General features: G+C 46.7%; 94 protein-coding genes, 2 tRNA genes, 4 pseudogenes and 1 riboswitch (1 of these 101 running past the window's edge). Of the genes and pseudogenes, 37 read left to right on the top strand and 63 right to left on the bottom strand.

Annotated features, from left to right (window positions below):
- A partial coding sequence (locus BUB38_RS16305) for a hypothetical protein (RefSeq protein WP_175547653.1) occupies positions 1-282 on the top strand: 282 nt, incomplete at its 5' end.
- Between the two features lie 160 nt (positions 283-442).
- On the top strand, positions 443-1,879 hold the full coding sequence (locus BUB38_RS07575; RefSeq protein WP_073159204.1) for a CotH kinase family protein: 1,437 nt from the start codon (positions 443-445) through the stop codon (positions 1,877-1,879).
- A gap of 252 nt (positions 1,880-2,131) precedes the next feature.
- Here BUB38_RS07575 and BUB38_RS16980 read toward each other — a convergent pair.
- The 15 genes and pseudogenes from BUB38_RS16980 to BUB38_RS07645 form a co-directional block, all read right to left on the bottom strand.
- Positions 2,132-2,245, bottom strand: a pseudogene (locus tag BUB38_RS16980) (dTDP-4-dehydrorhamnose reductase); the annotation flags it as partial.
- A gap of 18 nt (positions 2,246-2,263) precedes the next feature.
- Complete coding sequence (locus BUB38_RS07580) at positions 2,264-3,385, bottom strand: acyltransferase family protein (protein WP_073159206.1); 1,122 nt, start codon at positions 3,383-3,385, stop codon at positions 2,264-2,266.
- A gap of 21 nt (positions 3,386-3,406) precedes the next feature.
- Positions 3,407-4,516 (bottom strand): pyridoxal phosphate-dependent aminotransferase, encoded by a 1,110-nt coding sequence (locus BUB38_RS07585; RefSeq protein ID WP_073159208.1) that lies wholly within the window; start codon positions 4,514-4,516, stop codon positions 3,407-3,409.
- A gap of 7 nt (positions 4,517-4,523) precedes the next feature.
- On the bottom strand, positions 4,524-5,657 hold the full coding sequence (locus BUB38_RS15800; protein WP_083542013.1) for an FAD synthase family protein: 1,134 nt from the start codon (positions 5,655-5,657) through the stop codon (positions 4,524-4,526).
- A gap of 63 nt (positions 5,658-5,720) precedes the next feature.
- Positions 5,721-6,548: a LicD family protein gene (locus BUB38_RS07595; protein WP_073159210.1), complete on the bottom strand. Its 828-nt coding sequence runs from the start codon at positions 6,546-6,548 to the stop codon at positions 5,721-5,723.
- Positions 6,549-6,560: 12 nt separating this feature from the next.
- Positions 6,561-7,505 carry a capsular polysaccharide synthesis protein gene (locus tag BUB38_RS07600; protein ID WP_073159212.1) on the bottom strand — a complete coding sequence of 315 codons (945 nt, stop codon included), beginning with the start codon at positions 7,503-7,505 and terminating at the stop codon, positions 6,561-6,563.
- A gap of 6 nt (positions 7,506-7,511) precedes the next feature.
- Positions 7,512-8,699 carry a polysaccharide pyruvyl transferase family protein gene (locus BUB38_RS07605; protein ID WP_073159213.1) on the bottom strand — a complete coding sequence of 396 codons (1,188 nt, stop codon included), beginning with the start codon at positions 8,697-8,699 and terminating at the stop codon, positions 7,512-7,514.
- Positions 8,700-9,956, bottom strand: coding sequence for a Coenzyme F420 hydrogenase/dehydrogenase, beta subunit C-terminal domain (locus tag BUB38_RS07610; RefSeq protein WP_073159215.1), 1,257 nt, complete (start codon positions 9,954-9,956; stop codon positions 8,700-8,702). It abuts the gene before it with no gap.
- A gap of 41 nt (positions 9,957-9,997) precedes the next feature.
- Positions 9,998-11,521, bottom strand: a complete 1,524-nt coding sequence (locus tag BUB38_RS07615; RefSeq protein ID WP_073159419.1) for an oligosaccharide flippase family protein — start codon at positions 11,519-11,521, stop codon at positions 9,998-10,000.
- A 2-nt stretch (positions 11,522-11,523) separates the two neighbouring features.
- On the bottom strand, positions 11,524-12,570 hold the full coding sequence (locus BUB38_RS07620; protein WP_073159217.1) for a polysaccharide pyruvyl transferase family protein: 1,047 nt from the start codon (positions 12,568-12,570) through the stop codon (positions 11,524-11,526).
- A gap of 4 nt (positions 12,571-12,574) precedes the next feature.
- Entirely contained in the window at positions 12,575-13,663 is a 1,089-nt protein-coding gene (locus tag BUB38_RS07625; RefSeq protein ID WP_073159219.1) for an EpsG family protein, read from the bottom strand.
- A 1-nt stretch (position 13,664) separates the two neighbouring features.
- Positions 13,665-14,645 carry a glycosyltransferase gene (locus BUB38_RS07630; protein WP_073159221.1) on the bottom strand — a complete coding sequence of 327 codons (981 nt, stop codon included), beginning with the start codon at positions 14,643-14,645 and terminating at the stop codon, positions 13,665-13,667.
- Between the two features lie 9 nt (positions 14,646-14,654).
- Positions 14,655-15,821 (bottom strand): beta 1-4 rhamnosyltransferase Cps2T, encoded by a 1,167-nt coding sequence (gene cps2T / locus BUB38_RS07635; protein WP_073159223.1) that lies wholly within the window; start codon positions 15,819-15,821, stop codon positions 14,655-14,657.
- 16 nt (positions 15,822-15,837) lie between these two features.
- On the bottom strand, positions 15,838-17,181 hold the full coding sequence (locus tag BUB38_RS07640; protein WP_073159225.1) for a UDP-glucose dehydrogenase family protein: 1,344 nt from the start codon (positions 17,179-17,181) through the stop codon (positions 15,838-15,840).
- 661 nt (positions 17,182-17,842) lie between these two features.
- Positions 17,843-18,436 carry a ribonuclease H1 domain-containing protein gene (locus BUB38_RS07645; RefSeq protein WP_073159227.1) on the bottom strand — a complete coding sequence of 198 codons (594 nt, stop codon included), beginning with the start codon at positions 18,434-18,436 and terminating at the stop codon, positions 17,843-17,845.
- Positions 18,437-18,482: 46 nt separating this feature from the next.
- Here BUB38_RS07645 and BUB38_RS07650 point away from each other — a divergent pair, with 46 nt between their 5' ends.
- The 10 genes from BUB38_RS07650 (at position 18,483) to BUB38_RS07695 (ending at position 29,160) form a co-directional block, all read left to right on the top strand.
- On the top strand, positions 18,483-19,031 hold the full coding sequence (locus BUB38_RS07650; RefSeq protein WP_073159229.1) for a hypothetical protein: 549 nt from the start codon (positions 18,483-18,485) through the stop codon (positions 19,029-19,031).
- Positions 19,031-19,903, top strand: a complete 873-nt coding sequence (locus BUB38_RS07655; protein ID WP_073159231.1) for a PHP domain-containing protein — start codon at positions 19,031-19,033, stop codon at positions 19,901-19,903. Before BUB38_RS07650 ends, BUB38_RS07655 begins: the two co-directional genes overlap by 1 nt.
- Positions 19,894-21,927 (top strand): hypothetical protein, encoded by a 2,034-nt coding sequence (locus BUB38_RS07660; protein WP_249506271.1) that lies wholly within the window; start codon positions 19,894-19,896, stop codon positions 21,925-21,927. Before BUB38_RS07655 ends, BUB38_RS07660 begins: the two co-directional genes overlap by 10 nt.
- A 12-nt stretch (positions 21,928-21,939) precedes the next feature.
- Positions 21,940-22,704 carry a glutaminyl-peptide cyclotransferase gene (locus BUB38_RS07665; RefSeq protein ID WP_083538276.1) on the top strand — a complete coding sequence of 255 codons (765 nt, stop codon included), beginning with the start codon at positions 21,940-21,942 and terminating at the stop codon, positions 22,702-22,704.
- Positions 22,705-22,722: 18 nt separating this feature from the next.
- A complete protein-coding gene (locus BUB38_RS07670) occupies positions 22,723-23,310 on the top strand; it encodes a DUF4416 family protein (protein WP_073159233.1) in 588 nt (195 codons plus the stop codon).
- A 23-nt stretch (positions 23,311-23,333) separates the two neighbouring features.
- Complete coding sequence (locus tag BUB38_RS07675; protein WP_073159235.1) at positions 23,334-23,705, top strand: DMT family protein; 372 nt, start codon at positions 23,334-23,336, stop codon at positions 23,703-23,705.
- 10 nt (positions 23,706-23,715) lie between these two features.
- The gene (locus tag BUB38_RS07680; RefSeq protein WP_073159237.1) at positions 23,716-24,795 is read left to right on the top strand and encodes a peptidoglycan DD-metalloendopeptidase family protein; all 1,080 of its coding nucleotides are present in this window, start codon (positions 23,716-23,718) and stop codon (positions 24,793-24,795) included.
- A gap of 274 nt (positions 24,796-25,069) precedes the next feature.
- A complete protein-coding gene (gene nifJ, locus BUB38_RS07685) occupies positions 25,070-28,639 on the top strand; it encodes a pyruvate:ferredoxin (flavodoxin) oxidoreductase (RefSeq protein ID WP_073159239.1) in 3,570 nt (1,189 codons plus the stop codon).
- Between the two features lie 181 nt (positions 28,640-28,820).
- Positions 28,821-28,896: transfer RNA gene (locus BUB38_RS07690), tRNA-Asp, on the top strand.
- A 188-nt stretch (positions 28,897-29,084) separates the two neighbouring features.
- Positions 29,085-29,160: transfer RNA gene (locus BUB38_RS07695), tRNA-Asp, on the top strand.
- An 89-nt stretch (positions 29,161-29,249) separates the two neighbouring features.
- Here BUB38_RS07695 and BUB38_RS07700 read toward each other — a convergent pair.
- The 4 genes from BUB38_RS07700 to BUB38_RS07720 all read right to left on the bottom strand — a co-directional run bounded on the left by BUB38_RS07700 (position 29,250) and on the right by BUB38_RS07720 (position 33,378).
- A complete protein-coding gene (locus BUB38_RS07700; RefSeq protein WP_073159240.1) occupies positions 29,250-30,758 on the bottom strand; it encodes a sensor domain-containing diguanylate cyclase in 1,509 nt (502 codons plus the stop codon).
- Positions 30,759-30,904: 146 nt separating this feature from the next.
- Positions 30,905-31,279 (bottom strand): PAS domain-containing protein, encoded by a 375-nt coding sequence (locus BUB38_RS07705; RefSeq protein WP_073159242.1) that lies wholly within the window; start codon positions 31,277-31,279, stop codon positions 30,905-30,907.
- Entirely contained in the window at positions 31,276-31,554 is a 279-nt protein-coding gene (locus BUB38_RS07710) for a hypothetical protein (protein WP_073159243.1), read from the bottom strand. Before BUB38_RS07710 ends, BUB38_RS07705 begins: the two co-directional genes overlap by 4 nt.
- Positions 31,555-31,965: 411 nt before the next feature.
- On the bottom strand, positions 31,966-33,378 hold the full coding sequence (locus BUB38_RS07720; protein ID WP_073159247.1) for a glycine--tRNA ligase: 1,413 nt from the start codon (positions 33,376-33,378) through the stop codon (positions 31,966-31,968).
- A 410-nt stretch (positions 33,379-33,788) separates the two neighbouring features.
- On the opposite strand from BUB38_RS07720, the gene BUB38_RS07725 reads away from it, so the two are divergent.
- The 3 genes and pseudogenes from BUB38_RS07725 (at position 33,789) to BUB38_RS16310 (ending at position 36,569) form a co-directional block, all read left to right on the top strand.
- Positions 33,789-34,874 (top strand): peptidoglycan DD-metalloendopeptidase family protein, encoded by a 1,086-nt coding sequence (locus BUB38_RS07725; protein WP_073159248.1) that lies wholly within the window; start codon positions 33,789-33,791, stop codon positions 34,872-34,874.
- Between the two features lie 49 nt (positions 34,875-34,923).
- Positions 34,924-36,102: pseudogene (locus tag BUB38_RS16760) on the top strand (tRNA-dihydrouridine synthase family protein).
- 290 nt (positions 36,103-36,392) lie between these two features.
- A complete protein-coding gene (locus tag BUB38_RS16310) occupies positions 36,393-36,569 on the top strand; it encodes a hypothetical protein (protein WP_175547654.1) in 177 nt (58 codons plus the stop codon).
- Between the two features lie 48 nt (positions 36,570-36,617).
- Here BUB38_RS16310 and BUB38_RS07735 read toward each other — a convergent pair whose 3' ends face one another.
- The 9 genes from BUB38_RS07735 to BUB38_RS07775 form a co-directional block, all read right to left on the bottom strand.
- A complete protein-coding gene (locus BUB38_RS07735; RefSeq protein ID WP_083538274.1) occupies positions 36,618-38,414 on the bottom strand; it encodes a chloride channel protein in 1,797 nt (598 codons plus the stop codon).
- Between the two features lie 224 nt (positions 38,415-38,638).
- Positions 38,639-39,097, bottom strand: coding sequence for a V-type ATP synthase subunit K (locus tag BUB38_RS07740; protein ID WP_073159250.1), 459 nt, complete (start codon positions 39,095-39,097; stop codon positions 38,639-38,641).
- A 136-nt stretch (positions 39,098-39,233) separates the two neighbouring features.
- The gene (locus BUB38_RS07745; RefSeq protein ID WP_233488164.1) at positions 39,234-39,695 is read right to left on the bottom strand and encodes a V-type ATP synthase subunit K; all 462 of its coding nucleotides are present in this window, start codon (positions 39,693-39,695) and stop codon (positions 39,234-39,236) included.
- Positions 39,696-39,719: 24 nt separating this feature from the next.
- Positions 39,720-41,564, bottom strand: coding sequence for a V-type ATP synthase subunit I (locus BUB38_RS07750; RefSeq protein ID WP_254794906.1), 1,845 nt, complete (start codon positions 41,562-41,564; stop codon positions 39,720-39,722).
- An 8-nt stretch (positions 41,565-41,572) separates the two neighbouring features.
- Positions 41,573-42,214, bottom strand: coding sequence for a V-type ATP synthase subunit D (locus tag BUB38_RS07755; RefSeq protein ID WP_073159253.1), 642 nt, complete (start codon positions 42,212-42,214; stop codon positions 41,573-41,575).
- A 3-nt stretch (positions 42,215-42,217) separates the two neighbouring features.
- Positions 42,218-43,519, bottom strand: coding sequence for a V-type ATP synthase subunit B (locus tag BUB38_RS07760; RefSeq protein ID WP_073159255.1), 1,302 nt, complete (start codon positions 43,517-43,519; stop codon positions 42,218-42,220).
- Positions 43,512-45,269: a V-type ATP synthase subunit A gene (locus tag BUB38_RS07765; RefSeq protein ID WP_073159257.1), complete on the bottom strand. Its 1,758-nt coding sequence runs from the start codon at positions 45,267-45,269 to the stop codon at positions 43,512-43,514. The genes BUB38_RS07760 and BUB38_RS07765 overlap by 8 nt, the downstream gene beginning before the upstream one ends.
- 17 nt (positions 45,270-45,286) lie before the next feature.
- Positions 45,287-45,823 carry a DUF2764 family protein gene (locus tag BUB38_RS07770; protein ID WP_073159258.1) on the bottom strand — a complete coding sequence of 179 codons (537 nt, stop codon included), beginning with the start codon at positions 45,821-45,823 and terminating at the stop codon, positions 45,287-45,289.
- Positions 45,824-45,836: 13 nt separating this feature from the next.
- Complete coding sequence (locus tag BUB38_RS07775) at positions 45,837-46,439, bottom strand: ATPase (protein WP_073159260.1); 603 nt, start codon at positions 46,437-46,439, stop codon at positions 45,837-45,839.
- A gap of 400 nt (positions 46,440-46,839) precedes the next feature.
- Here BUB38_RS07775 and aspS point away from each other — a divergent pair, with 400 nt between their 5' ends.
- Positions 46,840-48,624: an aspartate--tRNA ligase gene (gene aspS / locus BUB38_RS07780; RefSeq protein WP_073159262.1), complete on the top strand. Its 1,785-nt coding sequence runs from the start codon at positions 46,840-46,842 to the stop codon at positions 48,622-48,624.
- Positions 48,625-48,714: 90 nt separating this feature from the next.
- Here aspS and BUB38_RS07785 read toward each other — a convergent pair whose 3' ends face one another.
- Positions 48,715-50,832 carry an OmpA family protein gene (locus BUB38_RS07785; RefSeq protein WP_073159263.1) on the bottom strand — a complete coding sequence of 706 codons (2,118 nt, stop codon included), beginning with the start codon at positions 50,830-50,832 and terminating at the stop codon, positions 48,715-48,717.
- A gap of 904 nt (positions 50,833-51,736) precedes the next feature.
- Between BUB38_RS07785 and BUB38_RS07790 the strand changes: the two genes are divergently transcribed.
- Positions 51,737-52,138, top strand: a complete 402-nt coding sequence (locus BUB38_RS07790) for a hypothetical protein (protein ID WP_073159265.1) — start codon at positions 51,737-51,739, stop codon at positions 52,136-52,138.
- Positions 52,139-52,239: 101 nt separating this feature from the next.
- On the opposite strand, the gene BUB38_RS07795 is transcribed toward BUB38_RS07790, so the two are convergent.
- Positions 52,240-53,373, bottom strand: coding sequence for a nucleotidyltransferase family protein (locus BUB38_RS07795; protein ID WP_073159267.1), 1,134 nt, complete (start codon positions 53,371-53,373; stop codon positions 52,240-52,242).
- A gap of 51 nt (positions 53,374-53,424) precedes the next feature.
- On the opposite strand from BUB38_RS07795, the gene BUB38_RS07800 reads away from it, so the two are divergent.
- Positions 53,425-53,709, top strand: coding sequence for a zinc ribbon domain-containing protein (locus tag BUB38_RS07800; protein WP_249506250.1), 285 nt, complete (start codon positions 53,425-53,427; stop codon positions 53,707-53,709).
- Between the two features lie 3 nt (positions 53,710-53,712).
- Here the strand turns inward: BUB38_RS07800 and BUB38_RS07805 are convergent, their stop codons facing one another.
- The 13 genes from BUB38_RS07805 to BUB38_RS07865 form a co-directional block, all read right to left on the bottom strand.
- Positions 53,713-57,675, bottom strand: coding sequence for a response regulator (locus BUB38_RS07805; RefSeq protein ID WP_073159269.1), 3,963 nt, complete (start codon positions 57,673-57,675; stop codon positions 53,713-53,715).
- Positions 57,676-57,685: 10 nt separating this feature from the next.
- Positions 57,686-58,756: an HD domain-containing phosphohydrolase gene (locus BUB38_RS07810; RefSeq protein WP_073159271.1), complete on the bottom strand. Its 1,071-nt coding sequence runs from the start codon at positions 58,754-58,756 to the stop codon at positions 57,686-57,688.
- A 130-nt stretch (positions 58,757-58,886) separates the two neighbouring features.
- Positions 58,887-59,492, bottom strand: coding sequence for a thiamine phosphate synthase (locus BUB38_RS07815; RefSeq protein ID WP_073159273.1), 606 nt, complete (start codon positions 59,490-59,492; stop codon positions 58,887-58,889).
- A 92-nt stretch (positions 59,493-59,584) separates the two neighbouring features.
- Complete coding sequence (thiE, locus tag BUB38_RS07820) at positions 59,585-60,208, bottom strand: thiamine phosphate synthase (RefSeq protein WP_073159275.1); 624 nt, start codon at positions 60,206-60,208, stop codon at positions 59,585-59,587.
- Positions 60,198-61,760, bottom strand: coding sequence for a GGDEF domain-containing protein (locus BUB38_RS07825; RefSeq protein ID WP_073159277.1), 1,563 nt, complete (start codon positions 61,758-61,760; stop codon positions 60,198-60,200). The genes thiE and BUB38_RS07825 overlap by 11 nt, the downstream gene beginning before the upstream one ends.
- 50 nt (positions 61,761-61,810) lie before the next feature.
- Positions 61,811-63,127: a 2-iminoacetate synthase ThiH gene (gene thiH, locus BUB38_RS07830; RefSeq protein ID WP_073159279.1), complete on the bottom strand. Its 1,317-nt coding sequence runs from the start codon at positions 63,125-63,127 to the stop codon at positions 61,811-61,813.
- 14 nt (positions 63,128-63,141) lie between these two features.
- Positions 63,142-64,020 (bottom strand): hypothetical protein, encoded by an 879-nt coding sequence (locus BUB38_RS07835; protein ID WP_073159281.1) that lies wholly within the window; start codon positions 64,018-64,020, stop codon positions 63,142-63,144.
- Between the two features lie 10 nt (positions 64,021-64,030).
- Positions 64,031-64,801, bottom strand: coding sequence for a thiazole synthase (locus BUB38_RS07840; protein WP_073159283.1), 771 nt, complete (start codon positions 64,799-64,801; stop codon positions 64,031-64,033).
- Between the two features lie 119 nt (positions 64,802-64,920).
- The gene (thiF, locus tag BUB38_RS07845; protein ID WP_175547655.1) at positions 64,921-65,604 is read right to left on the bottom strand and encodes a thiamine biosynthesis protein ThiF; all 684 of its coding nucleotides are present in this window, start codon (positions 65,602-65,604) and stop codon (positions 64,921-64,923) included.
- A gap of 13 nt (positions 65,605-65,617) precedes the next feature.
- Positions 65,618-65,827, bottom strand: a complete 210-nt coding sequence (gene thiS / locus BUB38_RS07850) for a sulfur carrier protein ThiS (RefSeq protein WP_170932259.1) — start codon at positions 65,825-65,827, stop codon at positions 65,618-65,620.
- Positions 65,811-65,942: riboswitch (TPP riboswitch) on the bottom strand. Its footprint overlaps the gene before it by 17 nt.
- Positions 65,943-65,973: 31 nt before the next feature.
- Complete coding sequence (locus BUB38_RS07855) at positions 65,974-66,957, bottom strand: carbohydrate-binding protein (protein ID WP_073159288.1); 984 nt, start codon at positions 66,955-66,957, stop codon at positions 65,974-65,976.
- 18 nt (positions 66,958-66,975) lie between these two features.
- Positions 66,976-68,640, bottom strand: a complete 1,665-nt coding sequence (locus BUB38_RS07860) for a family 43 glycosylhydrolase (RefSeq protein WP_073159290.1) — start codon at positions 68,638-68,640, stop codon at positions 66,976-66,978.
- Positions 68,641-68,717: 77 nt separating this feature from the next.
- Positions 68,718-70,802, bottom strand: a complete 2,085-nt coding sequence (locus BUB38_RS07865; protein WP_254794907.1) for a family 43 glycosylhydrolase — start codon at positions 70,800-70,802, stop codon at positions 68,718-68,720.
- Positions 70,803-71,102: 300 nt separating this feature from the next.
- On the opposite strand from BUB38_RS07865, the gene BUB38_RS07870 reads away from it, so the two are divergent.
- From BUB38_RS07870 to BUB38_RS07920, 11 genes and pseudogenes are all read left to right on the top strand, one after another.
- Complete coding sequence (locus BUB38_RS07870) at positions 71,103-73,373, top strand: cellulase family glycosylhydrolase (protein WP_073159292.1); 2,271 nt, start codon at positions 71,103-71,105, stop codon at positions 73,371-73,373.
- A 439-nt stretch (positions 73,374-73,812) separates the two neighbouring features.
- Positions 73,813-75,375, top strand: coding sequence for a hypothetical protein (locus tag BUB38_RS07880; protein ID WP_073159296.1), 1,563 nt, complete (start codon positions 73,813-73,815; stop codon positions 75,373-75,375).
- Positions 75,376-75,387: 12 nt separating this feature from the next.
- The gene (locus BUB38_RS07885) at positions 75,388-77,148 is read left to right on the top strand and encodes a hypothetical protein (RefSeq protein ID WP_073159298.1); all 1,761 of its coding nucleotides are present in this window, start codon (positions 75,388-75,390) and stop codon (positions 77,146-77,148) included.
- A 1,057-nt stretch (positions 77,149-78,205) separates the two neighbouring features.
- Positions 78,206-78,991 carry a hypothetical protein gene (locus BUB38_RS07890; RefSeq protein WP_073159300.1) on the top strand — a complete coding sequence of 262 codons (786 nt, stop codon included), beginning with the start codon at positions 78,206-78,208 and terminating at the stop codon, positions 78,989-78,991.
- Entirely contained in the window at positions 78,981-81,686 is a 2,706-nt protein-coding gene (locus BUB38_RS07895) for a zinc dependent phospholipase C family protein (RefSeq protein WP_073159302.1), read from the top strand. Before BUB38_RS07890 ends, BUB38_RS07895 begins: the two co-directional genes overlap by 11 nt.
- A 272-nt stretch (positions 81,687-81,958) precedes the next feature.
- Positions 81,959-82,657, top strand: coding sequence for a hypothetical protein (locus BUB38_RS07900; RefSeq protein ID WP_073159311.1), 699 nt, complete (start codon positions 81,959-81,961; stop codon positions 82,655-82,657).
- A 571-nt stretch (positions 82,658-83,228) separates the two neighbouring features.
- Positions 83,229-84,626, top strand: a complete 1,398-nt coding sequence (locus BUB38_RS07905) for a hypothetical protein (protein WP_139258321.1) — start codon at positions 83,229-83,231, stop codon at positions 84,624-84,626.
- A 239-nt stretch (positions 84,627-84,865) separates the two neighbouring features.
- A pseudogene (locus BUB38_RS16985) lies at positions 84,866-85,039 on the top strand (response regulator transcription factor); the annotation flags it as partial.
- An 18-nt stretch (positions 85,040-85,057) separates the two neighbouring features.
- Positions 85,058-86,224: a tetratricopeptide repeat protein gene (locus BUB38_RS07910; protein ID WP_254794908.1), complete on the top strand. Its 1,167-nt coding sequence runs from the start codon at positions 85,058-85,060 to the stop codon at positions 86,222-86,224.
- A gap of 82 nt (positions 86,225-86,306) precedes the next feature.
- Positions 86,307-87,422 (top strand): hypothetical protein, encoded by a 1,116-nt coding sequence (locus BUB38_RS07915; protein ID WP_073159317.1) that lies wholly within the window; start codon positions 86,307-86,309, stop codon positions 87,420-87,422.
- A 131-nt stretch (positions 87,423-87,553) separates the two neighbouring features.
- Positions 87,554-87,898: a hypothetical protein gene (locus tag BUB38_RS07920; protein ID WP_249269265.1), complete on the top strand. Its 345-nt coding sequence runs from the start codon at positions 87,554-87,556 to the stop codon at positions 87,896-87,898.
- A gap of 308 nt (positions 87,899-88,206) precedes the next feature.
- On the opposite strand, the pseudogene tnpA reads toward BUB38_RS07920, so the two are convergent.
- The 4 genes and pseudogenes from tnpA to BUB38_RS07940 form a co-directional block, all read right to left on the bottom strand.
- Positions 88,207-88,513: pseudogene (tnpA, locus tag BUB38_RS16765) on the bottom strand (IS200/IS605 family transposase); the annotation flags it as partial.
- Between the two features lie 210 nt (positions 88,514-88,723).
- Positions 88,724-88,900: a type II toxin-antitoxin system RelB/DinJ family antitoxin gene (locus tag BUB38_RS16990; protein WP_073159319.1), complete on the bottom strand. Its 177-nt coding sequence runs from the start codon at positions 88,898-88,900 to the stop codon at positions 88,724-88,726.
- Between the two features lie 278 nt (positions 88,901-89,178).
- Complete coding sequence (gene mdh / locus BUB38_RS07935) at positions 89,179-90,126, bottom strand: malate dehydrogenase (RefSeq protein WP_073159321.1); 948 nt, start codon at positions 90,124-90,126, stop codon at positions 89,179-89,181.
- Positions 90,127-90,327: 201 nt separating this feature from the next.
- The gene (locus tag BUB38_RS07940) at positions 90,328-92,769 is read right to left on the bottom strand and encodes an FISUMP domain-containing protein (protein WP_073159323.1); all 2,442 of its coding nucleotides are present in this window, start codon (positions 92,767-92,769) and stop codon (positions 90,328-90,330) included.
- Positions 92,770-92,873: 104 nt separating this feature from the next.
- Between BUB38_RS07940 and BUB38_RS07945 the strand changes: the two genes are divergently transcribed.
- Complete coding sequence (locus tag BUB38_RS07945; protein ID WP_073159432.1) at positions 92,874-93,602, top strand: sulfite exporter TauE/SafE family protein; 729 nt, start codon at positions 92,874-92,876, stop codon at positions 93,600-93,602.
- A gap of 227 nt (positions 93,603-93,829) precedes the next feature.
- A complete protein-coding gene (gene yfcE, locus BUB38_RS07950) occupies positions 93,830-94,417 on the top strand; it encodes a phosphodiesterase (RefSeq protein WP_073159325.1) in 588 nt (195 codons plus the stop codon).
- A 77-nt stretch (positions 94,418-94,494) separates the two neighbouring features.
- Here yfcE and BUB38_RS07955 read toward each other — a convergent pair whose 3' ends face one another.
- Positions 94,495-95,445: a fibrobacter succinogenes major paralogous domain-containing protein gene (locus tag BUB38_RS07955; protein ID WP_139258323.1), complete on the bottom strand. Its 951-nt coding sequence runs from the start codon at positions 95,443-95,445 to the stop codon at positions 94,495-94,497.
- A 137-nt stretch (positions 95,446-95,582) separates the two neighbouring features.
- On the opposite strand from BUB38_RS07955, the gene BUB38_RS07960 reads away from it, so the two are divergent.
- Positions 95,583-96,464, top strand: coding sequence for a tRNA modification radical SAM protein MnmL/YtqA (locus tag BUB38_RS07960; RefSeq protein WP_073159329.1), 882 nt, complete (start codon positions 95,583-95,585; stop codon positions 96,462-96,464).
- Between the two features lie 74 nt (positions 96,465-96,538).
- Here the strand turns inward: BUB38_RS07960 and BUB38_RS07965 are convergent, their stop codons facing one another.
- The 14 genes from BUB38_RS07965 to BUB38_RS08030 form a co-directional block, all read right to left on the bottom strand.
- Positions 96,539-97,768: a beta-ketoacyl-ACP synthase gene (locus BUB38_RS07965; protein ID WP_073159331.1), complete on the bottom strand. Its 1,230-nt coding sequence runs from the start codon at positions 97,766-97,768 to the stop codon at positions 96,539-96,541.
- Positions 97,765-98,508 (bottom strand): 3-oxoacyl-ACP reductase FabG, encoded by a 744-nt coding sequence (gene fabG / locus BUB38_RS07970; protein WP_073159333.1) that lies wholly within the window; start codon positions 98,506-98,508, stop codon positions 97,765-97,767. Before fabG ends, BUB38_RS07965 begins: the two co-directional genes overlap by 4 nt.
- Positions 98,509-98,524: 16 nt before the next feature.
- Positions 98,525-98,992: a hotdog family protein gene (locus tag BUB38_RS07975; protein ID WP_073159335.1), complete on the bottom strand. Its 468-nt coding sequence runs from the start codon at positions 98,990-98,992 to the stop codon at positions 98,525-98,527.
- A 15-nt stretch (positions 98,993-99,007) separates the two neighbouring features.
- Positions 99,008-100,237, bottom strand: a complete 1,230-nt coding sequence (locus BUB38_RS07980; RefSeq protein ID WP_073159337.1) for a beta-ketoacyl synthase N-terminal-like domain-containing protein — start codon at positions 100,235-100,237, stop codon at positions 99,008-99,010.
- Positions 100,237-100,737, bottom strand: coding sequence for a DUF3261 domain-containing protein (locus BUB38_RS07985; RefSeq protein ID WP_158535419.1), 501 nt, complete (start codon positions 100,735-100,737; stop codon positions 100,237-100,239). The genes BUB38_RS07980 and BUB38_RS07985 overlap by 1 nt, the downstream gene beginning before the upstream one ends.
- 134 nt (positions 100,738-100,871) lie before the next feature.
- Positions 100,872-103,193 (bottom strand): MMPL family transporter, encoded by a 2,322-nt coding sequence (locus BUB38_RS07990; RefSeq protein WP_254794910.1) that lies wholly within the window; start codon positions 103,191-103,193, stop codon positions 100,872-100,874.
- Between the two features lie 12 nt (positions 103,194-103,205).
- Positions 103,206-103,898: a LolA family protein gene (locus BUB38_RS07995; RefSeq protein ID WP_073159341.1), complete on the bottom strand. Its 693-nt coding sequence runs from the start codon at positions 103,896-103,898 to the stop codon at positions 103,206-103,208.
- Positions 103,898-104,323, bottom strand: a complete 426-nt coding sequence (locus BUB38_RS08000) for an acyl-CoA thioesterase (protein ID WP_073159343.1) — start codon at positions 104,321-104,323, stop codon at positions 103,898-103,900. The genes BUB38_RS07995 and BUB38_RS08000 overlap by 1 nt, the downstream gene beginning before the upstream one ends.
- A 15-nt stretch (positions 104,324-104,338) precedes the next feature.
- Positions 104,339-105,865, bottom strand: a complete 1,527-nt coding sequence (gene hutH, locus BUB38_RS08005; RefSeq protein ID WP_083542037.1) for an HAL/PAL/TAL family ammonia-lyase — start codon at positions 105,863-105,865, stop codon at positions 104,339-104,341.
- Positions 105,866-105,904: 39 nt separating this feature from the next.
- Positions 105,905-106,870 (bottom strand): lipid A biosynthesis acyltransferase, encoded by a 966-nt coding sequence (locus tag BUB38_RS08010; RefSeq protein WP_073159346.1) that lies wholly within the window; start codon positions 106,868-106,870, stop codon positions 105,905-105,907.
- Between the two features lie 19 nt (positions 106,871-106,889).
- Positions 106,890-107,645, bottom strand: coding sequence for a glycosyltransferase family 2 protein (locus tag BUB38_RS08015; RefSeq protein WP_073159347.1), 756 nt, complete (start codon positions 107,643-107,645; stop codon positions 106,890-106,892).
- Entirely contained in the window at positions 107,638-109,977 is a 2,340-nt protein-coding gene (locus BUB38_RS08020; protein ID WP_073159349.1) for an ApeI family dehydratase, read from the bottom strand. The genes BUB38_RS08015 and BUB38_RS08020 overlap by 8 nt, the downstream gene beginning before the upstream one ends.
- Complete coding sequence (locus BUB38_RS08025; RefSeq protein ID WP_073159351.1) at positions 109,977-110,234, bottom strand: acyl carrier protein; 258 nt, start codon at positions 110,232-110,234, stop codon at positions 109,977-109,979. Before BUB38_RS08025 ends, BUB38_RS08020 begins: the two co-directional genes overlap by 1 nt.
- An 18-nt stretch (positions 110,235-110,252) precedes the next feature.
- Positions 110,253-110,528: a phosphopantetheine-binding protein gene (locus BUB38_RS08030; protein ID WP_073159353.1), complete on the bottom strand. Its 276-nt coding sequence runs from the start codon at positions 110,526-110,528 to the stop codon at positions 110,253-110,255.
- Positions 110,529-110,655: 127 nt separating this feature from the next.
- On the opposite strand from BUB38_RS08030, the gene BUB38_RS08035 reads away from it, so the two are divergent.
- The 5 genes from BUB38_RS08035 to argH are packed head-to-tail and all read left to right on the top strand — an operon-like array spanning position 110,656 to position 115,140.
- A complete protein-coding gene (locus BUB38_RS08035; protein WP_073159355.1) occupies positions 110,656-111,747 on the top strand; it encodes a methyltransferase in 1,092 nt (363 codons plus the stop codon).
- Positions 111,748-111,771: 24 nt separating this feature from the next.
- Complete coding sequence (locus BUB38_RS08040) at positions 111,772-112,461, top strand: beta-ketoacyl synthase chain length factor (RefSeq protein WP_073159356.1); 690 nt, start codon at positions 111,772-111,774, stop codon at positions 112,459-112,461.
- Between the two features lie 5 nt (positions 112,462-112,466).
- Positions 112,467-113,240 carry a lysophospholipid acyltransferase family protein gene (locus BUB38_RS08045; RefSeq protein WP_073159358.1) on the top strand — a complete coding sequence of 258 codons (774 nt, stop codon included), beginning with the start codon at positions 112,467-112,469 and terminating at the stop codon, positions 113,238-113,240.
- Positions 113,233-113,670: a hypothetical protein gene (locus tag BUB38_RS08050; protein ID WP_073159360.1), complete on the top strand. Its 438-nt coding sequence runs from the start codon at positions 113,233-113,235 to the stop codon at positions 113,668-113,670. Before BUB38_RS08045 ends, BUB38_RS08050 begins: the two co-directional genes overlap by 8 nt.
- A gap of 18 nt (positions 113,671-113,688) precedes the next feature.
- Positions 113,689-115,140 (top strand): argininosuccinate lyase, encoded by a 1,452-nt coding sequence (gene argH / locus BUB38_RS08055; protein ID WP_083542026.1) that lies wholly within the window; start codon positions 113,689-113,691, stop codon positions 115,138-115,140.
- A gap of 80 nt (positions 115,141-115,220) precedes the next feature.
- Here the strand turns inward: argH and BUB38_RS08060 are convergent, their stop codons facing one another.
- Positions 115,221-115,343, bottom strand: the final stretch of a protein-coding gene (locus BUB38_RS08060; RefSeq protein WP_139258327.1) for a metallopeptidase domain-containing protein. The gene runs 1,629 nt beyond the window's last position; only the last 123 of its 1,752 coding nucleotides appear in the window; its start codon lies beyond the right edge, outside the window; it ends in the stop codon at positions 115,221-115,223.

The following is a 115,343-nucleotide window of genomic DNA, read 5'->3' on the forward strand; positions in this document are numbered from 1 at the left end:
GATATGTTCATGTCTCAACTCAGTGAAAAGAAAAGACAAGATGAATACAATACCCGCCTTGCCAGCGCAGTACTTAAAGCGGAAGCTGCTGCAAAGGAAGCAGCAAAGGAAGCTGCAAAGGAAGCTGCAAAAAAGGCTGCAAAAGAGGCTACTAAGAATAAAACTCTTGAAATTGCAATGACTATGCTAAAACGGAAATACGGCATTAATGAAATCATTTCGATTTGCAGTCTCTCATCCAAGGAAGTTCTTAAGCTGAAAGCCTCCTTAGAAAAGGGTTAAAGCAGAACAACAAGCGCGAACTATATGAAAAACTGATGGTCTAAAACCATCAGTTTTTTTATCATTGAATTTAAGGGGGAGGATGTTGAATTGTTATCTTTGCACTTACCTATAAGGATGTCTACATTACAAAAGATAATAATTATAATGAGCAAATAAAATGAAATTATTTTTTCTACTGACAGTCCTTCCATTGTTGATTTTAAACGGATGTTCAGACTTTTCATCCGAATCAAATGAATTTGAACTCAGTGGGAAATACTACGCCTGCGATGGCGACCGTTATGGCGAAATCATTGATGATTCAAAACTCGGCAAGAAACAATACTGCAACGGATATCGATGGATAGACCTAGTTCCAGAAGATTCAGTCATTAAGAAAGATCCTGAATTAGGTGATTCCGTACTGGCAATGTATGAATGCGACAATGGCCCCATTGTAAAACATAAAGACCTCTGTTCTAAAAATCCCCAAGACTACCTCCCCCTAGACGATTCCGGATATCCCTATGCAGGAATTCCTAGGATTGTCATTGAAACTGAAAATTTCCGAGCAATCAAAGATCGCGAAACAGAAATTCCAGCCAAACTTCAGATATGGGGCGAAAACGCACCAGAAAGTGAAATAATGGAACTGACGATTAAAGGGAGAGGGAATTCAACATGGAAAAAAAAGAAAAAGCCCTATACAATTTCATTTAATGAAGCACTAAATTTTTTGGGGATGAAAAAAGCAAAAAAATGGGTTTTACTAGCAAATTATTTTGATAGAACTCTCATCCGAAATGCAATCGCTTTTGAAATCGGTAAAAAAACTCAGCTTCCTTGGACGCCATCAGGAAAATTTGTTGACGTCTACCTAAACAGAGTTTATCAAGGCAATTACTATGTTGCGGAAAAAGTTCAAATTAATAAAAACCGACTTGAAATAGGGAAAGACAATTTTTTATTAGAATTTGATGTTAATTACGATGAAAAATATAAGTTCAAGTCGAATTATTATGATTTACCGATAAACATTAAAAATCCTGACACTTTATCCAGTAATCAACTAGCTGCAATCCAAGAAAAGATTAACACCATTGAAAAAAAACTGCAAGAAAAACCTAATTCAAAAGACATTGTATCCTTGATTGATTTACAATCTTTTGCAGATTACATGATTGTTTATGAACTCACACAAAATAGTGAGCCAAACCATCCCAAAAGTGTATACACCTACTATAGTGATAAAAAAATACATGCAGGTCCCATATGGGACTTTGATTGGGGAACCTTTAAAGTATCCAAAACAGGTTGGCGCAATAACTCCGCTATATGGAACGAGCAATTGCTGAAAAACGAACAGTTTGTGGAGATTGTAAAACAAAGCTGGAAGTCCTACAAAAAATCCTTTGAGGACGTTGAAAAAACAATTGATTCTCTGTCAGTTTATCTTCATCAATCCGGCAACCAGAACAATGAAAAATGGTCTATTGATCTATCTTCATCGTTTTTTCCTGACAAAAATAAATCTTTTGATGAGGCAATTTCAATGCTCAAGGAAGTCTATTTATCAAGAATTCAGGAATTAGACAGTCTTGTTGACAAACTATAGCTTGATATTTTTTATGAGCCGTTTAACCCTGCTCAAAAAGCCTCTGATGCGTTTATAGGTACGAATGTATAAAGCAGGCTTCGGGCAATACTTTGTCCTGAGTTCTGAAAAACTCTGATTATTCCGGCGTAAAAAAAAACGTCGTTCCGGAATGGAGGAAACCGCCAGACCGGAACTTTGGAAACCGCTCTAGCGGCTTAATTTCTTATCCAATCCGTAGACCTCACGCATGGAGATGTCCTTGTTGGGATCCCCCGCATATTCGGGAGCAATGTCAGAACCCACGGCAACATGATCGCGGGAGACAAGTTCGTTTACAACATCATGGCCCAATTGGCCGCCTACACCAGTTACGAAAAATTTCATTTTAAGCCTAGTCTAATTTTACAAGGAAAAACCAGTTTTAGAAACAATCTTTCCGATTTTGGGGAAGATGTTTTTAGTGACCACGTAAGAAAAAAGGATTGCGAGAACGATACCAACAACGCACCAAGTCCAATACAAAAGGTGGTTGTTGTGAATGAATCGATCTAGATGGACTTTCTCTATAACACGGAACATTACCATATGGCAAAGGTAGATTTCCATGGAGAATTCTCCAAGGAATTTTGCAACCTTATTGTCAAGGAACTTGAAACCTTTGATTGCAATTCCACCAGACATGGCATACATAATCCACAGTATGAATATTATGCCAATCCATAAAAATTTTTCGCCAAAGGGTTTAGGCGCCCATGGCGTAAAGTAAATGATTGTTGCTGCGCAAGCCACCAAAAGAAGAATGACCTTACTACTAAACTTTTCAAACGACAGTTTATCCTTGTACAAGTACAATAAGCCGCCGGCCATGAAAAAGGGAAAACTGAACACCATATTATGGCGAGCATTGCTAATCTGATTTGCTGTACAGAACTCGTTTGTCAAGAAATAACGCACAAGAATTACATGGAAGACGATCGACAATAACATGGCTAACCATGCGCGTTTTTTAGTCTGCAGCAAAAAAACGAACCAAGGGAAAATCATATAGAAAAGAAACACAAGACCTAAAAACCAGCCAACACCAATAACGGAAATATCCGGATTCGGCAAAAGGTTAAAAGCAAGTGTTAAATCTGCAAAAGCCTGGTAAAGTTCGCTTATAGATGGTTTCATAATTACATCTATGGCAACAAGCAAAGCAAAGAACGGCCAGATTCTTGAATATCTTTTTTTATAAAACGAGTCCGTATCAAAAGATGATACAATCAGTTTTTCACCGTTCGAGGATAGCACTTCTTTTTTCGCAAAGCGGTTAAAATACCCACAGCACATTGAAAATGCGCTTACAGTAAAAAACATATAGACAAAGTTTGTGAAAAACGGTATTACCGAACCATAAAGAAGAGGAAATGCGTTTTTCAATCCATTTGATACAGATGAACCAATATTTGCCAAATAATGCATCAATAAAATGCCTATGGCAGCATATCCGCGAAGTCCGTCAAAACTGTTGTAGCGATTCATTACATTCGCCCCACTTTTAGATTATAACCCTCTTTCGATATTTCTCATGGCCACAATAAATTTTTCATTATCACCATGGCTCCTAATAGCGATTCTCATGTACTTGTCAGGCTCGATACCTTTTTTTGCAAGGCACGCACTTGCCAAAATATTATAGTCTTTCAATAACATCGCGCACAATTGTTTCGGTTTATACGGAGGCAATACTTCCAAGAAAAAAAAGTTTGCTTGTGAGGGCATCACTCGAATAAACGATATTTTTTTTAGTTCTATTTCAAAATCATTTCGAGTACGAATAAACTGATCGCATGCCTTTTTATAATCATCTCTATATTTGGGAAAAATCTGCATAAAAAATTCAGCGAAAGAGTTAATATTCCAGATACTAACTTGTTTCTTCATTTTCGCAATTAAACTTTTATCAGCACTGCATAAAATCCCTAAACGAAGTCCTGGAATTCCATAACTCTTTGATATAGATTTCATGACAGCCATATGAGGGAATTTTTCCAACAAATCATTTCGGATAAAAGTATTATGTTCATAACCATCGCTAAAATCAACGAAGCTTTCATCAAGAACAAATCTAATGTTCTTATTTTCGCACCAATCTGCAATTTTAAGGAGCCCTTCATAGGATATAAAATTACCAGACGGATTATCTGGATTAATAAGCAGAAGAGAGTCCACCGGATGGCGTTCAAAAAAATCAATCAAATCATCTGCTGTATATCGAAAATCACGATTGTCGGAAACAAACGTTACCACACGATTTTCTGTTAAGCGATTAGGATATTCCTCAAATGTGGGACGAACAATTCCCATAATTCCGTTTATATTCTCCATTAGAACTTTAATGAGTTCGGCGGCTCCATTCCCAGGAATAATAAAATCAGGGTTTACATTCCAACACTCACTTGCCAACTTCGAATTAACACTCATTCCTGAAGGATATTCAGAAACCAGAATTGGGAAAAACTCTTGCATCTCTGCAATTATTTTTGAACGATTGAAGTATGGATTAACCAAATAGCAATAATCAAGCATTTCGGGAAAACGCCAAAAACCGCCATATCGGTTATAAAACTCTTTCAATAAGGCCTCATTAGCTTTTTCGAGTTTAGCATCCATACTTCACCTACTTATTTTTGGTTTTTTCTGCAATTTTAGCTTTCAGTTCACTTGATGATACACCATCTGTTCTGGCAAGAACAATGTGTTCCTTACCATGAGATTCACACCAACGAATAGCTCGCTGAAAACCCTCATGACACTGATCTGGTCCAGTAACAAAAACATCAAAATCTATTTCTTGAACAATTTTATCAACGTCCGTATAGGTAATGACCTCATCAACATACCGAATGGACTTAATCATATACTTTCGATCTTCCGTAGAGTTCAAAACTTTGGCACTCGGTTTGTACTTTAGAATAAAATCACTATCTTGTGCTGCAACTATTAAATAATCTCCCAAACCTTTTGCTCTGCGATACAATTCCACATGTCCCTTATGCAAAAGGTCATACACACCTACAGTTAGTATTTTCTTATTCTTGCGAGGCTTCAAATACGACAATTCAACATTTTCAGGAATAGGCAATCCATTTTCTGCACAGCGCCGTTTAAATGCCTCAAAATCCTTTTGATGATACTTTAAAATTAATGAGTAATAGATTTTGTCGGGCAGAACATCTTTTATCTTTAACTTTAGTTCTTCTATTTTATTAATCTTTCCCGCATTAGTATTTTTGGTGTGAACCCAATCTCCGTATTGGAATGTCAAATATTCATCTAATTCCTGAGGAACATTCAATTCAATACCTTTAAAATCCCATTTTACAGTCTGATGCAAATACTTGTCAAAAAGGAAATGTGATCCTCCAGAATGCCTAATATCTGCAGAGATTTTTCTCAGTACATAAAACGAAAGCCATTGTCCCTTTCGAACCAAACAATACAATCCGCGACGTTCATACCGGACAAGTTCAAAGCCAATTTCCTTTAACAACCATAAAACATCCTTAAATCTTTCCTCATCCTCTTTAAGAAAAAAGAAATCTGTAGCTGTAGCCCATGGTAAAAAATCATCATTACGAATAATGCCAATAAGCGTTCCAAACGCAGGGCCCCAAGTTATTCCAATCTTATCAAGATAAATTTGAAGAATTCGGATATTTTCCAACATTTTTTCACGGTCTATTCGTTGATGAATAGATGGAAACTTTGTTCTGTAGTGATAAATCCCTTTTGATGTTAGAATTTCATTCATATGCAAACTATACAGACTAACGAATTGTATTCTTGAAAAGTTTAGAATTCTTTCGGTGAAATATCATTCTTTCTTATACGCTTTGAAATAATGATGACCAATCCGGTCTTCCTCTGGGGGAAGTTGCATATAGTCCCCGTATGTCAATTTCAAAACTTCATCGAACCTTTTCGGTACTTTAAAGTGATATTTTTCAAACGGCCAATCAATTAATTCGTCAAACCACTCTCGTTTAAAGATATCTTTTGCGCCGCCAGTTAACCAAACTACGCAACCGACATACTCACTGGATTCATACGATTTTACTCGTGCAAGAGCATCCAGTTTCCGTTGGAAATAATCCTTACCTATCATCTTTGCAAATAAAAATACTGGATACTTCAGAAATTTTCGTATCACCGATTTTGTCGTTTCTACTGCATAATGATTTCTTGTTGATTGGTAACAAAATGATGACAAGCGGTCCCCTTTTAATCCGAAAGACAGAGCTTCTTGTGATGTGTTTCCAAGACCGTCGTATGGATAGATGTCGATAAAAACCCCCATACCGTAGGGTTTCTCATTTTCAACAACAATCTCATACCGTTCATCACTGACTCGCGATATCATATAAGGATACTGAGGACACTCATCCCTATTAAAAAGTTTAAGATTAGGAAAATCATTTTGATGAGTTTTAAAATATTCGAGAAAACAATCATAATCAGGTCGAGGCATCATTATATCCACATCATCATCCCATGGAATATAACCTTTATGACGAATCGCTCCAATCAACGTTCCATAAACAAGTGAATACCGAAAACCTTGTAAATCACAAACCTCAGCAACACGATGCAACACTTCCAATGAAGCGGCTTGCAATTGAGACATGGACAAAGCTTCTCTCATATTATACCTTTTCTATCTAAAAATATTTGAATAAAAAGTGTCGGGTAACTCTATTATTGCATCATCAAACTTATATGTCAGCTTATGAAAACAGGTTTGCCCCTTTATAGCTTGCCACATCGTTGAATCATACGTATCGAACAAACGCAATAAAAGCATATGCGGCACAGAATTACAGAACGGAATAACTTTTTTCCATTCCTCAGGATATGTTTCCAATGCTATTTCAAAGAAATCATGAATAAGGAAATAGTCTATCATCGAATTACGTTTTTTCCAGTATTCATAAAGCAAATGTTTTGTCAAACAAATTATAGGATGATTTGTACAAGCAGTCATAAACCAGCTGGAAATAGAATAACATTCTCCATCTAAACCAGGTTTTAAGCATTGATATACAAATAAGTTTGAATCAAACAGGTAATCGGGATAATTGCTTCCGGAACAATAGACAGTGGCATCAATCCACGTTCCACCATAATGTTCGAGAAGTTCCAATCGAAGCAAATCAGAAAAATGGGTGCGTGTTATAACACCATTATCAATTTTCTTCTGAATATAATCAGGGAAAGTAACGTATTCACGATAATTTGCTTCAGTCAAAAGAACAATTTCTCTATCACGTAGATTTTTCTTCATGGATTCATAACACCTCCGAACAACAACGGGGGCAGAATCAATTCCCTGAAGCCACAAAATCCAAACTTTATTTGATGAAGTTTGTTCTTTCCCTATCAACTCGTTCTGACGATAACGAAATACATCTTTTTTACACCAACGACGTATTTTTTGCAATCGAAGATTATTGATAGCCTGTCTAGAAATTTCTAAAGACTTTTTTTTAAAGCCCAAGAAGGGAATAACAAAAAGAGTGAACAACAATGTATGAGATCGCCACTGTTGCTTAAAAAAGTCTATTCCGCCTGCTTTCTTTAACAAAAATTTCAATTTTTTCATAAGAACTTATCGCCTAATTTCTAAACACTCTTGAAGAAATTGCATAGACTTTTCTCGATACTCAGCAAGACGACTATCAACTACAGGCCATTCAATAGCGCTATCAATTTGATTTACTGGATTCCCTTCATCTTGATAAACTCTATTTTTTAAATCTGCAATAGTCAATAAACTATCTATCCTACTATGAGAAGATTGCTTATTTGTTGTAGGAAGACGATAGAATGTAAGAAATTTCTTATGGAAAATAATACTGAAAACCGTACAATGGAATGAATCGGTAACAACATAAGATGCATTATCAAGCAAATTTACGAAGTCCAAACAGTCTGCATCATACACAGGAATGTCGCCAAAATTTTCATCAGCAGGTTCATACCAATCCATATGACGAAAAACCACTATTTTTAATCCAAGCTGTTTAGCCATGCTTGTCACAGTTTCTCTGTTATCCAAACGAGGGCCTAACATATAGCACAAAATATAGGGCTCTGAGATTTTTTTCTTAGATGTTGACGAAAGGTGTTTCCACTCATCAATGGTCAAAAGAAGTGTAGGATCAGCCACAACAGTAGCTTTTTTATCGGTCAATTCCTCAACAATTTCTTTACCTCTAATTTCTCTTACGCCAATTGCATCCATTTTATTCAAAAAAGTTGCAACCCCCTTTTTCTGGTGATTGAGAATAAAGGACTTCCCAAAGCTGCTTGAATAACTAAACTGGGGGACATTTTTATCAACAAACATCAAATTGTAGAAACCAGCATAAAGACTTAAAGGTCCCCACACCTGATCACTTCCAACGAAGATAATATCGTAATTTTTAGAACCTTTCTGAAGATTTTTCCAGCCAGTATAATAATCACACAACGGCTCAAAATACTCTTGCTTAAACTTATTTACCACCGAGGTTCGCAAATCAATATTTTTGCTATAGTCTGGATGATTTCTTTTAAAGCGAGCGCTTTTTCTTCCGCTTATAATAGAAGATAGTGCTCCACTTCTTAGCAATCCCGGAAGAATCTTAATGGTTTCCCACAAGGATCTTTTCTTGATATATCTGATAATTCGTAACTTATAGCCCAGTTTCTCAATAATCTTTACAGTAGCCAACCCCTGTAAAGATGTGCCATAGTTATTATGGTTGGGGTGCATAATGACAACCCCTCCAACAACTCTTTTCTGATCACTCATTTAGTCAACCTTTCCTTTTTTTGCAACAAAAGGAATAATCCACCAAAGCCAACGCCTACGGCCAACAAACATTTGCGACTTTGCAAATAAATAGTAAGCGATAGATTTTATATACGAATAATTTTTTAGTTCTACATCGTACTCTGGGACTTTCAGCCCCAAGGTCTTTGCAAATCGCAACACACCACCAACACGCCCTTTCTTTTTAGGGGCAGAGTGCTGACATTTTATAAGTTCTTCCTCACTTAGTGGATCCAATTTTATGTATCCATCATTTGCAGCAGACCTCAGTAAATCACTAAATTTCGCATTTCGCACAACTAGTGAATTTACGCCAATTTTATCATCTTTATATTTCCCATAATGAATGTCTCCAAAGGACATGTCCGCTAATTCCGAATAATGATCAATGCAGAATTGACAGCGATTCGGGATAAAGAAACTTCTTAAAGGATGGTAATATAGCTGGAATTCCTCTTTGTACTCCCTGTCTGTCCTTGCGATCAAAGACCCAAGGCAACCTTCGTCTCTATACTGGAAATAGGTCAATTTATCCTGTTCTATTTTTCGCTTTTTAAAAACGTATTCCGTCAAGTTAAAAGATCTACCGCAAGAACAGTAAAGTCCGAATAAACCAAATACCTTATCTCTGAACTTAGAATCTATTTTCTCATACTTACGAAAACCTTGAATTGCACAAGGTGAGCCGACAATGATAACTTGGCCTTCTTCTTGTTTCACCTGCTTTATGATTCCAGAAAAAGTTACAGGGCAATACTTTGAAGACCTTGCCTTATACAACTCTTTAGAATCGTGTACAAGGACTGTCTTGTTCAAAAAAGGACGAGACATATCATTTTCAGCAACTACTACTGCGGAAATGATCTTTTTATCAAGTAAGTAAGCAACAAATGCAGAAAGAATTCCTCCGGATGCCCCATGAAAGCGCGTTTCAAAATCAAGAGCATGCCCGGAAAAAGCCTCTTTATACCAGCCAATTAACTTGTGATAATTGCTTTCTGAATTTCCAAACTTCTCCTTTCCGATACCGTTAATTTGGACCCCAACTCCAGGGCACACCATGGAACATCTATGACACCCTTTACTATTATTACAGGTAGATTCATTAATAAAAGGACGATATTCCCCATTCACAGGCTTGATTTCAATAGATCCCGTGGGACATGCATCCGAACATAGTCCACAGCCCAGGCACAAGTTGTTCTTTTTGGTATAGCTTACATTGTAATCATTCATTTTTCAATTAATCCCGTAAAAGAGAGCATCCATTTCAACTATCAGCAAATTTTGTGAACTAGTTTTCTCATCGGATTTAATACCAGTTTTTTTTCGTATTCATTCATTGAGAACAGGAAAAACAACGGTAAATAAACAGACAAATAGCATAATATTCCAATAAGCAATAGCATTGGAGAATCCAAGCAAACTCTTTTTAAAATAATATATGTTATAACCGCCACAATCAACGGAGTTCTTGCCATCCGCAAAATTTCATTCCAAAATCGTAATATATTGATCCTCTGTTTTTTTTGATAATACACGTTCATTATGATTCCATGGCCCAAAATTAGAGAAGCCCCAATAGCCCAAGCGCAACCGACAATACCGTGCAATTTCGTAAGGATGAACTGCAAAATCAAACTTACTACAGAAATCGCCAAATAAAGCAACGACCTAAAGCGCATTTGATTTCGCGCTTGCAAAATTGTAATGCCAAGGGTTTGAATAAGGGGAACCGTTAATGGAATGAAAAAAATCATCGTTATTATATAAGCTTCCGTATATCCCTCTCCTGCCCATAAAACAACGAATTGTTTTCCAAAAAGAGCAAAACCCGATAATATTAATGCGAGTATACAAAACTGAATCCGTCCTGTTTTTATAAAAAGAGAGCTTACTTCATCATCACTATTTGCTGTATTAGAAACTATTGCAGTCACTTTGGGCAAAAAAACACTAGTTATCGCAGTTGAAAAAGCCATATACATATGTTCAAGCTGAATTGCCACAGCAAAAACAGCAACAGCAGCAGTTCCAACAAAAGCACCTAAAACAAATTGCCCTGTACTCCAATATATTCGATCAATAATTGCATTCAAAAAAATCCAAAAAGAGTAAATCGATATCTCTTTTAAAAAAGACCAATCCACATGACCAAATTTCATTTTTATTTTAAGTTTAAACTTGCAGTAAAATAAATTTGCTAACAATGTCAAAACATTAAATAATGACGCAACAACAGCCAACGCAACCGCTTTATAACCGAACTGCAATAGGACAACCATCGTCAACGTATTCAGTATAATTCTAACGATATTTAAAGACTTGCTAAAAATAAACTGTTCGTATGCAGTAACAATCGATGTAAACAAGCTTAACGGGAAAGTCACTGCTAAATTCATAACCATCAATATCACGAGTACCCGAACACGCTCTAACTCCAATGCAGTCATCGCTTCTTTGAAGAAAATGTCCGTATTAAAGGCAAAAAAACACCCCAATCCAGCAGCAACAAGCCCTATGCAACAGTAAAGTAAGAAAAAAATTCCAAACATTTTATATTGTTCTTCATGCTTTCCTTCCGCTCTATATTTTGCTGTATATCGGACAATTGCGTTTCCAAATCCCAAATCTAGAACAGTCAAGTATGCAATAATAGATGCAGCAATTGAGTAGAGACCATACTCCGATTTTCCAAGCATTCGCAAAAGATACGGAGTATACAAAAGTCCTAACAAATTGTTTAAAGCCAGAACTACATACGAAAGCAACGCGCCAATTTTCAGTTGTGACATCATCATTATCATCCTAATAACTTATCAAGATAAACGAATTGATTCTTTGACCGTTCTATCCATAATTTTTTATTTTTCATCTCAATCAAGTTATTGTCACAAATTGACCTAATCTTTCTCAAATCAAAGCATTCTGCATCAAATCCCAGATCATCCAAAACATTCGATAGTTTTTCATTATATACAATAGGGAACACCTTGCAATCAAAAAGAAATCCCATTATCATCGCATGAAAACGTGATGCAACAACAATTTCCGCTCTTGCAAACAAATCAAATACCATATGAATGCAGCCGTCATAATTCACAACATCAACGTCAGAACATGACGGTAGTTCTTTTTTTATTCTATAACAAACATCTAAATCACCCTGTTCCTCACAAAAAGATAGCAAAGTAACTTTCTTCCCTTCCATGCTATATTTTTGAACCGCAGAAACTAAAGCTTTAAAATATTGTAGTTCATATTCGCAAATATCTTTTTTTTGCCTAGGATCAATTACAGAAATCAGCACACTGTTTGTTTTTTCGATTTTTTTTTCATACAACACGGAAAAAGCAATATCAAAAGCGTATCGAATATTTTCATTCTCACTAAACAATTGATAGGAATGTTTATCTCTGAAACAGCAGTCTTCCAGAGAATGGAAAAAATTCCTATATGATTCTAAAAAACGAGAATCACTATATGGTCCAAAATTACTCCCCAGAATACAAAAATTTTTTGCACTTTTTCTAATACGTTTCAATTGTTCCAATCTTTTTTCCCAGCCAGAACGTTCCATAAACATTGATCCACCTACAAATACAACGGAATACGATCTTTTTACGACTGAAAGAAACGGGACATACAAAGGAATTATTTTCCTTAAAACTTTCTGAAAAAAAGATTCTTTTAAGAGAATCAAATTCGCAATTTGTGTCAAAGCTTCATTACTCTTTGACGCTTCCAAGTAAAATTGAGTGTGAGGATATCGCTCACATAGCAGACGGACAAATAAATCGTCGCCAAAATTTTTATGGGCGTAGGCAATTAAAAAAACTTTTCTCTGCATAATTCTATGAGCCTAAAACGCTATGATACGGAAATGTACCCCCGATATTCAGCGAAAAGAAATAATAATACCAAAAGGAAACATAAAGTATCAAAAGCCCCGCAACAAGCACATATCTTCGCATATTTTTTTTTAATCCAAAAACTACATTGGGGATTAACACAATTTGAATGGGAATAAACATATACACCAGTCTATTGGCATTTGGAAAATTCAAAAAGAGAACTAAGCAAGAGATGAGCATAAAAAGTAACATAAACATCTTTTGTTTATACATTTTATCCTTGTCAGATATAGCCACAAAACATAAAATAGATACTAAAACAGACACCGCCGTCAGGACAGCACTAGATCCGGAATCCCTTGAAGAGCCGTAATAATAGATATAATCAGACCCGGTAAATATCAAAATTTGAGAAATTAGAATATACAGCATTTTTCCAACTAAAAACAACCCTAAAAAAATTGCAATAAGCTTTTTTTTGCTATATGGCCAATCCATTTTGTAAAAAAGATACATCGGAAGATAAATAATCGATATCAAATGAATCATTGAAGCTATCAAGATGAAAAACATATATTTTTTCATCTCACCCGTATAGACATACTTTAAAGCATAAAGACATATGGAGACCCCCAGCATTTGCCGCATGATATTTTCAGACTGGGTAAATGAACCCGTAAAAAAAACAAGAAACACACTAAAAGGGACATGGATTGACTGATCAACTATGAATCTATGTATGAACAGAGAGAACAGAAGTGCCGTTATGAAAAAAACCACTTGGGTTGAATTAAAAAAATGTCCTATTTCAACAATACCCCTATAAAGAGGTTCCATACTTCGCGGCTGACCAGCAAAGACACTACCTATATAATGATATCGTCCCAAATACACTGTATAATCAGTCCCCACATAATATCGTAAGCCTGAAACTAGTGCACAGGGCAAAGCCAACAAAAAAAAACTCACGTCATTTTTCTTTATTGATAGAAAGCGCCTTCTTTTCAGAGATATCTCTCGAGTACCACTAGAAACAACAAAAAATGACATTCCCAACGCAGCAAAAAGCATCCCTAGGTATACTTCCATACTATCCCCTAATCTTTCTTATTTTGAATAGTTGAGGAAAAAACGCAGAAAAAAAACAAAGAACAGCAAAGCGAATCGGCATCTTCATAAAAGAACTCATTTGGCATTTCAATTCATTTCTTTCATTAATTACCCGATTTTGAAAAAGTACCTTTTCATCGCCACCGTATTGGTAAAAAGACTTTACCAGCCGAGCAACTTGTACTATGTAATGTTGTTGAGAAAGTTCAACGACTGTTTCTGACGCTCGTCCTGAGGAAAGAATACTCAATACTTTTTTTGACAAATCTACCGGATCAAATTGCGACTCATCAAAGTTTCTCATGTGCGTCACGGAATCGGAACGCTGGAAATAGTTGTATTTTTTTTCAGGAATGTAATATAAAGAAGAACAGTATTGAAAAAAATTAAAACAATAAAAAAAATCCTCTGCACGTTTTCGGCCTACTTCAAATCGAATTTTTTTTGCGATATCAGCACGATATATCTTGTCAAAAGGAGACCAATAGATAAAACGTTCTTCTAACCCTAAAAAATGACGATACACACGATCCATATTCAGCGAAACCGCAGTAGTCGGGATGCGCTTTGTTTGCAGGTGAGGAACCTCTACGCCATTTTCATTTACAGGCCTAACTCCGCAGCATACTACTTCGGATTCTGTTTTTTTCGTTCCTTCTATCAAAATTTCATAAAAATCCAAATCTAGATAGTCATCAGCATCAACGAAACTAATCCACCTACCACGCGCGATAGCAAGTCCACGATTTCTTGCCACCGAGACACCCTGATTTTTTTGGTCAATCAAAACAATTCGATTATCCAATGCTTCATAATACTTGCAAATACCTAAACAATCATCCGTTGAACCATCATTTACAAGAATAACTTCCAATTCAGAGTAAGTCTGAGCAAGAATACTATCAACACAACGTCTTAGATACGCACTTACATTATATACGGGAACAATAACGCTAATCATAAATATATACTACAACCGTATCCAAACTTTCACATACTCGTTACAAATAAATTCCCAACTGTATGCGTCTGCGATGCGCTTGGTACTGGCTTCTGCCAGTGCCTTGATTTCGGTTTCGGTCATGGCGTCAGCCTTTTCGATGGTGTTGGCCAGGTCGCCTTGGGTCTTGTTCCAGTAGATGGCAGTGTCTTCGCCAACTTCCTTGTTGAACCCTACGTTCAGCAAAAGATTCAAGTCAGAACTTGCAAGGGCTTCCAGCAGGCTTGGGTTGGTACCGCCCACTTCGTGCCCATGGAAATACCCGTAGGCCTGTTCGCGGATTTTCATCAACAGTTCCTGGTCGTACACGGTGCCCACGAACTTGATACGGGGGTCCTTGTCAAAGCCGGTCTTTTTCTTGAGTTCGGTCAAGAACGCTTCGTTCACGTTGGTGATCAGGGCAAAGCTCTTAGTGGTCTTGCTCAGCATGAACTCGCGGATCATGGTCTCATAGTTGTTCTCGGGTACGAATCGACCCACCACCAGGTAGTAGTCCTTGGCCTTAAGGTTCTTGTCGGCGAGCCACTGGGTAAACTTGGGGTCGTTGTCAGCCAACTTGCTCCTGCGGATTTCTGCACCGTAGGCGATAAAGGTGGTGTTGGGGTTGAACTTGCCGTAAGACTTGTGGATGTACTTTTCGATGTTCTTGCTGTCGCACACCAACAGGTCGGCCTGCTTTACCATGAGGCACTCGGAGATTTTCCAGTACTTGCGCACGGGCAGGGGCCACTTGGCTCGGAGCCATTCATGGCCGTCGGGGTTCACGTAGAACTTGCCGCCCAGGGCCTGGATCTGTTTCTTGAGTTTTGCCGCAAAGGGGCCAATACGGCAGGCCAGGCAGTACACGATGGGGTGCTGGATGTTGTGTTCCCTGATATAGCGGATGCTCTGCTTGATGGCCTCCACGTCGTACACGATAGCCTGTGCGGGGCCGATGTTTGGAACCTTCACTATAAAGCAGCGTGCATTGTGGTATTCGAACTCACCGTTCTTGTCGCCCTTGCAGGCTACATGGTACTTGAATCTGGGGTCGTTCTGGTGGTATTCTGTCAGTTTGTCTACGAATGTCTCGTAGCCGCCGTATGCGCCGGGTATCCCCTTGCTGCCTACGATGAACATATGCTGGACATCATTCATTTTAATATTCTTCCCTCTAGCACCCAATTGCGCTATATTCAAAACCGGCCTCGCCCACTTCCTTGGCGTCGTAGATGTTGCGGCCATCGATAATGAGTGCTTTTTTCATAGCCTTTTTCATCACCGCAAAGCTAGGCATGCGGAACTGCTTCCATTCTGTAACCAGGAGAAGGGCTTCTGCATCGAGGAGTGCTTCGTACATGTCGTTACAATACGTTATGGATCCTTCGCTTTGCTCAGGATGACGATTGCTCATCCTTCTTTTGCATTCGTTCATGGCAACAGGGTCGAATACGCGTACTGTTGCGCCGGCCTTAAGAAGCAAGTCAATAAGCACTAAAGCTGTGGCTTCTCGCATGTCATCGGTTTCAGGCTTAAAGGCAAGGCCCCACATGGCGATAGTCTTTCCCTTAATGTTTTCGACTCCACCCATGTGCTTGCAAAGCTTATTGAAGAGCACGGTCTTCTGGTATTCGTTAACTTCTTCCACAGCCTTAAGAACGCCCATTTTATAGCCATTCTTTTCGGCGGTCTTGATCAAAGCCTTAACATCCTTGGAGAAGCAACTTCCACCGTAACCGCAACCGGGATAAAGGAATTTACTACCGATACGGGAGTCACTACCGATTCCCTTACGAACCATATTCACGTCGGCACCAACCAGTTCACAGAGGTTGGCGATATCGTTCATGAAACTAATGCGGGTAGCCAGCATGGAGTTGGCTGCATACTTGATCATTTCTGCAGAAGGAATATCTGTAAAGATGACACGGAAATTGTTCAGCATCATGGGGCGATACAGGCGGGTCATGATTTCCTTGGCCTGTTCGGTTTCTACACCCACCACCACGCGATCCGGCTTCATAAAGTCTGCAATTGCCGAGCCTTCTTTCAGGAATTCGGGGTTGCTAGCCACGTCAAAGGGAATCTGAACACCACGCTTATCCAGTTCTTCCAGGATGGCAGCCTTTACCTTCTGGGCAGTACCAACCGGGACTGTGGATTTGGTTACCAGCACGGTATATTTCTTGATATTCTGGCCAAAAGTACGGGCAACAGCCAAAACGTACTGCAAATCGGCACTTCCATCTTCATCGGGAGGGGTACCTACTGCGCTAAAAACCATTTCCACATCGTCCAGGACACTGGCTAAATCCGTTGTAAAGTGAAGACGTCCTTCACGCTGGTTACGGAGCACCATTTCGTCAAGGCCCGGCTCATAAATAGGGATTTGACCCTTCTGAAGGGATTCAATTTTTGCCTGATTGACGTCAACACAGGTGACATTCACACCCATTTCGGCGAAGCATGTACCGCTTACAAGGCCCACATAGCCTGTACCGACGATTGCGATATTCATGGTTCAATTCCTTAAATTCAATTTCCTACGCTCTACCCCCAAAGGGTATAGCCACTCCACCTTGGAGCCATTGTCGCTCCATTATAGAAAAACTACAGAAAGATATCACAAAGGTTACAGAAAAATCACATCATTGCATAGTGTTTTACACAACACTAGGGGCGTTAGTCCTACCATTTAGGTCTAGCGGAATGTATTGCGGTTTTCAATGACGGTGGACGGGAACTGATGCAAGACAGACCTCTTTCCCCAAAATGGGGTTCGTCTCCGTCAAAAAGCATTGCTCTTTCCGTTCTGCGGAATTCCGCTCTGACAGAAAATTTTGCGTTTTTTCCTCCAGGGAATTGCGCTCCGACGGAAGAATTTGCGCATTCCCCTCCAGGGAATTGTGCTCTGACAAAAAATTTTGCACTTTCCGCAACACGGGATTGTGCTCTGACAGGAAAATTTGCGCGTTCCGCAACACGGGATTGAGCTCCGACGGAAAATTTTGCACTTTCCGCAACGCGGGATTGTGCTCCGACAGAAAAATTTGCGTTTACCCCTCCACGGGATTCAGCTCTAACAGAAAAATTTTCACCAAGGAAGTCAGGGGAAACGGCTCTGACAAACAAATTAACTAGCATTTTTGAGCGAAAAATGCAAAAAACGCCCCGCCGTCCTACTTTTTCTGGGCGGTTTTTCCAGCCTGGATGGCTTCCTTGGCCAGCTTGTCCACCAGTTCGTTCCACTTGACGCCTGTGTGGGCGGCAACTTTTTCGAACTTTACGCGGTGCAGGAAGGGCTGGGCGGCGGTCACGTAGCGTTTGGCGATATTGCTCTTGGCGGCCCACTCGCCTTTGGCCCAGCGGGCGATGCCTTCGTAGTCGTGGCAGATGACGCCGTTCATGTTGTGGGCGTCCAGCCAGCGCATGGCCTGATAGCTGGCCATGACTTCCCCATCGATGTTTCGACTTTCGGCCTCGAAAGCCGTCAGACCGTTCCCTCTGGCGATTTCCTTGTCATCTTCTGTCACGACAAAGGCCCATCCGGAATAGGGGAACCCGGGAGAAAAGGATCCATCCACAAATACGCGGACTCCTCCGGGAACAGGGGCTTCCATGCCGGAGATCCAGGCTTCGGCTTCAGCCATGGAACCGAAGGATTTAAATAGCACCCCCTTGACTCCATGGGTCAATTTTAGACATTCGTCCCAGGTGGTTACGATTTTGCTTTCGCTAGGGGTCTTAATTGCGTAGAACTTCGGTTTTGCCATAGGCCAAATTTAATATATTTCAGCCCACTAACGCTCCGAGGACAAATTGAAACCTTCACCGTACTTTACCAATCGTTTCCGCTATTTTTTTAAGCGTTTCAGCAGCCAGGATTCCCTGTTCCGCTGGTTTTTGAAGAAGGCAGGTGAAGATTCCGGAGCTTTTAACTTCCCCGAGGCTTTGAAGAACAACCCCAAGACTTTGGTTTTTCTCCATCGCGACATGGAGCGTGTAGCCCCCTTTATGCACCAAATGCCCCAGGCATTTTTCAAGAATGTGTTGCTGGTGGCCCACGAATCCCTCCACGCCCTGGTTTCGGCCAAGCGCGCCCAGGCTATCTACTTTAGCGACCTGGAATGCCGTTTCGAGGAACCCGTTTTTATGGAAATGGAACAGAAGATCAAGGAATTTGCCCCCTCGGTGGTCATCTACCTAGGCGACGCCTTCCTCCCCCGCCTCTACCTGGCCAAGGTTAGCGGAGCCGACTGCCGCATCGGTTTCTGTTCCGAAAAGGTCTACCCCTTCCTGAACTTGAGCCTGCAGCCCAGCACTTCCAGCGAGGCCGCCCTCATCGCCCAGTATTACGGGGTCAAGTAATGCAAAAAGGCTTTTCTACCATCATTACCGAAAACGGCGGTTATGCAGATCTCCATCTGCATACCAAGCTTTCGGACGGCACATTGGATGTAGAAGAGGTTTTAACCCTGAGCAAGCGCAAGGGGCTCCGTTGTATTTCTATTACCGACCACGACAACCTGGATAGCTATAACCTGGCTGCGGAACCGGCCAAGGCCATCGGCCTGGAGATTATCCCCGGTATCGAGATTTCTTCTGTCTGGCAGGGCAAGGACATCCACATTCTGGGTTATTACTGCGACCCCACCAACCTGGCCCTGAACATGGAGCTCCAGGATTTTGCCAAGCAGCGTGTTACCCGAGCCAAGGCCATTATCAAGAAGTTGAACGCCCTGGGTATCGACATCACTTTCGAGAAGGTGCTGAGCTACTGCAAGGGCAAGGTCATCGGTCGCCCCCACATCGCCATGTCCCTGGTGGCCGAAGAATATATCGGCAGTTTTTCCGAAGCCTTCACCAAGTACCTGGGTGACGGCTGCATCGCCTTTGTAGAAAAGAAAGGCCTTAACCCCCAGCAGACCATCCGCCTTATCGAAAATGCAGGCGGCATTGCGGTTCTTGCCCACCCCTACAAGTCCGGGCTCAGCGACGAGTTCATCGAACAGATGGTGGAATGGGGCGTACAGGGCATGGAAGTCTACTGCCCCGCCCAGAAGGGTGCCGTAGGCCGCAAGTATAAGGAAATGGCCCTGCGTTTCGGCCTGGTGGGTACGGGCGGAAGCGACTTCCACACCGAAGGCAGTACTTATGCCCCCAACTGCATGAAGATGCCTTACACTGTAGTCCAGGCCCTTCGTGAACGCCGCGAAAAGCTTCGCGCCGAATGGTACTAAAAGTGGGTCCCGCTTACATGTTCCGCGCCATCTTTTTCTTGTTGCTGATTGCCGTCGCTGTCTTTGCAGAACCGGTCCGTTCCCTAGGCTACACTCTTCCCACCCCCCAGGACTCCGTCTACCAGTCCCCCAACGGAATTGACCCCGCCCCCCGCGAAACCGATGCGGGCCGCTGGGTATTGCCCCTGACCGAAGTCATGCAGCGCACTTACGATATTTCTGGCCAGAAGTCCTACTGGATGTTGGGAACCTCGATCCTGGGTAGGCCCGAACTGGACCCGGACGCCATGGGCATGGGTTCTATCAGTCAGCGTTACCCCAGCATGCTGGCAGGCCTGTACACCACCCGTCTCATGTACGATGGAAGTACCCTGGGTCTCAATGGCGAGAACGGCATACTGGTAGAGGAACGTAAGGGGATCGCCGTCGACACCCCCATTACCGACTTGAACTGGGAACGCCCCGCCTTTAGCGGAAACGCCCTGCGTCTGGAATTCAAGCGCCTGGTCACCGACTCCGTCACTTTCGAGTTGGGTATCGCCAGCCACTCCGACGTGGATTCCAAGGAATACAGCTATACCAACGTGACCCACTCCCCCTATTTCTCCCTGGGTCGCGACTCCAGCCAGATTCCCTTTGCAGGCCGTAACATCGCCATGAACAGCATGCATCTGCAGCCAGTGGTTACCGCCCGTTTTGGCGTGGGTAAGATTTACACCCGAATGAATTTCCTCTACCTGGAAAACGCCGACAATCCCAACCACAAGGTTCTGCTGGACTCCCTGGACAAATCCATCAGGACATTCCAGCAAAATCCTTACACTATCGATATCGAGGCCTCCACCTATGGAGCGGGTATCGAACTTTACCCCTTAAAAAATCTGACGTTCAGTGCCGACATCAATTATGGCAATCACGAAATCGAAGAGGATTCCCTGCCCCACTTTGTCAGCGGCACCAAGAAGTACCTGGATACCCTGGGTGTAGAACAGGAAGACACTCTCTATTACGATACCACCAAGTATATCAACTATGAATCGATCCTGGGCAACTTCGGTATCGCCTACCACACCTTGCTGAACCCGGCCATCAAGTTCAAGTACGAGTTCCTGAACACCGATTACCATAACGCCAACGACGACCACTACACCTATCTGCAGGACCGCGAAATGGGTTATCTGGAACTGTCGGACACCCTGTGGCACCGTTTCTACTTCAGGACCCAGACCGGCATGCAGCGCAACAGTTCCGTAAACGACGAACAGGAATTCGCCAAGGCCTATTCCTTTGACGCTACCGCCCTGTTGCCTTTCCATTTGAAGTTGAACGCAGCCTTCCGTCACGACAACAAGTTCCCCGACGTGGGCCAGATCAAGATTAACGAAACAGGACGTCTCGCCTTCCATCGTAACGACTTGAAGTACGAAGAAAGGAACCGCACCACGGTGAACCTGGCTTACCAGAAGCGCGAAGTCTTTTACGGGCTGGGTCTGCGCAAGGAACATGTAGATGACCTGATCAAGCCCCGTTGGGTCAAGTGGGGCCATGTAGACTCCACCAACACCATCGAAGAAGCCTATACCTACACAAACATCGATCACGTTTCCAGTCTGGATTGGCTGTTGCAATTTGGCTTCCGCCTGGGCAACTGGAAGTTCTACATAGAACGAGGCCAGACTCTGGACCGTAGCACCAAGCTTATGGACACCCAGGAACTTTACTACAAGGGTAGCATCCACTGGCAGAACCGATTCGTGTTCGACCGCCTGGGTGTAAGTGTCCGTGTTGACTGGCAGTGGTTCGGCGACCATTACGACTGCACCATCGGCGAAAACGGCAACCTGGAACTGGAGCCCATGAAGAAGTATCTGGCCCTGGATTTCGAGGCCCGCATGCAGATTCTGCAGTTCGAGATTTACAGCCGAATCGAAAACTTCAACCACAGTATCTACATGCCGGAATCGGGTTACACTCCCGAAGGGCTCCGCTTCGCCTACGGTATCGTGTGGACATTTAGGAACTAACCGGATACCACCATGAAAAGATTTGCCGCCATCGTTCTTGCATGTGTCGCCATTCTTGCTACGGCCAGTTTTGCCGAAGCCCCCCGCGTGGTCCCCACCATCATCGATTCGATTCCCCACGAACAGACTCATTTTACCCAGGGTCTCTTCTTTGACGGAAACGAGCTGATCGAAACTACAGGACAATATGGGCAGTCGGGATTGTACCGTCGAACCTTGGAAGGTAAGGTACTTGATTCCACCATGCTCCAGGAACGTTACTTTGGCGAAGGTTCCATTGCCGTGGGTGACGACATCTTCTACCTGACCTGGAAATCCAAGAAGGCCTTCATCTACAACCGCAAACCTTTTTCCAAGAAAGGCGAATTCCGCATTCCCACAGAAGGATGGGGACTGACCTACTGGAAAGACGCCCTGCTCATGAGCAACGGATCCAGCCAGCTTCTGCAGTTGGCGCTGGGCGGTTTCTATGTGGTTGGAGTCATCGACGTTACCGATAACGGACACCCAATCAAGTTGCTGAACGAACTTGAAGTTGTGGGCAACACCCTCTACGCCAACATCTGGCAAACCGCGGCCATCGCCATCATCGAATTGCCCACCGGTCACGTCAAGAAGTATTTTGACTTGTCCCGCAAGGTGTACGAACTGCAAAACAAGTACCCCCATATGGACGTGCTGAACGGAATCGCCTACGACGGAAAGTACCTGTGGATTACCGGCAAGAACTGGCCTTACATCTACAAGCTTTCCGAAGAAGATTCCAAGGGTTTATAAGAGGTCGAGGAGTTAACAATGGGCGCAATCAAGGAACCGGCAAAGGTCAAGATCATCGTTGGCATCCTGGCTCAGGACGCAGCCGCCGTTGAAGCGGTCCGCGAGCCCCTCCGTCAGAAATTCGGCGAAGAAGACCTGAACCTCCCTCCCTTCCCTTTCACCTTTACCAACTATTATAAAGATGAAATCGGAACCGCCCCTGTCCGCGCCTTCTTCAGTTACGAGACTCTGGTTGACCGTACTGAAATCGTAGATATCAAGCTCTGGACCAACGACATCGAGCTGGAAATCGCCGAAAAGAACGGCACACCGGGCTTGCGTCCCGTAAATCTGGATCCAGGCTATATGACTCTCGGGCAGTTTTTCTTGGCCACCACCAAGGACCAGCGCCAGCGCGTGTACATGCAGCGGGGCATTTTCGTGGAACCTACCCTCTATTTCCAGGACGGACACTTCCACAGCTTTGACTGGACTTACCGCGACTATCAAAGTGAGACCTATATAAAGTACCTGGAACAAGTTCGGGCTCGCCTGGCCTATCAGCACTCCACTGGACGCCCCTACCGCCTTCGTGGTGAAGTCCAACGGGCAAACAAAAAAGTTTAACCATTCAATACATTGGCAAAAAAATGCGCGCAGGAATTTTTACAATACTTCTTCTTTGTTGTTCTAATATCTTTATGACCTTTGCCTGGTACGGCAACCTGAAGCTCAAGGAAATGCATATCAGCACCGACTGGCCCCTGATTCTCGTAATCCTTGCCAGCTGGGGTGTCGCCCTCCTGGAATACAGCTTCATGATTCCCGCCAACTCCATCGGCAGCCGCATTAACGGCGGTCCCTTCAGCCTGATGCAGCTGAAGATTATCCAGGAAGCCATTTCCCTTACCATTTTTACCGTCATTGCGGTTACCGTATTCCACACAGAAACTTTGCAGTGGAACCACATCGTGGCGTTCCTGTGTATCATCGCAGCGGTATTTTTCGCATTCTTGAAGTAGGAGCATCGGGGTGAACAAGGCAGTCTTAATATACCTTCTCATTGCGGCGCTCCTCAGCCCCGCATTGGCAAAGACTGCCCCCAAAGAATCCTCCCATAAATCCACCACCCAGGTAGAATCCAAGACATCGAAGGACACCCAGAAAGAAAAGTCCAAGGAAAAGCAAAAAGACAAGCAGAAGGAAAAGCAGACGGACAAGCAGAAAAAATCCAAGGCGTCGAAGTCTACGAAGTCCTCAAAAAAATCCAGCAAGAAATCTTCGGGCAAAATCGCAAAGGACGACGAATCCCCCAGCGATTCCACAAAGAAAGTCTCTATAAAGTCAGACGATCCCAAGGCTTTCACCAAGGCCCTCCTCTACGAAAAGCAGGGCGTTGAAGTCGAATTCGTGGACGCCACCAAAAAGAGCAGGAAATCCAGGAAGAAAGGCGAAAAGAAGCCCACCAAGACCGAAACCGTCGGCGAGTATTTCGACTTTTCTACCATGCTCATCCCCATTACACACGAGGCCCGTCTCGGCTCCCCCTACGGAATCCGCGACCACCGACTCCACCGCGGCGTAGACATCCAGGTAGAAAAAGGAGAGCCCATGGTTGCCGCCTACCCCGGCGAAGTGATCGTCTCTAAATACAATCAGGGCGGCTACGGCCACTACGTCCTGGTACAGCACGAAAACGGTCTGCAGACCCTTTATGGCCACCTGGCCGAACGCACCGTCAAGGTTGGCGACCAGGTTTACCCCGGCGATATCGTTGGCCTCGCTGGCAACACCGGAAAATCTTCCGGAGCCCACCTCCACTTCGAGATCCGCTACGGCGACGTGAACATCGACCCCACTACCGTTGTAGACTTCCCCCATTGGCAGCTGAAACCCGGCGTAGAAAAATATTCCAAGAAAAAGGCTATTCAAGCCCATCGTAAAATCCAGTCCAAGCTAAAAATTGAAAATGTCTATATCATCAAAAAAGGCGATACCGTAGCCGATGTGGCGGCGTTCTTCTACATTTCCGAAGATGCGGTTCGACGAATCAACAAGCTTGGCAAGGATCAGCCCCTAAAGGTGGGTATGAAACTTAAGGGCTGCATGTAGTCAAAGCATACTTTTTGAAGTACGTTTTCGAAGTTATCAGATGAAAAACCGCCCTTTCGAGCACAAATAATCTTTTTGTAAGTTTTTAGAAAGGTCGTTTACCCCTCAGAATGGTCATTTTCCGGCAGACCTTTACACGGAGTGTTCAAAAAAGTGGATTTTTTAGTGAATTTTTGAAAAATATTTCACTTTTTGACATTAAAAATGGGTAAATTTACGTTGGATTTTTTTAAATCGCAAGTTTATTGAATTAACACAATAATTGGAGACACACATGGCAAAGAAGATGATTGCGTGTGACGGTAATGAAGCTACCGCTAACGTTGCTTTTGCAGTTAGTGAAGTTGCAGCTATCTACCCGATTACACCGTCTAGTCCTATGGCTGAACACGCCGACAACTGGAGCGCAGCTGGTAAGAAGAATATTTGGGGCCAGGTTCCCCGCGTTTTTGAAATGCAGTCCGAAGGTGGCGCTGCCGGTACCGTTCACGGTGCACTGCAGGCCGGTGCTTTGACCACCACCTTTACCGCATCCCAGGGTCTTCTCTTGATGATCCCCAACATGTACAAGATCGCCGGCGAACTGACCCCCACGGTCTTCCATGTGACTGCCCGTGCTCTTGCTATGCAGGGCCTTTCTATTTTCGGTGACCACTCCGACATCATGGCTTGCCGCCAGACCGGTTTCGCTATGCTCGGCTCTTCCTCCGTTCAGGAATGCCAGGACATGGCTCTCGTGGCTCACGCTTCTACTCTCGAATCCCGCGTTCCGTTCGTTCACTTCTTCGACGGTTTCCGTACTTCTCACGAAGTCATGAAGATCGAAGCCCTCGAAGACGGCGTTATCCGTAGCGTCATCGACGAAAAGTACGTGAAGGCTTGCCGCGAACGCTGCCTCACTCCGGACCGCCCCACCATGCGCGGTACCGCTCAGAACCCGGACGTCTACTTCCAGGGCCGCGAAACCGTGAACCCCTTCTACAAGAAGGTTCCGGAAATCGTCCAGAAGTACATGGACAAGGTTGCTTCCTTCACCGGTCGTCAGTACCACATCGTTGACTACGTTGGCGCACCCGATGCAGAACGCGTCATCATCTCCATGGGCTCTTCTACCTGCACCATCGGTGACACCGTTAAGTATCTCAACTCCAAGGGCGAAAAGGTCGGTCTCGTAAACGTACGTCTGTACCGTCCGTTCCCCATGGAAGCAGTTGTTGCTGCTCTCCCCAAGACCGTCAAGAAGATCGCTGTTCTCGACCGCTGCAAGGAACCGGGTTCCGCAGGCGAACCGCTCTTCCAGGACGCTCTTACCGCTGTTTCTGAAGCCGTCATGGCAGGCCAGATGGCTATGCCGAAGATGATCGGCGGCCGCTACGGTCTTTCCTCCAAGGAATTTACCCCGGCTATGGTCAAGGCTATCTTCGACGAACTGAAGCTGGACGCACCCCGCGCACGCTTCACCGTTGGTATCAACGACGACGTCTGCAACACCAGCCTCCCCATCGATCCCGACTTCAAGCTGGATTCCGACTTCTTCCAGGCAATGTTCTTCGGTCTGGGCTCCGACGGTACCGTTGGCGCAAACAAGAACTCCATCAAGATTATCGGTAACGAAACCGAAAACAACGCTCAGGGTTACTTCGTATACGACTCCAAGAAGTCTGGTTCTATGACCACTTCTCACCTCCGTTTCGGAAAGAGCATCATCGACGCTCCGTACCTGATCGGTGAAAACGAAGCTGACTTCGTTGCTTGCCACCATACTCCGCACCTCGAATCCGTCGACATGCTGAAGTATGCAAAGCAGGGCGCAACCTTCCTGGTCAACACCCCGCACTCTGCTGAAACCGTCTGGGATACTTTCCCCCGTCCGGTTCAGGAAGTCATCATCAAGAAGCAGCTCAAGGTGTACGTCATCGACGCATACGCCGTTGCCGCAAAGACTGGCATGGGCCGTCGCATCAACACTGTGATGCAGACCTGCTTCTTCAGCAAGCTGGGCAACGTTCTTGATTCTGATACCGCTATCAAGTACATCAAGAAGTATGCAGAAAAGACCTACGCTAAGAAGGGTATGGAAGTGGTCCAGAAGAACTGGGACGCTATCGATGCTTCTCTGGCTAACCTCTTCGAAGTCAAGGTTCCGGCCGCTGTTACCAGCACCAAGGAATTCCGCGCTCCGATCCACGGCAACGCTCCGGCATTCGTTAACGAAGTTACCGCAGAAATCATCAAGGGCAACGGCGAAAAGCTCCCCGTTTCCAAGATGCCTGTTGACGGTGTGTTCCCCACCGGCACTACCAAGTACGAAAAGCGCGACCTGGCCCTGAACATCCCGTCCTGGAATCCGGACGCTTGCGTACAGTGCGGCAAGTGCGCTATGGTCTGCCCCCACGCTGCTATCCGCGTGAAGGTTGTGGACGAATCCGCTGTTGCTAACGCACCGGAAGGCTTCAAGTTCACCGCAGCCAAGGGCTTCAAGCTCGAAGGCTCCGAAAAGCCCGTATTCGCAATCTCCGTCTCCAGCTACGACTGTACTGGTTGCGGCGTCTGTACTCAGGCTTGTATCGGTAAGGACAAGAATGAAGAAGGCAAGAAGGCCATCAACATGGTGCCGCAGGAACCCATCAAGGTTCAGGAAGGCAAGTGCTGGGACTTCTTCGTCGACCTCCCCGAATTTGACCGTACCAAGGTTAACAAGAACCTTGTCAAGCAGGCTATGCTCCTGGAACCCCTGTTCGAATTCTCCGGCTCCTGCGCAGGCTGTGGCGAAACCGCTTACGTCCGTCTCGTATCTCAGCTCTTCGGCGACCGCATGGTTGTAGCAAACGCAACTGGTTGCTCTTCCATCTACGGTGGTAACCTCCCCACTACTCCGTGGGCAAAGAACAAGGAAGGCCGCGGTCCGGCTTGGGCTAACAGCTTGTTCGAAGACAACGCTGAATTCGGTCTCGGTATGCGCCTGGCTATCACCAAGCATGCAAACCAGGCTGTAAGCCTCCTCGAAGCTGTGAACGTTCCTGCAGAACTCAAGGCTAAGCTCACTTCTCAGGATCAGTCTGACGAAGCTGGCATCCAGGCTCAGCGCGCTAACGTTGCTGAACTGAAGGCTGCTCTCGCTGGTGCTACCGACGAAGCTTCCGTAAGCCTCCGCGACGAATTCGCCGACTACCTGGTCAAGAAGTCCGTATGGATCTTCGGTGGTGACGGTTGGGCATACGACATCGGTTACGGTGGTCTCGACCACGTCATGGCAACCGGTGAAAATGTGAACATCTGCGTCCTCGACACTGAAGTTTACTCCAACACTGGTGGACAGGCTTCCAAGTCCACCAACCGTGGCGCCGTCGCCCTCTTCGCAGCCGCTGGTAAGCGCGCTGGCAAGAAGGACCTCGGTCTTATCGCCATGAGCTACAAGAATGTGTACGTTGGCCGTATCGCCATCGGCGCAAACGACGCTCAGGCTCTGAAGGTTCTTCAGGAAGCAGAAGCTCACAATGGTCCGTCTCTGATCATCTGCTACTGCCCCTGCATCAACCACGGCTTCGATCTCAACAGCCAGCTGGAACACCAGAAGATGGCTGTGGATTCCGGTTACTGGACTCTGCTCCGCTACAACCCGGCTCTCGCTGCCGAAGGCAAGGCTCCCCTTGTTCTCGACTCCAAGGCCCCGACTATCCCGGTTGCAGAATACATCTACACCGAAAACCGCTACAAGCAGCTCACCCGTAACAACCCGGAAGTTGCTAAGAAGCTGGCCGACGACCTCCAGAAGGAAGTGGATGCACGCTTTGCATTCTACACCGCAATGTCCCAGGACACTGAAGGTCTGATCAGTCTTTAGTCTTTGACTAAAGACAATTATGAAGTATGAATTATGATTTATGAGACTTTCTCGTAATTAGTAATTCATAACTCATAACTAAAAACGGTTCCCGTTCGAAAGAACGGGACCGTTTTTTATTTTAATTTGGTCTGAATGGCTTGACAAAATTTATGGATATTTATATCTTTGGTTCACCACTGGGGTGGTAGCTCAATTTTGGTTAGAGCACCGGCCTGTCACGCCGGAGGTTGCGAGTTCAAGCCTCGTCTATCCCGCTTAAAAGAACACTTTTCGAAAGAAAGGTGTTCTTTTTTTATCATCAGCCGATGCTGTTTTATTGTTGGACGGCACGTTTTTTTTGCATTTTCACGCTTTTTTTTGCATTTTCAGCCGCAATTCCCTTGACAACAAAGAAACATATTAGTACATTTGGTGCGTCGGTTGAAAGACCAGACAAACCACTGGGGTGGTAGCTCAATTTTGGTTAGAGCACCGGCCTGTCACGCCGGAGGTTGCGAGTTCAAGCCTCGTCTATCCCGCTTAAAAAGCTTCTCGAAAGAGAAGCTTTTTTTGTTTGAAAAGGAACCATTTATTTTACGCTTGCGACATTCAACAACTTCTATCCAAGCTAATCTCTAAAGAACGTAAAGGACTTGCCTTCGATTTTCTTGCTCTGGTAGGTGCAAGTATCCGCCTGCTTGTACAGGTCGTTAAAGTCAAGGCTAGAGTCCTTCCTGAAGAAGGCGGCACCTAGACTGACCGACACCCTATAATCCGGGATTTCGTCGATTTTGATCTTGTCGATTTCATCAAAAAGTCGGCGGATCGCAAGCGTCCCCTGATCTTCCGTAGCCACGCCATTCAGGTAGACTACGAATTCATCGCCGCCAAGCCTAAGCAAGATATCCTCATCGCGGAAAGCGGACTTCATGGCTTCGGCAACGGCAATAATAACCTGGTCTCCCGCCTGGTGTCCGTGGGTATCGTTGACGTACTTGAAATTATCGATATCGAACAGGCAGAGCATGCCGACCTTGTTTTCTAGCAAGGAAAGCTTTACCTTGTTGACGCCACCGGTACGGTTATACAATCCGGTCATCAAATCGGTTTGCGCCTGGGTAATCAGCTTATTCTCTTTATTCTTTTCTTCGTTGATGTTTTCGATAGCGAAAATAATCTGCTCGGGAACAAGATCATCTGACATAGAACCCACGGCCACATAACGGCCGCGACACCAACCAAGACGCTTACCAAAGAATTCGTGAGTAATGGTTCGCTTGCCCTTCATGCTCTGGGCAACGGCGGCAATATTGGCGTAGGGAACAAGAGCTTCAAGGCCATTTTCATCAATGGCGTCCCTCATGGCAATCAGAAGTTGCTTGCCAAAGTTCTCATGACCGTCAAACTCCACCATGTTAGTCTTGTTGATCACGGCGCGGAAGGTTTCGGTCTTTACGTCGATCTGCACAACAGTCTCGTAAATGTCGGCCATAGACTTGATGTAATGAGTCAAACCCTGTTCATCGTTCAGCTCGCCCACCTTACGTTCAAGAACAAAACGTTCGAACTTCATACGGGACATGAAGGAGCCAACAACCAGACCGATGATACCGTAAATCAGCACGTCCACAATATCCAGCACCAGAATTTCGGAAGGCTTATACATAATTGCCAGGGGTACAAAAACCACGTCCAGCAACAACGTACTGATCAGGAACCTGTAAGGGCGATCCGTAAAAATCAGGGCGGTAAGCATCTGCATTACCAAAAGCGAAACCGTAATACGCTCCGGCGAGGTCACAAACGTCAGGTAGAGTCCAAAGGAAAGCAAGAGCCAGTTGAATGCATACATGAGAAAGATGACCATCCGGGGATTCTTCTTGGTTAAATACCGGTTGGCCATAAAAATGAAGAAACAGAGCAACGTGGCCGAAGAATAGGCAACCACATTGTGATTAAGGGAAGCAATTTCAGAAAGCGCAGACAGGGTAAACATGACGCCGAAAAAGAACATCCCCATCAGGGAATACGCGCCAAGAGACTTCTGGTTACTCCGCGAAACGGAATCCGCGACCTTCGTCAGTTCGTCGGGATCCACTGTCGCATAAAGCAGATAATTTTTCAGCCACTTCAACATACAATAAGAATAGGTTGTAAAACTATGCTAACAATCTATTCTATAATATGGGAGCTGTAGCAAAAAATGCTTCAAATAAGTTTTTTTGAAGCATTTTCCCATTCCAAATTGTAACATAAATCACAAAAAGCGGCTGATTTTAACCATCAAAAGGCGTAAAAGGGAGTTTCGTCCTTGGTGCGGTATTCGTGCTTTTCGTAGTAGCCGATCAGTTCGCCGTTCTCATCGCGAAGGGCGATCATGTAGCCGTCCTTCACCTGCTTCTCGTTAAAGAAGGAATGGACACGGTTGTGGGACTTGTCAGCCTTGAACCAATCCATCACCTTCTGGATCTTTTCCCTGGAATCGGGGCTGTGGCAATCCATGAGGCAACGACCAATAAGGGCGGCTCCCCCGCGCTTGGCCTGGGCCACGCAGGCAAAAGGATTCATGTACACAATGGTATGGTTCAGGTCGCACACCACAATGGCGGTGTTGTCCTGATCGATGATAGATTTGAAGAAAGGATTGAGATTAGTCATTTTTCATCCGGGTCTGTAGATTTTCCACAATGGGGGCAGACATCAATATTATACAGTTTCAAATGCAGAAGCCTGTTGCAATGAGGGCAGCGAACCTTCTTGATCATCCAAACCGTTGAACCAACAAGGAAACCGGCGGCCAAAGCAAGCAAAACAAAATCAGCATCGGCAATATTGTCAGACACACCCACAGGCTTGAATCCCTTGTAAAAAAGGAAAAAGCCAATAAACAAAACAATGTAGCCAATCAGGCGGTTAATTTTCGGGTTGTTCATGGAGCTTAATATACTATCAAGTGGCGGAAATTATATAAAATGGGCTCCAAATTTTTCTTTTTTGCAACATTGGAGTCCAGAAAAATACTTTATACAGAATTTACAGTCCATTATTATTGGCATTATGGACTCCAGAACAGCAAATTAGCCTCATTTGGAATCCATAGATTTCAATCAAAGCAAAATTTAAAGCCGCAAACAGTTAATTTATTTATAAAAATAGACTCCAAACAGAGGATTCAACTCTTTTTGGAGTCCACTTTCGCCAAAAAAGGCGAAAATAAAAAAAGCCACCCCGAAAAAACATCGGGAGTGACCTTTTTAGACTCTAGAGCGAAGCTCTGACTATAACCTCAGAGCGACAAAGTCGCGACCTCGCACCTCAGAGGGCGAAGCCCGACCTCATACCTCTTAACAACCGAGCTTTGCAGCCAGGTATGCTTCCAGTTCGTCGATCTTCACCAGTTCCTGCTGCATGGAGTCACGTTCACGGACGGTGACGTAGCCAAGCTTTGCCGGATCGGATTCGCCTTCGCCAACGGTGTCGAAGTCGACAGTGACGCAGAACGGAGTACCCAGTTCGTCCTGACGGCGGTAACGCTTACCGATGGACTGAGTTTCATCGTATTCCACGTTCCAGCGCTGGAGCAGCTGTTCGTAAAGTTCTTCAGCCTTAGCCTTGACCAGACCCTTCTTGACCAGCGGGAGGACAGCAACCTTAACCGGAGCAACCTTCGGGTCGAAGTGGAGAACGGTACGTTCGTCGTTTTCAAGCTTCTGGACTTCGTAAGCGTCGCAGAGGAGAACGAGGAGCAAGCGTTCCACACCCAGGGACGGTTCAACAACGTACGGAACGTAACGCTTATTGTTCACCTGGTCGTTGTATTCCTGCTTGACCTTGGATTCGTTCTGGTGAGCAGTCAAGTCGAAGTTGGTACGGCTTGCGATACCCCACAGTTCGCCCCAACCGAACGGGAATTCGTATTCAACGTCGGTGGTACCGTTGGAGTAGTGAGAAAGTTCTTCCTTGGCATGTTCGCGGAGGCGGAGCTTGGATTCGTTCACGCCCAGATCCTTGATGAGCCAGTTGAAGCAGTACTTACGCCAGAAGTTGTACCAGTCAAGTTCAGTGCCCGGTTCGCAGAAGAATTCCAGTTCCATCTGTTCGAATTCGCGGGTACGGAAAATGAAGTTACCCGGGGTAATTTCGTTACGGAAAGACTTACCGATCTGGCCAACGCCAAACGGGATGCGGGGGCGGACGTTGTCAACGATATTCTTGAAGTCAACGAAGATACCCTGAGCGGTTTCCGGACGGAGGTAAACCTTGTTGCCTTCGCCTTCGATAACGCCGATTTCGGTCTGGAACATGAGGTTAAATGCGCGGGGCTTAGTGAATTCGGTCTTGCCGCAAGACGGGCATTCGATCTTGTTTTCCACCATCATTTCGGCGATCTGATCGAAGTTCTTGCCGGCGCAGCAGCCGTCACCCAGCTTTTCTTCCAGCAGATGGTCTGCACGGAAACGTTCGTGGCAAGCGAGGCAGTCAACCAGGGGGTCAGAGAAGTTACCCACGTGGCCAGAAGCCTTCCAAACGCGGGGGTTCAAGAGAATGGAGCTATCAAGACCCAGCACGTCCTTGCGGCTGGTAACGAACTTCTTCCACCAGAGGTTCTTGATGTTGCGCTTCAGTTCAACACCATACGGACCGTAGTCCCAAGTGTTGGCCAGGCCATCATAAATTTCGGAGCCCGGGAAAATGAAACCGCGGCGCTTGCAGAGGGAGATGATATCTTTGAGGGCGTCTTGAACTTTCTTTGCCATTTTATATATCCTTTTTCGGCCGAACCTGAACTTTGCAGGCATATCCTTTGGCCGGACTAGGAACCTACCTGGATGATAGGCCCTGACGGGGCGAAATATAGTAAATTATGAATTACGAATTATGAGATATGAATTGTTATAATCGCACCAAAGGCGCCTAACTTATTAATCCATACCTCATACCTGAAATTTTTTGGGGGAATTGCTGGCAAAGTCCGTTTAACTATTAATTAAAAGTTAGAGGACTCTAACTCAAATATAGTCATATAATCAAACGAAATTGCTTAAAGGTTAATGAACCTCATACCTCATACCTCATACCTCATACCTCATACCCCATATCTCATACCTCATCCCCCTCTCCCTCCGTGACAATTGACCGTAAAAAAGGTATCTTTACCCCCACTATTATGAAGTTTGGTTCAATTGTCACACTGTTTGCATTGCCTGTCGCCCTATTTGCAGAAAATGGGACTGTAGAGCTTACCGAAGTTGTAGACGACAAGGCTATCCTGGAATCCGAAATCACAGAAGTCACCGAAGCGACAAATCCCTCTTCCGTGGCCTCAACAGAAAAAAAAGTTACCGCAACCATTACCGAAAGTGAATTTTCCGGCAACCCAGCCATTGATTCTACCGATGCAGGTAACGTAGACGCTCCAGCAGCAGCAATTGAAGAAAAGCTTGCCACAACCGAGGCTGTGGAAGCCGCCGACAAGGCAAATACCGACGTAGCCGTAACCGATTCCGAAGCAGAAACCGACAGCTCCGAAACTGACGACGGCAAGGAAATGTCCCAGGAAGAAGCGGACGCCGAACTGGCCGCCGCCATGGGAGATTCAGCAACGGTGGATAGTGTCCGCAAACTGGTTCTTGACATGACCACAGCCATGATTCCCACCGAAAGCCGCCGCATCGCAAGCCCCTATGGCATCCGTACCTACCGTATGCATCGTGGCGTTGACTTGGGCCTCTGCCATGGCGAAGACCGCACCATCGTGGCCGCCTTCCCCGGCAAGGTCAAGCTGGTCCGCAACCAGGGTCGCCGTAAAGGTTACGGCAAGTACGTCATCATCGATCACGGCAACGGTCTTACTACCCTTTACGCCCATCTGGCCAGCTGGAAAGTGAAAATCGGCGATGAACTTCAGGCTGGGGACACCGTAGGCATCGGAGGCAACACAGGCCGTTCCTTTGGAGCCCATCTACATTTCGAAATGAAGTATAACGGCGTCTACATCGACCCCACCACCGTATTCAATTTCCAGGAAGGCACCTACCTAGCCGCCACCACCGAAATTGACCAGGCCCAGATTCAGGGTGTCGAAGACGAATACCAGAAGGAACTGGCCAAGCACCGCTATTACAAGGTCCGCCGCGGAGACTGTCTGGGTAAAATCGCCCGCCGCTACGGAATTTCTGTGGGTAAGCTGAAGCGCCTAAATGGCCTCAAGAGCAACAACATCCGCCCCGGCCAAGTGCTCCGCTGCTCGTAATATAGACGAGAGAACGCTTCGCTACAGACGAGAGATGAGAGAAGCCGAAATGTTGCCGGTTTATTTCGCACCGCTACAAGGTTTTACTGAGTCCGCCTACAGACGGGCTCATTTTTTGCATGCCGGGCCCAAGGCCGGTGAGTCAGGAATCGCCGCCTATTACACCCCATTTTTGCGCGTCGAGAAAGGTGCCGCCCGAGAAAAAGATCTGCGGGATTTGCAACAGGACCTGGAATTCATCAAAAGCCAGCAGTCAAACATCTGCCATTGCGAAAACGCAGATTACAGTTCAAGCGATGATGAAGCCCCGCATTTTTACAACGTGGTTCCACAAGTCATTTGCAAGGACGCCGCCGAATTCCGCATACTAGTTGATGACATTCAAAAGCTAAAAAAAGATTGCGGTTTTGCAGCAGACGAAGTCTTCCCTCAGATTGATATCAACATGGGATGTCCCTTCCCCATGCAGGCGAAATCGGGCCGCGGTTCAGGCATCCTCCCGCGAGTAGACGCCGTCAGGGAAATCCTTCAGGAGGTCGCATCCTTAAGTACCCCTTAACAATGTCATTCTGAACGTAGTGATATAGAATTGTCGGCAACTTGTTGCCCTACAATTCTTAGGTTCAAAGGAGCAGAATCCATTAAGTTCAGCGTCAAGATGCGTCTGGGCTACACCTCCCCCGACGAATGTCTAGCCCTGCTGCCGCTGTTGAACGAGACTCCCCTCGCCCACATCACCATGCATCCCCGCACAGGCATCCAGCAGTACAAGGGTGCGCTGGACTTCGCAGCATTCGAAGCCTTCTATTCCCAGTGCCGCCACCCTGTCATATTCAACGGCGATGTCACCAGCCTCTCAGACATTCAGGCTATTGAACGCCGATTCCCAAACCTCAAGGGAATCATGATCGGTCGCGGGCTCCTGGCCAACCCAGCACTCGCCGTGCAATTTCAAGCGCAGTCCCCTGCGCAGTCCCAAACGAGCCCTCTTTCTGCGCTCCAAAAAATCCACGATTCCATTCTGGATAACTACCGCAAGCGCCTCCAGGGCGACGCCCAAATCCTGGACAAACTTCGCCCCTTCTGGACCTACCCCGCCGAAGCAGCCCAAACCCAGCCGCAGAACTCCGAATCCATTCTCCCCAAGCGCATCATAAAGAAAATCGCCAAGGCCCGAAACCTCAGCGAATATCTAGACGCAGTGGACGATTTGCGCGGTACTATCTAAGAACTTGCGAGGAACCTAAGGCAGATTGTACTGTACGTTCAATCCCCAGCCACCACCACTCGCGTATTAAAAGAAACTCCATAAAGATAATTAGAATAGTCATTGACAAACAGCAACACACCTGCCGGAGCAATTTCAGCCATCGCGTTGAACAAGGTCAAGGACTAATTCCTCCGGGATGGTAAACTTCAATAAAATTGTTCCAGGGGATTATATGTAGTTGAAGCACGAACACCCAAGAATCGTTCTTGACCATTTTCTCCATAATGGTAATACTCAATACCCGTGCTATGCAGCAGATACATATTGTACACATAGATACCAAGAGAATTCATCTCAGTCGTCACTCTTACAAGTCCAACATTAGAACGTCCATCAACAGTGTAAGTCCCATCAGCACTTATTCTGTAGGTTTTGACCACACGTTGAAACAAGCTATCCTGAATGTGTACAGCGTAACAGTCTAGATGTCCGACCACATCACATCACCAGGCATATACTCATTCACTTCTTCTCTATAATTCATCAGTTTTCTGCGAATCCCTTACAATCTTATCGTAAGCCTTAAAGATGGCTGCGTGACTCAACACGCCTATTACATCACCATTCTTATTCTTGACACACAGCTCATTCATAGACGTTCGTACAAAAATCTTCAATGCCGAATGCAAGTCCATGGATTCATTCAGCATCGGTGCTTTTACTGTACAGTCAGAAATCAGCAAGTGCTGAATCAAGTCCGGCGAACTGATATAGGCGTTCTTCACGATGGACATGTCCAACAATCCTATGTACGTTCCCGAATGATCATGAGGCTTGGACAATCCTGTCGGAGTCTTGGAAGTTCCTTCGTAGACAGGATAGACGTAATCCACCTCGATGTCCTTCAAAACATCAAACAGGGAATCCTCTGCACGGAGGGTCTTCATTTCGCAATGTTCAATCACATCACCAACGGTGGTAATTCGTAAAACATCCTGATCCATGTCGCCACGATGAGCCGGCGAGGCAAACTTGTTCACCACCTGACTTTTATAAATGCTCCAACCGCGAGAGAACGAGATGTGCATAACAGCCGCAATCAAAAGCCCAGGCAGCAAACTATAACTACCAGTCATTTCGCAGACCATAACCACACCGGCAATGGGCGCCTTGGCGGCCCCCGCAAAAAAGGCAGCCATACCTACCAGAATAAACATCTCAGGTTCGCGGATTGCACCCGGAGCCACCAGTTCCAAGATGCCCGCAAACATGGCACCCAGAACTCCACCAATAAACAGCGAAGGGCCGAACACGCCGCCGGATCCGCCAGAACCCACCGTAAGCCCCGTAGCCAAGATTTTTGCCAGCACAATGCCCAGCAACAGCATCACACCCCATACGGTATGGGGCAACATAGCTCCCATGACCTCGCCAATAAATTCAAATCCGCCACCGGCTACTTCGGGGTAAGCCAGCACCAGCAGCGAAATCATGAGGCCGCCAATAGCGGGTTTTGTCCAGTTGGGAATCTGCCAGCGTGCAAAACGGGTTTCAGACTCGTTGTAGCAACGAACATACAAATAAGAAAAGGGGAAACAGAGAATGCCCAACAGGGCACAAGCTAAAAGTTCAACGCCGTTGGTAAAGGGGAAAATCGGAACACCAGCAATAGCCGGGGCAGTTCCTACAAAGGCAATGTAGATTGTAAAAGCCACCACCGACGAAACGATGGATGTGGCAAAGGCGTTGGATTCAAAATCTTCTCGATAAAGCACTTCTACCGAAGTTAAAGCGCCTGCCAGCGGAGCCTTAAAAATTGCACCGAGACCTGCAGCCGTTCCCGCCAAGGTGAACTGACGACGCAATGTCTGGGGCATGTTAAAACCATGACAAACGGTGGAGGCGATTCCGGAACCGATTTGTGAAATAGGGCCTTCATAACCAGCGCTGCCACCCGTCGCCAAGGTAATAATGCTGGTCAGGAATTTTATCGGAGCCACACGCTTGCGGATCTTGCCCCCCTCGTGATGGAAGGACTTGATCATGTTATCGGTACCCTGGCCGGCCGTTTCGGGAGCCTTGGCGATTGCGTAAATAATGACACCCACAATGAGGCCGCCAACCGCAGGCATTACGGCAAAAGTCCACCAGGGCAAGGCATTCTCACCGGTCCAAGGTTTACGCACCAGTGCGCTGGCAAACTCAAGGCCAAAATGAAAGGCAACAGCCACCACACCAGTCACAAAGCCAATAAACGCAGCCAAGAAAATCTTTGGCATGTAGCCATTGATTACCAGGAACTTGTTAAAGCGTTTTAGGAATTGAGACATTTGCCGCCAAATCTAGAATTTTCTGACTTCTATGAAAAAGATCAACATAATTCATATCTCGTAATTCATAACTAAAAAAAACTCTTCCGCAGTAATCTCTTTTTTTTGTAATTCATAAAAAAAGAACCCCATGCAGAATCTGCACGAGGTTCTTAATAAAGCCTCAAAGGCCAAGGGCCGACCTCATACCTCAAGCGAGTGTACGAGCGTACCTCATACCTTTTTTAGCTCACCAGCATCATCGAGAACACCATGATGAACAAGGCAACGGTTTCACCCACGCCAAGCACCATCAAGCTGTTCACTAGACCCTTGCCGGTTTCGCCCAAGCCATTACAGGCGTTGGAGGCGGCCTTGCCTACATACCAGCCGGAGAACATAATGCCCAGTCCACCAAAGATACCCACGCCAAGGCAAGCAGCCCAGTTATGGAAATCAGGCTTGTTGGCTGCATTCAGGATGGTATTCATCAGAAGCATGCCATAAATCGTCTGCGCAATAGGTGCGCCCACGAAAACAAGCAAGGTGAACATAGCGTTCTTCCCCTTAAGGTAGGCTTTTTTCCACGAACCGATCGCCGCCATGCCGGCAGTACTGCAACCCATTGCAGAGCCGACTGCGGAAAGACCGAGAGCCGCGGCGGCGCCCATCTTGCCGAGAGTCACTATTGTTTCTTGATCCATATTCAATTCCTTATAGGAGTGAGGACGCGAACTATGTTCGCTTTGAGGTCGGCGCAAAGCGCCTAGAGGAATGAGGTCTTTCAAAACAAAGCCTCACACCTCAACGCCTTACAAAAGTAAGGCGTCCTCATACCTACTAAGCGAAGGTCTGGGTTGCGAACACCATGACAAACAGGGCAACGGTTTCGACCACACCGAGAACCATCAGGTAGTTCACCATGCCCTTGCCGGTTTCGCCCAAAGCGTCACAAGCAACAGCACCAGCCTTACCCTGGAACCATGCGGAAGCCATCATGCCGAGGCCGCCGAAGATACCGGCACCGAGGCAAGCTGCCCAGTTGTTGAAGTTTTCTGCATTTGCAGCGCCCAGGATGAAGTTCATCAGGAGCATGCCGTAAATGGTCTGGGAAATGGGAGCACCCACGAACACAAGGAGAGTGAAGAGAGCACTCTTGCCCTGAGCGTAAGCCTTCTTCCATACGGTGATTGCAGACATACCAGCGGTACCGCAACCAAGAGCAGAACCGAGAGCACCGAGGCCGAGAGCTGCTGCTGCACCCATCTTGCCGAGAGTTACCATGGTTTCGTGATCTAACATATTTTTATCCTCTACTTGTTGTTATTAAACGTTTTTCCGTTTCTTGAACGGGTTGAAGCCAAAACCGCTCCACTGCAGGTCCAGGCCGTTAGAAAATTCCAGGGTGTTCAAACGCACTGCGTGAACCGCCACACCCATGACGGCAAGTGCAATGTTCAGGGCATGAACAAAGAGTAGCACAATGGCTGCACCAAGGAGACCGCCAACAGAACCGAACATGGGCGAAAGCATTTCGCTGAAGGATTCTGCGATGGCAGCACCGGAAAGGCCCACTGCGAACAGACGGATGTAGCTAATCACATCCACGAAGTTGTTCACGATGTTCAAGGCGAGCATGGGGATAGAAATCCATTCTTCCTTGAGCTTGGAAGGAGGCACAGAGAACAGCACCAGAAGCACCACGCCAGCGATGAGCACATAGATCATCGGAGCAGAAGTGGGACCGCTGAAGAAGTTTCTGAACACTTCCGGGACCTTTTCGCCCAGCACCATGTTTCCAGCGAGGAAGAACATGTACCAGGTGGAGAATAGCCAGCCAACCTGAGCCAGAGCTGTAGTACTCTTACGCTGGATCTGGACAACCACATTCCAAACATGAGCAATAGTCAAGTGGACTACAGCAATGCAGAAGCAGAAGAACTGCATGTTGGAGGATTGACGGATCCAATGCATGGCATTCTTCAGACCCTCGGGGCAGAAGGATGCATTAGCCAAATCAAGATTTGCAACCCAGGGAGCAATTTCCGGAGTCAAACCAAGATAGCTTGCGTTCATGATGCCCCATACGATGGTGGCACCGCTCATAAGGTACATAAAGCTAAAGCCTGCACTCTTGGATTTCGGAGCCTTCTTGCGGGCAACGATAGTGAGTGCCAGGAACAGAGCTCCGTAGAAGGCATCGCCAACGATGATGGCAAAGAACAAGCTAAAGAATGCCAGGAACACTGCGGAAACGTCAATTTCCTTGTAGCCCGGGACGATACCGATAATATCGTACAGGAACTGCATGGGTTTCGCAATGGGCTTGTGGGTCAAAAGCGTGGGAACCATGTCGTCGTCAGAAGGATCTTCTTCGCGGACGCCCCAGCCATTAGCCTTTGCGGCTTCCTGAATTTCACCCATGCGATTTGCAGGAGCGAAACCCTGGATCATGGCGATGCTTGCACCAGCGAGCATTCCGCTAGAAGCTTCCTGAAGGTCGTATTCTTCGTCGGCATCAGCCAGTTCAGAATCGATTTCGGAACGCTTGGCGGAAAGTGCTTCCAGAGTCTGGTCGGCCTTTGCAAGTTCAGCATTGGCTGCTTCCAACTTCTGGCGCATTTCAGCCAGGGACATGGACGGCAGAGGAAGTTCCACAGCATCCTTTACGGCTGCGGGAGCTTCACCCTTGCTAATGACTGCATAAAGATTGCCAGTAAGGTTCTGACCGAAGGGCAGCACAACGGCGCCGTCATCAGCAGAAATAGTCTTGCTGGGATCAACTTCATAGAGTTTTACGAAAACACCGCTCTCTTCCAGAGACTTAACAGTCTGCGGGTCCAGATTGCCGAAGTTGTCAAGGCGGTTCAGGTCGTTATGGAGCTTGGAGATTTCGTCCGTAGCGTCCTTCTTGACCTGCACCATCTGATGCACAGCTTCAACAGCCGGCTGAGAAGCGATAGATGCGTCCAGAGAAACAGCATCCTTCCCTGCCTTGGCGGGAATTGCTTCGAGAGCCTTACGGATTCGCATGACCTTGGACTTGGCGGCATTCAGCTTTACACCGGTGGGGTTTACCAGCGGAGTCACATGGAGAATACCCATTTCGCGGAGCTTTTCAAGAGAAGCCTCGCGTTCCTTGTCCAGGCAGAGAATGGTTACTTTCTTCATAGGAGTAATCATGCAGCTACCCCCTTATTCTGAGCGGCGGCGGCATCCTGTGCAGCGGCACGTGCGGTAGACTTGCCCTTTGCAAGCTTACTGCGGGCCACGCCAGAGGTCTGCTGGTCACCCAGGAAGATGTTAATCTTACGGATGTTATCCTTGGCTTCGGGAATCTTGACCTTTTCGAAAAGATTCACGCGCTGGCTCGTGGTACGGAGTTCCATAGAAAGCAGTTCGTACTGCTTTTCAAGAACACGGCGTTCCAGGCGCAGGGAAATAAGCCCCTGCAGGCTGCGGATACCGTCGTCCAGCCAAACCGGCGTAGTAAAGAAGTCAGGGATGGTCACATTGAAGTCCACTCCATCGAATGTCGGAATGCGGACACCGGCGATATTTCCTTCGCCCTGGCGCACTTCCTTCACCGACAGGTACTTCGACCAGTCGATAGGTTCGGCATACAGCGAAATCCAGGAGGACATGCTCTTACGAAGCTTGTCTTCCTCGTCGCGCTTTGCCATCACCCTCTCCTGGAGCGTACGCATTTCCATCTGCAGCTGCTGCTTCTTGAGCAACAACGTGGGCAGATAGCGCTGGAAGCGCTTCAGTGCGTCGCGTTCCGCCTTGAGGGCGTTTTTGGTTAACTTGACTTTAGCCATTAATTACCCCTTCTTGGGCCAATACTGACTAATCATCTTGGAAGGAATACCGGTTTCTTCGGGCTGGAAGCAGTCGGCAAGAATGGTCCAGCCAAGATCCAGAGCCTGTTCCAGAGGAATGTTCACGGACAGGTCCATCATTTCCTTTTCGAAACGCTGGCCGTACTTCAACAGCTTCTGGTCCCAAGTACTCATGTTAAAGCCCATGGACTGCTTTTCAAGGGTTTCCTTGTAAGAAGCGTAGAGCTGGATCATGGTATTCATAATGGTACGGTGGTCGCTACGGGTCTTACCGTTCACCTGCTGCTTCAAACGAGACAGAGAACCGAACGGTTCGATACGGCCCTTACGCAGATAGAACTGACCTTCGGTAATGTAACCGGTGTTATCCGGAACCGGGTGGGTCACGTCATCACCAGGCATGGTGGTAACGGCAAGGATGGTAATGGAACCGGAACCTTCGAAGTCCACAGCCTTTTCGTAACGGCTAGCGAGAGAAGAATAGAGGTCGCCAGGATAGCCACGGTTAGAAGGAATCTGTTCCATGGTAATGGCAATTTCCTTCATGGCGTCTGCAAAGTTGGTCATGTCGGTGAGAAGCACCAGAACGTTCTTGCCTTCGGTAGCAAACTTTTCGGCAACGGCGAGGGATGCATCAGGCACCAGCAAGCATTCCACAATGGGGTCAGATGCAGTGTGCATGAACATCACGGTACGGCTAAGAGCACCATTCTTTTCGAGGAAGTCCTTGAGGTACAGGTAGTCGTCGTGCTTCAGGCCCATACCGCCAAGAACGATGACGTCCACTTCAGCCTGCAGAGCAATACGGGCAAGAAGTTCGTTATACGGTTCACCAGCGATAGAGAAAATCGGGAGCTTCTGAGACACCACCAGGGTATTGAACACGTCGATCATGGGAATACCAGTACGGACCATGGTCTTCGGGATAATACGCTTTGCGGGGTTCACGGAAGGGCCGCCAATTGCGATACGTTCGCCATCTACTTCCGGACCGTTGTCGCGGGGCATGCCAGCACCGTTAAACACGCGGCCAAGGAGAGCTTCGGAATAGGGAACCTTCATGGGTTCGCCCAGGAAGCGGACTTCGGAGTCGGTAGAAACGCCACGGGCACCAGCGAAAACCTGCAGGTCGACCATGTCGCCATCGATACGGATCACACGAGCGAGAGAAGTACCGAAAGAGCTAGTAACCTGAGCCAGTTCCTGGTTGGCAACGCCTTCTGCCTTCAGAGAAATCACAGAACCGGCGATGCGTTCAATACGATGGTAAGCAACATTATGCATTGACAGTTACCTCCTTAACGGAAGCGGTAATATTGGCTTCGATATCCTTGAATTCTGCGGAATCCATGGCCACACGGTTCCAGTCCTTGGTAGCCTGAGTCAGCTTCAGGAAGAAGGTACGTGCGATATCCTTTTCGGTAAAGGTCATGGGAGTCTTCAGGATGTTATAGACGCGGTCGAAAACATACTTCTGACGGTCGCCAGTGCAGGCGGCGTCGATTTCGTGGTATGCGTCCTGCTGCAGATAGACTGCATCCAGATATTCAGACTTGAGGTAAGTAATGAAGTCATCGATAGAAGTACCTTCTTCACCCACCACCTTCATCATGTTGTTGACGTCAACGCCAGCAGCCAGGATGTGACGAGCTTCGGCAACCTTCTTGGAATCGATAATGCCTTCGTACTTGGACCAGGAATCCAACGGGTGGATTGCCGGGAAGCGGCGCTGGTCGGAACGTTCACGGCTAAGGCCGAGGAATGCGCCCACCACCTTAAGGGTAGCCTGAGTCACGGGTTCTTCGAAGTTACCACCAGCCGGAGAAACGGAACCGCCGATGGTCACGGAACCAGTGGAACCGTCCTTCAGGCGAACAACGCCACCGCGTTCGTAGAAGGCTGCGATCACAGATTCGAGGTAAGCCGGGAAGGCTTCTTCACCGGGGATTTCTTCCAGACGGCCGGACATTTCACGGAGAGCCTGTGCCCAACGAGAAGTGGAGTCAGCCAACAGCAACACGTTCAGGCCCATCTGGCGGTAGTATTCAGCCAGGGTCACGCCAGTGTAAACAGAAGCTTCACGAGCAGCCACCGGCATGGAAGAAGTGTTACAAATGATAAGGGTACGTTCCATGAGGGACTTGCCGGTACGGGGGTCGATCAACTCAGGGAATTCGCGAAGGGTTTCCACCACTTCACCAGCACGTTCACCGCAAGCGGCCAGGATCACGATGTCCACGTCAGCGTAACGGCTCATGAGCTGCTGCAGCACAGTCTTACCGGCACCGAAGGGGCCCGGAGTACAGAAGGTACCGCCCTGCATCACAGGGAAGAAGGTATCCACAATGCGCTGCTGCATGGTCAGAGGCTTGGTGGGGCGAAGACGTTCTTCGAAAGCCTTAATCGGCATCTTCACCGGCCAAGTCTGAACCATCTTAATTTCAATCTTTTCGCCCTTTTCGTTAACGACAACGGCAACGACGTCTTCAACGACATGTTCGCCAGCAGGAACGACGGATTCCACGGTCACCTTGCCGAGAACCTTGAAAGGCACCATGATGCGGTGGGTGAACACGCCTTCGGGTACGGTACCGATGGTGTCACCAGCGACCAAAACGTCACCAACCTTTGCAACCGGGGTAAAAGCCCACTTCTTGTCGCGGGGCAGAGCCGGCAGGTACTTACCGCGCTGCAGGAAGAAGCCGCACTGTTCGGCAAGTTCAGGCAGGGGGTTCTGAAGACCGTCGAACACCTGAGTCAGAAGACCAGGTCCAAGTTCCACAGAAAGCAGTTCGCCAGTGAATTCGACTTCGTCGCCAGCCTTAAGGCCAGTGGTATCTTCGAACACCTGAAGTTCTGCGTAGTCGCCGCGGATACGAATCACTTCGCTCTTCAGCGGGATAATTTCGGACTTGCCTTCCTTGTTCTTGGAGGGCAACTTGGCGTAAGCCACTTCGTTCTGAGACACGGCGCTTTCGAACTTGACGCGAATCAAGTTACCGTTGACGCCGATGATTTTTCCGATACTAGCCATTGAAAATGGACCTCCGGTCATTCCTGAACAAAGTCAGGATCGTTTGCATTAATAACGTTGAGTACAGCAGCGTCGCCGGCCTTTTCAGAAAGGCGGGCCCAACGTGCACAAATTTGGAGCTTAATTGCGTATGCATATACGTGCTTGACCGTTTCCTCCCCTACACCGGCGAGGCAATCAACCAGCCAAAAACGGGCCTTGTCCAGATCCTGCTCTTTTTCCATAGGATTGGACTTGGCAAATGCATCCTGAATCATCTTGGCGAAATAGACGTCGTAGCCGGCAAAGCTCTTTTCGCTAAAGCGAACATCGGGGCCCCATGCCTGTGCACGGAGCCTTCCGGAGACGTTCTTCATCTGAATTTCGTGAGCCTGATAGGACTGTACGAATTCATCGTCAGACGGTTCATTGTTAAGCAAGGCGTTCAAAGCTTCAAGTTCAGCCTGGTCCAGAGCGCCCTCGCAACGGCTACGGAAATCATCCATAGTCACGGGAGGCACGTCACCCAGGTTGATCATGGGCAAAGAAGCCATTAAATAAGAAGGAGAACTCATTGATTCGCCTTAATTACTTTGCCTGTGCTGCAGCGTTAACGACCTTGGCCAGCTGCGGGCGGAGCAATGCAGAAAGAGCGTCTGCCATTGCCTTTTCGGTAAATTCGTGGGTGACCTTGCCACCGTCCAGCTTGACGCGGAAGCCATACTTGACACCCTTATCGCTGGAAACTTCAACACCGTTAGAAAGCTGCTTTGCAAATTCGCCGGTGACGAAGGAAGCGAGCTTCTTGGCATCGGCTTCGCTGAAGTCCACTTCGACGTGGGCGCTGTAGCCCTTGGCGAGGGAAAGGAGCATTTCCTTGACGGTAGATTCGTCCAGGGACTTTTCGACCTGGAGGGAGAGCAGGTTAAGAATCATATCCTGAAGATTCTTGCCTACAGAAAGAAGAAGATCGCGTGCAGACTGTTCCAGAGTGCGTTCGCTACGTTCGGTAAATGCTTCAGCATCCTTATCGGCCTTGGCAAGTTTTGCCTGAGCTTCGGCTTCGGCGGCCTTGACAATTTCGGCTGCCTTTTCCTTTGCCTTAGCAATAATTGCTGCTGCATCGTTTTCTGCCTTGTCAACAGCATCCTTCTGGATGCGTTCCATAAGGTATTGCAAATCTTCTGCCATATTTTATCTCCAATAACAATAAGAAGCCCTTTTTAGGGACTTTTTGAAAAATTTCGGTAAGAATATACAAGGTTTTTTATCAAAAAGTCGCAGTTTTCATAAAATTTTTCCGATTTTTTCATTTTTTTTCTAAAAAAAGGTCCGATTTCGTGAATGTTAAATTTTATTATACAAAGTTTACGAAAAACTATAACTTTTACTTATGCATTAGAGAATTTCTAATTATGGATTTTAAAGCTTATCTATAAAAGTTAGACCTTTTTTATCAGACGTCCATCCATATCAGGAAAAAGAACTTCAAGGCCCGAATTTATCCAAAAAATCGGAGTAGCCTTTTGTCACACCACGCTCCTGTTTCTATATTTACGCCCGTAAATTTTTTATACCAAAGGGTAATACAATGAAACGTACTCATAACTGTGGCCAGCTCCGTAAGGAAGATGTTGGCCAGACCGTAACTCTCTGTGGTTGGGTGGATCGTCGCCGTGACCACGGTGGTGTGATTTTTGTGGACCTCCGCGACAAGTATGGCAAGACCCAGATTGTGTTCAATCCGGATTACAATGCCGACGTTATCAAGAACGCAGAAACTCTCCGTAACGAATATGTGATTTGCGTTACCGGTAAGGTCTATGCCCGTGAAGAAGGCAACACCAACGAAAAGCTGGCTACCGGCGAAATCGAAGTGAAGATCAGCGAACTCACCATCCTGAACGCAGCCCTCACTTCTCCCCTGGCCATCAACGACCCCAACGAAGAATGTAAGGAAAACGACGACCTCCGCCTCCAGTACCGTTACCTGGACCTCCGTCGCCCGTGGATCCAGAAGAAGCTCATGCTCAAGAGCAAGTTCCTGAAGGAAGTCTACCACTTCTTCTATGAAAACGGTTTCGAAAACATCGAAACTCCGGTTCTCTGTAAGTCTACTCCGGAAGGCGCACGTGACTACCTGGTTCCCTCTCGTGTGAACGCTGGTAAGTTCTACGCTCTCCCCCAGTCTCCGCAGCAGTACAAGCAGCTCCTCATGATCGCTGGCATGGACCGCTACTTCCAGATCGCCAAGTGCTTCCGTGACGAAGACCTCCGCGCCGACCGTCAGCCGGAATTCACCCAGATCGACGTCGAAATGTCCTTCGTAGACCAGGACGACGTGATGGGCATGTTCGATAAGTTCGTTACCGAAGTTCTCGGTAAGGTCTGGAACTTCGAACCTCCCAAGAAGATCCGCCGCATGAAGTGGGCTGAAGCTATGCTCAAGTACGGTTCCGATAAGCCGGACCTCCGCTTCGACCTCGAAATCCATGACGTTTCCGAAATCGGTGCCAAGAGCGAATTCGGCGTGTTCAAGAACTGCGTTGCCGCTGGTGGCAAGATCCGCGGTATCGCAGCCAAGGGTTGCGTGGACTTCACCCGTAAGCAGATTGACGAACTCACCGCCTACGTTGCTAAGTACGGTTCCAAGGGTCTCGTATGGATGCGCGTCAAGGAAAATGACGAAGTGGAAACTCAGGTTGGCAAGTTCTTTACTACCGAACAGCTCAACGAACTGCGTGACGCAGTCGGCGCTAAGTGCGGCGACATGATGTTCTTCATCGCTGGTCCCGAAAAGATTGCAGCTACCGCTATGGGTCAGCTCCGCTTGGAAGTCGCACGTATCAAGGGCCTCCGTGACCCGAAGAAGCGCGAATTTGTCTGGATCACTGAATTCCCCATGTTCGAATACAGCGATACCGAAGGCCGCTACATGGCTATGCATCACCCGTTCACCAACCCGCTGCCCGAACATCTGGACATGATGCTCTCCGGCAACCTGAAGGATTGCAACGCCGAAGCTTATGACCTTGTTCTTAACGGTGTTGAAATCGGTGGCGGTTCTGTCCGTATCCACAACCCTGAAGTTCAGGAAAAGGTTTTCCGCCTGCTCGGTCTTACCGAAGAACAGGTTAAGGAAAAGTTCGGCTTCTTCGTTGACGCATTCAAGTTCGGTGCTCCTCCCCACGGTGGTCTCGCCTTCGGTCTGGATCGCGTTGTTGCAACTATGGAAGGTGAAGAATCCATCCGTGACTACATCGCATTCCCGAAGAACACCAGCGCATCCAGTCCCATGGACCAGTGCCCCAGCGAAGTGGATCTGCAACAGCTGCAGGACATCCATATCGCCGTGCAGATGCCGAAAAAGGACTAAAGAACTTTTTTCGCTTTATACTTTACAGCTTTACGCAAAAAGAAGCCTCGCCCAGAGCGAGGCTTCTTTTTCAATGTCGATATAAAAGAATTACTTTTCGAACGGAACCAGTTCCACTCGGCGGTTCTGGGCTCGGCCATCTTCATTTACATTGTCTGCCAAAGGCATGGTGCGGCCATAGCCAACAGCACGGAGGCGATCCTTTTCAACACCACGCTTGATCAGGTAATCCACCACAGCCTGGGCGCGATCCTGAGAAAGCTTCATGTTCTTTTCGTCGGAGCCCTTGTCGTCGGTGTGACCCTGAACTTCTAAGTTGGCGTTGGGAATCTTGCGCATGAGGGCGGCAACGTCATCCAAGGTACCGAAGCTACTCTTGGTAAGGGTTGCAGAACCGGTCTTGAACTGAATGCCCTTCTTCAACTGGTCAAGGTCTTCCTTTTTGTCGAGGGGGCAGCCATTTTCATCGACGCGGATACCGGGCAAGGTATTGGGGCACTTGTCCTTCATGTCAGGCACGCCGTCGTGGTCAAAGTCCAGAGAGCAGCCGATAGAGTCAACAGGCATGCCTTCGGGAGTACCGGGGCACTTGTCCTGAGTATCGGGGATGCCATCCTTATCGGAGTCCATCTTACAACCGTTAATGTCCACTTCGATGCCTACCGGAGTATTGGGGCACTTGTCCAGGTGATCGGGCACGCCGTCGTGGTCAAAGTCCATGGGGCAGCCTACAGAATCTACAGGAGTACCAGCCGGAGTATTGGGGCACTTGTCCTGGGCGTCGTTCACGCCGTCGTGGTCAAAGTCCATGGGGCAACCGGTAGAATCAACAGGAACGCCAGCCGGAGTATTGGGACACTTGTCCTTGTCGTCCAGAATGCCATCGCCATCCAAATCCAAGATCAGGGCACGAGCGTTGGCGCTAACTGCGGAATCAGCCTTAGCCTTGTTACGGGCATCTTCTTCAGCCTTCAGACGGGTACCGGTAGTATCGATACAGCCATCATAGAACACAACGCTACCAGTCGGAGTGTTGGGGCACTTGTCCAGATCATCGATCACGCCATCCTTGTCGCTATCCAGGGGGCAGCCATCGGAACCGACCTTAATCCCCTTGGCAGTGCTGGGACACTTATCTTGTTCGTCAGGAACACCATCCTTGTCGGTGTCCTTGGGGCCAAACGGATCGAAACGAACGCTAAGCACGGCGGCACCAGAAATAAGGGGAGTAGGAGCGTAGCAATAAGTAGCCGTATGGCCATTTTCACCGATATAGGAAAGGATAACATCGTCGCAACCTTCTATTTCCTTATCGTGATCGAAGCCCAGGTTCTTGAAGGTACGAACAGCCACTTCAAGTCCAACAGCAAAATCAACATTATAAGGCAAGTGGAAACGGAAACCCGGGGTAATGAGCATGGGATCATTCATGGGACTGAACTTCAGGTTACCCTTGCTCTGCAAACGCATTTCGCCGGAATATTCCAAGAACACATCCACCCATTTCTTGGGAATCCAGTTTACGCCAGCGGCATACACAAGAGCATTGGTTTCAGCCAGGTCAACCGGGTAGACATAGCTGGCAGCTGCGTTCACGCGGAAGGGATAACCAACTTTGGTAAAGTCAAAAGTTGTTACAAGACCGGCCGCAAAGGTCCAGTCACCAGCAGTGAACGGGCTGGTATAAGTTTCGCTGTTCAAGTACCACACATGGCGTGGACGCACGCCGGCACCAATTTCACCTGTAGGAGCGTACAAGTCCAACATGGCAGCCAGGCTAAACACCTTGGACTTGAAAGGAGCGCGGATCTTCATCCACATATCCAGGTCACCACGGCTGGTGGTCCACTGGTTTGCATCACCGGAAGGACCGTCGGAATTGGCGTGTTCATAGTACAGAGGCAGAACGACACCGATATCCCAGAAGTCAAGGACACCCATGCCAAAGAAAATGTTACCAGCCTGGGAATAGTCAGCAGCGTTGTAGGAATAACGCTTGCCATCCATTTCAAATACGCCGCCACGAGAAAGACCCCATGCACTGGTAGAAATATTACCACCAGTACCCAAAGTCATATTACCTATACCAAGGGTTTTGGTATTGATCTGATGAAGACCGTCAGTTCCGCCTTCAATACCCGGCTGGGCCAATGCAGCACCGGCAGCGAAGCCTAGAGCCATAACAGCCGTTCTTAAAGCCTTTTTCATAGTCCATTCCTTCCTAGATGAAAAAAAAGGTGAATTTCACAAAAATATGTAAAAAAAAATAACAAAACAAACCGTTTGGCGGATAGAACAATTCAAATTTCACACCAAAATAGGGCGATTTCAGATTATAGGGGACTTTTAAAAGCTTATCTCTCTCGATTAATGATTTCTTCAAGAAATGTTGAAAAACAGATTGCATAAACCTTAACAAAAAGAACTCAACAAGCAAAATAAACTAAACATACAACATATCACACAACACACAACATCAAAATATATTTATCTTATTTTAAAATATTACCATCATTTCCCATTGCGGTACAGAACAAACTATTGTATATTTGCAAACGCATCTAACAAATGCGTAGGGTTACATCGAGGTCAACAAAGAAACTACAGATAAAGCTGATAGTATACTCAGCTCATACCTATACTAATCCCCCCCCACACATAAGATTTTTACCAATCGTAGTCCAAATACGGATTGCAACGTATCAAGCTATACCCTACGCAAAACAAAAAAGCGTCCAGCCGAATGGCTGGGCGTTTTTGTATAAAATCAAAATATAAAAAATTAAAACAAAGTAAGAGGTAAAAAAAGAACCCGCCGACAGCAACGTCGACGGGTTATTTTTGAGGTGTAATAGTCTCAGCAGGGATGCTACCAAGACAACGCAAAATTACTATAAATTTGTCCCTAGCAAAACTTTCTTTTTTCTTATAAAGTTAAAAAATTAAGGACAGACTAAAAACCTACGAAAATTCGAAGTAAATAAACCATTTTTACAAAGATTTCACCTTCTCTACATTTTTTCTTTCATTTTAACCAACCACCATTGCCACAATTAGATAGTTATGCTATATTTGTGATATTCATCACATTTGGGTTTTGTTGGAGAATAAAATGAGCATTGTCACAGGTACCTCTTCAAGGTACTGGATTGGCGGCAATAAGTCGCATTTCAAGCCTGATGCCAAAGGCAAGGGCGAATACATCTACATAGAAGATGCCGGTGAGGTTGAGCCCGGCAAGATGTGGCAGATGTCTATAACCTGGCAGCAACAAGACGATTCTCCTACTCACAGCAACAAATTACAGCAAGAAATGACCCTGACGGTCAATATTATTGGCGCTGGCAGCAAAATTATCAAGACTTACACGTCATCTCACAAGAACAAGGGGTACCAGAAGGTCAACTTTTGCATGCCCAAGGGCGCTGAACGCGTAGAATACAAGATTCAAAGAACACGAAATGCAGGCGGCAAGGTCAATTTAGGCTACAGCCTGCAGGTTTCCGAGCCGTAAAAGCTCCGAAAAATCGCATTTTCAAGGATTTTTTCATACACACTCCCGAAAAGCTGAAAGGAGATGGCGAAAGCCATCTCCTTTTCAGATTCATCATTAAGTTAGCGATTCCCTAGAGCCACCCTCCCCCGCCTTATTCTTCGAGGAATCAAGGAAATCGTGGTCTTCCAATAACGCAATTCATGCCAAATCGCCTCTGTGGCATCAAATTTCAACAGCCAAATAAAACGTTTGCGGTCAATAATCCAGCGTTTTAGCACAGGAACCCGATAATCAGCCGCATATCGTCCAAAATTGCCCCCGTTCATAACAACATTAAGCAGTTTCTTCCCTCGTTTTTTATCTACAGGGCAAAGTAGCTGATTTTCACCGAGACCAAACACTTCACGCATCAACCACATAACGGCACCGGCCATGTGAAACAAGCCAAATTTACCCAGCATTTTCGACACGCGCACCCGATCTTCTTCGGTAGAATTCTTTAGCAGCTGGTGATAGTCCACCAACTGGCGCAAACCCACTCCGGTACTGAAAAAATGCTGTCTCAAATGGGACAGCTGCATTACCAGGGCAAAGGGAATACTCGGAACGCAAAAACCTTGAGCCACCTTCCAAGAACTACAATCCGCACAGGAACGAAGTTCTTCCAGCTCACCATCTAGAAAACGAAGCATGGCTCTCGTCTTATAGGGAGAAAAGCTGGACGTCGGACAGAAATGGACTTCCACCGTAATACCACCAAAAAGGCCCGGCTCAAGATGCACATGATGATCGCTAACATCATCCTCGGCATCTACGTGCAGGTTCATCTCCGTTAGAGTTCGCAAAACACCTTCGCGGCCACCTTCCAGCAAAATATCGATATCGCCGGCCTGACGGCAAAACGGATCGGGATACAGAAGCGTATTCGCCTGCCCCTTTAATATAACAGGATGCAACCCTCGGCCACAGAACATCTCCGTTAAATCGGCAGCCGTTTTATTCATGCGTTCATTTACCAGCTGAATCTTATGAGATTCAAACGACCACCGTAGCAATAGTTCTCGAGGGGGACGCTGATCATGAGGCAACTTTTCCACAGCACGAAACAGCACCCCAACCAGGCACTGCTTTACGGAGTAATCATGAACCCACCGCCATTCGTCATCGGACAAGGCCCGAGGCAAGCAGGATTCTGTGGTCACATTCAAGGCAATCCGTAGCAACGAAAAATACAAGCCGTCTAAATTCTGCATACGTTCAACAAATGTATTAATAATTCACGCAACTTTTGTATATTGGAGCTAATGAAAGACAATTCCGTTACCATGATTTGCCCTCACTGCGGGGCCGAAATCAAGCCCGACGCCACCTTCTGCCGCCACTGCGGTAGCGACAAGAACACCGGCTGGAAAGATGGAGCCGAATTCGCAGACGAAGAACTCCCCGACTACGAGGAAATCCTGGAAAATGAATTTGGAGACGATCCTAACAGCCCTTATGCCAAAAAGAAAAGCGGCTTCGGTGGCATTGTAGGCACCGTCGCCGCAATTATCGTAGCCCTGGCCTTTATTGCGGCCATGGTCCTTTAGTTTTTAGGCAATCGTCTTTTCCAGACTTTCCAGAACTTCGGCGGCTTCGCTAAAGTCATAATCGTCTACCAGTTCCTTCAGCTTGCCAATAAGCACGTCCTGGTTGTTCTCGAAGGAGATTCCCTCCACTTCATCCAGGCTGCGTTTGCAGCGGGTGGCGGAGCAGATATCCAAGGCGTCCTTCAGTTCCGTTACCAGCTTCTGAAGTTTTTCCTTGGCGTTGGGATCTTTCTTCTTGGCGACAACAACCTGCTCAGACGCAATACCTGACAGTACTACATCCAAGTCAGACGTAATTTCCTGAAGCAACTTCTCAAAGTTACTGAAATCAATGGCGTTACACTGCCCCTGGGAAAGCTGACTTTCTAGAGTTGCGCCCAGGTTCTGCAAATGGTTCGCACCGATGGTTCCGCACAAGCCCTTGATGGTATGCACAATTCGTGCAGCCTCATCGTAACGGACAGACTCGATCATCTGGCGCAAGTTGAAGGATGTTCCGCCGTAATCGCGGACAAAGCCCTGCAGAATCTTGAGGAACACGTTCCTATTGCTATTGGAATGGTACAGACCCGCTTCGGCATCCAGGTCGCGAATCTTCTGGAACTTGGCAAGGAATTCACTGTCTTCCTGGGACAGGTCCGAACTATCTCCGTCCGTAACCACCTTGCTGGATTCCGCAGCCACCGCCAGGAACTTGGCCAATTCCTCGTAAAGGAGGCTGGGGTCAATGGGCTTGACAATATGGGCATTCATGCCGGCAGCTAGACATTCTTCCGTATCCTTCTGGAAGGCACGGGCACTCATTGCCAGAATGGGCACATTCTTGAAGTACTCGTCTTCGCGGGCACGGATTTCCTTAGTAGCGGTCAGACCATCCATAATGGGCATCTGGATATCCATGAGAACCAGGTCGAAGGAATCCTTCTGGAGCATGTCCAGGGCTTCCTTACCATTGTTAGCAATCATGGAACTGAGACCCACGCTATTCAGCAGGGACACCGCCAATTCCTGATTCATCTGGTTGTCTTCAACCAGAAGGATCTTGGCTTCCTTAAAGTAAATCTTGCTCTTTTCCTTCTTGACAGCCTTCTGGTAGGTTAGCTCATAGCCCATGGCTTCTTCCATGCTACTGAGCAGGGAACTGATCTGCAGAGGCTTGGGAACAAAGCTGCTGAATCCCAGATTCTGGGCCGCAGTCAGATCCTTTTCGTCAAAATGGATGGGGTGCATCAACACCTTGGGAATCCGGATCATCTTTTCATCGAGACCATGAACGAAGTCGAAGCCGTTCAAGATCGGCATGTCATAATCCACGATGAACATATCGTAGGGAGCTTCGCCAGCCTCTTCATGCGCCTGAATAAGATCCAGGGCCTGGTCAACGGACTCCGCCTCTTCTACAATGCATTTTAGCTTGGTCAGATAGTGGCGCAATACGTCACGGAGGTTTTCGCAATCATCCACCAGCAAGACATTCTTTCCGGCAAAGCGAATCTGATTCTTCCACTTGGGATCCACAGACTGGGCCGCAACAGGGAGTGTAATACTGAAGAAGAATCGAGATCCAACGCCAGCCTCGCTTTCCACCTGCATCTGACCGCCCATCAATTCCACCAGGGACTTGGAAATCACCAGGCCAAGGCCAGTACCGCCGTACTTGCGGGTCGTAGAGCCATCAGCCTGAGTAAAGGCGTTAAAGAGACGTCCAAGCTGTTCCGGAGTCATGCCGATACCCGTATCCTTCACGGAGAAATTCAGTTTGACGCTGTTCTCGGTGCGGGATTCCAGGGAAACGATCAGGGAAATATCGCCCTTCTCGGTAAACTTGGTAGCATTGTTAATCAGGTTCGTAAAAATCTGGGAAAGGCGCAGCGGGTCACCCATCAAGATTTCAGGAATTTCCGGATCCACATTCACAATCAGTTCGATGGGACGTCCGGCAATACGGACTTCGGCCAGGGCAGCCACATCGCTGACCACATCGCGAAGCACCAACTGGGTAATTTCCAGTTCTTGCTTCTTGGCCTCGATCTTGGAGAAATCCAGGATGTTATTGATGATTCCAAGGAGGGACTTGGCCGCAGTACTTACACGGTCTACAAATCCTCTCTGATGTTCATCCAACTGGGTTTCTGAAATCAGGTGCGCCATACCGATAATGGCATTCATGGGGGTACGGATTTCATGACTCATGTTGGCCAGGAATTCACTCTTGGCCTGGGTAGCCTGCTCCGCAATTTCACGGGCAGCCACCACTTCAGAAATGTCGATCATGGTAAGCATGTAGCCCACGACGGACCCCTGCACCATCAATGTACAGCCTTCCCCACGGAACCAGGTTTCACTCTTGCCGTCCTGGGATTTAAGCACGAAGGAATCCTTCCAGATTTCACGCCTGCTAAAGGTATCCTTTAAGGATGTAATCACCGATTCAGGCAGTCCCTGTTCCTTCAATTCATCCAGAGACAGGCCGATCATCTTGCGCCATTCCTTGCCCAGGAAGTCTGCCAACTGCTTAGACATGTACTTCACACGCTTGGCTCTATCAAAAATCACCAGGATAGAATGGTCTGCGGAAAGCATAATGGTATCCAAAATGGTATCCTTCTGGATGCCGCTAGTTTCATCGTTGATCATGAACAGATAGCGCATTTCGCCGTTATCTTCCACAAGGACCTGGAAGAAAATGCCCCACCACGCCACTTCCCCGGAAGAACTCTTCACAGGCACAAGAATCTTGCGTTCGCTGGCGTGCATTTCGCCACCCATGGCCACACGATGCACAAATTTATTGAACTGGTCCGACGGGAAGAACTTGAACAGGATCTGTCCCTTCAAATCTTCACCACCATTCAGGAAGTCCGCAATAAAGGCGCTGGCATGCAAGATATCAAAGGTATCGTTCGTCAGGATAATCCTAAAATTATCACTCCCCAGAAGCGTATCGAAAAGGGTACTGGAGCTGACACTTTCGTTCAAGTCCCGCTGAATGAACTTGGTAAACAGTGTATGGGAAACGATAGCGGCACCACCCATCAACAGGAGCACCACCAGAGCCACCAACAGGAAGGTCTTGGAGGAATTTTCGTCTACGCCGGCAACGATCTTGTTCTGCTGACTCACATGAACCACATAGAAGGGCATCTTCTTGATGGGAGCCACCATGAACACCAGACGCTGTCGATGGTCGTTGGTCAATTCAAAACGGACAACCTTCCCTTCCATCAGAGTATCGGGCTTAAACTCGCTCAAGGCAAGCAGAAGCAGGTTTTCTACACTATCTTGCAGAACCTTGCCGCGGTTGGTTTCATACGGGAAATAGGTAAACAGGTTATCGTTGTCATTACCGGCCAAAAGGGTAATGCCACCTTCTTCCTTGGCTACAGCACCAAGAGAAAGTCGAACCTTGTGCAAGTCAATATCGGCAGCCACAGCGCCGCGGAACTTCTGATTCTTATCCCAGATCGGGTAAGAAATGGTCATGACCTGCTTACCGAAATCCTTACGGATTGTAGGGCCAGTTAGAGCGAGCCCCCTCTTACGGGAAGACTCCAGATACCAGGCCTTGGTACGATATTCCGCCTGGCCACTTTCCAGCTTTACACCCCTAGCAGATATAAATTCGCCTTCATTGCCCCCATAGTAGACATCCACGAGATCTTCACTAGACTGCAAGACCCTGTAGAGAATGGAGCGAATTCCCGATTCCTTGGCATTCTGAACACGCTTCGCCGCAGCGACAAATTTATCTTCGTCGTTTTTCAGCAAGGCTTCCACTTCAGAGAGAACTTTGTCCTGCAAAGCCGATTCCGTATTGGCGTATGCGGAATCAATCATCATTTCCTTGACGGTCAATGAGAAAAGGAAGACCAATAGAATGGAGGCGATAATCACGGGGACGGCAAAAACCGTCAGAATTCGGATTCTGAGCCTACGTCGCTGGGCGTTTAAAGGACTATGAGTCAATAGCTACTCCTTACTGAGCGCCATCCTTGAACTGTTCGTAAATACCGGGAAGAATGTCTGCAATTTCCATAAAGGCGTCGACCACATCGGGGTCGAACTGAGTTCCCCTACCGGCCTTGATTTCGGCCACGGCAACTTCATGGGGATATGGTTCCTTATAAGGCCTGCGAGATACAAGAGCGTCATAAACATCCGCCACAGACATAAGGCGGGCCCCCACAGGAATATCTTCTCCCTTAATCTTGTTGGGATAACCTTCGCCATCCCAGCGTTCATGATGGTTCAAAATAATATCTGCGCAAATCTTGACCAGAGGATGATTGCTCAGTTCCCTGGTCGCATTCAGAAGTACGTCATAACCCATCTGGGCATGGGTACTCATAACCAACCTTTCTTCATCGGTAAGCTTAGCCGGCTTTCTTAAAATATCGTCGGGGATACCCACCTTGCCAATATCATGGAGTGGTGCAGCCGTAGCGTAAAAATCAATATATTCCTTGCTAGTAATAGCGTGACTGAACTTCGGGTGGTTCTGCAGTTTCTCGGCCAGCATCTGGACCAACACCTGGGTTCGCTTAATATGAGCGCCGGTTTCAGGGTCGCGGTATTCAGCCAGGGCACCCAAACTGGTCAACATGACCTTCAATGTCTTACGAAGATCCTTGGTTTTCTCGTCAACCAGTTCATGAAGATGGTCACGCTGTTGCTTAAATTCCAACTGATTCTTGATACGGAGACGTACCAAATCAGGATTGAATGGCTTAGTAATATAGTCGACGGCACCTAAATCCAGTCCCATCTGCTCACTTTTGGCATCTGCCTTGGCAGTCAAGAACAGAACAGGAGTATTATTCACCAAATTTAGGGCATGCATCTGGCGTAATGTTTCGTAACCGTCCATTTCGGGCATCATTACGTCCAGCAAAATCAGGTCAGGTTTAACCTTTTCTGTAAGAACAAGAGCCTTTTTTCCGTTCAAGGCAACAAAAATATCATAGTCGTTAGATAAAATGCCCTCCAGGACTTCAATATTCGTCTTGGTATCATCAATAACTAAAATCTTTGCTCTTGCTCGTTCCATGTTCCATAATATATGTTTAGAATTTCAAATAGAACAATCTATTTTATTCCAATTTGGAACATTTTTCGCGAAATTCGCTTAAAAAACGCATTTTGTAATTATTTAGTAAACACTTTTACAAAGTCTGTGATTAAACGCACAGTCTGTTTAGCTTAATAAAGGCATTTATGGAGTCGGCGTAGTTCCAAATTCCACCGATTACAGAAGCGCCAGACACCCCAAATTCCCTGGGAAGTTCCTTGAAAAGGTGGACATTTTCCTCGTCGATACCCCCAAAAAGGATAACCGGGCACTTGGGAGGATTAGAAGATAGGTGGGACTGCAGGAGGTCTAGTCCAACCGTTTTGACCGGCTCAAGGCCGGATAAAGGTTGAAAAATCGGGCCAACAAGAGCTCCAGACACCCACTCGGGCAATTGGGCCAGCTGTTCCAGGTCGCGGCAGTAAGCGATACAGTTTACGCGTTTCCAGGATTCGGGAACCGGCCCCATCAGGGATTGAGCCTCGGCCACGCAACCACGGACATCCAACTGCTCCGCCAGATCGGGAGTACCACGCACCCAGATTCGGTCGCGGTATTCCATGGACAAGGACAGGAGCCAACGTTCATAGGACTCCGGCGTATTGCGACGTTTCTGAAGGATCAGGCGGGTAAGGCCTCGCTTGAACATCTCTTCGATGTCATCATATTCACCGGCAAAATCATCGGGACAAGTGGTCAGCCAAAGTCTAAACATAATATCAGTTTGGAGTCAGGAGCGTCGGGTTAAGTGCTGATGCGTCGGGCTAGATGCGGGACTCGTCGGGCCAGTTCTGCCGCGTCAATAGGTTACAGCGCCAGGAAGGCAGCCTTCAGTTCGCGGGCGGCAGCTTCGGGATCTGCGGCCTTCTGAATTGCAGAAACAGCGCAAATGCCAGCGATTCCAGAGCCGGCGAGAACGTGAATGTTGTCCTTGTTCAAGCCACCGATAGCATTCACGGGAATAGGCACCGCCTTCACGATTTCCTTCAGAGTATCCACGGAAGTGAGGATGGTGACGACCTTTGTGGTTGTGGGATAAATGGCGCCCACGCCACAATAGTCCGCACCCTGTTCGTAGGCTTCCAGAGCCTGGGGGACAGTCTTGGTCGTAGCACCGATGATTTTACCCGGGCCCATGAGTTTGCGGGCTACAGCAACGGGCATGTCGGTCTGCCCCACATGAACACCTTCGGCACCGATGGCGAGAGCAACATCCACGCGGTCATCAATAATCAGAGGCACGTTATAGCGGCTGGTGATTTCGTGAACGCTTGCGGCAAGTTCCATGTATTCGCGGGTAGACTTGTTCTTTTCGCGAAGCTGGATGATGGTGGCGCCACCCTTGCAGGCGGCCTCCACAGAAGGTAAGAACTTTTCGGCGGGAACGGTAGAACTGTCGGTAATAAAGTAGAGGGTTGTATCAAGTTTCATGGGCTGCGCCAATATCCTTTACGTACAAATACAAGGTCTGATTTTCTGCGGTGTAATCATCGGAGGGAATCATTTCCATCATCACACGGCGGTAACCATCGGCAGAGAGTCGCCTATAGAAAATGCTCAGAGAGGTGTTACCCTTCGTAAAATAACTACGCAAGAATTCCAGGGAAGTTTTTTCCAGATAACCATCCAAGTCCTCAGCATGAACCTGCCCAGACTTTCCAAAGCCATGAAGCCATTCGGAAATCTTATGGGAGAAGCCCTTCTGTTCTGTTTTCTCATCCTGGTTCATCTTGATGATTCCATAGGAATCAGCCGTCAGGTTGACCTTCAAAATCTTGGTGTAGGAATTGCAGACGGCATCAAAGGCTTCGCGCTGTCCTCGGCGGTCTACGCCCTTGGATTTGTAATACTGTTCCTTATCATGATACATCATCTGGTCAGCAGACTTTTTCAATTCCATCAGGCTGGCGTTAGGCATATCCCGTTTGGCGGCATAACCAACAGAAAGAGACATGTCCTTTATTCTCTGGCCTTTCCACTGGTCAACTTCATTTTCAAGCCTGTCCTTATATTTCTTGCCGGATTCATCGGAATGTACAACAACAATAAATTCATCGCCACCCACGCGATAAACCTTGCCGCTGCCGGAAAAAGCGTTGGTAATGCAAAGGCTGGCCCCCTGGATCAGTTCGTCGCCAGCAAGGTGACCTAGGGTATCATTAACCTGTTTTAAGCTATTCAAGTCCACAGAAAAAAGAATCAAGTCATCTTCTATGGGATGATCCTCGTATCGCTTAAGGTCTTCTTCGTAGGAACGTCGATTGTAAACCTGGGTCAGTTCATCGGTAGTAGACGCCAGCACCAGGCGATCGTTATGCTCCCTTGATGCAATGAATACGTGAATGATTGTACAGCCTACCGCATAGCCAACAGCATAGAAAGGTGCGTTGGGGAAGAAAAACTGGAATATGCCGCACAATATGGGAGCCAACACGAAAACAAAGACGGCGGCATATTGCTTACGGGTATCCCCCTTCTTACTTAAAGCAGAAATTGCAGTAATCAAGCCAATCAACACATAGATAAAGTACTGGTTAAAGAACGCAACCTGCCTAAAGGCTTCGCATCGGTATTCGTTATTGGGACCAATGGTAAAGATGGTGGGAACGAAAATATTCCTTATTACCAAGGCTGTCTGAAAAACAACCGCCAAAAGAACCAGCGCACGGTAAAGCCTTTTGTGGTGAATTTCACTGCCCAGATAAACCAGAACAAAATGAAGCCAGACGTACGCCGTGATTACCGTAAAAATATGGAATCCGGTAGTGATCCCAAAAAGGAGCGACGGATGGCCAACTTCGGGCATGGCCGCAATTCCCCACAGGGCATCCTGCAAGCAAAAGAACACACACCAGGAAACAAGAATTCGATAAGCCTTATCTACAGGCGAGGCTTCGTTCTTGTAGGTATAGGCATGCCACAAGAAAATCGCCAGAATTATGGCGAAAGTCAAAGAAGCAATCCAGTAAAGCGCCTGTTCCATCGCAAATAATCTAAATAAAAATCAAGTCGACGGCATCCCGATGGTTTAAACTACACGTACAAATAGTCATTTAGCACGGGCTGGAGGCCTTCGCCGCTAATATCCTTGTACATGGCGTTGAAACTACGGTTGTCGTTGATTTCGAACTGTTCGTCGCCCTCGGCGTCGGAGGTTTTCTTGCCAGCATTTACGTCGGCGGTTTTGGTTTTAACCTCGTCGTCGCTGTCCTTGTACTTTTCCTCATGGTCGCCAACGCCGGTGGAAACCCCTGCGGAAACCTTGGTAGCGGCAATCTTTACGATGCCGTTACGGAATTCCTTGGATTCGCGGCTGGAGACGGTAATGCCAACAAAGGGCATGAAGATGCGGTAGGCGCACAGTACCTGGCAAAGTTCCTTTTCGTGAACGTCAAGAGGATTGATCTTGTCGTTGTTCACGATGGGGCGAAGGCGGGGGCAGGACAGGCTCATTTCTGCATGAGGGTATTTCTTCTGCAGATAGAACACGTGGAGGGCGCTGGCCAGGGCATCCTTACGGAAGTCGGAAAGGCCAAGCAATGCGGAGAAACCGCAGCCGCGCATGCCTCCCATAAGGGCCCGTTCCTGGGAATCGAAACGGTACGGGTAAATGCGCTTGTGGCCCAGCAGGTGAAGCTGTTCGTAGCGGTCCTTGTCGTAGGTTTCCTGGAAGACCGTCACGTAGTCTACCCCACATTCGTGGAGGTACTTGTACTCGTCGGTGTTCATGGGGTAAACTTCGACACCCACCATACGGAAGTACTTGTGGGCAATCTTGCAGGCTTCGCCAATGTATTCCACGCTGCTCTTGGCGCGGCTTTCGCCGGTAAGGATCAGCACTTCCTCCATGCCGCTGTCGGCGATGACCTTCATTTCGTGCTCGATCTGCTCCATAGAGAGCTGCATGCGTTTGATTTTATTGTAGCAGTTGAAGCCGCAATAGACGCAGTAGTTTTCGCAGTAGTTGGCAATGTAGAGCGGAGTAAAGAAATAGACCGTATTGCCAAAGTGCTTGCTGGTTTCCAGCTTTGCCTTCTGTGCCATCTTTTCCAGGAAGGGAGCGGCGGCAGGAGAAAGGAGCGCTTTGAAATCTTCTACGGTGCAAGTGTGATGATCCAAAGCAGCCAGCACATCACGAGCAGTGTACTTACTGAAGTCTACGGAATCCACATGTCCCATGACCTTGCCATAAATGTCGGACTGAATGACTTCCATGCCCTTCATGTATTCCATGTGATTGGTACGGGAGCTAGGGTCATTTTCCAGACGGTGCTTACGTTCCAGAGCTTCCGGAGACAAGGTATCGGAATCAATAAAATAACGTTCGTCGTGATATTCTTTTTCAGACATAAAAAATCAACCACTTAAAAGATAACGTGATAAGGTACGCGTTTGTTCTGCTTACGACCTTTAAGATCTCGCATAAACATTTTATTTGATGAAGGCTTTGAAATGAAACGACGTTTGACAGAAGTCGTCTCGCAATTTTCAGGAACTTTGCCATCTACATAACGCAAAAAATCTTTTCTTAAATATCCATCGTGTAATCGCGTAGAAACAACAACAAATCCACCTTCATCATCAATGACTTCTATTTTTGTGTGTTCGTAGAATTCCCTATCTTCATCCTCATAAGACCACACAGAACATTTTAAGGGATCTTGAGAATCTAAAATTACAATCTCATGCTGTGTTGTGTCCAAATAGCCATCTTCATAAGATTGAACCACAATATCATACAAAGTATCATTGCTTATATACGTGTAAACATTAAGCTCCGAATAGCAAGACCCTTCTTCACAATACTTTTCACTATACTCTTTTTCATAAAGAGTCATTCCCGAAGAAAAATATTTTGCCTCATAAAAAACGATTTCCTTTCCGTCTTCAAATATTTTGAATAAAACCGAAATCGTATCCCCGTTGATACTTTTCTGATAGTAGTATTCTTCTCCAGTTCCGCTTAACTTTGAATCATCATTAAAAATATTGATTTGTTGAGCAACTTCTTTACCAGAATCATTCCTGGTAATCTTGGATATTGCACCATTCTCGTACTCATATTTTGACATTACGAAGTCATCATCGGCCCAATATTGATACGAGCTATCTACATACGCATCGTACACTTGAATGTAACTATGAACACCCATATCAGCGTAGCGATATGCATCAAGACAAGTAGTCGCATAGGCTGCAGCCGCGACGGTAAGAACGAAAATAGCGGTAGAAAAACGATTCATATAAAGATCCTTAGTCGCGGAGGAATCCTGTAAGGGGATCGCTGGCGGCGGCACCACGAACCAGCACACGGCCCATACCGGAGAGGTAAGCGTTGCGGCCAGCTTCGATGGCGGACTTGAAGGCGGCGGCCATGCGAGGCAAGTCACCGGCAGTAGCAAGAGCGGTGTTTGCCATGACAGCAGCGGCACCCATTTCCATAGCTTCACAAGCCTGGGACGGCTTACCGATACCAGCATCTACGATAATGGGAAGTTCAATTTCGTCGATGAGGATCTGGATGAAATCCTTGGCGGAAAGACCGCGGTTGGATCCGATGGGAGCAGCCAGAGGCATCACTGCTGCGGCACCGGCATTCACCAGGTCGCGTGCCACGTTCAAGTCGGCGTGCATGTAAGGCAGCACAACAAAGCCTTCCTTGGCAAGAATTTCAGTAGCCTTGATGGTTTCGTAGTTGTCCGGCAGCAGGTACTTGGAGTCGCGCATGATTTCGATCTTCACGAAATCGCCGCAGCCCAGTTCGCGGGCAAGGCGTGCAATGCGGACCGCTTCGTCGGCGTTGCGGGCGCCAGAAGTATTGGGCAACAGGGTTGCACTCTTGGGAATGTAATCCAGAATGTTTTCGTGTTCCTTGGTATTGGCACGGCGAACGGCGCAGGTAATGATTTCTGCACCGGCGTACTGCACCGCAGCCTCAATCAGCTTCAGGGAGTACTTACCAGAACCGAGAATAAAGCGGGAGTTGAACTCATGACCGCCAAGAACAAGTTTATCGTTTTCCATATATTAGGGCGCGCCAAAGGCGCTTTGAGGTTTGAGGTCGCTGCTTCGCAGCTTCGAGGTGCGAGGGTTACGAAACCAGCTACACTTCAACATTTTTCTTGAAAAATAAAAAAGTGGGACTACTTTGGCTCCATTCCACAGATCAAGCGCACTACGGTTTGCGCCTGGTGGGCAGCACAGGCCATGACGCGGGGAGCCACAAGCCCTACCCCATCATTTACATCACTGACGCCATCGCCGCACAAATAAAACTTCTTGGAAACCTTGCGGGTCTGAATGCTGTTGGCATCCCCGAAGCCAGCCATTCCGGAGGCCGCCACCAGAAACTGCGCAGCACTCTTCGAAGTTGGCGAAGAACCTTCCGCAGCATTTGCAGATCGTTCGGCGTTGCTTTCCAGAACACCGTTCACCAACATGGCCTTGCACTCCGCATTGTCAAAGGCCTCGCAAACGATGTCGGCCTTCCCTACCAGTTCCATCAGGTTTTCTTCCGTCACTCGGGCCTGATGAACTTCCAGTTCAATATAGGGTGCAATTTCACGAAGGTTTTCTGCCAAGGCAACAGGCTTAGGCATTCCCACCTGACAAGCCTTGTACTGCTGACGGTGCAAATTGGTCACGTCAACGCAATCAAAATCAATAAGGATAAGTTTGCCTACGCCGGCACGTGCCAAGGAAATAGCCACATTGGAACCAAGACCGCCAAGTCCGCAAACAGCAACCGTTGCCGCCTGCAACTTCGCCACATTCTCAGCACCTTGTCGTTCCACCAAGGCAGAGAGCATTTCCTCTCGTGAGGGCATGCGCGGTTCCAAACTAGCCCCCTCCCACAAAACTGACAACTTCCAGAGAATCCCCTTCTGCAAGGAGAGTTTCGCCATACTTGGCCTTTGGCACAATATCGCCATTCTTTTCAACAGCGATGCGCTTGCAGTCAAAATTTGTGGTGGAAAGGTATTCCGCGACGGTCTTGCCAGCAAAAACGGTTCCGTCTGCTTCGATGTCAATACCATTTACTTTAATCATCATACCTCCGTTGGCATTATCCAAATCAGGTGCGGTCGAAATCTACGCGGCGCCAACTCGGCTACCAGGCGAAATTTCCTCTCAGCCGGTTTAACCAGCTCCCGTATAGCTTAAAATTAGGAAATCTTAAAATTCTCGGCAACAGGTTACTTCACCTGTCCCATGGAATTCAAGAGGTAGACATTCTGGAAACCATTGCGGTTCAAGCGAACGCTATAAGTATCACCCATGCGGGCAACCGTATAGCGAGCTTCCACCGGCCAAACCTTCGCATGAATAGCAGAACCTCCACACTCGCCATCATCAACAACACATTCGGTGTTGCCAGATTCCGCGTTTTCACTAGAACTAGATTCCGATTCTACCGCCTTCGACTTGAACATGATGTTTCCCACAGCCACTTCGCCAGAAACCTCACTTGCAGTAAGGAAGAAATCCTGCACGCCAGCCAGCTTCTCGTCGCCACCAAGAGCGGAACATTCCACTTCATTCCAGCCACCAGCAGATGCAATTCCTTTGCCCAAGTCACATTCAGAAAGCACAGCACCAGACTTGGAGCCTGAGCGAAGAGTCAACTTACCAGAAGAACCCTTCACCTGAACGCGAACTGAATTGCTGGCAATGGAATCAGTAACCACATTTTCGAACAAGGCGTAGCCGCCATCCTTCATGGCGAGTTCATCCTTTTCGTTCAAACGGATGCGGATTCCATTATCAAAGCCATTACCGGGAATGGTATCGCGGATAACGCGGAGGAAGTCGATGCGGTCCAGTTCCGCAAAGTTGGAACCATTGGGCACAGGACTTACATCAATGAAGTTGCCGCCACGCTTAAGTGTGGCAGGAATCAACACTACAGACTTTTCCGAGAATTCTCCCCAGGCACCAGTTGCAGGAAGCTTAACATCCTGAGCCACGCCGTTGACCGTTACGTTATGCGTAGCGGTACCTGTACCGCCGTTGGCGTAACGATAGCGCAGCAGATAATCGCCAGCCTGCATAATGTTCATAGGCAGGTGAATCTTGGAGCCCTTGGTATTGATATAGCCCAGGTATTCATTGCCGGAGGCCTTGGTACCGCGAGTCACTTGAAACAATAAAAAAGAGCCTGCATTTTTCAGCAGGCCCATTCGCTAAAGAATCATAAGTTAGGGAGTTACAATCTTCAAAGTTTCGCGTCCAACTCGCACAAGATATGTTCCCTTCGGCATGCTCTTCAACGCAATCCGAGAACCGAATCCGCACTGGACGACATTGCCATTCAAGGTAAAGATGGTCCAATGAGAATCATTTTCCAAGCGGACAATCCCGGCAGACATGTCGTAGTTCATAGAAGGTTTCTCGACCTTCAAACGCAATCCCGTTTTGCAGTTTTCGTCACTGGAATTTTCACAGTTACTGAATTCTTCGCTACCGCTCAGAATGACGCTGGAAGAGGAGTTCGGAACTACGTCAGAAGAAGAACTTTCAGGATCCTTAGGCAATTCAGCAGCTTTAAACTGAATCTTCTGATTATCAGTTCCAGTGCGAACCCAGGTGATCAAGGGCATGCCAGGATCCTTGGAAATATTCAGGATGTCGCCAAGATAATCATCATCGTAATTGGCAAACAGGAAGTAGCCCTTCTTTTCAGAAGCATTCTCAATGCGGATTTCGCAGGGCGTAGCGCTGGTGCGAACCGTATCCAGCAAGGTTGTAGACGGGCAATAATACTTCTTGGTACCATAATTCTGCAAAGTGTAGTGACGCTTGGTTTTCCCCTGAGCGATTACCCAAAGTTGATTATCTGCAGTTTCATCAGCAGTCTGCTGAACAACCATATCCCCATCATCCTGTAAAGCCAAGTTGCTATGGCTTACCGTAAGACGATAACCGCCATCCTTTACAAGGGCATTATTTACTTTGTCTACACCAGCGGTACGTACAATCTTCTGAACGTTTCCATCACGATCGTAATACAGATAATCAATGTTCACGGAACGTCGATAAGTCCAGCCGCCTGGAGAATTGGCGCCGTGATGCATAAAGTACCAATGGCCCATATATTTGAAAATGGCCTGGTGGTTAGTTTCGGAATTATCTTCCTTGGCGTTAATCACGCCCTTCTGAGTCCAGGGGCCGTTAATGGTCGGAGCCATGGAATAGTTTGTGGTAGACGGATAACCGGAAGCGTAACTGAAATAGTAGTTTCCGCGAAACTTGTGCATCCAGGGAGCTTCAAAGAAATCCTTGATGCCAATATCTTCGGGCTTGCTTGCCAGCTCGATCATGTTCTCTTTCAATTTGACACGACGGCCAGCACTCCAGGAGCCCCAATAAAGCCAGATGTCGTCCCCATCGTAAAAGATGGCGGGGTCGATATTCAACTTAACATCGTTTTCAGTAAGGTCCGTAATGAGGGCAGAACCGATGGCGTCTTTCCACGGGCCAGACGGATGATCTGCTACGGCCACACCAATGGCAAATCCTTCATCCTGTTTAATGGATGCATGATGAACCGCCACATACCAGTAGAACTTTCCGTTACGATATTCGCAATGGCCTGCGAAGGCACTGGCATCAGCCCACTTGAAAGTCTTGTAACTGAGAACGGCACCGTAATCGTGATAATTTTCCATATCATCGGTGACCATCACATGCCAATCGTTCATCAAGAAGAACTTATTGTTGGCTCCTTCAGGGCCCTGTTCATCGTGGCCAGCAAAAATAAACAAGCTGTCGTTGTAGACAAGTGCCGCAGCGTCTGCAGAATAAAAATCCGTAGTCAAAGGATTAGCAGCCTGTGCAAGGCCAAACCCAAACACAGCGGCCATTGCACAAGCTGCAACCCCCAAATGCTTCCTTATACCCATATCCCAACTTCTTTTTGAAACTACGCCATATCCCTTAATTACTTCACGCGAACAATGAAATTGCCCTTGGGCAGATTTTCAAAGCGGACATCTGCACCCACCATAGAGCCACGAACATTGCGCACGCCCACAATTTGACCCATGGAATTCAACAGGTAAACGTTATTGATGTTAGAGTCATTCAGGCGAACACTATAGACACCTTCCATGCGGGAAACAGAGAAGCGAGCACCTGCAATTTCGCTTATGCGAATACCCGTACCGCAATCCTCGTCAGATTCGCAACCGGAGTCGCTAGATTCTACAGTTTCATCACTTGAGGAAGAAGCTTCCACGCTTGCAGCCTTAAAGATGATATTGCCAATAACAACTTCTCCGGACTGGCCGCTAGCGGTAAGGTAAAAATCCTGACCCCCAGACAACTTGGACTCGCCACCCAGCGAGGAACACTCAACCTCGCTCCAGCCGTTTTCGGCCTTTACGGTCTTACTCAAGTCGCATTCAGAAATTACCTTACCGTCCTTGGCTCCAGCGTGCAGGGAGAGCTTGCCAGAACCATTCTTAACCTGCATGCGAACCGCGGTACTTGTAATGGAATCCGTCACCACGTTCTCGAAAATGGCATAGCCCCCATCCCTGATAGCTAGCTGATCATTTTCATCAAGACGAATACGGATACCATTATCAAAGCCGTTACCCGGAATCGTATCACGGATCACGCGCAAGAAATCGATGCGGTCCAGTTCAGAGAAGAAATCATTGGGAACGGGGCGAACTTCAATAAAGTTACCACCACGCTTAAGTGTAGCAGGAATCATGACCACAGAATTTTCGGGGAAGGTCCCCCAGGAACCCGTAGGCGGCAATTTCACAATCTGCTCTTTTCCATTGACAGAAACCCCGTGGGTAGCATCACCCGTACCGCCATTGGCATAACGGTAGCGCAGCAAATATTCACCCGCCTGGGGAATATTCATAGGCAAACGAATTACAGTACCCTCGGTATTGATATAAGCCAAGTATTCACCGTTAGACGCAGTCTTGCTAGAGGTAATCACCAAATCGCCGCTAACACCGCGAGTCAAAGCACCATGTTCCACTTCGGCACTCAAATAACGCCCCAAGAAAGGCTGGCCCATTTCGGCCCAGTTGTCATCCGTGAAAACGACATCGCGAATATGGATGTGATTGTACTTGTCGCCGGCATTATCATAGTAGTGATGGACAAAACGGACGCGGTTAATATCCTGGAACGGTTCGCCACCACCGGGGCCCACATAGCGACCATAACGTTCCAGCAAGATAGTGCCACCGCCAGTCGCCATGTTGTAACCAGCCCTATCCTTGTAAGGACCGGTCACTTTATCTGCGCGGCCATAGGCGGTTTTGTAAGTGGTCTGCTCAATGTTGTTACCCTGCTGGCAGCACTTATCCCATGCAGTAAACAGGAAGAACTGGCCATTATGTTCAATCAGGGCCGGGCCTTCTTCAGCGCCACCACTGGCAGTACTTGTACGACGGGCAATGTTATAGACAGTCATGTCATCGGAAGCCTGGTAGCCAGTCTTGCCATCAATCTTGATCAGCTGAATGCCCAAGCCAAAAGAACCGAAGGCCATCCAGTATTCACCCTGGCTAGTCTTGATAATATCGGAGTCAATGGCGTTATACTTGTCAGTACCTTCCTTGGTGTGGAACACATGACCCTTGTCGGTCCAGCCGTAGCCAGCCGTACCTGGAATCATGGACTTGGAAGCGGTATAACCGATGGCGGAGTTGCGCTTACCAAATTCAGAACCGCAATAATAAACACGGTATTCGTCATCAAACTTGTAAATATCCGGAGCCCAGACGTCTTCCATGCCGGGGGCGTACTGAGTAAGCCAGGACGGCACAGCCTGCATGGTACGACCGTTATCCTTCCAAGTGTAGGCGTCTTCGGAAGTCCAGAGCTGCAGATGGTTATTGGTACTCATGAGAGCATAGCCATCATCCAGGCGAATCATGCTTGGGTCATGCCCAGGCTGCAAGTTATCCTTGGCATACCAATCGGCAGCCAAAGCAGAACTAAATGCGGCGTTTAACACCAGCATTCCCACCACAGAACCGGTAAAACGTTTCATGACCATACTCCAGACAATAATATTTTCAGTTATAAACCAAATCCCAATTTTATAGGGAATATAAAATTCCATTAATTAAAAGTCAACATTTTTATTAAGAATAGGCCCTAAAGTAAGCTAAAAATACACTTCAAACCTACCTAAACAGAAATCAAACATCAAAATTAGACGTCCACACTTCAACATTTAATGTCCACACTTTTAATCATTCCACATTGGACGTTTCCTCATGTTACACAATCCATACAGAAATTATTTTAAAGAGAAAAGTTTTATTTACAGAAGGCAAGGAGAAAGTCCATGAACATCTTCCGTTTTGGAATAGCCCTGGCATTGAGTCTAGCCACCACCACAATGGCCGCCACTCCCAACCGCATCGGCCCCGTCACCCAATACGGTCAGCTGCAGGCAGATAAGAATGCCAGTAACCAGGGCCGAATCTATGGATCCTGCAAAGATTACAACAGGCAAAGCGGAAACGCAGTAAAGGTCAGGGGTATGAGCCTTTACTGGAGCCTACTCAAGGACGCCACCGACAAATATTATACAGAACAGGCTATCGACGCCATGGTCAGCGAAATGAACATTGAAGTCATCCGTTTCGCCATGGGCACCGCCAGCGACTGGGGCAACAAAGGCTACGACTCCGACCCTTACACCCAGGAAAGCCTCCTCAAGACCGTAGTGGAAGCTGCCATCAAGAACGACATCTACGTCATCATCGACTGGCATTCCCATACGGCCCACACCGAAACCCAGCTGGCCAAAAAGTTCTTCAAGAAAATGGCCCAGACCTACGGCGGCTACAACAACGTCATTTTTGAAATCTATAACGAACCCGCCAAGACCTGCCATACCGCCACCGGCGCAGACGATGAATGCGAAAAAAGCAATGAATTCGTCACTTGGTCAACGGTCAAGTCCTACGCCGAAGAAGTCATTCCCGTCATCCGCGAATATTCCGACAACTTGATCGTAGTCGGTACGCCCTCCTGGTCCGCAGACCTTAGCGGCGCAGCCCAAAGCCCCCTTACCGGCTACAGCAACATCGCCTACACCTTCCACTATTACGGTTCCACCCACACCGTAAGCAACCAAGGCAATAGCGCTGCAAACGCCATCAAGAGAGGCCTTTCCGTATTCGTAACCGAATGGGGCGTATGCGAAGCCTCCGGCAACGGCTCCATCAATAATGAAGAAAATACCAAATGGCAAAATTGGATGAACACATACGAGTTGTCCGCCGCCAACTGGTCCGCCTCCCAGGTCAACGAAGCCTGCGCCGCATTCACTCAAGACGATCAGGGCAAAGGCTCCCTGATGAACGAAACCTACTACACAACCTCCGGTTCCATGGTAAAGGGCTACCTCTCCAGCAACCCAACCTCCTACAGCGAATGTGAGAGCGGATACGAAGTCCCCGAATACATTCCTGACACCCCCACCATTCCCCAGGACGCCGAAGACGGCAGCGACATCATTGACGATCTGGAAGATGGCGACAACTTCCCCTACACCCCCGGCGAATGGATTGCCTACACCGACAACACCTCTAAGGACGACGACGGAAACAGCCCCAACTCCACCATAGGAAACTCCTCCAAAACGGTCAAGGGACAGATCGCCTACGACATCACGTTCCCTAACCTAAACGAATCCAATTATGTAGCAGGACTCCAGGATATCAAGCTGGTAAAGGGCGACTATATGTACGATCCCTACGTTACCTTGGCACTAAACCTGAATAAGGACGACGGCTACGACCTAAGCAGTTGCACCGCCATCAAGTACGAATACAAGGGAGCCGCCCACAATTTCAAGGCCGTCATGGCCGGAGACTTTGACGGAAAACTCACAGAATACAATAATCACCATACAAAAGTTAACGCCAGCGGCACCTGGACAACAGCCGTCATCGACTGGGGCGACCTTTACCAGGATGTAGGCTGGGGCAAAGAGGCCGAGCTGGACAAAACCAACATCGGACGATTCTCCTGGGAAGTCAAGGACAAAACCTACAACTACCTATTCGTAGACAACATCCGTTGCAACGGCACAAAAATCGAAAGACCCACCTCCAGCGCATCTACCGATGACATCAGTTCCAGTTCTGGCGAAATTTTGCTCCCGCCCACCAGCGCATCCTCCGGAGACATCAACTCCAGCTCTGACGACGTTCCGCTCCCGCCCACCAGCGCATCCTCCGGAGACATCAGTTCCAGCTCTGACGACGTTCCGCTCCCGCCCACCAGCGCAAGCTCTGCAAGCCAGCAGACTGAAAGCAGCTCCTCAACGGACGAATGCTCCGACTGCGAAACAACAACCATCGCTAAGGCCCAAGCAGCCCGTGCAGGCTACACCATCAGTCGCCAGGACAACACCCTCAGCATCTACAGCCCCAACGGCAGCGCCTTCAAGGTTGAAATGTTTGACATCATGGGCAACACGGTTATGAAAACCCGCGCCACTGGCAGCATCAGCCTCCAGCTGAACAATATGCTTAGCGGTACCTACCTAGTCCGCATCAGCGGCAAGAGCGGGGCGTCCACAATCAAGGTGAACGTAAAGTAAAAACAGCAAACAAAAAAAAGAACATTAGACAAGAGGCCCGGTCATACGACCGAGCCTTTTTCGCTCTTCCTGCCGAATACACATCTAGCAAGCATTCGCATCATCACCTTTTTTACCACACTCACCAACAATCACCGCATTAAAATTCTTTCACAAACAATTTTATTTATTACAAATTCGCATTTGTATTAACAATGTATTACATACGTACATACTTTTGATTGTAAAAAAAAATTAATTCATTTAAAATTTATTTGAAAACCCCATCATCTTTATAAATTTCGCATACAAAACATATTGCAGATATTTTATACTCAAAAATAAGTATAAAAAATTGTTATCCACAAAACATTTAAATAATAAAAGGATAAACAAAATGAGCTTAACTGCGGGATACGACATTTTCGCGCAAATACACGAAAAAGTTCTAAACAAATCCATGGCTCTGCTATTCTATAGTGGAAAATTAAATTTCAGCGGCGATTACGAAGTAGTCAAGAACCCGAGCAAAGAATTCAAACCATACAGCACATTCCACTACGACATCGATTTAACCAAGGAGCCGTTTGTCGATTTTACCGGCAAAAACAAGATGTACCTGCAGTTCGGAGCACAGGCAAAGCTCACCTATTTCGGCTGCGTAGAAATCTTCTTTGCCCTTGATTTCTCTATTGATGCGAAAATCATTTTCAGTTTCGCAAAGCGTTCATTGCAACTATCCTTGAACAAAGTCAAGATTCTCAACATCAAGGCAATGAACAGCGTCGGCATTAGCAGATCATTCCTCAATAAGCTGAACTACATCCTTGACGAAGTCCTAAACGCCCACTTCAAGAAAACCCAAACTCTGGACCTTACAACAGTCCCTCTTAACGAACTGAGCCTTCCAGAAATCGCAGACAAGTTACCTACCGTACAAGGCGACGTCCTTATTTACGACAACCGTTCCATCATGGTCGGAATCAACTTTTTCAACAAAGTCGGCGACATCAGCAAGGCAACCAACAAATTGGGCAACACCGATTGTTACGTAGCCATTTCAGAAACTGCGGCAACAGACGTTCTTAAATTCTGGTGGAATAACAAAAATTCAGACATCAAGATCGAATTTGACGAGAACATGAGCATCAATTTTGCTTCCGCCGCAGCGGGCAAGACCTCCGACATCGCAACACGCATCATCACGCTAGGTTTTATCAAAACAGAAACCGATTACGACAACATGACAATGCAGTGCAAGGGCAACGTTCAGGTAAGTTCACTTCCAAGACTCAACTTTACCGAAGAAGGCAACCTAGAATTGCTCAATTTGGAATTTGACGCAAATGTAAACATCAAAATCGACGCGCTCAAGACTCAAACGGTCATATTAGACAAGAGTTCTATCATTCCTGATTCTTGGACCAAGTTTGAAGATAAAAAGGAATTGAGTACCACCAAGGACGAACCCTCTACCCTTCTGAATACCGGCAAACAATTCAAGATCAACGTTAAAAAGGCCGCCGCCAAGCTCAAATTTAATAGTAAAAAGAATGACGGAAGCGTCTGCATCAAGGTCACCGATGCCGACTTCAAAATTGAATTCGACAATAAGGGCGTTATATTCTCTGATACCACCTGGGCAAAGCTCATGGGATACGTCAAGGAATACGTCATTGACAAAATCCCCGAATTCACACTATCCCCCTCCTTAATCCTTTCCAATGCAAAAATTTTCGACAAGTACACCCTGTCTTTGGAAAATTCAAAGTTGACTGTAGACAGCGACGCTATTGCTATCGAAACCGATATCAATGTAAACGAAATTAACGCAAAGGAAGCAGATGTACCCAATTACGTTGTAGACACCAACGAAAAGATTGTACACGATTTTAGTTGCGAAGACGTGTACAAAATCAAGAGATGCTTCAGAAAGGGATATTTCGTCATGTACGAAGCTCTGGCCAAAGACTTCAAACCCTGCAGCAAGTGCCTCAACGGATACACTCTTATCGGAAAATAAAAGGATTTTTCAATGCCTACATCATCAATTTACCCAACCCGCCGCACTAATCTTTGGAAAAATTTATTTTCTCCAATCAATTATACTCCAAGCAAGACTGCAGGATACGACGCAGTAATCGTCATCAACGAAAATTTGATTAACGAAGCATCTGCAGCGCTTTACTACAGCAACTTTCTCACCATCAACGGAGAGATGGATTTCGGAAAAGGCAAATACGCCCTTCCTGCAAACATTCTAGAAAAAGTTCCAACCACACTGAATAGTTTCTTAAACGTAAGATACCGCTGTAAGTTGTTACAAGAACCGATTGTAGACTTCAAAGCAAACAATACAGTTTCCCTGCACGCACGCCTCCGCCTTTACATTTGGATGATGGACGGACTTGAAGTTAAATTTGACGCCGATTTAAAGGTGACAGCTCCTCTAAACTACGCCATCAAAAGAAACAAGAATGTTGAAATCTCCTTCAAGGATTGCACAGTCGACCAACTGAAGATTACCTTGAAAGGTTCCGATAAAGATATTGCAAATATCGATGTCGCCAAGTTGTTCTCCGGTGCAATCACATCTTACTTAAAGAACGAATCAAAGCCTCTTTCTATCAAGTTGCCTGTATTCGACACCCAATTGCCGTATCTTGAGGATACCGCAAACAACAAATTCAAAGTTGACGTTGCCGGAATAAAAGCAATCAGCAACAAGGAAATAGCAATAGCCTTTAATTTCCTTGGTCACACCGGCGGAAATATTGGACAGCTTCAGCCCTTTGCGCCAAACAGCAACATCGCTGTCGCAGTTTCACAAAAGGCAATGACGGATACGTTTGATTTTCTTTGGAACCGATACCCCAAAAACTATGGCTTTTCAAAGACTTTCAATATCGACGCAGTAACAAAATTTGCCGATATCGCTTTTGACATCCAAAGCCTTATAACAACATTCGCTGCGAAACTCGCAACGTTTGGCTTTGTAGAAGCCGATTACACATTGGACAAATTAGACTTCGTCTGCACCGTTACTGGACGAATGAAAGAAAAACCTTCATTCAGCTTCATGACTGGCAACAGAATCAAGGTCGAAAATATTGCCCCTGGTATGATTATCAACCTAAAGGCTATTGTTTACTACACAAGGCGAATCTACGTGGACACATCGGGATGGATACCGGATAAATGTACTCCTTGGAAAGATGACGTCAAGATCAGTGAAAAGAGAGGACAAAACGAACTCTTCAACGTTATCATCAACTTGTCTAGAGCCTCCCTAAAAAGCTGCACTGCAGAATTGGTTCTTGGAGAAGAGAGAAACGCAATTGAGATCGCAATCAAGGAATTCGTTCTCGCCCACATTTTCAAAACAGGCTGCCCCGTTCTCCAATTGGGAGATAAGGTCGCCACAGCGATTGCCAATTATATTGGCAAGAAGATCATCGTGCCGAACCTTCCCAAATTCACAGTCACTCCGTGCCTTGAACCCATTGAAATCACAGGTCTATGCGACGCCCCCTTGGTTGACGCCAAGAAGCTAACAATAACTTCCAAAGAAGCTATTGTGGGCGTAAATGTCGAATTTCCGAAGATAAAAACAATCATGGAACCCATGCCCAAATACGTGGGCAATAAGAACACTATGGAAGTTCACCGAATCGGATGCGACTGCATTATGGACACCTATGAAACCCATCAACGAGGTTTCTATTCACTGCAAAAAGCTCTAAACCTGAAATATGACGGTTGTAAAAAATGCTTACCGGCATATCATAAGAGATAAGACTACATAGAATAACACAGCTCGTCCATACAAGGACGAGCTTTTTTATTGTATAAAATGCCCCCCCCAGTGTGATGTGGGTTCCTTTTTTTTAAATAAAAACGATATTTCATTCACTTTTTTATTGACAAGAGAAATAAACAATACTATATTTAAACACGTAATCAATGCGATGATGCATACCGAAAGATTCTGGTCGAAAACAGAGCAAACACCGAACAAATCCAGGAGAGTAGGTCACTGCAACTAAGGTCATCAGTATAGAAAAGAGCGACTCGCCCGTGCAAGGGCGAGCGTTTTTTATTTAAAAATCATCCCTAACAACAAAAAAAAAACATATAAAGTAAAAATACATACAAATACCATTCAATATTTCATAAAAGAAATACAGTTTATTCATCAAAAAAAAAATTATGGAAATAACGAATATTCCCATTCACATTCAAAAAAAAGAAATGAAAGTAAATTAACATTTGTTAATACAACGTATTACAATATTTATTGCCGGTGGGTTCCTTTTTTAAAATAAAAAAAATATTTCATTCACTTTTTTATTGACAAGAGAAATAAATAATACTATATTAAAACACGTAATCAATGCGATGATGCATACCGAAAGATTCTGGTCGAAAACAAAGCAAACACCGAACAAATCCAGGAGAGTAGGTCACTGCAACTAAGGTCATCAGTATAGAAAAGAGCGACTCGCCCGTGCAAGGGCGAGCGTTTTTTATTTAAAAATCTCCCCTAATAACAAAAAAACATATAAAGTAAAAATACATACAAATACCATTCAATATTTCATAAAAGAAATACAGTTTATTCATCAAAAAAAATTATGGAAATAACAAATATTCCCATTCACATTCAAAAAAAAGAAATGAAAGTAAATTAGCATTTGTTAATACAACGTATTACAATATTCATACCGTTGTCTGTAAATAAAACAAAACATCAATTTCAAATAAAGAAAATCAAAAAAAACTTTATAGATTATCGCAAACAAGCTTCAATTACAACATTTTATACAGCAAGTATAAAAAGAGGATAAAAAAACATGAGCACAGACCAAGGCTTTAACATACTTTCAAAAGCATGCAACCAATGGATCGCCAAAGTCTCCGAAAAAAAAGATCAGGACAATCCATTTTCATACCAAATCTTGAATTACAAAGGAACAATCCTTTTCGAATCCATTGGATTTAAGAAAAAAGCCGACTGCATAAACGACATTTGGCGTATGCGAGATGAAATCATCACAAATTCTAACGACCTGGTAATCAACGGTCAGAAATTATCCAACAAACTTTTAAAAAATCTCCGAGCCATCGATCAAATCACGTTACGACGACGCTTGCTCAACACCAAGGAAGTCAAAATAACACCCCCAAAAGCCAAATTCAATCAGCTAGCCAAACCGCTTCTCACAGAAACAATTGGCAAAAAAAAGGTACTTAAAGTTGCCGACGAACTTTTCAGTACAGCAACAATAAACAGAAAACCACTAAAAGTTATCGGCAAAGAGATTTACGCTCAAAGCGGAAAACTTTTCGGAAACCTGCAAGGTTCCGACAGCGATGACAAGCTTAAAGACGAATTCATAAGCATCATTCGTGAAAAAGGCCAGGTTGTTGACACAGCGGCATCTACAAAAACCCGCAAATCCCCGATTACCCCCAAAATCATCGACTATATGTACAGTCTTGACGGTCGTGAGCCCAACACTTCCGCCAACCCCACAGAATACAAACAATGGGAAAACCAAGAGTTCGTCTTTTGGAGAAACGAAAAGCTAAGAGAATTTTTCAAGAAATTTATCGTCGGAGAAAAAAATGAAAAGTAAAGCACATGTGTACATGGCAAATCTCATTATCAAGGAAGCCAAGCAAAACGAGGGAAGAATAAAAATCGGATGCGACGGAAAGGGAAACGCAAAAGAATATCGGCTCCCCGACGACGTTTACAAAGTTCTAAAGAACTATCCGACCTACTTTAGGGCAGGAGCCATCGGTCCCGACTTTTTTCCAGACATGATTTTGGGACAGACCGACATCCACCCCACTTTCTCGGGTGATTGGGTCAAACATATGCATGACATGCTAATGAGGCTCACCCCCAATACGGGGGATTACTACGAAGCATTAGCTTTCTATCTAGGCTACACAATGCATTACGCCTGTGACATGTTCGGACACCACAATATTAACGAATACGCCAAAGGATGGTTCGCAGACTTCAGCAAATTCATCGACAAGTTCTTGAGTTTTGAGAAGAAACAAATAAATAAGATCCCTGAAGAAATGTGCATGATCTTCAGGCACATCTTGGTCGAATCTTACTTAGACCATAAAGTTAGCGACGACGAGAATTTCATCATTGATATTCCATACGAATTCCTTCGCATTTGTTTTACCACTCGCGAATCAATTCAATTCATCAACGATACAAGAATTAAATGTGGTACAAGCAAGACTCCTGAAGATTACGACTCTATTTTAAACTTCGACATTCTTTACACGCTTGTTAGTCAGTACGAAAAAAGCATAACAGATTTACAATCAAAGAAATCATCCGTCGAAATAGTTGAGGCCAGAGAAGAATATATTCTCAACTGGCTTTCTACCTGGCATGAATTCACTCAACGAATGCTAGAACAAAGCACCTCCGAAGCCATCAGCCGATGCGCCATAAGCTTCGCCAAGGCATTTATCGAATACACTACTTTAGGAAACTTCACCGAAAAAGAGCGAAAGAAATACGCACAGTTCATTGACCTTGTCAATTCAATTGACGAAGCTCTAGATGAAATCGAAATTCCTATTATCGGCGACATCATTGATCTCATTGTCGAGACAATAAAGAATAAACTCAAAGACAAAGCTACGCCATTTATAAAACAATTTACGGATTATCTTTATCGTTCAATAAATCAAGAAAACACCGCAACAGATTTTGACGGATGCGTAAAAAACATAAAGGAAATCTTCAAGAATCTCCCCGCATGGTTAAACAACAAAAACGGTCTTTTCTCAGATGCAAACATAGAAGCTGACAGCCAATACCGCGACAATCCGGAATTTAGGAAATTTGTTGCTTCAAGAAGAAGATCTTCAAATAAAAAATATGGTGTTTTCAGCTATTGGCTTGATTACATTTGGGGGAACTTCGGACAAGAGGAAGCAACCTGTCTAAATCAAGATTACAAGGAATTCCAACAGTGCATCAACATGGGCAAATTCTGTCTACTTGGCGTAGATAGTTTAAACGACATCATTAAAGAACAAGACTACAAAGAGACATTCCGTTTTGAATCGGAGGTAGTCAAGCATTCAATCAGAAACTTGAGATTCATTTTCCAAGTTTCGTCGGAGTCGAAAGCAGGATCTTCGGACACATTATTCATTAAGGTTCATTGCAAGAACTCAAAGGACAATTGCGAATTCCCACTAATCGGAAGCAAGCATAGAGTTTTCAAAAAAGGCAAGGAAGAATGCATCGAAGTTCAGTTGAGAAATACAATACCCGTTGCAGAAATCGTCAAATTTGATTTCTGGATGAACGGCAAAAACAACCTCATCTATACATTCCTTGAAATAACCGACGCCGATACAGGCATCATTATTGCGGCATCCAATTGCCGAAAGGTCATCACCCAAAAACCCACAACCGTACTTAAGAACGGGGACTTTTTTGTAGACAAAGATACATACAACTCTTTCGCAGAGGAAGTGGCACATATTCCTCCTTTCACACAAAAGGGATTTAAGCGAATTCACGCACTCTGCTGTTCAAGCCAGCTAAAAATGCCCATTTCCGCGCTATTAGTCCAAATTCAAAGTTCAAATTTAACGCAGAATTGTTGCATCGCTTTACAAAACCAAAGCACCCTTGGATTTCAGGAAATATCTTTAGGCAAAACCATGTCTGGATTTAAGGATGTTGAAAAAATCACCGTCACTAGTCAATCCGACGTCTATATCGACAGGTTGTTCTTCTACGATGCAACCCAGCATATCTGCATCGGAAGATTAACGAAAACCCATCTTACAGCAGGAATTCCTTACGAAATAGAAACTTCCCTATACGACGAAAACTACCATGACAAGGCTTATCCTGATGCAGAATGGCAAATCATGAACATAACGGCTTTTGTCCATACCGAAGACGAATTATGGGCAGGAACAGATAACAGCGTCCGCATAAATTTCATCGGAGAAAAAAAATATACCGAATCTTTTGAATTCAACGCCTCGAAAAGCCAATTGGAAAGAAACGATTTGGACCGATTCACTGGATCGCTGTCTAAGCCATACGACCCCAATTCAATCATCGCCATTGAAATTGAGAAATATAAAAGAAAAGGAGATGGAAACGCTTGTCCTGACTGGACATACGATTTCGTTTTCGCTATAGATTCCCAATCCGGTCAAACAATCTTCCATGCAGATGGACCTAAAGAATTGACCAAGAGTAATTCCAAAAGTAGAATCTCTGATGGCCTTTGGACCAAATACAATAAATCTATAGACAACTCCTAGTTGAGCTAAAACAAGGCCTGGGAAAAACATAAAATCCCAGGCCTTTCTTTTCGACCCAACCATCACTTTATAAAGAATCTTTATTTTTTTCAACAAACGTACAACATAATGCAAATTTCTTTTATTTTGCATTACATTCTACTCAACAAAGTAATACAAAGCAATACACTATATTACTTTAATTGCAAAAAGATTGTTTTTTACAAAATTTTGACATCCAAAGTGATACTATCAAAGAATTAAGCATTGGAAACCAGAGACTTAAAACTTGCATGGGAAGCGATGGAGCCATTTACACGGCTTACCAGAATATTTACAAGACAACGATTTACTCTTTCGAAATAGCCAAGGACATCCATAAGGTCAGTATTTCCAATATTGTATCAACAGATTCCCTGAGATCAAAACGCCCTCAATTCAAAGTCGCAGGATTCTATGTCAAGGACATTCCTCAACTCCCTACAGACTTGACAGAGGCTCAGGAAAAACTCCGCCATATCCTTGTGAAATCGGGATATCCCGCAAATAAGATTGAATCCGAAATTGCAGCCGCACAAACAGATCTCCGCGACTATGTAGATGAATTTATAGGATCCAACAACAGCTATTCTAATTCAGGACTTTATTATAAGCAATTGGATGACAATAAATCATCATATGAATTGCTGGTTCCCCACGAGCTGTTTGAACGGAACGCAGCATCAAAGGTCTACCTCTACGTAGCCTCCTACGAAAATAATCATCCCAAAGTTCATGCCCATTACTATCCCAAAAACAAGCCTTATTTCTACGAAGAACCAGTCGCTGAAGCGATAATCGAAGGAAATAGCCTTCTTGGTTCAAGAATTCTGCTGGGAGAAGCCTATTTAAACGGCAAAAAACTTAATGGTTTCTTTATTTGGGCCAACCCCCTAACCAAGGTTCTTGCCAAAGGTAAGGATACCGCTTCTTTTAAGGCTTACACAACATAACCATATTTACTCTGCTGAGCAAATACAGATGCAGCCAAAGCAATTAAGCCAAGCAACGCAACCTTTTTCCACAATGATATCTTCATGTAATTCCCTTTCGGATTAACGCTCTAAAACTTTTAAAGCGATTTCATGTTAGAAAAATCACATTATTTTGTCTATGTGTTTTCATCTAAAAAAATTTTCCATCATTTTTTACAACTTTCTGCAGACAAAACATTTTGCTACACAATGTATTACATAGTTAGCAAAAATCAATACAGCAGTCATTCAAACAAATCATTTATCTATACATTATTCTCTTACTAACAATTTCATCGCACTTAAAAAAATTTTTTGAAAATACAAAATACACGATAAACAAAACAATCCACAAAAATATTTTTTTAAAACAAAGTCCGTATTTTTATACAAAATCTTATATTTTCGCAAGAAGATTCGTTAGACGAAAAAATCGGTTAGGAAGATTCTATTCATAAACTAACGAAAGACCTTCTCGTACCTCATTACAGTACGATTATTTAACGTACCGTTTCTTAACCAAAGAAATGGTCTTTGGAGTATATCCCCAATGAATAAAAAAATACTGGCTTCAGCACTTCTGGCGGCAACAATGAGTTTCGCCTCCAACAATCTCCGCGTAGATTTCTACGGTTCGCAGGGTGCACAATGCGAATACGCACCTAGATTTCAAATCTACAACTACCTTCCAACAACCAATTGGACTTTAAAGCTTTACGCTTATTTCTCAAGCAACGATGGTTCCGACCCAACCAAGGATTTTAAACTCAACGTTGACTTCCCTGCTCAAATTGAAAAAGTTAATGGTAACGTATACCGAGTCGTCATTAATTACGGTTGGTATCCTATCGGTGATTTGCAGACAAAAGATTTCGGCAACCCCTTCTCCATCAAGCCGTCATCTTCAAATCGCTGCTACCAGCCCTATACCCGAAACAACTACCCTTACGACATAGTCCTTGAAAGCAGCAATGGAGGATACCTTTCCAACAGCAAGCACCCCACATTCAACAACAGAATCGGTTTGCTGGTAGACAAGGATTACGTCTGTCCCGGCTTTAACGGCAAGAAGAATTACATTCATATTGATGCCGAAGACACAAATCCCGCCACAAAAATCAGTAGCGGTTCAAAAAAACCGAAAGGCGTTGTAATTGACGACAAGAAGAATCCCGAATTCTACTATTGCCCTCTTCGTGTCAGCAACATGTCCTTATACCAGGCCACATACGATTACATCGTTTTGAAGCTTGACGACGAATGTCCTAGCGGATCCTACGAATTCGTTAGATATCACGATACCGAAGATAACACCCCCAGCAATAAAGTATACGGATTCATGGAACCCAGCGTAATCCAAAAAGACGCCAAGATGTATTATTGCTTCGTACCGGCAGCTACCAAGAACGGCAGAAGCTATCCTTTCGCAAGCACCTACGGTATCTTCGCAAATCCCACGGCATCATCTAATATATCCAAGAGCACCCTGCATGTTGATGACGAAGACACCCGTAACAACAACTCCTGGAATTTCTTCAACCTGAGCGATGATTACATCAGCCGCATCAAGAACATCATTTCAGGATCGGTAGATACCGACTACCGAATCGCATGGATGACAGGATCCTCTGCAACTAAGGAAGCCGCTTCTGAAGCAAAGCCCGTGGTTGCCGAAAACATGGTCAACGCCCCCATTGCTGCACCTTCTGGAGTCACAATCAAGGGTATAAGCCGTACTGCCATGAATGTAGAACTGCTCTCCGAAGGCAAGGTCGAAATCAACCTTATCGGTGTTGACGGCCATTCTTACGCCAGCATCACCACCGAAAACCTCCAGCCGGGTTCCCACAGCATCAACTGGAATTCCGCAAAGGTTCCGGCAGGTCGTTATATCATGTCTGTCAAGCAGAACGGTATCGCCAGCGGCAAGAGCATTATCCTGAAATAGGAAAACTCTTATCGCACACAAAAAGCCAGGCGTCTCGTCTGGCTTTCCTTTTTTAAAGGTTCACTGCAACGAGCACACTCGCGTTGTCATACATTAGTTATACATTTGTCATACAACGTACTAGTTAAGCATTTTATTTAAAATATGCAAAAAATTATTTTCACAACAAAACAAAAATTTTACGCATAAATTCTATTACTTTCTACAAAAAAACATACATTTTGGCTAAATTTTGCCTCATGTTTGGAAAATCAAAAAAAGAGGAATTATCATCCCGGCAACTTGAAGTCTTAAATCTGCTGCGAAGGGGATTAACAAACGGGGAAATTTGCCGTACTCTGAACATTTCAGAAAATACGGTAAAAACCCATCTAGCGAACATCTACAAGATTCTTGATGTAACTAACAGGACTGAAGCCGCATCGATTGATTTGACAGAAGAGAACTTTAGCCAGCGTCCATCTTCTCAATCGCCAAACAAGAGAGAGATTGTCGTAGCCTTTGAAAAAAATTCCATTCTCGAAAGCACTCCCCTAGCCTACAGCGTCGTCTGCGCAACGATCGAGGCGCTGCACCAATACCATATTTTCAAAATACAGGTCGTTCCTCCTGAAGAAATTAACAACGGCACGGATTACCAGATTAAACTTACAGCTACTCATGGTTCCGGCGACTCTCTATTCATCACTCTTTACCAAGATGAATCCTCAACCTTGCTTTGGTCCAATCTTCAAAAGATCAAGTCAGAAGACGAGATCAAACTTTTCGCAGCCCGCATCGCCATACAGATTTTCCGCAACATGACCATTTCGGCAGCGTCCAAGTACGCCGAAAATTCGGATCTAAAATCCGATTGGTGGTACGCTTCCAGCTTCGCAAACGTAATGATGGAAAATCGCAACAGGGACGAATTTTCGAAATGCGAATCAAGTCTGCAATCCATTCTCGACTCCCAGAAAGGAAACGGTTATCTCGCATACACTCTAGCCAACGTCTATTACACAGCCATCATCGAAAACTGGGTTGACGCGACAATTTACACATCCAAAATCGGGGCGTTGGCCTGCGAGGCCATGCGGAACACACCCTATTCCGCCTATTCGCAGTTCATGATGGCCCTCTACAACATCCTAATAGGCAACAAGAGCGACGCCATAGCCTATTTCGAGCAAATCCTGGAAGCAAATCCTCAGGACGTCATGGCACGAAGATACCTGACGCAAATCTTCCTGCTGGTAGGCAAGCAAAAAGAAGCCCTGAAGCTTTTAGACGAAAACAGTCTCTACATTCCCGATGTAAATCAGCAACCATTCCAACTTATCGCCAAATCCTTTATCTACCTTCTACAGGACGAATACGAGAAATGCGAACTCATTTCTCAGCAGGTCTTGATGATCCACCCCGAGACTCCATTCGCCCGCCTCTTCATGATCGCCTGCAACAATAAGAAGGGCAACTTGAAAGAAAGCCACAAGCATGTGCAAAAACTCAGGGAATACCACCCTAATTTCAAGAAAAACGACGTAAAGGAATTCCTGAAAGGCGTTACTGAAGAGCAGCAGGAATGCTTTATTAGCCTATTGTGGAATCTAGACTAATGCTAAAAATCACCCATTTGAGTGATGGACGAACCATACTACCAGGGGTTATCTTTGAAACATCAGCAAAGGAAACCTAAAAATGGAAGAGAACAGCAAAAAGATTGACACCTACCTAAAAAAAATCACCGGCAAGAAGCCCGACGATTATTACACTAAGATAATTCCTCTGGAAGACCTACGCCCCGGCGACATTTTGGCATTCAGTGGCGAGGGAGAAGAATCCCTTATCACCAAGTTGATCCTCTGTTTCACCAACTCCTGGGTTTCTCACGGAGCATTATTCTATCAGCATGGGCCCGTTGAAGCCCTAACTGACGCAGGATCCACCGGAATCCAGGGTCATAAGGTAACCAGTAATCCCGAAGATCGCGTTGCTTATGTCAGTCGCCTGATCAAGACTTCTAAAATTGGCAACAAGAGCAGTTTCTATTCCGATAAGGAAATGGCCCCCGTTCTTGCAGCCGCCAAGGGATACGTGGACCAGGACCTCCCCTACCCCTACGCCGACTTGGTATTCCTGGCCCTAATCCTCCTTTACAAGGACCATTCCCAGGCAGGGATCAAGCAATCCATCATCATCGCACTTCTCAGATGCCTTGCCGCTGAATTAAAAAAACTGTTAGACGATAAATATCGACACAATTACACCATGGTCTGTTCGTCCCTGGTTTACCAGTGCTATTTGGATGCCTCAAAGAAGAATCGCAAATTTAAGCTGAAACTGACAAAGGACGCCGATTTGAGTTGCCGCACCTCCAAGAAGGGACTGCTCAACCAAAACCGCAGAAAGGCCAACACACTCCTCGACCTGTACGCAGAACATGCCGCAGAATACGATTTCAAGACAGAGGCATTCCACCAGGCCATCAACGACGCCGAACCGATTTCCAATATTGAAGACCTGGCCAAGGAAATCTTTGAAAGCGACCGCAGCAACCGCGTCATGATGCTAAAGGGAAACGCACTCAGCAGCGCCATCGAAAACTTGCTGAAAACGCTCATGGAAGTGCTGGGATTTACCTTCACCTCGATTAAGGACATGATCAAGAACGCTCGAGAGATGCAGGCCATGTTCGTAACCCCCAACGACTTATGCTTCAACATTGAAAATGTCAAAAAAATCGGCAAGGTCCACCTGAATCGTGCAGATGAAAACCTGCCCCACGAACAGTTGACCGATTTTAGCAAGATCTAGGTCCAAACCCCAATAAAGAAACTACACCTCAAAAAATATAGGGGGCGCGCAAGCATCCCCTATTCCGAAAAACACCCCATGGGAATGTCTACACATTCCTAGTTAAAAACACGCCTAAGAAGGAGAATAAAATGGCAAAAATCAAGCACATCAAGGCAATCACGCTGAAGAATTCTGGTGCATTCGTTGTTAGAATGCGAATCAACTGGAATGACCCGGAATCCGACAACAGTTCGGGAGTGTACGAACCCTCCGGCTACCACGACATTTGCGCAGCCGGGGAAAGGACAATCAACCTCTCCGAAACCGGCATCCCCGAAGGAGCCAACGTCCGTCTGCACGCAGATGTCGTCTTGGGCAAGGATAAGGAAGGTGGCGAGCAGTTCCGATACACAAGTGACGCCTCTATGATAGCCCACTACACCATTAGCGGCACAACGCTCATCAACGACTTGAAACTAGATGACGTAAAGTAAAGCCATAAAAAAGAAGGAGAAAAAGAAACTCATTCGCGAAAGCGGATGAGTTTTTCACATTCAGTCAATGTATAAACAGTGTAAGACGGCATATATACAAACACACAAAAAAGTCATTCCAACCAGATACTTTAGTCCAATTTTCACAAAAAAGGAACCCACCGGCCGGTGGTTCTTCATAGACGGACAAAGCCCTATGTTACGGCACGCGCTAACACGCGTACGCAGTCTGCCACCTGCGATGGTCCTTACCCGGCTACCCGTAAACGGGTTATTTCTTTCCGAATAGGCCTAACTGTTCTCCGTACTCGGCTTCGATATTTTTTCTGTAATTCAGGATATTTCTCATTGATCATCAAACTGCTTTTGCCCTTCAGGTATCCGACGATTGATGATGGCGAGTATTTCGGGGGAATCGAAAGCAACATGTGTACATGATCAACGCAGACTTCGGCTTCAAAAATCTCAATATTTCCATTCGCACAATCTTCTCAGAATCTTTCCTATCTCAAGTCTGCGTTCCCCGTAGAAAACCTTCCTTCTAAATTTTGGGGCAAACACAATGTGATATTTGCAATTCCACGTTGTATGTGCAGTTGTATTTCTATTATTCATATTAATCCTTTGGTTTTATTGTGATGCAGTTGGCAGACTGCACCATCAATTTAGCCAATGGATTTCTTTTTTCATGATCGCCAGAAGGCTTTACTTGAACACCCCAGCATAGCTGGGGGTTTTCATTTCATACAAAAAAAAACTACCATCAGGTAGTTTCAAAAATTCAAGCAAACATTTATCCCATAACCCCCCAAAAGTTTTAGGTGACTACCCATTAATCAATCGTGATTCACCTCCCCTTACTTCAAAAGGCAAACGATTCTCACGAATAGAAGACTTAATGAAGATTGTAATCGCTGACGTTACCGAAATTCCAACAGAATCGCAGAATTCCTGAAATTCCTTTTTTGTTTTCTCGTCCAACCTAACGCAAATTGTACTCATTATGCATTAACCCTCTCTTATAAAGAAACCAAATTCAGTGTTTTTATCATCCGAATTTCTGCGCGAAAAATAATATAATACACGAACAAAATCAACACAATTTATACATTTTTTTCAATTCAAAGTAAAACACTTTATTAAGACACTTTATATAAGGTATTACAAAAATACAACAAAAATAATACAATTGCAGACAATGTAAAAAAAGAACATATTCTACAAACTAAAAAAAGACCTGCCCTTTAAGGCAGGTCCTTTTTACACGAAGGGGCTAATAATTAAGTATTAGCGTCAACCCATTCAGCGTTCTTCTTGCAAGCTTCGATAGACTTTTCGAAGGCAGCCATTTCAGCGTCGTTCATCTTCACTTCGAAGATCTTTTCGACACCGTTTGCGCCGATCACGCAGGGAACGCCGCAGTAGAGGCCCTTGCCCTTACCAGCATATTCGCCGTCCAGCTTGACAGCGCAGGTAAGAACGCTCTTCTTGTCCAGGAGGTAAGCTTCAGCCATCTTGATAGCGGAAGTTGCCGGGCTGTAGAATGCAGAGCCGCGGACGAGGAGAGAAACGATTTCGCCACCAGCGTTAGCAGTACGAGCAGCAAGTTCGTCGAACTTTTCCTTGCTCATGAGCTGCGGCAGAGGAATGCCACCGACGGAGACGCAGTCATAGAGGCTGACCATGGTGTCACCGTGACCGCCCATAACGATTGCCTTAACGTCTTCAGCAGAAACGCCCAGTTCCATTGCAACGAAGCAAGCGAGACGAGAAGAGTCGAGAACGCCAGCCATACCGATAACCTTGGAGGAATCGAAGCCGGTCACCTTCTGCATGTTGTAGACCATTGCGTCCAGCGGGTTGGTGATAACGATAACGAATGCGTTGGGAGCGAGTTCCTTGATCTTGAGGCCCACGTCCTTGATAACGCCGCAGTTGATGCCCAGGAGGTCATCACGGCTCATGCCCGGCTTACGGGGAACGCCAGCGGTAACGATAACGACGTCTGCACCAGCGATATCGTCATAGTTGGTAGAACCGGAGAGGTTGCAGGAAGTGCCCATAACGGAGCGGCCTTCCATAATGTCGAGAGCCTTACCCTTCGGCATACCTTCAGTCATCGGAATATCGATGAGGACCACGTCACCCAGCTGCTTCTGAGCGAGGACGAGAGCCATAGTACCACCAATCTGACCAGCACCAACGAGTGCAATCTTCTTTCTTGCCATGATTTACCTTCCTTAATAAGGTGTTGAAAAATTTACGCCATAAATATAGCACATTTAGGAGAAAGGATAAAGGTTAAAGGATAAAGGTTTTGGCAAAAGAAGATAAAAAACACGTTTAGCGGAAAGCGTAAAAGGATAAAGATTAAAGAAAACTCTGTTTTATAACATTGAAAGGGGGCAAACTGCCCCTGGAGGCTCAATTTACTCATCCTTGACGCATCGAATAGAGTAGCCATACGTCTTATACTCTTCCGTATCAAGAATTACGTCCGAAGGATAAGAGAAATACATAGTCTTAGCTATAGTCGTAGAGACATCTTCATCCAGCCAGAAATACGCACGCTCGCCCTTGCCTTTAAAATCTGATGAACTGGAATAATACCCTATGGGGAAAACGCCAAAGCCCCAGCGGTCCTTGCCACTTTCGACGCCTGCATAACTTTTCCATCCATAGGATGTCTTCAGGAGAGATGGCGTTGAACCATATTCCGAGAAACCACTCACAAAACCAAGAAGGGTTTTGAACTCATCCAGACTCGGCAAATGCCAACCAGAAGGGCAAGCACCCTTATACGGGCGTTCTATTTTACAACGACTCGATGCGCAAATCGCTTCTGCAGTATCTAAAGCCTGCGCCCAGGTGTAAAGCTTTCCGTAAGAACTGTACTTGATAGAATCGTTATCGTAGAACTTTCCATCTCCGTACGCAAGGTTTTCCGCCATCCAAACCTGGTCTCCCATGGTAACGAATTTATAGGCTCTGCCATCACGCTTGTCTATAAAGCACGTATTCTTGTCGGCCCAGAAGGCCTTAGCCTCAAACCACTTGGTCGAGGAAGCCAATCGATTGGTGGAATAGGATGCAAGAAGGGTTTCCTTATCCTTCACAAAGACTTTTTTCTCGAAGTTCTCTACATTTACAACCTCGGGATCCTTCGTGAATTCAACGTAACCGATACGTTCCGTACCATCTCCACCGGGAACCGTATACATATCAACCAGTACGCCATAAAAATCAGATTCTGACGAAACCCGGATGGTCACCGCATCGTTTTCGGTAAGGCTTTCATCCACCAGTTTCAGGACAGCCTTGTCAGTAACATCCATATACAGGGAATCACCGAAAGATACCGTTGCGTAAAGAGCAAATCCAGCCTTGGCCATATCCTTTGATACAGTCCCTAACGTTGCGTCTTTATACTGGATAAGAATGGTGTCCTTTTCATCAATGGCCAGAACACCATCATTCTTGAGGCCATTCATAAGGAATTCTCCATAGAAGTAATCCTTATATCTGTAAGCAACAGCGCGGATTTCATCGCCTTTTACCTTACTGGAGATCGTCACCTCTACGGAGTCCTTACCGCAACCTTCGTCATAGACATAGAAATGTCCCTTGGAAGCCTGGTTATATCGATCCGCATCAAACTCCACTCGGCTATCGGCATTTTTCTTCCAGTAGACAGTTACGTTTTCAAATGTCTTTTTTTCATCTTTAAAGGTATATCGCACATCAACTGTCAAAATTTTCGCAGGATCAGAATAGAAGTAGTTATCGTGATTCTTACCTTCATTCACAATAAAGAAACTTCCTTTATAAAGGCCACCTGCACCAGCAAGCTTGAGATGGGCGTCATAGGTACCGAAGCCGCCCTCATTTTCTGTATAATGACATTCATAGCCGTCGTTATAGCACAAAATCATAGATACCTGAATGGTATCCCCTTCGGCATTCTTATCGTTAACGGTAACAACCACTTCGGCACTGTCCCCGTAATACCAAGGTTTATCCAGGGAGATGAAGTCCCGTTCACTCTTGGATGCTAGGATAAAGGCTACATTGCGTTTAATGACTCTTTCTGGATTTTCATCCTTGTAGCTGATAACCACGTTATCCCCATCCTGCACCTTGATCGTCCTGGATCCAGAACTCTTCTGAGCGAAGAACAGCATGGCATAGTAGAAACCGTCCCTAAGTTCTGCAGTCAGCACAATTCCCTTGGAATCAGAGGTACTGGTCACAGTAACTTCAACAGTATCCTTTTTAGTCAGGATATCGTTATCGCTAATACGAATTAACAAGGAATCGGAATAACTCCATACGGTATCGCCAATTTCCACATGTTCTGCCTTATTAAAATCAATACTTGCAGTGGTACCACCATTGTTACCGGTCTGACCATCGGTTCCATTCCAAATCGTTCCTATAAAATCTTTGCCACAGTAAATATCGATTCCCTTTTCGTCCTCACGATATTCACCAGAACAGCTTAGACCATCCACACCATCCTTGCCGTCTTCGCCGTCGGTTCCATTGATGCCGTCCTTGCCATCGGTTCCATTGACACCGTCCTTGCCATCGGTTCCATTGACACCATCTTTACCGTCGGTGCCATTGACACCGTCCTTACCGTCACTTGACTCGTATACGGGAATCTTGCTCACACCATAGGTTTTCCAGTCCCCTTCCAGGCAAAGCAACAATTCGCCCGTACTTGTCACATAGGACATTTCCCCTTCCATGGATTTCTTGCAGGAATCAAGGTCTGATTTTGCAGAAACAACCTTCAATCCTTGACGATTTGGAGAATCGCCCTTCTCCGCGGAGGATCCGTTATCATCCCCGCAGGCCCAAAAACACATAACTGCAACTAGCAGCAAAAATGAATATAAAATTTTTTGCATTTTCATATTTCCCTCTTATTCTATGCAAAATTATAGTAAGATTTTTAAATTTGAGATTGATAATGGAAATACATTACATTCTCATACTGGTAGGCATTAGCTGCATGGGTAGCTTCATCCAGCGGGTCAGCGGTTTCGGGTTCGGCATTTTCGTGATGACAATCCTCCCCCACCTACTGCCCAGTTATGGAGAAGCTACAGCCCTATCGGGTATGTTGGCAGGTTCCATGTCCATCGTCGTGGCCCTGCGAATGAGAAAGTTCATCGTCTGGAAAGAAGTTTTGCCCATCCTGGCCATTTTTGCCGTAGTCAGCTTTTTTGCTGTAGGGGCCGTGGCAAACTTCGATGACAAGATGCTGAAACATGTGCTGGGGGTAATTCTAATTGCGATCAGCATCTACTTCTTCTTTATCAGCGAAAAAATCAAGCTGAAGCCCACCATTTTCGTCCAGGCAGTCCTAGGGATTATTTCTGGAGTCATGGGAGGCCTGTTCGCCATGCAGGGGCCGCCAGCAGTGCTCTACTTTTTGGCATCTTGCGAGACCAAGGAAAAGTACATCGCCCACAGTCAGGTGTATTTCGCCCTAGGGAACCTAATGATGACGTTCTTTAGAGCGACAAACGGATTCGTAACACCTGCAGTAGGAGCCGCCTACGTTTACGGTTTGGCCTCCGTGATTCTTGGAGCTTTTATTGGCGGCAAGGTTTTCAAGAAAATTCCCCACAAGGTGCTAAAGAAAATCGTGTATGCGTATATGGCCGTGAGCGGAATCGTGGCACTAAACGGATGAGAGAGCTGGTAGTAGGTAGTAGACGGGAGGTATGAGGGCGGAGCCTGCGGCTCCTTTCAGGTAACTAATCGCGCCGATTGCACCTGGCTTATTAATTCATATCTACGTCACTAGATTCTTCGACTTCGTCGCTTCGCGACTTCGCTCAGGATGACACGCAGCCCCCCCCCCCACTCTTCACTATTCACTCTTCACTATTCACTGTTAATTATTTACTTTTGCTTCGTATGCGTGCTTTAATTCTTTCTGATATTCATGGTTCTGCAATCGCAGCACGACGGGCATTGTCCTTCTTCGAAAAGTTCGGCTGCGACAAGATTTTCTTGCTGGGAGACACTCTTTATCACGGGCCACGTAACCCGCTGCCCGAAGGACACGGTCCCATGGGAGTTGTGGATGCGTTGCGACCTTATGCGGATAAGATTGTAGCCGCCCGCGGCAACTGCGATGCCGACGTTGACTTGATGATGCTGGACTTCATCAAGATCGAAGATGAATATGCCGTAGTTGAAGATGGACCCGTGCGCTTGTTCCTAAGCCATGGCCATATTTTTATGCCGGAATGTTTCCCGTCTAACGCACTTTCTCAGCTGGACCCCACCCTTAAAGAAGACCGCCCCATTGACGCCTATCTTTATGGCCATACACACATTTACCAGCTGCAAAGGAACTTCAAGGGCGTGCTCATGGTAAATCCCGGATCAACCAGTCTGCCCAAGGGCGGCAACCCACCCACCTTCGGTTTCTACGACAACGGCAAGTTCAGCATCCACCATCTTGAAACCGGCGAAGAATTAGCTTCCGTCACCTTGTAACGCAGGCTTCACTTGCAGTTCACAAAGACCTTTTGATTCAGGTATTGGAACAACGTCTTTTCTAGGCTATCCAGGGCTTAGTCCTTGATGCAACGGACGGACATGGCGGAGGTTTTCAGACCAACGTAAGATCCGATGAAGTCCTGGTTGCCGTAGTAGAGGTTCCAGTAAGATGCCCTGTTTTCACCGATGATTTCGTGTGAGGTCCAGAAATTGGCTTCATCGCCAACGGACACGTAGAGTCCACGAGTGTCGCGATAGCCGGCAGGTTTTGCACCAAAGCCATAACGGTTTGTACCCACAGGGACCTCACCCATATCATCGTCATTCCAGCCGACAATAGTCTTGAGGCTCGTTCCAACACCTTCTTGACCGGCATTCTTCTTGAGCACATAATCATGAAGAATGGTAAAATCCCTCATCGTGGGAAGATGCCACCCTTCGGGGCAAGAATTGGCGGAACTCCACTGATAAAGTCTACCGTAAAGAGTGCAGTTTTCTTCCTGATCGTTGGGACACCAGCTGCCTTCTGTTTCGTAAGCAAGATTACGACGGAACCAGGTCTGACGGCCAATGACAACAATATCGTAGCGCTTACCGTCGCGAAGATCGCAGAATTCGTTCTCACCCACGTCGCTGCAAAGAGCCACCATGGCGGAATCCGGTTCGGTAGGCACAGGCAAAAGGGCCAGGGAATCGACGGCACTGTTATTAGATTTTTTCTGAGACGTAATAAGGGTAATCTTCTTTTTGGAAATAGGCTTCGCCTCGACCTTTGGCGGTGGCACGGGAGCCACGGTATCAACCGCAGGAACCGTATCGACAGGTGTTTCGACAGAATCAACTACTGTATCGGCGGGAGCAGGAACAGTATCAACGGGAACAATAACGACAGTATCCTTGGGGGGCGGTACAGGGTTCGAACGGAGTATGACGGACTCGTCTTTCTTGCATCCAAAAAGGACACTTGCAAGAAATAATGCAAGAATGCACAAAAAAGCCGATGTAAATAGACGAAATAGCTTCAATATTTCCTCGTTTCATCCCATACCACAAGGAAATATAAATACAATTTAACGAAATACGTCATGTCTAACCTTAATTATTACGTCAAAGAGCATTATCTGTTGCGACATTTGCATCATTTTTAAGCTATTATTCAAGTATGAACTACACGCCTTACCGTGACTTGTTAGCAAAATTGTTCCCGAACTACCTAAAAGTGAGGAAACTTCCTCTTAACGGAGGCATGAACTGTCCTAATTTGGACGGTACCAAGGGTTTTTCGGGCTGTTCTTACTGCAACAATCGCAGTTTCAGCCCTGTTTTTGACCAAGCCAAGGTCAGCATCCAGGAACAACTGGAAAAATTCGTGCCGAAACTGAGGGACAAGTACCCCAACGCCGGTATTTTGGCTTATCTGCAGCCTTATACAAATACCCACGCACCCCTGGAACACTTAAAGGGGATTATCGGCCCCATCATCAAGCATCCGGAAATTGCCGGTCTCGCCATCGGAACCCGCCCCGATTGCCTGGAACAGGACAAGGTGGACTACCTGGCGTCTCTAAACAAGAAGAAGCCCATAATCGTGGAAATCGGACTGCAGACAGCCAGCGACTTGACATTGGCTGGCATTAACCGTAGACATACTCTGGCGGAATTCGAAGACGCAGTCACCCGTTGCCAGGCAGCAGGTCTCTGCGTGACGACCCATGTCATCGTAGGCCTCCCCGGCGAAACCATGGACGACTTCAAGCGCACGGCCCAAGTGGTTCGCGACCTGCATCTGGCCGCCGTGAAAATTCACCCCCTGCATATCGTGGTGGGAACAGCCATGGCCGAGGATTACGCCAACGGACAGATTACCCTCCTGACATTCGAGGAATACTGCGACGCCGTTGCAGAAATGATCAAGATTATCGGAACCGAAACAGCCATCGAACGTTTTAGCGGTGAAAGCCCCAGCGAACTGCTGATCGCCCCCAACTGGTGTGGCGAAAGGGACAAGATTATCGCGCTGGTAAATAAAAAACTGGAAGGCTAAAAGACGTTTTATCCCATATGAAGAAAGGCTGCTGTTCAAAAAGAACCGCAGCCTTTTTAAGGTCCATTTCTTAATTAGACTTTCTTGAAAATCAGCGAAGTATTAATACCGCCGAAAGCGAAGTTGTTGGACATAAAGTATTCCACATCCATTTCGCGACCAGAACCGGTAATGTAATCCAGGGGAGCGCATTCCGGATCCACGTTCTTCAAGTTAAGATTGGGGCTGAACCAGCCACGATTCATCATGTTGATGCCAAGCCAGGCTTCAATGCCGCCACAGGCACCGAGGGAGTGACCGATGTAGCTCTTGAGACTGGATAGAGGAACGGCCCGATTCCTGAAGGCACCGTAAGTGGCCCAGCTTTCGGCAATATCTCCATGATGGGTAGCAGTGCCATGACCGTTCACGTAGCCAATGGCTTCGGGAGCAACACCGGAATCCAGAAGGGCAAGTTCCAGGGCGTGCTGCATGGTTTCCTTCTTGGGCTGGGTAATGTGGTCGCCATCGGTATTGTGACCGAAGCCCACCAGTTCTGCATAGATGTGCGCGCCACGGGCCTTGGCGTGTTCATATTCTTCAAGCACCAAGGTACCGGCACCTTCGCCAATGACCAGACCGTCACGATCCTTGTCATAGGCGGCAGGAGTCAGTTCCGGAGTATCGTTCTTGACGCTAGTTGCGAACAAGGTATCAAAGACTGCAGATTCTGTAGGATCCAGTTCGTCGGCACCGCCAGCCACCATCACATCCTGCATGCCATACTTAATGGCTTCGTAAGCGTAACCGATAGAAAGGCTTCCGCTGGTGCATGCGGTATTGGTGGTAATCAGACGTCCAGTCATGCCAAAGAACACGCTGATATTCACGGCGCAAGTCTGGGGCATAGAGCGGATATAAGTGGTAGCTGTAATCTTGGAGCAATCGTAGGGAGGATTCAACATGGAGAAGAAATCCATCAGAGGATTGACGCTACCCATAGAAGAACCGTAAGCCACACCCACTCGGCCAGACTTTAAAAGTTCGGTATCGCCAGTGAGGCCAGCCACCTGCATTGCCTTGTCGGCAGAGGCCAAAGCCAGGAGTCCCACGCGACCGGCACCACGGATTTTCTTGCGGGGGTATTCCGGCAAGTCATAAAGAATGGGTGCAGCCAGACGAGTGTTCATCTGGGTATACTTATCCCAATCTTCCATACGGACAATGCGATTCTTCAAAGACTTTAGGCTAGTGAAAATTTCATCCAGTTCCATGCCGAGGGAAGAAATGCAGGAACCACCGGTAACGACAACTCTACGACTCATGCCAAACCTCCATTTACAGAAATTACCTGGCGGGTAATATAGGCTGCTCCATCAGAAAGCAAGAACACAACCGTGGCGGCCACTTCTTCAGGTTTGCCCACACGTTTCATGGGAACTGCCGGCAAGATCATATCCAGAGGGGCATCCTTGATCATTTCTGTTTCAATGATGCCAGGAGCGACGCTATTCACCGTGATGTTACGGCTAGCCAGTTCGGTGGCCAAAGCCTTTGTGGCTCCGATAAGGCCAGCCTTTGATGCGCTGTAGTTTACCTGGCCACGATTACCGATAACGCCAGACACAGAAGAAATGGTCACAATACGTCCACGACGCTTGCGGCACATGGGCATTACAATGGGGAACATCACATTATAAAAACCGTTCAGGTTGGTATCGATCACCTTGTCCCAGAACTCGCCGGTCATGGCAGGGAAAGGCATATCGGCACAGACACCGGCATTGGTCACGACGCCATAATAAACGCCATTTTCGGCAATGTCCTTTTCGATTACTTCCTTGCACTGCTCGCGATTGCTGATATCAAATTGCAGAGTACGAACACAACCGCCATTGGCGCGAATCTTTTCGGCCAAGGCATCAACGGGAGCCGCATTTCGATTGTAATGAGCCACCACGGTGTATCCGGCATTGGCCAAGGCTTCGACAATGGCAAGTCCAATTCCGCCACTGGCTCCAGTAACCAATACACTCTTAGCATTTTCAGTCTTATTATTATCCATTTTACCCTCTACACACTCACAAACCCAAGGACGCCTTGGGATCAGGAACCTCTACGGTATTCAACGTTGCAGCAACGACCTGCTTTCCGTCTACCGAAGCGGATCCATCAAATGTTACCGCCATATCCATGCGGATGGTCTGGCGAACTTTTACCACGACAGTATCCCCCGTCTTAAACACAGGAATATCAGTCTTGAAACTAGACACGCTCATAATAAAACCGACCTTCGGTTTTTCGCCTTTGGAACGTCCATAAATTCCCGACAGAGCGGAAATACTCTGCGCCATATATTCAAAGGCAATCCAGGCGGGCACACCGCCTAGATTTTCATCATAGAACATGCAGTCCTTGCGAATATCAATTTCCGTGGATATGGAAATCTCTTCTAGGCTATAGCTCTGGACTCGGTCCAGCAGAAGCATTTTACCCTTGTGGGGCACAAGTTCACTGACGGAGTCTCTTGTCTTGAATTCTTCAATCATCAGTATTCCTACATCTTAGCCGTTTTCTACAATAAGCGAAACGTTACATCCGCCAAAGGCAAAGGAGTTGCTCATACAATACTTCAACCCGTTGGCAATTTCGCCAGGAGCCACGAGATGTACCGCAGGGAATGCCGGATCCACCACCCCATCATTCAGATGAGCAGGCAACACTCCCCCATTTTTTAGGGACATACAACAGAACGCAATCTCTAGAGCACCGGCAGCCCCCAGAGAATGACCGGTCAAGGCCTTTGTGGAACTTACCGGGACAGACGCCCCATTTTCTTCGGAGCCGAACACCTTGGCAATGGCCTTGCTTTCCATGGAATCGTTCAACCTGGTTCCAGTACCATGCAGATTCACATAGCCAATCTGATCCGCTGAAATTCCGGCATCTTCAAGAGCGGCATGCATCGCCAGAACAGCACCCATTCCATCGGTCCGGGGTGCCGTAATATGGTCGGCATCGGCACTTTCACCACAACCAATCACCTTCAAGGTCGGCTCTGCACACAGTTCCGGGCAAGGCTCCCTGGTCACCACAAAGAAGGCTGCCGCATCGCCCAGGGTCAGACCTGAACGATTTGCACTAAAAGGATTGGTAGGCTGATCGCTCATCGCTTCTAACGATGCAAACCCGAGAATGACCGGTAACGAGGAAATATCCACCCCGCCCACAATCGCCACGTCACAATGACCGGCATAGAGACTATTTCGGGCAGAAATGAAAGCGCTGGCACTAGATGCACAAGCTGTGGAATGAACAAGAATCGTGCCCTTGATTCCATAACGTTCCGCAATAAACCTTGCAGGGAAATCAGCACGCTGCATATCCAGGACATAACCTTCTGGATACTTGCCCGTTTCTTTAAAACAACGCAATGCCGAAAGGGATGCCTCAGATCCATTATCGCAGGAACCGATAAAAATACCTACGCGGTCTGCACCAAACTTTTCAACGGCTTTCCTGATTGTATCATCCAGTCCGTCGCCATTTATACCAGACAAAGCCGCCTGAGCCAAACGGTTCACGCGATTATCGAACCACTTGTCAGCTACAGGAGGCAAGGTATTCGGATCAATCGATGCAGCCGGCCGCATAACGCCTGCCACATCGTACATGGTAAATTCACCGCGTTCCGCATTATTCAATTTTTCAAGAACTTCATGGTGATTGGCCATGTTACCACCGCCAAGAATGCAGTGGAAGGCAAAGTCATTAATGTATAAAGGACGCTTCATCAGTTTTCGCTAAGGGTAATATGGTAACGGTATTTTCGCAGCTCGTTCACAAGTTCAATTTCGGAACCAGACTTTTTGACAAGAAGGATTGTATTCCCGTCTTCAAGAAGGGTCCGTTCAAAGTCAGCCCCCTCCACCTTCTCACGGAATTCAAAACCAGCCTTTTCAAAATTATTCTTGAGAGCGTCAAAAGGATAAAAACAAACCTGGAAATCCGCCAGCACGTATTCAGCCTTCATCTTTTCGCCATCGATGAAGGAACTGGACAGGGATACAGAATCCTTGGTATAGGTCAATTCTGCAATGGTCGTACCAAAACCGCCAAACAGGTGAATCGAAAGAATGGAATCATTGGCACGAACCCAGGTGTCACCCGAAAAAGAGCTGGTATCGCCATCGGGTTTTGCAAAATGTCCCTCTAGACGCTGAGCCATGTCTATGGAACCAGACATGGCCTGTGTAGGCAGCAATTGTACGGAACGTCCATCGGAATAAAACACCGGGGCTGTTGAATCCGGTTTTACTACAGCCTTATGGCATGCCCCAAAAAACAGGCAACATAGACATGCTGCGGCAATAAAAAAAGCTCTCGGGGTAAGGAATTCCATCGAGAGCAAAGCTAGAAAATTTAAATTCACTCCCCGCTAAAGGGAGACAAAATAAAGCAACAAATAATGCCTAGAAGGGTCGCTAGGCCAAAGGTGGCGACCGGCACAAAACTACTAAAGGCTAGACTGCCAAAAGAAATCAGCGTGGTACAAGCCGAAAGCATAACCGCCAACGTGGTAACCAGATTCCTACGCCCCCCCTCCTTGAAGAATAGGGCATAATCGATACCGATACCAAGGGTAAGAATCACCCCTACAATGGCAAAGAAATTGAAATCGATTCCTGCATACCCAAAAACAGCAGCCAAAAAGAGGCACGCCAGAACAGGTGCGCGAATTATGCGGACTGCCTGACGAATTCTGTATACAAGAACAAGAACCAGGAATACAATTACATAGGCAACAGCTACCAGCAACAGAGACGCATGGGATAGTTTTGTCAGGGTTGCGTTAATATTCGCCATCTTGTTCACGGCATAAACTTTAGGTAGGTCTTGAGTCAGTGCAGCTGCATCAAATTTTAAAGATACGTGCAAAGGTAAAACCGCACTGTAGAATTTCCCGTTCACCTCGCCAATCCACAACATATTCAGAAGGCTCTTGATAGAAGAGGGGAAACGACTTTCGGGAGTTAAGTAAGCGGGTTCCGTAGCAAGGCTCGCCTTAAAGGCTGAATCGCTGACGATTCCCAGTTCGGACACAAATGACTGCACTGATGGAGCAAGCTGTTGAACAGCAGTCCAAGTTTTCTTCTGCGTTTTTACCGAAGGCAAGAAGCTGCTTGTGGCCAGAAAACCGGATAACAGGGAATCCGTTTGGGCGGACGCCAATTGCAGAGCAAGCGATTCCTCTCGCTGGAGAACCTCTTCAGGAGAATCGCCTTCTACAATGAAATAGTTGGCTGAAATTCCAAGGTTGTTAAGACGGGCGTTTAAAATTTCTGCGGCCTTCAGTTCATCGCTCATGCTATAGAGAGATCGCATATCCGTATGAACATTCAGCAGGTAAAGTCCCGGAAGCAACGCCACAACAAATACGCCTCCTAAAATTTGACGAAGATTGCGACCCGCAGGAAAACGTTCGTATACCTTCAGCACCTTTTGTGGAACGAGGGCTGGCAAACCTCCCTGGCGGCGAGGCTGCGAAATAACCGGGAACAACAAGGTAATTGTCGCAAAGGAACTTGCCAGCCCGATAAGCGAAAACACAGCCATCTGGCGCAACAAAGGGAATGCAGCAAATGTGAGGGCAATGTAGCTGAGTTCCGTGGTCATAAATCCCAACAGCAGTCCCTTGAAGATATGCCTGCGAACGTCCTTCACCCCATTCTTCCAGCTGGTAAAGAAATGAATGGCATAATCAATGCTCACGCCAATGACGCTGGTGCCGAAAACAAAAGTGAAAATATGAATCGATCCGAAAATAGCCCAGGTTCCAGCCAAAGCCGTAGCGGCGGCCACGGTAATAGACAAAACAGTAGCCACAAGGGGGAACACGGTTTTAAAGGCTAGCAGAAGAAGCAAAATGATCAAGGCCATGGAAATTCCAGAAATCCAGGCAATTTCGGACTGGGCGTTGCCAGAACTTTCATAACTATGGAAAGGTACGCCAGACTTGGCTACCTTCAGCCCAGGGTAAACCTGCTGCAGGGAATCCAAGGCTTTGTCCAATCGAGAGAGAACATGTCCCTTTGAAGCCATGGACGGTGTTTTTTCTGATAGGACGGCACTCCACATGACGTAATTAACAGGACTTTCCAATAAACCGTTTGCGGAATCCGTTGCGGTAAGCACCCCTTCCTTCAAGGTAAACTTGCCGCCCATCAATGGCGAATTCAGGGTGAAATATTCAAAGCTCTGTTCCCCAAGTAAAAGCGGATCCTGTTCAAGACGATTCAAGTCGGCCAGGGAGAATGCACCATAAACTTTCTGAAGAGCTTCGTTCTTCAAGGTTTCTACATCCCCGGACTTCAACATTTCACGTACAGGAGATCCCTGCAACACATAGCGATTTTCAAATAGAAAATCTCTGTTTTCCTGCATGGCATTTTCATCTACATGCAGACGGATTTCATCAAAAGATTCATCTTTTTCAAAGGACGCGAACAGCGCTTCAGCGGAAGCCTTGGCAATAGAAAAATTCTCGTGCCCCACCAGTACCGAAATATTCCGTATACTGCGAGCGCTCAAGACTTTTTCGGCTGCACTTACATGATGCAATTCATCGGAATCCGGCAACACCGAATAAAGATCGGACTCCACATTCCAGGGAACAGAAATACCGATAATCAAAAGAAGGGCGTGAAGCACAACCCAAATTGAGACACCGATTTTCTTATTCAAACCCATAGAATCACCAAGTTACGGATTATCTCTAAGAGTTTTATAGATCCTAACCGGAACGTTTTCTTCTGCAGAAATTAGCGAATCCATCTGGGATTCACTCATCTGCTTCTGGTCAGAAAGTTCATACACAACAGGGTTGCCTTCCCCGTCGGAAATGCTCATCTTGTCAAGACTTGAGGAGCCTTCAAGAACAATGCTCTCGATAACCTTACGAACAGCTGGTTCGCGAGGCACGAGGCCAATCACCACGTTCTTTCCTGCTTTCTCAAAATACACCGAGAAATTTTTCTCTAGCTCCTGACAGTTGCCAGAAAAGACCGCTTGTATCGTCCTAGAAAATTCGGCAAAGACCGGATTTTCCTGGGAAGAAATTTTCTTGATAGGGCCCTTTCCCGCCTGCTGGAAAATTCCGCTCTGAGTCACCATCATCAAGGAGGCAAAAGGTTTCAGGGTGTTCCACGAAATTCCATACTTGCTGGAAATCATGAAGTTCCCCGTAGAAACGAAATCGCGGTTCAGCTTCTTGATAGACTTCGTCTGTTTGAAATTTCCATAGACAATTCCATGGGAAGTCATCTGTTCAAGGGCCGCAGTTAATTGCTTGCGGGATCCGTCATTTACAGGATGATCAAAGACTGCGCCCAAAGCAAAAGTCGCGGAAACCATCAAACAAAAAACGGAATAGGCAAACTTGTCCAGGAATTTCATCAGTCTTCCTTATCCAATGCAGTTCTCACCCGATCAACGAAGCAGGCCGGGCAAGTCCAGAGGGATTCCTTCGTATTCATATCCACGGCCATCTGGGTACTTTCAGCCTTTGTCAGCACGGCACCCGTTTCGGCATCCATAAACTTGTAAGCCAGCTTCATACAGACTTCGTATTCAGTCAAGGTTACTTCGCAACGGATTCTCTGCATAAATACCATAGGGCGAATGTACTTCACATGCAGATCCACCACAGGCCAAAGGTAACCGCTGCGGGTCATATCCCTGTAATCATAACCGATTTTACGAAGCAAGGCACAACGGGCCACTTCCATGAACTTCACATAGTTCCCATGCCAAGCCACCTGCATAGAATCCACATCGTAAAATTCAACATTAAATTCGACGGTTTCTTTAATTTTCTTCATTTTAACCTGTCTAATTTAAACTGCGTAGAATTTCTGACGGATCAGTTCCAAGGTGTTGCGGAGATCACCTTCCAGCTGGCGATCACATTCCAGGGGAGCAAACTTAGAGAAGACCTGATCGTAGGTGTTCTGAAGATTGATCATGCGGTCTGCGGAAATTTCGCCACGTTCAAACCGAATGCGCACGGCCTGGGCAGAGGCCAACAGTACAGCAGCAGCCACCTGTTCAGAAAGTTCCAGAATGCGGATACAGTCACGGGACGCAATTGTACCCATGCTGACCTTGTCCTGGTTATGACATTCCGTGGAACGACTGAATACGCTCATGGGCATGGTCAAGTGCAAGGCTTCTGCGGTCCATGAAGACACGCCAATCTGTACAGCCTTGAAACCGTGATTGATATCGTAATCCCCCTTGGAGCCAGCCAGGTTAGGCGGCAAGTTGCGGTTGAACTTGATATCCACAATCATGGCCAGCTGACGGTCCAGAAGGTCGGCAATATTAGCCACCATGTTCTTCAGGGTATCCATGGCCAGGCAGATGTGACCACCGTAGAAATGGCCCCCGTGGAAAATATTGCGGGTGAAGGGATCCACAATGGGATTGTCGTTGGCGCTATTCAGTTCAATTTCAATAAGCTGGCGGAGCAGCGGTTCGGAATCGTAGACAAGACCGATAATGTGCGGAGCGCAACGCAAGGAATAGGGATCCTGGATTTTTTCGGGAACCACATTCTTGGCAACTTCCAGGTTCAAGCCGTCGCGCATCTTCTTGGCAGCCTTCATAAGTCCAGGATGAGGCTTTACCTCAAAAAGACGTTCATAATAGTGGTAGGCGTTGCCCTTCATGGCCACGGTAATCATGGCAGTAATGCGGCAGGCCAAATCGGAAAGGTACATGGCGCGGGAGAAAGCCATGCAGGCCACAGCATTCATAGCTGCAGTACCGTTCATGATGGCAATCGCTTCCTTAGGACGGAACTTGTGAGGAGTAATACCCAGTTCCTTCATCACATCCAGGGACTCGCGGACTTCACCCTTGTACAGAACCTTGCGTTCACCGATAACTGCGCCAGCCAAATAGGAAAGGGGCGTCAAGTCACCGCTGGCACCCACAGAACCTTCCTGAGGAATCAGGGGAAGGATGTCATTCTGCAGGAACGTCATCATAATCTTCAGAAGAGCATAGCTAACACCGGAGCAGCCCTGGGCCAACGTGTTCATACGAACTGCCATGATGGCGCGGGTCGTTTCAGGATCGAAATAGTTACCCATGCCACAGCCATGGAAACGGGTCAGGTTTATGGGCAACTGGTAGTAATGTTCCGGCGGGAGCGTCTGGGTGCAGGAATCTCCATAACCAGTCGTTACGCCATAGATGCCACCATGTTCAGCCAGAGCCTTATCCAGGAATTCTGCGCCGGCATCAATCATTCTCTGGAAGGCTTCGGAACTATCCAGTTCAACATTGACCTGCTTTTTGGCAATGGCCACCACATCTTCGACGGTCAGTTTTCTGCTACCAACAACTACAGTTTCCATAATCATTCCTCAATCATCAAAAATTTTTCTGTCTGCGGATCAATCTTCCCAGAAGTTGTAAAAGTTATACCACTGGTATGGATGTTTCAAACAGAGTTTTTCCAAAATCGATGTGTATTCCCGCAGCAACAACTTCAGACGTTCAGGGCGTTCCTTACGGGAACATTCCAATGAAGTCTTGGCTCGAATCACATGCATCTCATAAGTGGATTTAATATCGAAATCCTTCTTGCGGATTGCGAACATAAAATAAATCGGGGCGTTCAGAATTCCTGCCAGAGAGAAGGAGCCTTCCGGGAAGTTCGCCTTTTCGCCAAGAAATTCCGTTTCCAGTTTGCGGTCGCGGGAATTGGCAGAGGTTCGGTCCCCGGCAATCACCACCAGATTACCGGCAGCAATCTGATCCTTCATCCAGACGGCGGTATCGACGCCGATATTATTGGCATCAACCACATGATCCATAAGATCGGGATTTAACTCTCGAAGAAGTGCGTTAAACTTTGAGGTACCCGAGAAATCAACGACAGGGAAAACTTCAAAATCCTTCTGGGTATGATATTCATCGTAACCCGTAAGCGAACGGAGCATTTCCATATTGCCTAGATGAGAGCAAAGGAGGAATGCCCCTTCCCCACGATTCAGCTGATCCACCAAGGCATTCAAATCATCGTCTTGTGTTTCGATGTTGTTCAGTTTGATGGCCCCTTTCCAGCCAAGTAGCTTTTCCATCATGGAAAGGGCGAAGGACAAAATGTGTTTATAGGGCCCAAGAAAATCAGGACGTCTTTTTTGAACGCGAGCCAAATGTTCCAGATAAATCCGTGAGCGGGCTCGTACCGGCTTGGCCCCAATCCAAAAGAAAAAACAAATAATCGCCGTGCAGACTTCTACGAGGAACAAAGGCAAATGGCACACAATCCAAAGCATAAAGCGGAAGTGCCAGAGGCTACCTCCAACTTCTTTCACTTCGGACCAATGCTCCGATCTTACCTTTTCGTTTTCCATAAAATGCCTTTGAAAAAATCTACTTCTTCTTAAAAAGTCTGCGAGCAAGAATCATGGGACTGCGAAGGAACATGCCGCAGCACAGCTTAGTGTGCGTTGCAGATATGGCGACATTGTCGTGAAAAACACGGAAGTTGGAAACACCGTCTTCGGGATAGCTAACCTTGATGGGATAGAAGCGCATCTTAAGGCCCTTCCAGGAAAGTTTCACTAGAATCTCAATATCGAAGCCCATTCGGTAATTGCGAATTTTCTTTGCTACGGGCCAGACACTAGCCAGCGGATAAACTCTGAAACCGCACATGGAATCAGGAATTTCCCTGGACATGGTTTCAATGGACACCCAGAAGTTGGTAATCTTGCGCCCCTGCTCACGAGCCTTGGGAACGGTTTCGTCATACTGGGGGAAGCCGCCAATCAGATCGTCAGGATGCTTTTGCGCGGCCTTCACAAAGAAGGGAATCTTGCCCATGTCATGCTGACCATCCGCATCCACCTGCAACGCGTGGGTAAAGCCAGCCTTTACAGCCGCTTCAAGGCCAGAACAGACAGCCTTGCCCTTGCCACCATTTACGGCGTGGGTCACAAGAATGGTATTGGGAACTTCACTAGCAATCTGTTCCAGAATCTGATGCCCTTCGGGCGCATTACCATCGTCCACAAGAACAACCGGTATGCCATAAGAAGCCAGCACATCCACCACATGACGGGACGCCGCCTCATGACGGTATACAGGAACGACCGCACAAATCTTAATATCAGTCAAACTAGCCATTCAAGCCACCTACATTCATAGTGAAGGAGCCATTTGACAAGGTCTTTTCGCCCAATTCATCGGTATAGTTAAAGGAAACCTTTCCTGCTTCCTCATCATAGGAAATTTTCACATTCACCGGCGTATCCGGGAAAATGGGATTTGCAAATTTCGTTCGATGAATCTTTGAAAGTTCCTTGGGAACATCCAGGAAATTACGGGCCAACTTAAGAACCATGTCAACCTGCACCACGGCGGGAAGCAACTTGAACTCCGGGAAATGTCCGTCGTAATAATCACTTGTCGCAGGGAAAATCAGCTTGGCGGTCAGCACGCCAGTCTCCCGACGGAATTTCAAAATTCTGAAATTGGGACTTTCAGCTAAACCAAAGAGCGCTTGCACATCACGCATGCGGATCTTGCCTTCGGTATTCTGAGGCAATTCTTCTAGATAGCGCCACTTCTTGGGAGACACCGTATTTTCGATGAACTTGACCAGGTAATCGTGGAAGAAATTATTCATCTGAAGTTTGGTGGAGCCCGCAAACTTTTCACGGCCTTCGGCATTCAGCACAATGGCTGCAGCCAAGTACTGACGCTTGCCCACCATGGGAACCACACGCACATCCTGCACCAGCCCCGTCTGCTTCAAGCGGTTTTCGACTTCGGGCAGGGAGATTCGCTTTTCTTCAATCTTTACGATAGAATCGGAACGTCCCTTCAAGAGGAATCGACCGTCATCGTAAATATCTACCAGATCGCCTGTGGTAAAACCATCCGGTTCCAGGATGTAGCTGGACTTGATGTTCAGACAATCATTTTCGCCCAGACTCATCTTGCAGACTTCAAAGGGTGTCCACACAGGGCCATTCTTAGACTGTCGATAGGCAATGCCACCTGTTTCTGTACTGCCATAGATTTCCATGGTCCAGTAGCCAGTCAGTTCGCAAGCCCTTTCGGCAACTTCCTTAGGCAAGGGACCACCGGAAGAATAAATGATGGGAGCGCACTTAAAATCGAAAGGCTTGTCGCTATCGGCGGCCAGGCGTTTCAAGTATGCAGGGCTTGATGCAATGACAGCCTTTTCATTTACGAGGCCGGCAAGTTCCTGAGGGAAGTCGATTCGGCGTCTACGGAAAGGCAGTCCTGTGGCGATAGGCAAAAGTACCGAGAACAGCAAACCATAAATATGATGATGGTTGACCGTACTATAGACCTTGTGGTCTACCCAGTCATTACCAAAGACCTTCACCAGTTCAAACAGTTCGTTCTCAAATTGCAGGAACAGCTTGAATACGGCCTTAGGTTCGCCAGTGGTGCCTGAAGTGTACATGACCATTTCGGCCTTGGACTTATCAAACTTCCCAAATTTCAGGTTTGCGGTATCGGAAGTTTCGCCCTTCAGGATATCCTGAATCAGGGAAGCCCCATCGGCCGCCGTACCAAACGGTTCGTCGGTAATAAACCCATATTCAGGCTTCTTGATTTCCTTGATGAAGGCATCCTGGCGATTGGCAGTCACGAGAGCCTTACGGCCACTCTGCAACATGGCAAGCAGGGCCACCACAAAGAAATAGGAGTCTTCGCAATGCAAAATCCAGGGGCAATTATCCCGGGATTCCAAGAAGGAACGAACCTTGGAAACGTCACTTGTAAAGTCAGACCATGTCTTTACGCTTTCACCATCAAAACTGACAACAGCCCCTTCGGGGCGGGAATTCAATTCCAAGTCGCAAACAGGAACATAGGATTGCAATTTACTCTGCATAATCTTTCGGATCAAAAATTCAACGGCAAAAAATACACCGATTAAAATGTAGGAAAAAAGCCCGTTGTACAAGGACCACAAACGGTCAGAACCAACGAACACGGTGGTTGCAGACACACAGGCGTTCGCCACAAAGAAGATGCACCAGGCAAAAGTCACCCTGTCGCAGTACCGTTCCACATAATTCCTGCTTGGCGAAGTCTTGATAGTCTTATCGCCCAGGTTGGCCATGCGGAATACGAAACTAGGCTTTTTCCATAGGGTAAAGCCAAAAAAGGCGAGCAAGCTCAAGTTCACCAACACGGGGTAGAACTTCAGGAACAAAATGTTGTCTGCAAAAAAGGAGACTACCCCACAGACTAGGATCAGCACAACGAGAACCGCTGCCTTTATGGAATTCGCGCGGCCGAGTTCCCCTGCCCCACGGTTGCGGGTAAAATTGAGGAACTGATAAAAGGCAAGCGCCAAGAGCAAAATGCTCAAGCGCCTAGGAGAAAGTCCCCAGAACTCCATCCCGCAAAAGACGAGTACTGGGTACAGAACAGAGATTGCGGTAAAGAAGACCTTTCCCGCTATAGATTTCATTATTTGGATTCCGCAGTCTGGATCAGGTTGTAGATGGCATCCACCACATCCTGAAGGGTACGCACGGTCTTGAACACTTCGGGATCGATATTGCGAGGAAGGAAGGACTTCAACTTCACAATCAGGTCCACAGCATCGATGCTGTCCAGTTCCAGGTCTTCGTAAAGACGAGCCTCGGGCGTAAGCTTGGCCTCATCCATTTCGAATTCTTCGATGAGGGCGGTCTTGATCTTATCAAAAATTTCCTGTTTTTCCATTTGTGTACCTTTAAGCCCTTATGCGTCAGTGTGCTTGGAAATGTATGCGGCAAGAGCATCCACAGAGGCGAAATGCTTCTTGGTTTCTTCGTTAGCCACAGTGAAGGTCACGCCAAAATTTTCCTTGATGGCAATACCCAATTCCAGAGCGTCGATGGAATCAAGACCGAGACCTTCACCCTTTTCGTTTTTACCAAAAATGGGAGCCGCATCAACAATGTCGGCCGGAGTGATATCTTCCAGTTCCAGTGATTCGATCAGCACTTCCTTAATGCGGGTGTTCAGATCAGACATGAGACCTCCAAATGTTTATATACATGACAACCGAGTCAAGAGTTACAAAAATACGATCAGGCAATATAGAAAAAATTATATTTGAAACTGCTTTACACCCCTCTAAAAAGGTTTCGGAGAGTGGAACATGTTTGACTTTTATATTAACGACAATATTGACGCTGTAAACGCCAAGTTCGAAGCTCAGAAGATTGCATTTGCCCCCCTTAGTTTCCAGGCCGCCCGCGCCCTGCGCAACCTGGGAATCCTGGATGAAATTAGCAACGCCCGCAAAAAGGGAATCAAGATTTCCGAACTATCCCAGAAGTTGAACATTTCTCTCTATGGAATCGGCGTACTGGTAGAAATGGGACTTGGCATGGGAGCTATCAAGGTCCACAAGGATTCTGATGACGATGACCTGCGCCTTACCCTAGGCAAGATCGGCTTTTTCCTCATGAAAGATGAAATGACCCAGGTAAACATGGACTTTTCCCAGGACATCTGCTACCGCGGTGCCGAAAATCTGGAAGAATCCATCCTGAAAGGCAAGCCCGCAGGACTCCCCCACCTGGGACCGTGGAAAACTGTTTACGAAGGTCTTTCCCAGCTGACCGAACAAGAAAAGAAGAGCTGGTTCGGCTTTGACCATTTCTACTCTGATTTGGCCTTCCCCGAAGCCCTGCCCATCGTTTTCGAGAAACCCGTTGGACGTCTCTTTGACATCGGAGGCAATACTGCCAAGTGGGCCATTTCCTGCTGCAAATACAACGCAGACGTAAAAGTTTCCATTATCGATCTTCCGGGCCAGACCGCCGTTGCCGAAAAGAATGCTGCCGCAGCGGGTTTTGCCGAACGCATCAATACGCTCCCCTGCAATGTGCTGGACGAAACCACCGCTTTCCCCACCGGAGCCAATGCGGTATGGATGAGCCAATTCCTGGACTGTTTCTCTCTGGAAGAAATCACCAAGATTTTGACAAAGATCCGTAAGGCTGCAGCCCCCGATACAGACGTCTACGTTCTGGAACCCCTTTGGGACAAGCAGCGATTCGAAGCAGCAGCATATTCCCTTCAGGCGACATCACTGTACTTCACCTGCATCGCCAACGGCAACAGCAAAATGTACCGTTACGAAGAACTGAAAAAGGCAATCGAAGTAGCAGGTTTCGAGCTGAAGGAAGCTCACCACAATGTGGGCCCCAATGCTTATTCCCTTCTTCGTTTCCGTATCAAGTAAGACGCTCTTTTTGTAAGGAATCTTATGACAAAGAACGTTTATATCCAGCGACTGGCAAGTTTCATTCCCAACGACGCCCAACCCAAGCCTGACGTATCTTTCGTCCCGATGCTTACCCGCCGTCGCCTGACCTATGTTTCCCGCATGGTCGTTCTCGTAAGCGATATGGTATCCAAGGATAGCGAAGGCAACAAGTTGCCTCCTTGCAAGGTGACGTTCGCCTCTCAGTTTGGCGAAATCACCCAGCAGCTCAAAATATCCCAGGCGCTAATTGATACGGGCGCGGTATCTCCGGCCCATTTTAGCCTTTCGGTATTTAACGCCTCTGTCGCAAACGCAACCATTCTCGAAAACAACACCGCAGGCTACTCAGCCGTCTTCTCGGGAAAGAGCGCCTTTACGACTGGCCTCACCGACTGTATCGCCGCCTTGCAAAATTGCGACGACGCTACGGAACGAACCTTCATCTTTGCAGACGAACTAATTCCCGAAACTTACGCACCCGTGGCAGGAGTCCCCTACCCCAATGCCGTTTGCGGTCTCGCCCTCCGACTCACCACCGACGAGGCTAAGGCCGACAAGGCCTACAAGGGAATCAACCTGAATTCTCAGTTGGAGTACCTCAAGATGCTTCAGGGGAATTTTGACACCGCGGCAGAACAGGCCATCGCTTTCCTGAGCGCCCTAGAAATGCAGAAGCAACCCGTATTCTAGACTCCATGCAGAAGATTATCTACATCTACCGAATTGCAGTAAAACTTTTCAGTTTTGCATTTTTTGGTTTATGCAGTCTAGGATTGGCCCTTGGGCTTTTCCCCATTATGCATGTCTTGGCCGGATTCTCCGAAAAAAAGTTTAAGGCCATTGCCCGACGTTTCAACCATTGGTATTTCAAAGTTTTCGTAAACGTCATGAAGACCATTCGGTGCATCAGCGTAAACGTCGAAAACAAGGAACAACTTTCGAATATCAAGTCCAAGGTGGTTATCGCCAACCACCCATCCCTACTGGATGTGGTCATATTATTTTCGCTGATACCCAACGCAGACTGTATTGTCAAGGGTTCACTCATCGAAAACAAGTTCATCTCCTTGATCGTACGCAACCTTTACATTCCAAACACAATTCCTTTTGACGAACAGATGGAACGGGCAAGGCAATCCATGGAGGAAGGCAATAACCTGATCATCTTCCCCGAAGGAACCCGTTCTAGGCCAGGTCAACCCTGGGAATTCAAGAAGGGAGCCGCACGTTTCGCCCTATTCTCCGAAAACGATGTCGTACCCATATTTTTCGGCGGAAACGAAAAGATTGGACTCCGGAAGTGTGATAAACTTTTGCAGTACCACCCCACGGAACGCTACCAGTACAACCTTAAAGTTCTACCCCAGATATCTGTGGCACCATACAAAGGTGTACCTATGACGAAGAGTGCCATTAAACTCACCGAAAAAATGAAGATGGCGCTTGAACAGGAACTTTCAAATGTCTAACTTTGGTATTATGAAAAAAACAGTCGCATTTCTTGTTTTGGGAACGTCAGTTCTCATGCTCACCTCATGTGGTGGCGGTAAATTCCAAAAGTTCCAAACTTCAGAACAGATGAACACTCCTTTTAACTGCTCGGGCCTCCACATGCGAAATGCCCAGTGGCATTTTGTGGATGATTTTGGTCAAACCGTAGATGCCATCGGAACCTGCAAGAAGGGAATGAAACACGGAAATTTCAAGTTTTCCATCAACGGCACGGTTGTAGCCAAGACTAAGTACAACAAGGACATTGAAATCAAGTCCGTATGTATGCTGGATCCCAAAAATTCCGTTAGCTTAGCTTCCTGCATGGAACAAACCGCAAAAAATAACATCGCAAACATAGAGCCTGTTGACGCAGAAGACGACAGCGACTTTTTAGACGAAGAATAATTCAAAGAGAGACGTTATATGTCAAAGAATACAAAGACCGTTAAGGCCCCCAAGGCAGAAAAGAAAACCTCTGGCAAGTCCGGCACCCAGACCAACATGTGGACCGGCCGTTTCGCCAGTGGCATGGCTCAGTCCATGGTTGACCTCTCCTTCAGCCTCCACTTCGACTCCGAACTGATTGAAGAAGATATCGAAGGCAGCATCGGTCACGGCAAGGGTCTGGTAGAATCCGGCGTTTTGACCAAGGCTGAATACAAGAAGATTTGCGACGGCCTCAAGACCATTCTCGATGACTATCATGCAGGCAAGAACCTGTGGCAGCCTTCCGACGAAGACATTCACATGGCAGTGGAACGCGTTCTCACCGAACGTATCGGCGCTCTGGGCAAGAAGATCCACACCGGCCGTAGCCGTAATGACCAGGTCTGCACCGACTTCAAGCTTTACATGCGTCACCGCGCTGCTGAAATCCGCGCTCTTGAAATTGAATTGATGGACGTTGTGCTGGATCTTTCCAAGAAGTACTTCGGCAAGCTGATGCCGGGCTACACCCACCTGCAGCAAGCTCAGCCCATCTACTTCAGCCATTATCTGATGAGCATGTTCTTTGCCGTTTCCCGCGACGTGAAGCGCTTGGATAACTTCCTGGAACTGCACTCCCAGCTGCCCCTGGGTAGCGGCGCCATGGCTGGTTCCGCATTCCCCTACCAGCGCGCATTGGTTGCAAAGGAACTTGGCTTCAAGGATGTGAGCCCCAACTCCATCGACGCCGTAAGCCATCGCGACATGATGCTGGAATTCAACGCCGACCTCGCCATCATCGCAAACACCATGAGCCGTTACGCCGAAGATTTCGTAAACTGGAGCACCAGCGAATTCGGCTTCCTCACTTTGCACGATGCATTCAGCAGTGGCTCTTCCATGATGCCCCAGAAGAAGAACCCGGACTCCATGGAACTGATCCGCGGTAAGTCCGGCCGTATGCTGGGTAACTTCAGCGCCATGTACACTCTGGTGAAGGGCGCCCCCCTCTCCTACAGCCGCGACCTGCAGGAAGACAAGGAACCGGTATTCGACAGCGTCCACAACGTGAAGGTGATCCTCCGCGTCATGAAGGAAGCTCTGGAAACCGCACGCTTCAACTTCGACAAGATGCAGGCCAAGATGCTGCCGGCTCTCTTGGCAACCGACCTGGCTGACCTTCTGGTGGAAGCAGGCGTTCCCTTCCGCGATGCACATCACGTGGTCGGTAGCCTGGTTGGTGAAGCCGCTCGTAGCGGTAAGGAATTCACCGAACTGTCCGACGAATCCTGGGCAGCCGCCGGCGTTCCCGACGTGCAGAAGATGAAGAAGACCCTCACCTTCGAATACAGCGTTAGCCGCCGTAACATTGAAGGCGGTACCGGTCCCAAGTCCGTGAAGCAGCAGTTCGCAAAGGCCGAAGCTCTTCTTAAAAAGTTTAAGAAGTAAGATTCGATCCTGAAATCTACAGAGCATTAAAAAGACCGCAATTTGATTGCGGCCTTTTTTTGATAGAAATTTATCTTAAATTATTTCACAGTAATGCGGTTCTGCTTCAACAGGATTCCATTTTCCGTAACACGGACCAAGAGAACCTTATTCTTGAAAGAAGCCAGGTTTACGCCATAGGACGTTCCGTTGAAATCTGCCCC

Origin of the sequence: Fibrobacter sp. UWH5 (assembly GCF_900142505.1) — a bacterium.
GTDB lineage: Bacteria > Fibrobacterota > Fibrobacteria > Fibrobacterales > Fibrobacteraceae > Fibrobacter.

Coding starts and splice junctions, on each gene's coding strand:
- cps2T (WP_073159223.1), bottom strand. CDS start 15,821: ATGAATGATGTCCAGCATATGTTCATCGTAGGCAGCAAGGGGATACCC.
- BUB38_RS07675 (WP_073159235.1), top strand. CDS start 23,334: ATGCGCGCAGGAATTTTTACAATACTTCTTCTTTGTTGTTCTAATATC.
- BUB38_RS07610 (WP_073159215.1), bottom strand. CDS start 9,956: ATGAATGATTACAATGTAAGCTATACCAAAAAGAACAACTTGTGCCTG.
- thiS (WP_170932259.1), bottom strand. CDS start 65,827: ATGATTAAAGTAAATGGTATTGACATCGAAGCAGACGGAACCGTTTTT.
- BUB38_RS07755 (WP_073159253.1), bottom strand. CDS start 42,214: ATGGCTAAAGTCAAGTTAACCAAAAACGCCCTCAAGGCGGAACGCGAC.
- BUB38_RS07620 (WP_073159217.1), bottom strand. CDS start 12,570: ATGCAGAGAAAAGTTTTTTTAATTGCCTACGCCCATAAAAATTTTGGC.
- BUB38_RS07840 (WP_073159283.1), bottom strand. CDS start 64,801: ATGGAAAACGATAAACTTGTTCTTGGCGGTCATGAGTTCAACTCCCGC.
- BUB38_RS07630 (WP_073159221.1), bottom strand. CDS start 14,645: ATGATTAGCGTTATTGTTCCCGTATATAATGTAAGTGCGTATCTAAGA.
- BUB38_RS07825 (WP_073159277.1), bottom strand. CDS start 61,760: ATGGAACAGGCGCTTTACTGGATTGCTTCTTTGACTTTCGCCATAATT.
- BUB38_RS07860 (WP_073159290.1), bottom strand. CDS start 68,640: ATGGCCGCTGTGTTTGGGTTTGGCCTTGCACAGGCTGCTAATCCTTTG.
- fabG (WP_073159333.1), bottom strand. CDS start 98,508: ATGGATAATAATAAGACTGAAAATGCTAAGAGTGTATTGGTTACTGGA.
- BUB38_RS07750 (WP_254794906.1), bottom strand. CDS start 41,564: ATGAAGAAAGTAACCATTCTCTGCCTGGACAAGGAACGCGAGGCTTCT.
- thiH (WP_073159279.1), bottom strand. CDS start 63,127: ATGTCTGAAAAAGAATATCACGACGAACGTTATTTTATTGATTCCGAT.
- BUB38_RS08000 (WP_073159343.1), bottom strand. CDS start 104,323: ATGAAGAAAATTAAAGAAACCGTCGAATTTAATGTTGAATTTTACGAT.
- BUB38_RS07665 (WP_083538276.1), top strand. CDS start 21,940: ATGAAAAGATTTGCCGCCATCGTTCTTGCATGTGTCGCCATTCTTGCT.
- BUB38_RS08040 (WP_073159356.1), top strand. CDS start 111,772: ATGACAAAGAACGTTTATATCCAGCGACTGGCAAGTTTCATTCCCAAC.
- BUB38_RS07810 (WP_073159271.1), bottom strand. CDS start 58,756: ATGGAACGAGCAAGAGCAAAGATTTTAGTTATTGATGATACCAAGACG.
- BUB38_RS07615 (WP_073159419.1), bottom strand. CDS start 11,521: ATGATGATGTCACAACTGAAAATTGGCGCGTTGCTTTCGTATGTAGTT.
- BUB38_RS07915 (WP_073159317.1), top strand. CDS start 86,307: ATGGAAGAGAACAGCAAAAAGATTGACACCTACCTAAAAAAAATCACC.
- BUB38_RS08030 (WP_073159353.1), bottom strand. CDS start 110,528: ATGTCTGATCTGAACACCCGCATTAAGGAAGTGCTGATCGAATCACTG.
- BUB38_RS08035 (WP_073159355.1), top strand. CDS start 110,656: ATGTTTGACTTTTATATTAACGACAATATTGACGCTGTAAACGCCAAG.
- BUB38_RS07645 (WP_073159227.1), bottom strand. CDS start 18,436: ATGGCAAAACCGAAGTTCTACGCAATTAAGACCCCTAGCGAAAGCAAA.
- BUB38_RS07960 (WP_073159329.1), top strand. CDS start 95,583: ATGAACTACACGCCTTACCGTGACTTGTTAGCAAAATTGTTCCCGAAC.
- BUB38_RS07965 (WP_073159331.1), bottom strand. CDS start 97,768: ATGAGTCGTAGAGTTGTCGTTACCGGTGGTTCCTGCATTTCTTCCCTC.
- BUB38_RS07815 (WP_073159273.1), bottom strand. CDS start 59,492: ATGTTTAGACTTTGGCTGACCACTTGTCCCGATGATTTTGCCGGTGAA.
- BUB38_RS07785 (WP_073159263.1), bottom strand. CDS start 50,832: ATGAAAAAGGCTTTAAGAACGGCTGTTATGGCTCTAGGCTTCGCTGCC.
- BUB38_RS08025 (WP_073159351.1), bottom strand. CDS start 110,234: ATGGAAAAACAGGAAATTTTTGATAAGATCAAGACCGCCCTCATCGAA.
- BUB38_RS07990 (WP_254794910.1), bottom strand. CDS start 103,193: ATGGGTTTGAATAAGAAAATCGGTGTCTCAATTTGGGTTGTGCTTCAC.
- BUB38_RS07795 (WP_073159267.1), bottom strand. CDS start 53,373: ATGCAGAATTTAGACGGCTTGTATTTTTCGTTGCTACGGATTGCCTTG.
- yfcE (WP_073159325.1), top strand. CDS start 93,830: ATGCGTGCTTTAATTCTTTCTGATATTCATGGTTCTGCAATCGCAGCA.
- BUB38_RS07835 (WP_073159281.1), bottom strand. CDS start 64,020: ATGAATCGTTTTTCTACCGCTATTTTCGTTCTTACCGTCGCGGCTGCA.
- BUB38_RS07740 (WP_073159250.1), bottom strand. CDS start 39,097: ATGGATCAAGAAACAATAGTGACTCTCGGCAAGATGGGCGCCGCCGCG.
- BUB38_RS07655 (WP_073159231.1), top strand. CDS start 19,031: ATGCAAAAAGGCTTTTCTACCATCATTACCGAAAACGGCGGTTATGCA.
- BUB38_RS07890 (WP_073159300.1), top strand. CDS start 78,206: ATGAGCACAGACCAAGGCTTTAACATACTTTCAAAAGCATGCAACCAA.
- BUB38_RS07920 (WP_249269265.1), top strand. CDS start 87,554: ATGGCAAAAATCAAGCACATCAAGGCAATCACGCTGAAGAATTCTGGT.
- BUB38_RS07660 (WP_249506271.1), top strand. CDS start 19,894: ATGGTACTAAAAGTGGGTCCCGCTTACATGTTCCGCGCCATCTTTTTC.
- BUB38_RS07765 (WP_073159257.1), bottom strand. CDS start 45,269: ATGGCTAGTATCGGAAAAATCATCGGCGTCAACGGTAACTTGATTCGC.
- BUB38_RS07885 (WP_073159298.1), top strand. CDS start 75,388: ATGCCTACATCATCAATTTACCCAACCCGCCGCACTAATCTTTGGAAA.
- mdh (WP_073159321.1), bottom strand. CDS start 90,126: ATGGCAAGAAAGAAGATTGCACTCGTTGGTGCTGGTCAGATTGGTGGT.
- BUB38_RS08050 (WP_073159360.1), top strand. CDS start 113,233: ATGTCTAACTTTGGTATTATGAAAAAAACAGTCGCATTTCTTGTTTTG.
- BUB38_RS07940 (WP_073159323.1), bottom strand. CDS start 92,769: ATGTGTTTTTGGGCCTGCGGGGATGATAACGGATCCTCCGCGGAGAAG.
- BUB38_RS15800 (WP_083542013.1), bottom strand. CDS start 5,657: ATGAATGAAATTCTAACATCAAAAGGGATTTATCACTACAGAACAAAG.
- BUB38_RS07625 (WP_073159219.1), bottom strand. CDS start 13,663: ATGGAAGTATACCTAGGGATGCTTTTTGCTGCGTTGGGAATGTCATTT.
- BUB38_RS07905 (WP_139258321.1), top strand. CDS start 83,229: ATGAATAAAAAAATACTGGCTTCAGCACTTCTGGCGGCAACAATGAGT.
- BUB38_RS07770 (WP_073159258.1), bottom strand. CDS start 45,823: ATGAGTTCTCCTTCTTATTTAATGGCTTCTTTGCCCATGATCAACCTG.
- BUB38_RS16310 (WP_175547654.1), top strand. CDS start 36,393: ATGCAGCAGATACATATTGTACACATAGATACCAAGAGAATTCATCTC.
- BUB38_RS07895 (WP_073159302.1), top strand. CDS start 78,981: ATGAAAAGTAAAGCACATGTGTACATGGCAAATCTCATTATCAAGGAA.
- BUB38_RS07775 (WP_073159260.1), bottom strand. CDS start 46,439: ATGGCAGAAGATTTGCAATACCTTATGGAACGCATCCAGAAGGATGCT.
- BUB38_RS07670 (WP_073159233.1), top strand. CDS start 22,723: ATGGGCGCAATCAAGGAACCGGCAAAGGTCAAGATCATCGTTGGCATC.
- BUB38_RS07870 (WP_073159292.1), top strand. CDS start 71,103: ATGAACATCTTCCGTTTTGGAATAGCCCTGGCATTGAGTCTAGCCACC.
- BUB38_RS07595 (WP_073159210.1), bottom strand. CDS start 6,548: ATGAGAGAAGCTTTGTCCATGTCTCAATTGCAAGCCGCTTCATTGGAA.
- BUB38_RS07710 (WP_073159243.1), bottom strand. CDS start 31,554: ATGAACAACCCGAAAATTAACCGCCTGATTGGCTACATTGTTTTGTTT.
- BUB38_RS07790 (WP_073159265.1), top strand. CDS start 51,737: ATGAGCATTGTCACAGGTACCTCTTCAAGGTACTGGATTGGCGGCAAT.
- thiF (WP_175547655.1), bottom strand. CDS start 65,604: ATGCCCTCACGAGAGGAAATGCTCTCTGCCTTGGTGGAACGACAAGGT.
- BUB38_RS16990 (WP_073159319.1), bottom strand. CDS start 88,900: ATGAGTACAATTTGCGTTAGGTTGGACGAGAAAACAAAAAAGGAATTT.
- BUB38_RS07575 (WP_073159204.1), top strand. CDS start 443: ATGAAATTATTTTTTCTACTGACAGTCCTTCCATTGTTGATTTTAAAC.
- BUB38_RS07945 (WP_073159432.1), top strand. CDS start 92,874: ATGGAAATACATTACATTCTCATACTGGTAGGCATTAGCTGCATGGGT.
- hutH (WP_083542037.1), bottom strand. CDS start 105,865: ATGGAAACTGTAGTTGTTGGTAGCAGAAAACTGACCGTCGAAGATGTG.
- argH (WP_083542026.1), top strand. CDS start 113,689: ATGTCAAAGAATACAAAGACCGTTAAGGCCCCCAAGGCAGAAAAGAAA.
- BUB38_RS07760 (WP_073159255.1), bottom strand. CDS start 43,519: ATGCATAATGTTGCTTACCATCGTATTGAACGCATCGCCGGTTCTGTG.
- BUB38_RS07735 (WP_083538274.1), bottom strand. CDS start 38,414: ATGTCTCAATTCCTAAAACGCTTTAACAAGTTCCTGGTAATCAATGGC.
- BUB38_RS07900 (WP_073159311.1), top strand. CDS start 81,959: ATGGGAAGCGATGGAGCCATTTACACGGCTTACCAGAATATTTACAAG.
- BUB38_RS07980 (WP_073159337.1), bottom strand. CDS start 100,237: ATGAAGCGTCCTTTATACATTAATGACTTTGCCTTCCACTGCATTCTT.
- BUB38_RS08020 (WP_073159349.1), bottom strand. CDS start 109,977: ATGAAATCTATAGCGGGAAAGGTCTTCTTTACCGCAATCTCTGTTCTG.
- BUB38_RS07720 (WP_073159247.1), bottom strand. CDS start 33,378: ATGGCAAAGAAAGTTCAAGACGCCCTCAAAGATATCATCTCCCTCTGC.
- aspS (WP_073159262.1), top strand. CDS start 46,840: ATGAAACGTACTCATAACTGTGGCCAGCTCCGTAAGGAAGATGTTGGC.
- BUB38_RS07855 (WP_073159288.1), bottom strand. CDS start 66,957: ATGGGCCTGCTGAAAAATGCAGGCTCTTTTTTATTGTTTCAAGTGACT.
- BUB38_RS07605 (WP_073159213.1), bottom strand. CDS start 8,699: ATGAGTGATCAGAAAAGAGTTGTTGGAGGGGTTGTCATTATGCACCCC.
- nifJ (WP_073159239.1), top strand. CDS start 25,070: ATGGCAAAGAAGATGATTGCGTGTGACGGTAATGAAGCTACCGCTAAC.
- BUB38_RS07975 (WP_073159335.1), bottom strand. CDS start 98,992: ATGATTGAAGAATTCAAGACAAGAGACTCCGTCAGTGAACTTGTGCCC.
- BUB38_RS07800 (WP_249506250.1), top strand. CDS start 53,425: ATGAAAGACAATTCCGTTACCATGATTTGCCCTCACTGCGGGGCCGAA.
- BUB38_RS07640 (WP_073159225.1), bottom strand. CDS start 17,181: ATGAATATCGCAATCGTCGGTACAGGCTATGTGGGCCTTGTAAGCGGT.
- BUB38_RS07995 (WP_073159341.1), bottom strand. CDS start 103,898: ATGAAATTCCTGGACAAGTTTGCCTATTCCGTTTTTTGTTTGATGGTT.
- BUB38_RS07865 (WP_254794907.1), bottom strand. CDS start 70,802: ATGAAACGTTTTACCGGTTCTGTGGTGGGAATGCTGGTGTTAAACGCC.
- BUB38_RS07580 (WP_073159206.1), bottom strand. CDS start 3,385: ATGAATCGCTACAACAGTTTTGACGGACTTCGCGGATATGCTGCCATA.
- BUB38_RS07705 (WP_073159242.1), bottom strand. CDS start 31,279: ATGACTAATCTCAATCCTTTCTTCAAATCTATCATCGATCAGGACAAC.
- BUB38_RS07880 (WP_073159296.1), top strand. CDS start 73,813: ATGGCTCTGCTATTCTATAGTGGAAAATTAAATTTCAGCGGCGATTAC.
- BUB38_RS08045 (WP_073159358.1), top strand. CDS start 112,467: ATGCAGAAGATTATCTACATCTACCGAATTGCAGTAAAACTTTTCAGT.
- BUB38_RS08015 (WP_073159347.1), bottom strand. CDS start 107,645: ATGGCTAGTTTGACTGATATTAAGATTTGTGCGGTCGTTCCTGTATAC.
- BUB38_RS07745 (WP_233488164.1), bottom strand. CDS start 39,695: ATGTTAGATCACGAAACCATGGTAACTCTCGGCAAGATGGGTGCAGCA.
- thiE (WP_073159275.1), bottom strand. CDS start 60,208: ATGAAACTTGATACAACCCTCTACTTTATTACCGACAGTTCTACCGTT.
- BUB38_RS07585 (WP_073159208.1), bottom strand. CDS start 4,516: ATGGATGCTAAACTCGAAAAAGCTAATGAGGCCTTATTGAAAGAGTTT.
- BUB38_RS07725 (WP_073159248.1), top strand. CDS start 33,789: ATGAAGTTTGGTTCAATTGTCACACTGTTTGCATTGCCTGTCGCCCTA.
- BUB38_RS08010 (WP_073159346.1), bottom strand. CDS start 106,870: ATGGAAAACGAAAAGGTAAGATCGGAGCATTGGTCCGAAGTGAAAGAA.
- BUB38_RS07600 (WP_073159212.1), bottom strand. CDS start 7,505: ATGAAAAAATTGAAATTTTTGTTAAAGAAAGCAGGCGGAATAGACTTT.
- BUB38_RS07700 (WP_073159240.1), bottom strand. CDS start 30,758: ATGTTGAAGTGGCTGAAAAATTATCTGCTTTATGCGACAGTGGATCCC.